The sequence below is a fragment of the Bradyrhizobium sp. LM2.9 genome (assembly GCF_054056555.1).
The window spans coordinates 7,695,507-7,810,849 of sequence record NZ_JBSRYJ010000002.1 but is presented as its reverse complement, the minus strand read 5'-3'; the positions used below and the strand labels follow the sequence as shown (position 1 = coordinate 7,810,849).

Annotated in this window: 95 protein-coding genes and 7 pseudogenes (2 of these 102 cut by a window edge); 49 read left to right on the top strand and 53 right to left on the bottom strand. The window is 60.9% G+C overall.

The window, feature by feature from the left end; translation table 11 throughout:
* On the bottom strand, window positions 1-242 hold the 5' end (the start) of the coding sequence (locus tag ACVWW3_RS39440; RefSeq protein ID WP_456651114.1) for a TetR/AcrR family transcriptional regulator. It extends 349 nt beyond the left edge of the window; 242 of the gene's 591 nt are visible here — the first part of the coding sequence; it begins with the start codon at window positions 240-242; its stop codon lies beyond the left edge, outside the window.
* A gap of 98 nt (window positions 243-340) precedes the next feature.
* Here ACVWW3_RS39440 and ACVWW3_RS39435 point away from each other — a divergent pair, with 98 nt between their 5' ends.
* Window positions 341-706: a nuclear transport factor 2 family protein gene (locus ACVWW3_RS39435; protein WP_456651115.1), complete on the top strand. Its 366-nt coding sequence runs from the start codon at window positions 341-343 to the stop codon at window positions 704-706.
* 35 nt (window positions 707-741) lie between these two features.
* Here the strand turns inward: ACVWW3_RS39435 and ACVWW3_RS39430 are convergent, their stop codons facing one another.
* Complete coding sequence (locus ACVWW3_RS39430) at window positions 742-1,221, bottom strand: MarR family winged helix-turn-helix transcriptional regulator (RefSeq protein WP_456651116.1); 480 nt, start codon at window positions 1,219-1,221, stop codon at window positions 742-744.
* Window positions 1,222-1,271: 50 nt separating this feature from the next.
* Here ACVWW3_RS39430 and ACVWW3_RS39425 point away from each other — a divergent pair, with 50 nt between their 5' ends.
* Both ACVWW3_RS39425 and ACVWW3_RS39420 read left to right on the top strand, forming a co-directional pair.
* On the top strand, window positions 1,272-2,765 hold the full coding sequence (locus ACVWW3_RS39425) for an FAD-dependent oxidoreductase (RefSeq protein WP_456651117.1): 1,494 nt from the start codon (window positions 1,272-1,274) through the stop codon (window positions 2,763-2,765).
* Between the two features lie 310 nt (window positions 2,766-3,075).
* Window positions 3,076-5,037 (top strand): putative bifunctional diguanylate cyclase/phosphodiesterase, encoded by a 1,962-nt coding sequence (locus ACVWW3_RS39420; RefSeq protein WP_456651118.1) that lies wholly within the window; start codon window positions 3,076-3,078, stop codon window positions 5,035-5,037.
* Between the two features lie 213 nt (window positions 5,038-5,250).
* Here ACVWW3_RS39420 and ACVWW3_RS39415 read toward each other — a convergent pair whose 3' ends face one another.
* From ACVWW3_RS39415 to pgm, 4 genes and pseudogenes are all read right to left on the bottom strand, one after another.
* A complete protein-coding gene (locus ACVWW3_RS39415) occupies window positions 5,251-6,231 on the bottom strand; it encodes a PDR/VanB family oxidoreductase (RefSeq protein ID WP_456651119.1) in 981 nt (326 codons plus the stop codon).
* A gap of 11 nt (window positions 6,232-6,242) precedes the next feature.
* Window positions 6,243-6,995, bottom strand: coding sequence for a GntR family transcriptional regulator (locus ACVWW3_RS39410; protein WP_456651120.1), 753 nt, complete (start codon window positions 6,993-6,995; stop codon window positions 6,243-6,245).
* A 4-nt stretch (window positions 6,996-6,999) separates the two neighbouring features.
* Window positions 7,000-8,061, bottom strand: coding sequence for an aromatic ring-hydroxylating dioxygenase subunit alpha (locus tag ACVWW3_RS39405; protein WP_456651121.1), 1,062 nt, complete (start codon window positions 8,059-8,061; stop codon window positions 7,000-7,002).
* A 261-nt stretch (window positions 8,062-8,322) separates the two neighbouring features.
* Window positions 8,323-9,979, bottom strand: a pseudogene (gene pgm / locus ACVWW3_RS39400) (phosphoglucomutase (alpha-D-glucose-1,6-bisphosphate-dependent)).
* A gap of 142 nt (window positions 9,980-10,121) precedes the next feature.
* Between pgm and ACVWW3_RS39395 the strand changes: the two are divergent.
* A complete protein-coding gene (locus ACVWW3_RS39395; RefSeq protein WP_456651123.1) occupies window positions 10,122-11,264 on the top strand; it encodes an alpha/beta hydrolase family protein in 1,143 nt (380 codons plus the stop codon).
* Between the two features lie 98 nt (window positions 11,265-11,362).
* A complete protein-coding gene (locus ACVWW3_RS39390; RefSeq protein WP_456651124.1) occupies window positions 11,363-12,163 on the top strand; it encodes a transglycosylase SLT domain-containing protein in 801 nt (266 codons plus the stop codon).
* A 208-nt stretch (window positions 12,164-12,371) separates the two neighbouring features.
* On the opposite strand, the pseudogene ACVWW3_RS39385 reads toward ACVWW3_RS39390, so the two are convergent.
* Window positions 12,372-13,188, bottom strand: a pseudogene (locus ACVWW3_RS39385) (response regulator transcription factor).
* A gap of 265 nt (window positions 13,189-13,453) precedes the next feature.
* Here ACVWW3_RS39385 and ACVWW3_RS39380 point away from each other — a divergent pair.
* Window positions 13,454-14,302 (top strand): MBL fold metallo-hydrolase, encoded by an 849-nt coding sequence (locus ACVWW3_RS39380; protein WP_354105192.1) that lies wholly within the window; start codon window positions 13,454-13,456, stop codon window positions 14,300-14,302.
* Between the two features lie 47 nt (window positions 14,303-14,349).
* Here the strand turns inward: ACVWW3_RS39380 and ACVWW3_RS39375 are convergent, their stop codons facing one another.
* Together ACVWW3_RS39375 and ACVWW3_RS39370 are read right to left on the bottom strand one after the other, a co-directional pair.
* The gene (locus ACVWW3_RS39375) at window positions 14,350-15,240 is read right to left on the bottom strand and encodes an aldose 1-epimerase family protein (RefSeq protein ID WP_456651125.1); all 891 of its coding nucleotides are present in this window, start codon (window positions 15,238-15,240) and stop codon (window positions 14,350-14,352) included.
* A 74-nt stretch (window positions 15,241-15,314) separates the two neighbouring features.
* Window positions 15,315-16,727, bottom strand: a complete 1,413-nt coding sequence (locus ACVWW3_RS39370; protein WP_456651126.1) for a mannose-1-phosphate guanylyltransferase/mannose-6-phosphate isomerase — start codon at window positions 16,725-16,727, stop codon at window positions 15,315-15,317.
* A 417-nt stretch (window positions 16,728-17,144) separates the two neighbouring features.
* On the opposite strand from ACVWW3_RS39370, the gene ACVWW3_RS39365 reads away from it, so the two are divergent.
* From ACVWW3_RS39365 to ACVWW3_RS39330, 8 genes and pseudogenes are all read left to right on the top strand, one after another.
* Entirely contained in the window at window positions 17,145-18,233 is a 1,089-nt protein-coding gene (locus ACVWW3_RS39365) for a glycosyltransferase family 4 protein (protein ID WP_456651127.1), read from the top strand.
* A 243-nt stretch (window positions 18,234-18,476) separates the two neighbouring features.
* The gene (locus tag ACVWW3_RS39360; protein WP_456651128.1) at window positions 18,477-19,658 is read left to right on the top strand and encodes a glycosyltransferase; all 1,182 of its coding nucleotides are present in this window, start codon (window positions 18,477-18,479) and stop codon (window positions 19,656-19,658) included.
* A gap of 223 nt (window positions 19,659-19,881) precedes the next feature.
* Window positions 19,882-21,039 (top strand): cellulase family glycosylhydrolase, encoded by a 1,158-nt coding sequence (locus tag ACVWW3_RS39355; protein WP_456651129.1) that lies wholly within the window; start codon window positions 19,882-19,884, stop codon window positions 21,037-21,039.
* A pseudogene (locus ACVWW3_RS39350) lies at window positions 20,999-21,616 on the top strand (glycosyltransferase); the annotation flags it as partial. The gene ACVWW3_RS39355 and the pseudogene ACVWW3_RS39350, both read left to right, overlap by 41 nt.
* 283 nt (window positions 21,617-21,899) lie before the next feature.
* Window positions 21,900-22,343 (top strand): glycosyltransferase, encoded by a 444-nt coding sequence (locus ACVWW3_RS39345; RefSeq protein WP_456672394.1) that lies wholly within the window; start codon window positions 21,900-21,902, stop codon window positions 22,341-22,343.
* Window positions 22,340-23,731 (top strand): hypothetical protein, encoded by a 1,392-nt coding sequence (locus ACVWW3_RS39340; RefSeq protein WP_456651131.1) that lies wholly within the window; start codon window positions 22,340-22,342, stop codon window positions 23,729-23,731. Before ACVWW3_RS39345 ends, ACVWW3_RS39340 begins: the two co-directional genes overlap by 4 nt.
* Before the next feature lie 361 nt (window positions 23,732-24,092).
* The gene (locus ACVWW3_RS39335) at window positions 24,093-28,004 is read left to right on the top strand and encodes an RHS repeat protein (RefSeq protein WP_456651132.1); all 3,912 of its coding nucleotides are present in this window, start codon (window positions 24,093-24,095) and stop codon (window positions 28,002-28,004) included.
* 271 nt (window positions 28,005-28,275) lie between these two features.
* A complete protein-coding gene (locus tag ACVWW3_RS39330; RefSeq protein WP_456651133.1) occupies window positions 28,276-29,400 on the top strand; it encodes an acyltransferase family protein in 1,125 nt (374 codons plus the stop codon).
* Between the two features lie 26 nt (window positions 29,401-29,426).
* Here the strand turns inward: ACVWW3_RS39330 and ACVWW3_RS39325 are convergent, their stop codons facing one another.
* Window positions 29,427-30,428: a polysaccharide pyruvyl transferase family protein gene (locus tag ACVWW3_RS39325; RefSeq protein ID WP_456672393.1), complete on the bottom strand. Its 1,002-nt coding sequence runs from the start codon at window positions 30,426-30,428 to the stop codon at window positions 29,427-29,429.
* A 357-nt stretch (window positions 30,429-30,785) separates the two neighbouring features.
* The gene (locus ACVWW3_RS39320; RefSeq protein ID WP_456672392.1) at window positions 30,786-32,267 is read right to left on the bottom strand and encodes a lipopolysaccharide biosynthesis protein; all 1,482 of its coding nucleotides are present in this window, start codon (window positions 32,265-32,267) and stop codon (window positions 30,786-30,788) included.
* Window positions 32,268-32,506: 239 nt separating this feature from the next.
* Here ACVWW3_RS39320 and ACVWW3_RS39315 point away from each other — a divergent pair, with 239 nt between their 5' ends.
* Window positions 32,507-33,652: a glycosyltransferase family 4 protein gene (locus ACVWW3_RS39315; protein ID WP_456651137.1), complete on the top strand. Its 1,146-nt coding sequence runs from the start codon at window positions 32,507-32,509 to the stop codon at window positions 33,650-33,652.
* A 22-nt stretch (window positions 33,653-33,674) separates the two neighbouring features.
* Here ACVWW3_RS39315 and ACVWW3_RS39310 read toward each other — a convergent pair whose 3' ends face one another.
* From ACVWW3_RS39310 to ACVWW3_RS39295, 4 genes are read right to left on the bottom strand one after another with little or no spacing between them, the layout of a single operon-like run.
* Window positions 33,675-34,769, bottom strand: coding sequence for an acyltransferase family protein (locus ACVWW3_RS39310; protein ID WP_456651138.1), 1,095 nt, complete (start codon window positions 34,767-34,769; stop codon window positions 33,675-33,677).
* Complete coding sequence (locus ACVWW3_RS39305; RefSeq protein WP_456651139.1) at window positions 34,766-35,872, bottom strand: acyltransferase family protein; 1,107 nt, start codon at window positions 35,870-35,872, stop codon at window positions 34,766-34,768. Before ACVWW3_RS39305 ends, ACVWW3_RS39310 begins: the two co-directional genes overlap by 4 nt.
* A gap of 9 nt (window positions 35,873-35,881) precedes the next feature.
* Window positions 35,882-37,225, bottom strand: a complete 1,344-nt coding sequence (locus ACVWW3_RS39300; protein WP_456672391.1) for a hypothetical protein — start codon at window positions 37,223-37,225, stop codon at window positions 35,882-35,884.
* 7 nt (window positions 37,226-37,232) lie between these two features.
* Window positions 37,233-38,444, bottom strand: a complete 1,212-nt coding sequence (locus ACVWW3_RS39295; protein ID WP_456651141.1) for an acyltransferase family protein — start codon at window positions 38,442-38,444, stop codon at window positions 37,233-37,235.
* A gap of 81 nt (window positions 38,445-38,525) precedes the next feature.
* Between ACVWW3_RS39295 and ACVWW3_RS39290 the strand changes: the two genes are divergently transcribed.
* From ACVWW3_RS39290 to ACVWW3_RS39275, 4 genes are all read left to right on the top strand, one after another.
* On the top strand, window positions 38,526-38,939 hold the full coding sequence (locus ACVWW3_RS39290) for a hypothetical protein (RefSeq protein WP_456672390.1): 414 nt from the start codon (window positions 38,526-38,528) through the stop codon (window positions 38,937-38,939).
* Window positions 38,936-39,565, top strand: a complete 630-nt coding sequence (locus ACVWW3_RS39285) for a hypothetical protein (RefSeq protein ID WP_456672389.1) — start codon at window positions 38,936-38,938, stop codon at window positions 39,563-39,565. Before ACVWW3_RS39290 ends, ACVWW3_RS39285 begins: the two co-directional genes overlap by 4 nt.
* Window positions 39,566-39,595: 30 nt before the next feature.
* Window positions 39,596-41,827, top strand: a complete 2,232-nt coding sequence (locus ACVWW3_RS39280; protein WP_456651143.1) for an AAA family ATPase — start codon at window positions 39,596-39,598, stop codon at window positions 41,825-41,827.
* A gap of 502 nt (window positions 41,828-42,329) precedes the next feature.
* Complete coding sequence (locus ACVWW3_RS39275) at window positions 42,330-42,614, top strand: hypothetical protein (RefSeq protein ID WP_247448010.1); 285 nt, start codon at window positions 42,330-42,332, stop codon at window positions 42,612-42,614.
* A gap of 37 nt (window positions 42,615-42,651) precedes the next feature.
* On the opposite strand, the gene ACVWW3_RS39270 is transcribed toward ACVWW3_RS39275, so the two are convergent.
* A complete protein-coding gene (locus tag ACVWW3_RS39270; protein ID WP_456651144.1) occupies window positions 42,652-44,082 on the bottom strand; it encodes an undecaprenyl-phosphate glucose phosphotransferase in 1,431 nt (476 codons plus the stop codon).
* 567 nt (window positions 44,083-44,649) lie between these two features.
* Here ACVWW3_RS39270 and ACVWW3_RS39265 point away from each other — a divergent pair.
* A complete protein-coding gene (locus ACVWW3_RS39265) occupies window positions 44,650-45,396 on the top strand; it encodes a metallophosphoesterase family protein (protein WP_456651145.1) in 747 nt (248 codons plus the stop codon).
* Window positions 45,397-45,451: 55 nt separating this feature from the next.
* Here ACVWW3_RS39265 and ACVWW3_RS39260 read toward each other — a convergent pair whose 3' ends face one another.
* On the bottom strand, window positions 45,452-45,715 hold the full coding sequence (locus ACVWW3_RS39260) for a hypothetical protein (RefSeq protein WP_456651146.1): 264 nt from the start codon (window positions 45,713-45,715) through the stop codon (window positions 45,452-45,454).
* Window positions 45,716-46,262: 547 nt separating this feature from the next.
* On the opposite strand from ACVWW3_RS39260, the gene ACVWW3_RS39255 reads away from it, so the two are divergent.
* The 3 genes from ACVWW3_RS39255 (at window position 46,263) to gmd (ending at window position 49,250) form a co-directional block, all read left to right on the top strand.
* Window positions 46,263-46,529, top strand: a complete 267-nt coding sequence (locus tag ACVWW3_RS39255; RefSeq protein WP_354105170.1) for a hypothetical protein — start codon at window positions 46,263-46,265, stop codon at window positions 46,527-46,529.
* A 127-nt stretch (window positions 46,530-46,656) separates the two neighbouring features.
* The gene (locus tag ACVWW3_RS39250; RefSeq protein WP_456651147.1) at window positions 46,657-47,028 is read left to right on the top strand and encodes a hypothetical protein; all 372 of its coding nucleotides are present in this window, start codon (window positions 46,657-46,659) and stop codon (window positions 47,026-47,028) included.
* A gap of 1,130 nt (window positions 47,029-48,158) precedes the next feature.
* A complete protein-coding gene (gene gmd, locus ACVWW3_RS39245; protein WP_456651148.1) occupies window positions 48,159-49,250 on the top strand; it encodes a GDP-mannose 4,6-dehydratase in 1,092 nt (363 codons plus the stop codon).
* Between the two features lie 74 nt (window positions 49,251-49,324).
* On the opposite strand, the gene ACVWW3_RS39240 is transcribed toward gmd, so the two are convergent.
* From ACVWW3_RS39240 to ACVWW3_RS39230, 3 genes are all read right to left on the bottom strand, one after another.
* On the bottom strand, window positions 49,325-50,653 hold the full coding sequence (locus ACVWW3_RS39240) for a WcaI family glycosyltransferase (RefSeq protein WP_456651149.1): 1,329 nt from the start codon (window positions 50,651-50,653) through the stop codon (window positions 49,325-49,327).
* A gap of 60 nt (window positions 50,654-50,713) precedes the next feature.
* Window positions 50,714-51,688, bottom strand: a complete 975-nt coding sequence (locus ACVWW3_RS39235; protein ID WP_456652082.1) for a GDP-L-fucose synthase family protein — start codon at window positions 51,686-51,688, stop codon at window positions 50,714-50,716.
* A 765-nt stretch (window positions 51,689-52,453) separates the two neighbouring features.
* The gene (locus ACVWW3_RS39230; RefSeq protein WP_456672388.1) at window positions 52,454-53,479 is read right to left on the bottom strand and encodes an ABC transporter substrate-binding protein; all 1,026 of its coding nucleotides are present in this window, start codon (window positions 53,477-53,479) and stop codon (window positions 52,454-52,456) included.
* A gap of 423 nt (window positions 53,480-53,902) precedes the next feature.
* Between ACVWW3_RS39230 and ACVWW3_RS39225 the strand changes: the two genes are divergently transcribed.
* On the top strand, window positions 53,903-55,204 hold the full coding sequence (locus tag ACVWW3_RS39225) for an undecaprenyl-phosphate glucose phosphotransferase (protein WP_456672387.1): 1,302 nt from the start codon (window positions 53,903-53,905) through the stop codon (window positions 55,202-55,204).
* A 67-nt stretch (window positions 55,205-55,271) separates the two neighbouring features.
* A complete protein-coding gene (locus ACVWW3_RS39220) occupies window positions 55,272-56,468 on the top strand; it encodes a lipopolysaccharide biosynthesis protein (RefSeq protein ID WP_456651151.1) in 1,197 nt (398 codons plus the stop codon).
* Here ACVWW3_RS39220 and ACVWW3_RS39215 read toward each other — a convergent pair.
* Entirely contained in the window at window positions 56,465-57,904 is a 1,440-nt protein-coding gene (locus tag ACVWW3_RS39215) for a hypothetical protein (protein ID WP_456651152.1), read from the bottom strand. The genes ACVWW3_RS39220 and ACVWW3_RS39215 overlap by 4 nt on opposite strands.
* A 431-nt stretch (window positions 57,905-58,335) precedes the next feature.
* Between ACVWW3_RS39215 and ACVWW3_RS39210 the strand changes: the two genes are divergently transcribed.
* From ACVWW3_RS39210 to ACVWW3_RS39195, 4 genes are all read left to right on the top strand, one after another.
* Window positions 58,336-59,445: an endo-1,3-alpha-glucanase family glycosylhydrolase gene (locus ACVWW3_RS39210; protein ID WP_456672452.1), complete on the top strand. Its 1,110-nt coding sequence runs from the start codon at window positions 58,336-58,338 to the stop codon at window positions 59,443-59,445.
* Window positions 59,446-59,511: 66 nt separating this feature from the next.
* Window positions 59,512-60,261: a class I SAM-dependent methyltransferase gene (locus ACVWW3_RS39205; protein WP_456651153.1), complete on the top strand. Its 750-nt coding sequence runs from the start codon at window positions 59,512-59,514 to the stop codon at window positions 60,259-60,261.
* A 182-nt stretch (window positions 60,262-60,443) separates the two neighbouring features.
* The gene (locus ACVWW3_RS39200) at window positions 60,444-61,634 is read left to right on the top strand and encodes a glycosyltransferase (RefSeq protein WP_456651154.1); all 1,191 of its coding nucleotides are present in this window, start codon (window positions 60,444-60,446) and stop codon (window positions 61,632-61,634) included.
* Window positions 61,627-62,376, top strand: a complete 750-nt coding sequence (locus ACVWW3_RS39195; protein ID WP_456672386.1) for an FkbM family methyltransferase — start codon at window positions 61,627-61,629, stop codon at window positions 62,374-62,376. The genes ACVWW3_RS39200 and ACVWW3_RS39195 overlap by 8 nt, the downstream gene beginning before the upstream one ends.
* A gap of 418 nt (window positions 62,377-62,794) precedes the next feature.
* Here the strand turns inward: ACVWW3_RS39195 and ACVWW3_RS39190 are convergent, their stop codons facing one another.
* From ACVWW3_RS39190 to ACVWW3_RS39165, 6 genes are all read right to left on the bottom strand, one after another.
* Window positions 62,795-63,064 (bottom strand): hypothetical protein, encoded by a 270-nt coding sequence (locus tag ACVWW3_RS39190; protein WP_456651156.1) that lies wholly within the window; start codon window positions 63,062-63,064, stop codon window positions 62,795-62,797.
* A gap of 515 nt (window positions 63,065-63,579) precedes the next feature.
* Window positions 63,580-65,835, bottom strand: a complete 2,256-nt coding sequence (locus ACVWW3_RS39185; RefSeq protein ID WP_456651157.1) for a polysaccharide biosynthesis tyrosine autokinase — start codon at window positions 65,833-65,835, stop codon at window positions 63,580-63,582.
* Window positions 65,836-66,104: 269 nt separating this feature from the next.
* Window positions 66,105-66,719, bottom strand: a complete 615-nt coding sequence (locus ACVWW3_RS39180; protein WP_456651158.1) for a hypothetical protein — start codon at window positions 66,717-66,719, stop codon at window positions 66,105-66,107.
* 143 nt (window positions 66,720-66,862) lie between these two features.
* Window positions 66,863-68,260: an O-antigen ligase family protein gene (locus ACVWW3_RS39175; RefSeq protein WP_456651159.1), complete on the bottom strand. Its 1,398-nt coding sequence runs from the start codon at window positions 68,258-68,260 to the stop codon at window positions 66,863-66,865.
* 20 nt (window positions 68,261-68,280) lie between these two features.
* Entirely contained in the window at window positions 68,281-68,862 is a 582-nt protein-coding gene (locus ACVWW3_RS39170; protein WP_456651160.1) for a hypothetical protein, read from the bottom strand.
* Between the two features lie 160 nt (window positions 68,863-69,022).
* Complete coding sequence (locus ACVWW3_RS39165) at window positions 69,023-70,228, bottom strand: polysaccharide biosynthesis/export family protein (protein ID WP_456672385.1); 1,206 nt, start codon at window positions 70,226-70,228, stop codon at window positions 69,023-69,025.
* A 414-nt stretch (window positions 70,229-70,642) separates the two neighbouring features.
* Between ACVWW3_RS39165 and ACVWW3_RS39160 the strand changes: the two genes are divergently transcribed.
* From ACVWW3_RS39160 to ACVWW3_RS39150, 3 genes are all read left to right on the top strand, one after another.
* The gene (locus tag ACVWW3_RS39160) at window positions 70,643-71,098 is read left to right on the top strand and encodes a hypothetical protein (RefSeq protein ID WP_456651162.1); all 456 of its coding nucleotides are present in this window, start codon (window positions 70,643-70,645) and stop codon (window positions 71,096-71,098) included.
* 74 nt (window positions 71,099-71,172) lie between these two features.
* Window positions 71,173-71,448 (top strand): hypothetical protein, encoded by a 276-nt coding sequence (locus tag ACVWW3_RS39155; protein ID WP_456651163.1) that lies wholly within the window; start codon window positions 71,173-71,175, stop codon window positions 71,446-71,448.
* Window positions 71,449-71,608: 160 nt separating this feature from the next.
* Window positions 71,609-72,877 carry a hypothetical protein gene (locus ACVWW3_RS39150; RefSeq protein WP_456651164.1) on the top strand — a complete coding sequence of 423 codons (1,269 nt, stop codon included), beginning with the start codon at window positions 71,609-71,611 and terminating at the stop codon, window positions 72,875-72,877.
* A gap of 10 nt (window positions 72,878-72,887) precedes the next feature.
* Here ACVWW3_RS39150 and ACVWW3_RS39145 read toward each other — a convergent pair whose 3' ends face one another.
* A complete protein-coding gene (locus ACVWW3_RS39145; RefSeq protein WP_456651165.1) occupies window positions 72,888-73,514 on the bottom strand; it encodes a transglutaminase-like cysteine peptidase in 627 nt (208 codons plus the stop codon).
* 193 nt (window positions 73,515-73,707) lie between these two features.
* Here ACVWW3_RS39145 and ACVWW3_RS39140 point away from each other — a divergent pair, with 193 nt between their 5' ends.
* Both ACVWW3_RS39140 and ACVWW3_RS39135 read left to right on the top strand, forming a co-directional pair.
* A complete protein-coding gene (locus tag ACVWW3_RS39140) occupies window positions 73,708-74,445 on the top strand; it encodes a metallophosphoesterase family protein (protein ID WP_456651166.1) in 738 nt (245 codons plus the stop codon).
* 60 nt (window positions 74,446-74,505) lie between these two features.
* Window positions 74,506-75,168, top strand: a complete 663-nt coding sequence (locus ACVWW3_RS39135) for a hypothetical protein (protein ID WP_456651167.1) — start codon at window positions 74,506-74,508, stop codon at window positions 75,166-75,168.
* A 46-nt stretch (window positions 75,169-75,214) separates the two neighbouring features.
* On the opposite strand, the gene ACVWW3_RS39130 is transcribed toward ACVWW3_RS39135, so the two are convergent.
* A complete protein-coding gene (locus ACVWW3_RS39130) occupies window positions 75,215-75,694 on the bottom strand; it encodes a hypothetical protein (protein WP_456651168.1) in 480 nt (159 codons plus the stop codon).
* An 87-nt stretch (window positions 75,695-75,781) separates the two neighbouring features.
* Between ACVWW3_RS39130 and ACVWW3_RS39125 the strand changes: the two genes are divergently transcribed.
* The 3 genes from ACVWW3_RS39125 (at window position 75,782) to ACVWW3_RS39115 (ending at window position 78,573) form a co-directional block, all read left to right on the top strand.
* Window positions 75,782-76,174: a hypothetical protein gene (locus ACVWW3_RS39125; protein ID WP_456651169.1), complete on the top strand. Its 393-nt coding sequence runs from the start codon at window positions 75,782-75,784 to the stop codon at window positions 76,172-76,174.
* A gap of 162 nt (window positions 76,175-76,336) precedes the next feature.
* Window positions 76,337-76,696, top strand: coding sequence for a hypothetical protein (locus ACVWW3_RS39120; RefSeq protein WP_456651170.1), 360 nt, complete (start codon window positions 76,337-76,339; stop codon window positions 76,694-76,696).
* Between the two features lie 770 nt (window positions 76,697-77,466).
* Window positions 77,467-78,573, top strand: a complete 1,107-nt coding sequence (locus tag ACVWW3_RS39115) for a hypothetical protein (protein ID WP_456672384.1) — start codon at window positions 77,467-77,469, stop codon at window positions 78,571-78,573.
* 139 nt (window positions 78,574-78,712) lie between these two features.
* On the opposite strand, the gene ACVWW3_RS39110 is transcribed toward ACVWW3_RS39115, so the two are convergent.
* The 3 genes from ACVWW3_RS39110 to ACVWW3_RS39100 form a co-directional block, all read right to left on the bottom strand.
* Window positions 78,713-78,964 (bottom strand): hypothetical protein, encoded by a 252-nt coding sequence (locus tag ACVWW3_RS39110; protein WP_456672383.1) that lies wholly within the window; start codon window positions 78,962-78,964, stop codon window positions 78,713-78,715.
* 234 nt (window positions 78,965-79,198) lie between these two features.
* On the bottom strand, window positions 79,199-79,615 hold the full coding sequence (locus tag ACVWW3_RS39105) for a hypothetical protein (protein ID WP_247347289.1): 417 nt from the start codon (window positions 79,613-79,615) through the stop codon (window positions 79,199-79,201).
* Window positions 79,616-79,657: 42 nt separating this feature from the next.
* Complete coding sequence (locus tag ACVWW3_RS39100) at window positions 79,658-79,945, bottom strand: hypothetical protein (RefSeq protein WP_456651173.1); 288 nt, start codon at window positions 79,943-79,945, stop codon at window positions 79,658-79,660.
* A 1,075-nt stretch (window positions 79,946-81,020) separates the two neighbouring features.
* Between ACVWW3_RS39100 and ACVWW3_RS39095 the strand changes: the two genes are divergently transcribed.
* The 3 genes from ACVWW3_RS39095 to ACVWW3_RS39085 all read left to right on the top strand — a co-directional run bounded on the left by ACVWW3_RS39095 (window position 81,021) and on the right by ACVWW3_RS39085 (window position 83,513).
* Window positions 81,021-81,194, top strand: coding sequence for a hypothetical protein (locus ACVWW3_RS39095; protein ID WP_247441029.1), 174 nt, complete (start codon window positions 81,021-81,023; stop codon window positions 81,192-81,194).
* Window positions 81,195-81,425: 231 nt separating this feature from the next.
* Window positions 81,426-82,946 carry an EAL domain-containing protein gene (locus ACVWW3_RS39090; RefSeq protein WP_456672382.1) on the top strand — a complete coding sequence of 507 codons (1,521 nt, stop codon included), beginning with the start codon at window positions 81,426-81,428 and terminating at the stop codon, window positions 82,944-82,946.
* A 216-nt stretch (window positions 82,947-83,162) separates the two neighbouring features.
* Window positions 83,163-83,513: a VanZ family protein gene (locus tag ACVWW3_RS39085; RefSeq protein ID WP_456672381.1), complete on the top strand. Its 351-nt coding sequence runs from the start codon at window positions 83,163-83,165 to the stop codon at window positions 83,511-83,513.
* 74 nt (window positions 83,514-83,587) lie between these two features.
* Here ACVWW3_RS39085 and ACVWW3_RS39080 read toward each other — a convergent pair whose 3' ends face one another.
* Both ACVWW3_RS39080 and ACVWW3_RS39075 read right to left on the bottom strand, forming a co-directional pair.
* On the bottom strand, window positions 83,588-84,034 hold the full coding sequence (locus tag ACVWW3_RS39080) for a CHRD domain-containing protein (RefSeq protein ID WP_456651175.1): 447 nt from the start codon (window positions 84,032-84,034) through the stop codon (window positions 83,588-83,590).
* Between the two features lie 157 nt (window positions 84,035-84,191).
* On the bottom strand, window positions 84,192-84,392 hold the full coding sequence (locus tag ACVWW3_RS39075) for a hypothetical protein (protein ID WP_456651176.1): 201 nt from the start codon (window positions 84,390-84,392) through the stop codon (window positions 84,192-84,194).
* 524 nt (window positions 84,393-84,916) lie between these two features.
* Here ACVWW3_RS39075 and galE point away from each other — a divergent pair.
* Window positions 84,917-85,909 (top strand): UDP-glucose 4-epimerase GalE, encoded by a 993-nt coding sequence (gene galE, locus ACVWW3_RS39070; RefSeq protein ID WP_456651177.1) that lies wholly within the window; start codon window positions 84,917-84,919, stop codon window positions 85,907-85,909.
* Between the two features lie 52 nt (window positions 85,910-85,961).
* On the opposite strand, the gene ACVWW3_RS39065 is transcribed toward galE, so the two are convergent.
* The 12 genes and pseudogenes from ACVWW3_RS39065 to ACVWW3_RS39010 form a co-directional block, all read right to left on the bottom strand.
* Window positions 85,962-86,417: a hypothetical protein gene (locus ACVWW3_RS39065; RefSeq protein ID WP_247347305.1), complete on the bottom strand. Its 456-nt coding sequence runs from the start codon at window positions 86,415-86,417 to the stop codon at window positions 85,962-85,964.
* Between the two features lie 151 nt (window positions 86,418-86,568).
* On the bottom strand, window positions 86,569-88,290 hold the full coding sequence (locus tag ACVWW3_RS39060; RefSeq protein ID WP_456651178.1) for a chemotaxis protein: 1,722 nt from the start codon (window positions 88,288-88,290) through the stop codon (window positions 86,569-86,571).
* A 5-nt stretch (window positions 88,291-88,295) separates the two neighbouring features.
* Window positions 88,296-89,387 (bottom strand): protein-glutamate methylesterase/protein-glutamine glutaminase, encoded by a 1,092-nt coding sequence (locus ACVWW3_RS39055; protein ID WP_456651179.1) that lies wholly within the window; start codon window positions 89,385-89,387, stop codon window positions 88,296-88,298.
* A 16-nt stretch (window positions 89,388-89,403) separates the two neighbouring features.
* A complete protein-coding gene (locus ACVWW3_RS39050) occupies window positions 89,404-90,258 on the bottom strand; it encodes a CheR family methyltransferase (protein WP_456651180.1) in 855 nt (284 codons plus the stop codon).
* A 138-nt stretch (window positions 90,259-90,396) separates the two neighbouring features.
* A pseudogene (locus tag ACVWW3_RS39045) lies at window positions 90,397-91,627 on the bottom strand (methyl-accepting chemotaxis protein); the annotation flags it as partial.
* A gap of 295 nt (window positions 91,628-91,922) precedes the next feature.
* Entirely contained in the window at window positions 91,923-92,576 is a 654-nt protein-coding gene (locus ACVWW3_RS39040) for a hypothetical protein (protein WP_456672380.1), read from the bottom strand.
* Between the two features lie 60 nt (window positions 92,577-92,636).
* A complete protein-coding gene (locus ACVWW3_RS39035) occupies window positions 92,637-93,125 on the bottom strand; it encodes a chemotaxis protein CheW (RefSeq protein ID WP_456651182.1) in 489 nt (162 codons plus the stop codon).
* A 64-nt stretch (window positions 93,126-93,189) separates the two neighbouring features.
* Window positions 93,190-94,887, bottom strand: coding sequence for a methyl-accepting chemotaxis protein (locus ACVWW3_RS39030; protein WP_456651183.1), 1,698 nt, complete (start codon window positions 94,885-94,887; stop codon window positions 93,190-93,192).
* Window positions 94,888-94,921: 34 nt separating this feature from the next.
* On the bottom strand, window positions 94,922-95,383 hold the full coding sequence (locus ACVWW3_RS39025; protein WP_354068793.1) for a chemotaxis protein CheW: 462 nt from the start codon (window positions 95,381-95,383) through the stop codon (window positions 94,922-94,924).
* Window positions 95,383-97,449: a chemotaxis protein CheA gene (locus tag ACVWW3_RS39020; protein ID WP_456651184.1), complete on the bottom strand. Its 2,067-nt coding sequence runs from the start codon at window positions 97,447-97,449 to the stop codon at window positions 95,383-95,385. Before ACVWW3_RS39020 ends, ACVWW3_RS39025 begins: the two co-directional genes overlap by 1 nt.
* Window positions 97,446-97,811, bottom strand: coding sequence for a response regulator (locus ACVWW3_RS39015; RefSeq protein WP_008142319.1), 366 nt, complete (start codon window positions 97,809-97,811; stop codon window positions 97,446-97,448). The genes ACVWW3_RS39020 and ACVWW3_RS39015 overlap by 4 nt, the downstream gene beginning before the upstream one ends.
* A pseudogene (locus tag ACVWW3_RS39010) lies at window positions 97,811-98,135 on the bottom strand (STAS domain-containing protein). The gene ACVWW3_RS39015 and the pseudogene ACVWW3_RS39010 overlap by 1 nt, the downstream one beginning before the upstream one ends.
* Before the next feature lie 288 nt (window positions 98,136-98,423).
* On the opposite strand from ACVWW3_RS39010, the gene ACVWW3_RS39005 reads away from it, so the two are divergent.
* The 5 genes from ACVWW3_RS39005 to ACVWW3_RS38985 all read left to right on the top strand — a co-directional run bounded on the left by ACVWW3_RS39005 (window position 98,424) and on the right by ACVWW3_RS38985 (window position 105,605).
* The gene (locus ACVWW3_RS39005) at window positions 98,424-99,563 is read left to right on the top strand and encodes a response regulator (RefSeq protein ID WP_456651185.1); all 1,140 of its coding nucleotides are present in this window, start codon (window positions 98,424-98,426) and stop codon (window positions 99,561-99,563) included.
* A 187-nt stretch (window positions 99,564-99,750) separates the two neighbouring features.
* Window positions 99,751-100,419 (top strand): hypothetical protein, encoded by a 669-nt coding sequence (locus ACVWW3_RS39000; RefSeq protein WP_456651186.1) that lies wholly within the window; start codon window positions 99,751-99,753, stop codon window positions 100,417-100,419.
* An 18-nt stretch (window positions 100,420-100,437) separates the two neighbouring features.
* A complete protein-coding gene (locus ACVWW3_RS38995; protein ID WP_456651187.1) occupies window positions 100,438-102,588 on the top strand; it encodes a CHASE2 domain-containing protein in 2,151 nt (716 codons plus the stop codon).
* A 158-nt stretch (window positions 102,589-102,746) separates the two neighbouring features.
* Window positions 102,747-104,051: a nicotinate phosphoribosyltransferase gene (pncB, locus tag ACVWW3_RS38990; protein WP_247441063.1), complete on the top strand. Its 1,305-nt coding sequence runs from the start codon at window positions 102,747-102,749 to the stop codon at window positions 104,049-104,051.
* A 246-nt stretch (window positions 104,052-104,297) separates the two neighbouring features.
* The gene (locus ACVWW3_RS38985) at window positions 104,298-105,605 is read left to right on the top strand and encodes a GGDEF domain-containing protein (RefSeq protein ID WP_456651188.1); all 1,308 of its coding nucleotides are present in this window, start codon (window positions 104,298-104,300) and stop codon (window positions 105,603-105,605) included.
* Between the two features lie 12 nt (window positions 105,606-105,617).
* Here the strand turns inward: ACVWW3_RS38985 and ACVWW3_RS38980 are convergent, their stop codons facing one another.
* Window positions 105,618-106,238 carry a TetR/AcrR family transcriptional regulator gene (locus tag ACVWW3_RS38980; protein WP_456652085.1) on the bottom strand — a complete coding sequence of 207 codons (621 nt, stop codon included), beginning with the start codon at window positions 106,236-106,238 and terminating at the stop codon, window positions 105,618-105,620.
* A gap of 541 nt (window positions 106,239-106,779) precedes the next feature.
* On the opposite strand from ACVWW3_RS38980, the gene ACVWW3_RS38975 reads away from it, so the two are divergent.
* Window positions 106,780-110,184 carry an acyl-[ACP]--phospholipid O-acyltransferase gene (locus tag ACVWW3_RS38975; RefSeq protein WP_456651189.1) on the top strand — a complete coding sequence of 1,135 codons (3,405 nt, stop codon included), beginning with the start codon at window positions 106,780-106,782 and terminating at the stop codon, window positions 110,182-110,184.
* A gap of 22 nt (window positions 110,185-110,206) precedes the next feature.
* Here ACVWW3_RS38975 and ACVWW3_RS38970 read toward each other — a convergent pair whose 3' ends face one another.
* The gene (locus tag ACVWW3_RS38970) at window positions 110,207-110,428 is read right to left on the bottom strand and encodes a hypothetical protein (protein WP_456672477.1); all 222 of its coding nucleotides are present in this window, start codon (window positions 110,426-110,428) and stop codon (window positions 110,207-110,209) included.
* Here ACVWW3_RS38970 and ACVWW3_RS38965 point away from each other — a divergent pair.
* Window positions 110,321-110,864, top strand: a pseudogene (locus ACVWW3_RS38965) (esterase/lipase family protein). The gene ACVWW3_RS38970 and the pseudogene ACVWW3_RS38965 sit on opposite strands and share 108 nt — an antisense overlap.
* Before the next feature lie 3 nt (window positions 110,865-110,867).
* Here the strand turns inward: ACVWW3_RS38965 and tcuB are convergent.
* From tcuB to ACVWW3_RS38950, 3 genes are read right to left on the bottom strand one after another with little or no spacing between them, the layout of a single operon-like run.
* Window positions 110,868-111,974, bottom strand: coding sequence for a tricarballylate utilization 4Fe-4S protein TcuB (gene tcuB, locus ACVWW3_RS38960; RefSeq protein WP_456651191.1), 1,107 nt, complete (start codon window positions 111,972-111,974; stop codon window positions 110,868-110,870).
* Window positions 111,961-113,352: an FAD-dependent tricarballylate dehydrogenase TcuA gene (tcuA, locus tag ACVWW3_RS38955; RefSeq protein WP_456651192.1), complete on the bottom strand. Its 1,392-nt coding sequence runs from the start codon at window positions 113,350-113,352 to the stop codon at window positions 111,961-111,963. Before tcuA ends, tcuB begins: the two co-directional genes overlap by 14 nt.
* The gene (locus tag ACVWW3_RS38950; RefSeq protein WP_247441071.1) at window positions 113,349-113,507 is read right to left on the bottom strand and encodes a hypothetical protein; all 159 of its coding nucleotides are present in this window, start codon (window positions 113,505-113,507) and stop codon (window positions 113,349-113,351) included. The genes tcuA and ACVWW3_RS38950 overlap by 4 nt, the downstream gene beginning before the upstream one ends.
* On the opposite strand from ACVWW3_RS38950, the gene ACVWW3_RS38945 reads away from it, so the two are divergent.
* Window positions 113,506-114,201, top strand: a complete 696-nt coding sequence (locus tag ACVWW3_RS38945; protein WP_456651193.1) for a GntR family transcriptional regulator — start codon at window positions 113,506-113,508, stop codon at window positions 114,199-114,201. The two genes, ACVWW3_RS38950 and ACVWW3_RS38945, sit on opposite strands and share 2 nt — an antisense overlap.
* 11 nt (window positions 114,202-114,212) lie before the next feature.
* Here the strand turns inward: ACVWW3_RS38945 and ybaK are convergent, their stop codons facing one another.
* Window positions 114,213-114,686: a Cys-tRNA(Pro) deacylase gene (gene ybaK, locus ACVWW3_RS38940; RefSeq protein WP_456651194.1), complete on the bottom strand. Its 474-nt coding sequence runs from the start codon at window positions 114,684-114,686 to the stop codon at window positions 114,213-114,215.
* A 139-nt stretch (window positions 114,687-114,825) separates the two neighbouring features.
* A pseudogene (fdhF, locus tag ACVWW3_RS38935) lies at window positions 114,826-115,343 on the bottom strand (formate dehydrogenase subunit alpha); it runs 2,252 nt beyond the window's last position.

Below are 115,343 nucleotides of genomic sequence, written 5' to 3'. Positions count from 1 at the left end.
TTTTCGGCGCGCGCGGCGCTGTCGATCTCGGCGACCAGATCGCGCGAGACCTGGTCGAACACCGCTTCGAACACCGCCTCCTTGGTCCTGAAGTGATGATAGACCGCGCCCTTGGCGACGCCGGCGGATTCGGCGATCTCGTCCATCGTCGTCGCGGCAAATCCTTGTGCTCCCAACAAGCGGCGCGCCGCCGTCAGGATCGCCTCCGAAGTCGCTGCCCGCCGCTCCGCCTGTTTCGCCATGAGTCTCGTCTAATCGAATTCGGCACAGGCGGCCAGTTGACTTTTCGACTACCAGTCGGTATTTACCGACTATCAGTCGGTTATTCGTGAGGTGTGCCATGCCGAGCCGTGACGTCGTCGAAGCTTTTGCCAAGCGATTGGAGACCGGGGATTTTATCGGCGCGATCGAGCAGTTCTATACGCCCGAGGCCGCGACCTACGAGAACAACGCAGCACCAACGGTCGGCCGCGACAAGCTCGCCGCCAAGGAGCGCGGCGTGCTGGCGGCCTCCAGGGAGGTCAAGGCGGTCCGCATCGGGCCAAGCCTGATCGAGGGCGACCATGTCGCGACGCGCTGGAGTTTCAGCTTCACCAGCGCCGAAGGCATCATCCGAACGTTGGATGAGATCGCATGGCAGACGTGGCGGGGCGATCAGTTGATCGAAGAACGGTTTTATTACGACCCGAAGCAGCTGGGGCACTGACCAGGACGCTGCACTTGCAGGCGTCCGATCAGACTTCACGTCGGACGATCAGGCGCGATCATCGCGTCCGCGAGCTTGCGCATCAAACGCACCAGGTCCTCGACATCCTGATCGTTCCAGGTCGCAAACATCGCCGCGACAATCCGTTCGCGTGCCCTGTCGATCGCGTCCGTCATGGCTTTCCCGCTCGGGGTGATTGTGGCCTCACTGACGCGGCGATCCGCTTCGCTGGCGCGGCGCTTGATCAAGCCTAGACTTTTCAGCTTCGCGACCTGCCGGCTGACCGTCGTGTAGTCCCGTCCCATGCGATCGGCGAGATCGACGACGCCGATCGGACCACGCCGCTCGATGCCCACGAGCAGCGGAAACAGCGCGCGATCGAGCGATATGCCCGCTTCGCGAATCATCATGTCGTCGCCCTGCCGGCGATTCATGACACTGGCGATGTCGATCAACGCTTCGTGAAGAGAGCGCACCTGTTTTTTAATATGTGTATTTTGCACCCTTCTTGACATCCCGATTGCCCTCTGCTTAATGCGTGCATATTACACATATTGAGGGTGCCATGACAAAGCAATTCAAGGCGGATGTTCTGATATGCGGAGCAGGCGCGGCGGGCCTTACGCTCGCTATCGATCTCGCCCGGCGGGGCATATCCTTTCGGCTGATCGAGAAGAGCGACGGTCCGTTTCACGGGTCTCGCGGCAAGGGAATCCAGCCCCGAACCCAGGAGATTTTCGAGGACCTCGGCATCATCGATCGTATCGTTGCGGCCGGCGGTCTCTACCCGCCACAGCGGAAATATCGGGACGATGGCAGCTTCATCGAGTCGGAGGTTTCTGAGCAAACCGCCCCGACACCCGCAGAGCCCTACCACATGGCGCTAATGATCCCGCAATTTCTGACCGAGAGCGTGATGCGCGAACGCCTGCTCGAATTTGGCGGGCGGGTGGAATTCGGCTGCGAATTGGTGGGCTTGGAGCAGGATCAGGACGGCGCGACTGCGCGTCTGTCAGGCCCGGTCGGTGAGGAGACGGTGCGGGTGCGTTACCTCGTCGGCGCCGATGGAGGCCGCAGCTTCGTCCGTCACGCTCTCGATATCGGTTTTCAAGGCAAGACGCTTGGCGTGCGTGCCGTCGTCGCCGATATTGTCCTGACGGGGCTGGACCGCACGGCGTGGCACCGCTTCAACGATGGTGCAATGGATCGCCAGATCGCGCTGTGTCCACTGGCCGGGACGGAGCTCTTCCAGTTGCAGGCACCGGTTCCGCTCGAAGGCGAAGTCGATCTGTCGGCCGACGGGCTATCAGCGATGGTCGCCGAGCGCACGGGGCGCAACGATATCCGCATCCGGCGCGTGCACTGGGCGTCGGCCTATCAGATGAACGCGCGCCTCGCCGATCGATACAGGGACGGCCGTGCATTTCTGATTGGCGATGCGGCTCACATTCATCCGCCGACAGGTGGACAAGGCTTCAACACCAGCGTGCAGGATGCCTACAACCTCGGCTGGAAGCTCGCGGCGGTCATCCGTGGCGCTTCCGCAACTCTGCTCGACAGCTATGAGAGAGAACGTCGACCCGTCGCCGCAAGCATGCTCGGCCTTGCCACCGTATTGCTGGAAGCCGCCAAACGCGGCGATATGAGACGCGGCCGTGAGGTGCAGCAACTCGACATCGGCTATCCCGGATCACCGCTGACGCTGGAAATACCGGGACGTCTGGAAGGTCCCCGCGGGGGAAACCGTGCACCGGATGCGCCGCTACGCGGGGCCGCCGGACAGCCCATACGCTTGTTCGGGTTGCTCAAGGGGCCGCATTGGACGCTGCTTGGCTATCAGGTGAAACGCAAAGCGCTATCGGCGTGCAATGGACTGCACATCCACTGCATCGGTCCAGGTGCGGAGCTCGTCGACGAAAGCGAGCACTTTCGCGCGGCATATTCCGTGTCGCCGGGGGATTGGGTGCTGGTGCGTCCTGACGGCTACATTGCCGCCCTCGTAGACTTCCGGCAGATCGATAGGCTCACGCATTTCCTGGCCGAACAGGGTCTCGCCTGATTCAAGGCCGCTTGGACTTAGGATGAGACGTCGGGCCGCAAGTCCGCTTGCGGGCCCGACAAGATCCTCTGACCCGCTCCGCGACAGGGGTGGAGCGCGCCCTGGTCGCGGCGCGAGTTCAAGAGCACCCGCTCTCGGCTGAGCGTTACCGCCGCGCATTTGTATCGATTTGTTATCGATACTCCGTGACGAACACGCAGAAGTGGTCGCGGTGATCGTCGCAAGCTCGGATAATTCATAGTTCGTCAAAGGTTTGCAGCGAATTCTCCGGGTCGGGCCGGACAACCGGCCCATGCTGCTAGGCTCTGCAATGCGGACTCAAACGACCAGCTATTTCGCGCGGCTGTTCGCCGGCGATCTGTCGGCCTTTGGCGGTCCTGCAACCGACGAAGCCGTCGCCGGCCATATCCGCGCCGAACAGATGTCGCTGGTGCTCGGTTATTCGGTCGGCATCATGCTGGCGAACGCCTGCAATGCTGCCGTACTCGCTGTTGCGCTGTGGCATTCGCCCGACTGGAAGTTTGCGCTGGCCTGGGCCAGCGTCGTGGCCGGCGCAGCGATCGCATTCGGCCTGCAGTCGCACGCCTCACGCCGCATCACCAAACCGCAATTCGTGTCGCGCCGGGCAATGCATCGGCTGGTGCGCAACGCTTTCGTGCTTGGCGCCGCCTGGGGCATCGTCCCGGTCGCCTTCTTCGCCGACGCAGCGACCGGCGGCCAGCTCGTCATTACCTGCCTTTGCTCGGGCATGCTGGCCGGCGGCGCGCTGGCCTTCGCCACGATCCCGATTGCGGCGATCGCTTTTACAACACCGATCTTCATCGGCATCGCGATCTGCCTCGGCCGGGACGGTGATCCCGCCTATATGCTGATGGCCGTCCTGGTGGTGGTGTACGGGAGCGTGCTGCTGCGTGCGGTATTCGTCAATTCGCTGGCGTTCGCACGGCGCGTGATGCGGCAGCTCGAGGCAGAGCGCACGGTGCGGCAGGACCCTCTGACCCATCTGCCCAATCGGGTCGCCTTCAACGAAACGCTCGATGCTGCCTTGAAGCGGCTCGCCCTGTCCGGCGAGGAATTCGCGGTGCTTCTGCTCGATCTCGATCGCTTCAAGGAGGTCAACGACAAGTTCGGCCATCCCGCCGGCGACGAATTTTTGGTCCAGATCGCAAGCCGGCTGCAACGCTGCACCCGCGCGGCCGAGTATGTCGCACGCATCGGCGGCGACGAATTCGCGCTGGTGATGGCCAATCTGGCACGGCCGGAGGATGCGCTCGAGATCGCCGAGCGCTTCATCGCGGCGTTCGACGAACCGTTCCAGATCGAGGGCCGCCAGGTCGTCGGCGTGACCAGCGTCGGCATCGTGCTCGCTCCGCGGGACGGCAACACACCGCTTGACGTCATGAAGAATGCCGATGCCGCGCTGTACCGTGCCAAGAAAGCGGGCCCCGGCACAGTGTGTTTCTTCGAGGCCAGTGACGACAGGGTATCCCGCGACCGCAAGGCGTTGCAATCGGATCTGGAAGGCGCCATCGCCAGGGACGAGCTGTTCCTGGTGTTCCAGCCGTTCCTCGACCTCGGCGACAACCGCATCACCGGCTTCGAGGCGCTGCTGCGCTGGCAACATCCCCAGCGCGGACTGGTGCCGCCGAGCGAATTCATACCGATCGCGGAGGAGACCGGGCTGATTCATGAGATCGGCGAATGGGTCGTCCGCCGCGCCTGCGCGACGGTTGCCGAGTGGCCCGAGGAGATCAGGGTCGCCGTCAATTTTTCGGCCGCGCAGTTTCACAACACAGCCATCCTCCAGATCATCGTGCAGGCGCTTGCGGACGCGAAGATCGCGCCGCACCGGCTCGAGATCGAGATCACCGAATCGATGCTGCTGTCGAAATACGGCTCGGCCGCCTCGGTCCTGAACACGCTGCTGAAGCTCGGCGTCACGGTTGCGCTCGACGATTTCGGCACCGGCTTCTCCTCGCTGACTTACCTGCGCAAGCTGCCGTTCAGCCGCATCAAGATCGACCAATCCTTCATCCGCGACATGCTGGTGCAGCCGGACTGCGCCGCAATCGTGAAGTCGGTCATCGGCCTCGCGCGCGACCTGCGCATCGACGTGGTCGCCGAAGGGGTCGAGACCGCGGACCAGCTCGAATATCTGCGCCAGATCAGTTGCGACGAGGTGCAGGGTTATCTGATCAGCCGGCCGGTGTCGGCCGAGCACGTTCCGGCGCTGCTGGATCCGAAGAAGCTTCGGGCGAGTTACGCGGCGTAGCGCGCGTTAGGAGCGGGATTAGTGCTGCGACGGAGAAGGTGCGCTCCCTCTCCCGCTTGCGGGAGAGGGTTAGGGAGAGGGTGTTTCCGAAACGGGACAATCCCCAAGCGGAGAGAGCCCTCACCCGGCCTGCGCGCCGACCTCTCCCGCTTGCGGGCGAGGTGGAGCCCGTGGCGCCTTCCATTCCGCCAGTTGGATCCCGCTGCAATTCCGTCAAATCGCATCCGCGCGCAACAGCGTGTCTATGGTGATCGTCCCTCGCGCGCGGGAGACGCAGGCGCAGATCTTCTGGTTGCTCTCCTTCTGATGGTCGCTGAAGAACACGTCGCGATGGTCGATCTCGCCGTCGACCTCGACGATGTCGATGGCGCACAGGCCGCATTCGCCGCGCTTACAGTCGTACATCACGTCGTGGCCGCTGGCATTGAGCACATCAAGCATCGATCGCTCGCGCGGGATCTCCAGCTCGACATTGGAGCCCTTCAAGCGCACGCGAAATGTCTCGGTCGGCAGCGTGCCGCTGGAGCCGAACGTCTCGTAGCGGAGATCGGGAAGCGGGTGGCCGGCACCGGTCCAGGCGTGGCGCGCGGCATCCAGCATCCGCATCGGGCCGCAGAACAGCGCCAGCGTGCCCGGCGCCAATGACGCAAACAGCGCGTCGAGATCGAGCCGGCGGCCTTCGTTGCTGGCATGAACCACCAGACGATCACCAAGCAGACTTGCAAGATCGTCGAGATAGGCAGCGTCGTTGCGCGAACTCACGGCATAGTGCAGCACCACATCGGCGCCGCGCCGCGCCAGCGCCTGCGCGGCGCCGAGGATCGGCGTGATGCCGATGCCGCCGGCGATCAGACAGTAGTTTTGGCGCGCCCAGTCGACCGCGAGCAGCGAGGCGGGCGTCGTGATGTCGAGCCGCGCGCCCGGCTGCAATGACCACATATAGCGCGAGCCGCCGCGCGAATCCTCGGCGCGGCGCACCGCGATCTTCAAGCCGCGCGGCGCGGCCTCGCCGACCAGTGAATAGGACCGCGTCTCGGGCTGCCCGTCGATGGTGACGCTGACATTGACGTGGCTGCCGACCGGATAAGCGGCGCCGTCGAACCGGTCCGGCAGGATCAGGAATTCGCGGATGCCCGGCGCGAGATCGCGCGTCGAGACGAGCGTCGCCGGAATCCAGGTTTCGATGAAGCGCATGGTGACTGCCCTCAATCGGTTGCGGTCTTGATCAGCGCGAGCGCCGGCAGGAGGTCGAGATGGGTCCGGTTGCGCAGCGCAAGCCGCAAATTGCGCACCGCGAGCCGCGCATGCTCGCGCATGATCGCCTCGGCGCGGGCGCCTTCGCGATTCTCGATCGCGTCGATCACGACGCGGTGGTGCTCCTGCCCGATGATCAGGATCTGCTGCGCCTCGGGCAGTGCCGACTGTGCCATCACAAAACCGCTCGGGGATGCAAACGGCAGCGCCGAGGCGCGATCGATCTGCCGGATCAACGGCGGGCTGCGCGACAGTTCCGTCAGCAGCGCATGGAAGCGCGCATTCAGCGTGACATAGGACGAGAATGCATCGACCGAGATCGGGACCTGGCGCAGCAACTCGTCGATCGCGGCCAGGCATTCCTTCAGTGGCTCGAGCTCGCGCGCGGACACGCCGCGCTCGGCGGCAAAGCGTACGGCGAGCCCTTCCAGCGTGCCGCGCAGCTCGATGGAATCGGAGATGTCGCGCTCCGAAAACGCCTTCACCATGAAGCCGCCGGACGGGATCGCCTCCAACAGGCCCTCCTCCTCCAGCCGCACCAGCGCCATGCGCACCGGGGTACGCGAGGCGCCGGTCGTCTCGACCGCCTGCAGTTCGGAGATGCGTTCGCCCGGGCGCAACGCGCCCGACAGAAGCTGGTCGCGCAGCGTGAGCTGCGCCTTTACGGTCTGCGAGACGGAGCGGTCGACCTCACGCTCGGCCATACGCTTACTCCGCGGCCTGGAGGTGCTGCGGCGGGTTTTCCTTCGCCACCATCCTGTCGATCAGCTTACGCGTCCACATCGCGCCGGCGTCGATGTTGAGGTTGTAGAAGATGCGATCGGGGTTCTCGTCCATCGCGCGCTGCTGCGCCTCGAGGATCAGCTCGTCCTCGTGGAAGATGCCGGAGACGCCTTCGCGGATCTCGGTGGTGATGCGCTGCTCGCCGAGCTGATAGTTGCGCACGAACGCCCAGAAATAGTGGCAGGTCTTCTCGGTCTCGGGCGTGATGGTGTTGAGCACGAAGCCGTTGACGCCTTGCGAGCGGTCGCCTTCCGGCGCGCCGGTGCCGGTCGGTGCCACGCCGACGTCGATCGCGATCGTGCACGGCGCTTCGAAGCGGATGATCTGCCAGCGGTCGACGAGACCGGACTTGCCGGGTTGCTTGCCGAGTTGCTTGGCCCAGAACGGCGGCGCCTCGATGCCGCGCATCCAGCGCGTCACCGTCACCGTCTTCTCGCCATGGGTGACATCGAACGGCGCCTCTGCGACCGCCTCGTTGCCGATGGACGAGCCGTGCACGAAAGTCTCGTGGGTGAGGTCCATGAGATTGTCGAGCACGAGGCGGTAGTCGCAATTGACGTGGATGGTCTTGCCGTCTCCGGCCCAGGCCGGGTCGTGATTCCAGTGCATGTCGGGCACCAGCGTGGGATCGGCCAGCGCGGGATCGCCCATCCAGAGCCAGATGTAGCGGTGACGTTCGACCACAGGATAGGCGCGGACGCAGGCCGACGGGTTGATGGTTTCCTGCGAAGGCATGAAGGTACAGCGGCCCTGCGCATTGTATTTCAAGCCGTGATAGCCGCAGACGACGGTGTCGCCTTCGAGCCGGCCCTTGGAGAGCGGCACCAGGCGATGCCAGCAGGCATCCTCCAGCGCGGCCACCGAGCCATCGGCCTTGCGGTACATCACGACATGCTTGCCGCAGATCGTCCGCGGCAGCAGCGCCGGCTTCACGTCGGCGTCCCAGGCGGCGACGTACCACGCGTTCATCGGGAAGGGTTTTGTCACCGGTCTCGCTCCCAAGGCTGTTGAATACGTTATGTATACAATATCGCAGGGACGAAATCGTTCAAGGGCGAAACAGCGTACCTAAATACCCTTTTTCTCTTTAACGGTATACAGAGCCAGGAAACTACAGGAATAGGTGCTGCGCACGAGCCTGCGTGGCACGGCAAGGACGTGGATGGCCGGGATAAGGCCCGGCCATGTCGTGCGACAATCGCCGCTGCTGAAGCACCATCTCCGAAGGAGGTAAGACCGGCGCTTGTCCTACGCCTTTTGCGCTCCGAACACCTTCGCCAACGCCGCCTGAGCCTCTTCCTGGATCCGCCGCAGATGCTCGGTGCTGCGAAAACTTTCCGCGTAGATCTTGTAGACGTCCTCGGTGCCCGACGGCCTCGCGGCGAACCAGCCGAAATCGGTTTCGACCTTGATGCCGCCGAAGGGCTGGCCGTTGCCGGGCGCCTTGCTCAGGGTCGCACGGACTGGATCACCGGCGAGATCCTTCAGGCCGAGCTGCTCGGGCGTGACGGACTTCAGGATGTTTTTCTGCGGCGTGGTGGCGGCGACGTCGATACGCGCGTAATGGGGCACGCCCAGCTCGGCGGTGAGGTCGTTGAAGAGCTGGCTCGGATCGCGGCCGGTCTTCGCCATGATCTCGGCGGCGAGCAGGCCGAGGATGATGCCGTCCTTGTCGGTGGTCCACACCGTGTCGTCGCGGCGCAGGAACGAGGCCCCTGCACTCTCCTCGCCGCCAAAGCCGAAGCCGCCCGTGAGGAGCCCGTCGACGAACCATTTGAAGCCGACCGGCGTCTCGACCAGCTTGCGGCCGAGCTTCTTGGCAACGCGGTTGATGATCGAGCTCGACACCACGGTCTTGCCGATCGCGGCGTCCTTGCCCCAGTTCGGGCGGTGCGCGAACAGGTAAGAAATCGCGGTCGCGAGATAGTGGTTCGGATTCATCAGGCCGCCGGTGCGCGTCACAATGCCGTGCCGATCGGCATCGGTGTCGTTGGCAAAGGCGACGTCGAAGCGGTCGCGCATCGCGATCAGGCTGGCCATTGCGTAAGGTGAGGAGCAATCCATGCGGATCTTGCCGTCCCAGTCCACCGTCATGAAGCGGAAGGTCGGATCGATCGCCTCGTTCACCACGCTCGCCTTCAGGCCGTAGCGCTCGATGATCGGATGCCAGTAATGCACGGCGGCGCCGCCGAGTGGATCGATGCCGATATTGATGCCGGCGGATTTGACGAGGTCGAGATCGACCACGTTGCCGAGATCGGCGACGTAGGGCGTAATGAAGTCGTAGGCGTGGACGTTCGCAGCCTTGCGCGCCCTGGCGTAGTCGATGCGGTTCACGCCCTTGAGGGCCATCGGCGAGATAGCCATTGGCGCGCTTCTCGACCACGGAGGTCGCGTCGGTGTCGGCCGGCCCACCATGCGGCGGATTGTACTTGTAGCCGCCGTCCTCCGGCGGATTATGTGACGGCGTGACGACGACGCCGTCGGCGAGGCCGGAGGTGCGGCCCTTGTTGTAGGTCAGGATCGCGTGCGAGATCACCGGCGTCGGCGTGTAGCCGCCGTCCTTGTCGATCATGATGTCGACGCCGTTGGCCGCGAACACCTCGACGGCGCTGACCAGCGCCGGCTCGGCCAGCGCATGGGTGTCGATGCCGATGAACAGCGGACCGGTCAGCCCCTTTTCTCGTCGATAATCACAAATCGCCTGCGTCGTCGCGAGGATATGGCCCTCGTTGAAGCTGTTCTTGAACGAGGTGCCGCGATGGCCGGAGGTGCCGAACGCCACCCGCTGCGCGGGATCGGCGACATCAGGCTTGCCAGCGAAATAGGCCGTCACCAGCCGCGGAATGTTGGTGAGCGCGTCCGGCGAGGCCTGCTTGCCCGCCGCGGGATGAACATCAGCCACTGAATATACCTCGTCCTGTCGTAGAAATTGCGGAATACCATAGCATCGGCCGGGCGCCCGCCAAGGGCACAACACGCGCGGCGGGGCGGCCGTTCCTGAGATCATGCTATGGTCTTTCGATCGGGGCTTTTCGAGTCGGGGCATGACGCTGTTTCAGAGGCTCTTGGTTGTTCTGATTGCCTGGCTTGCGACGGCCGGCATCGTGGCCGATGCGATGGCCGCGGAGTTCTACACCGAGGATTTGCGCATCCCCATGGCGGAGGCCGGGTCGCAGGGGCTGGAGGCATTCCTGGTTCGGCCGGCCGGGACCAAACGCTATCCGCTCGCGCTGCTCAGCCACGGCTCGCCGCGCAGTTTTGACGATCACGCGATGATGTCCGCGCACAAATATTACGGCATCGCTCTGGAATATGCCCGGCGCGGCTTTGCCGCGCTGATCGTGATGCGGCGCGGCTACGGCACCTCGCCGGGCGGCCGCGTCGACAGCGTCGGCGGTTGCACCAATGCCGCTTACCTGCCGGCGGCAGCGATCGCGGTGGCGGATTTGCGCGCGGCGATCGATGCGATGGCGCACAGGGCCGACGTGACGACGTCGGGCATGATCGCGGTCGGCCATTCCGCCGGCGGGCTCGCCACCGTCGCCCTGACCGCGCAGGCGCCGGCCGGCCTCGTCGCCGCGATCAGCTTTGCCGGCGGCCGCGGCTCGCGCGATGACGACGACGTCTGCAATCCCGATGGGCTGGTGCAGGCCTTCGCCACCTTCGGCAAGACCTCACGCGTGCCGATGCTGTGGGTCTATGCCACCAATGATTCCTTCTTCGGTCCCGATCTCGCGCACCGCCTCCATGACGGATTTCGCGCCGCCGGCGGCAACGCGAAATTCAGTGCGGCGCCGCCTTACGGCGACGATGGCCATTATCTCTATTCGGTGGTGGGCCGCCCGCAATGGACGCCGTATCTCGACGCCTTCCTGCGCGAGCGCTCCCTCGGCCATGATATCCTGAGCCCGCCCGATCCGCTGCCGCCGCCCGGCCAGCTCAATGAGGCCGCGCGCGCCGAATTCTCGCGCTATCTCGCCAGCACCATGCCGCACAAGGCTTTTGCGGTGTCGCCGAACGGCGGTTACGGCTGGCGTTCGGGGCGTGACACGACCGATGACGCCCAGCGCGATTCGCTTGGCGCCTGCATGAAATGGTCGCCCATCTGCGCGCTCTATGCGATCGACGACAAATTGGCCGGCGGTGCTCAAAGCACATCAACCGACCAGAGCTCGCGGTCGCGATAGCCTCATTACACCGTTGGCCGCTCGCGCCTTCCGAGCCGAGCCGCACCCCGGGCCGCCGGAAAATCGGTTGTTAACTCGAAGCATATAGTACGTGCTCCATGCTGCGGGATCGAACACGCATCAACGCCCGCGCGACGTGGAAACACGTTGCGATCGCTGTGCTTTGGTTGGCATCCACCTCCGTGCACGCTCAGGACAGCGCTCTGAACGACGCGGAACCGACGTTGGCGACTGGCGGTCACAATGCAGATCTCGGCGCTGGCGAGACGCCGACGTCGCGGGCGGCGATCCGAAAAATTATCGAAAGAGAAACGGCCAGGACCAATCTGCCCGCCGACATAGCGGAAGCCGTCGTGTTCGTTGAAAGCGGATACAATCCGGGCACCATCGGCACAGTCGGCGAGATCGGCCTCATGCAGATTCGGCCCGAAACGGCGGCGATGCTCGGATTCCGGGGAAATAACGCAGAGCTCGCAGAGCCCGACATCAACATCCACTACGGCGTTCTCTATCTGAACCGCGCATGGCGCCTGGCAGGCGGGGACCTTTGCCGTGCCCTGATGAAATATCGAGCGGGTCATGACGAGGAGTCCATGACTCCGCGCTCGCAGGTCTATTGTAATCGTGCCCGCAATCGTCTTGTCTCCATGAACTCGACGACGGTGGGACACCAAGCTGCGACCGTCCCAGATGTAGCACCCGCGCCAAATACGGCGCCCACCGTCTCGAAGTCAGCGCGCAATCAAAAGGGACCGGCACAGCCGAAGGACGTTTACGCGCGTTACCGTCAAGGCACGGCCGTAGCGAGCAGAGCATATTGGGCAGCACAGGAAGCCCGGGTCCGCCTCATCAAGGCCCGCGTCGAAGCCAAGTGGAAACGGGTCGCATCACGTCAATAGAATTGCCTGTCTTGAGACGAGCAGCGGTTGGACGAACAACATTTTTGAAACTGAACCTGAATAGAGATCATGCACAATAGTTTGAGAGTTTGCAATCGTCGCTACCGGCGCCGTGGCGCTGTCGGCCTTTCTTGCCATTCGGTTCCTCGTCGGTTTCAGTGGCTGAACCCAATGGCGCAGCCGGCACCATTTTGTGCTGCGCTTGCGTCTAGAGCCGCTCGCTGAGAGCAAGCTTGTAACCGATGCCGGTGACGGTTAGTGATGACAGGCGTGCCGCTGCCGACGAGCTTGCGGCGCAGCCTCGCCACCAGGGCATCGACGGTGCGGATGTCGACCTCGGCCTGGCGGTTGCTAACGACCTCGATCAGATAGTCGCGGCTGAGCGGCCTGCCGTCGGCACCGACGAGCGCCGCGAGCAGGTCGAATTCGGCGCGCGTCAGCGCCACCGGCTTGCCGTCACTGCCGAGCAGCTCGCGCCGTGTCAGGTCGATGATCCAGTCGCCGAAGGCGATCGAATTGTGGTTGCGCGCCGCCTTACGGTCGATCGAGCGCCGCCGCAGCACACTGCGTGCGCGCGCGAGCAGGTCTCGCAAATTGATCGGCTTGGTGACGTAATGGTCGCCCGCGATCTCGAGGCCGAGGATACGATCGACGTCGGTGTCGCGGCGCGTCACGAAGATGATGCCCGCGTTGCTGGTCGCCTGGATCTCCTTGGCGAGATCGAAGCCGTCGCCATCAGGCAACTGCACGTCGAGGAAGACGAGATCGGTCCGCGCCCGCAGCGCCTGGCGGCACTCCGCGCAGGAGCCTGCGCCGACGACGTCAAAATTGTTCTCGCTGAAATAGCCGACCAGCATCGTCCGCGTCACCGGATCGTCTTCGACGACGATCAGCCGCTCGCGGCCACCGGGACGCAATTCCCGAAGTGCGGAATCAGCCACGATCTTGGATGTCCTGTGTGCTTGCGAATCGACCTGGAAGCTCAGGTCGCCGGGCGATGCGCCGTCCTGTGAACGTACATTCACGTGTTGTTCGAGCCCCCATTGCCGCCGGAATACTAGGCGTGTTGTGACGCCCAAACAATATTGGTCACGATCTTGACGCATTAAGTATGAATTGGCCCACAATTCCCATCCCGCGCATCATGTGCGGGATGCCGCAGGTACAAGCGGCAGTTGTGCGGGACCTTGGCGCTGAACGTCTCTCTCCCCGGCGGCCGGCTGCAGCTTGCCCCGCCAACAGCTTCAAATCTACTGTACGCTCCGAAATTCTGCACCTGGAGTAGATGCCATGGAAGTCATCCTGCTCGGCACCGGCGGCCCGCGTCCCGACCCGCGCCGCATGGCGACGACCACGCTGATCAGGCTCGGTGAGGAAAACATCCTGATCGATGCAGGCCGCGGCGTCATGGTGCAGCTCAGCAAGGCGGGTGTGCCGCTTGGCTCCATCAGCACGGTCTTTCTCACCCATCACCATTTCGACCACATCGGCGACCTCTACGACGTGATGCTCAATTCATGGATGCATGGGCGCAAGGACGATTTGCGCATCTACGGGCCGCCGGATACCGAACGGCTCGTCGATACGCTGGTCACGCAGGTCTACGACAAGGACATCACCTGGCGGGATCAGGGCGAGCCGAGCTTCGGCGGCTGGAAACCGGTCGTCGCGAGGGACATCATACCGGGCCCCGTTCTCGATACCGGTCGCTGGAAGATCAGCGCCGAGCTCGTTTCGCATGGCGACGGTCTCGACATGCCGCCCGCCTTCCTCGCACGCTGGATGTGTCTCGGCTACCGCTTCGAGGCCGAGGGGAAGATCATTGCGATTTCCGGCGACACGGTGCCTTGCCCCGGTCTCGAGCGGTTGGCAGAGGGAGCCGACCTGCTGGTCCAGTGCTGCTTTCTCGCAACGCCGGAGATCAACAACGAGCACTTGCGCCGGCTTGCGAAATTCACCATCGCCTGCGGCGATACGGTCGGCAAGGTCGCGGCCAAGGCCGGCGTCAAGAAGCTCGCGCTGACCCATCACCGGCCGCGCACCGACGATTCCATGTTGAACGCACTGCTCGCGGACGTAAGGCGGGACTACGCAGGTCCCATCGTGCTCGGCGAGGACCTCGCGCGGATCGAGATCTAAGGGCTGTCGTCAACCCGCAGCGGGATACGCGCGGAGGCCACCCGACTTCAGGACGATCCGACGTCGATCCGGAATGACAATTGCTCTTCTGCGCCGGCTGCGATGTGCATCAGGCCCGGCTTGTCAGTGAATTCGCCATCGAAGCCGGCGGGAGTGGCATAGCCGCGCCAGGGCTCGATGCAGAGGAACGGCGCGCCCGATGGCTTCGACCAGACGCCAAGCTCGCGAAAGCCGCGCCACGACATGTTCAGCCAAGGCCCGCTCGACCCGCCCTGCCCCGCGGCATAGCCGACCGAATTGCTTGCGATCCGGTCGAAGATGATTGCATCGTCGATGAACAGGGATTCGGACAAGGGCAACACGGTGCCGTTGACGGGACTTGGCTCCGTCGCCGGGCGCAGCAAGCCGCCGTCGAGACGTCGGACGGGAGATGGCTCTGCGTTCGCGAAGGTCAGCGCGTAGCTCTCCTTCGCCACTCCCGGCTGAAGCGGCCAGTTGAACGCGGGATGGCCGCCGAGCGAGGCGGGCAATGTCTCCTTGCTGGAGTTGACGATCGTGAGTGAAAGATCAAGACCTGATTCATCGAGCGTATAGGTTGCCGTCAGGCGGAACGCGAAGGGATAAAGCGCGCGCGTCGTCTCGCTGTCTTCGAGCACCAGGACACAGCGACTTTCACCACGTTCCACCCACGCAAAGCGGCTGTCGCGAGCGAAGCCGTGCTGGGTCATTCGGTACGTCCTGCCCCGATGCCGCAATTCGTCATTGGCGAGACGCCCGACGATCGGAAACAGCAGCGGCGCATGGCGCGGCCAGGCCGGCGCCGCCTGCCAGACGAATTCGACGCCAGCATCGCTCGTCAGCGAACACATCTCGGCGCCTTGCGCCTTGATGGTCGCGGTGAGGCGGGCGCTGCGGATCGTGTGCGTGTCGTCGGTCATAATCGCCTGTTCCGATCATCGCGGTTCGCGCGACAATTTCTAAATGGTCGCGGAATGTGGGAGCGACACTCTGCTCAAGAGCGTTGATAGTCGTCTTCAATCCGGATGATGTCGTCTTCGCCGAGATAGCTTCCGGTCTGGACCTCGATCAGCTCCAGCATGATCTTGCCCGGGTTCTCCATCCGGTGCACCGCGCCCATCGGGATGTAGATCGACTCGTTCTCGTGCACCGTCTTGACGGTCTCGTTGACGGTGACGCGGGCGGCGCCGCGGACCACGATCCAGTGCTCGGCGCGATGATGGTGCTTCTGCAGCGACAGACGCCCGCCCGGCTTCACCACGATGCGCTTGACCTGATGGCGCTCGCCATTGTCGACCGACTGGTAGCTGCCCCAGGGCCGATGCACCCTAAGGTGCTCCTCGGTGACCTTCGGTACCACCGCCTTGAGCTTGGTCACGAGCCGCTTCAGGCCGTTGGCATCCTTCTGGCGCGAGACCAGCACCGCGTCCGCAGTCGCGACCACGACGAGATCGTCGACGCCTTCGAGCGCGACCAGCGCGGAATCGGTGGTGACGTTGCAGTTGCGGGAATCTTCGAACACGGCGCTGCCGTGCGAAGCATTGCCTTGCGCGTCCTTCTCGGACAATTCCCACACCGCGTGCCAGGAGCCGACGTCGGACCAGCCGCAGGACACCGGCACCACTGCTGCGCGCGCGGTCTTCTCCATCACCGCATAGTCGATCGAGATCGCCTTGGCCGCGCCGAACGCTTCGGGCTCCAGCGTCACGAAGCCGAGGTCGCGGCCGGCATTGGCGACGGCATTGGAGATCGCCTCCACGCTCGCCGCGTCAACCTTGCGGTATTCGTCGAGCAGCATGCTGGCCGGGAACATGAAGTTGCCGCTGTTCCAGAGATAGCCGGAATTGACGTAGTCGGCCGCCTTCACCGCGTCCGGCTTCTCGACGAAGCGCGCGACCGCGTGAACCGTGCCGGAGATCACCTCGCCCGGGCTGATATAGCCGTATTCGGTCGCCGGCCGCTCCGGCTTGACGCCGAAGGTGACGATCCGCCCGGTGCTCGCGGCGATCAGACCTTCGCGGCACGCCGCGACAAAGGCGGCATTGTCCTGCACCACATGGTCGGCGGCGAGCGCGAGCACGATGGCTTCACCGGCGCGGTTCTGCGCGAACACCGCGCCCGCGGCAATCGCGGGCCCGGAATCGCGCCGCATCGGCTCGAGGATCACGTCGGCCTCGATGCCGATCTCGGCGAGCTGCTCCAGCACCATGAAGCGATAGGAGGCATTGGTGATGACGATCGGGCGATCGAACAGCGAGGCCTCCGAGACGCGCGAAAGCGTGTCCTGAAAGGTCGAGCGCGTGCCGAACAGCGGCAGGAATTGCTTGGGGCGCACCTCGCGCGAAGCCGGCCACAGCCGCGTGCCGGCACCGCCGCACATGATCAGGGGGATAATGCGTTTGTCCATCGTCATTTCAAACCTTGAAGTGGTCCCGATACCAGGTGACAAAATTACGAACCCCGTGCGCAATCGGCGTTGACGGTGCAAAGCCGGTGTCGCGCATCAGATCCGAGCATCCGCGAACGTTTCCAAAACGTCTCCCGGCTGTGCCAGACTGGACGGGCGGAGGCAAGGCTTCGGGCATCAACGGGCTGCGTCCGCCGGAATTGCCATTGCAAGCCCCGCCATGACCACCAGATGGTCAACAGCCCAGCTGCACCCGTATGCCGCGGATATGCCTCGGCACCGGACAAACACCGCGATCAAGCGACTAGTATCGTCATAATTTCGTGGCTTCAGGCTGCTTTTCTTCCAGACCCATGCGCTGACTTGATTAATGCAAATCACGACTGCGTCGCATTAACGAATCATAACGGCATAGAATTGAAACTCTTCATCAACGGCCGCTTTCTCTCGCAAAAGCTGACCGGCGTTCAGCGTTATGCCGCCGAAATGGTCAAGGCGATCGATGCCTTGCTGGCGTCAGAGCACTCGCCTGCCTCGCTCAGGCAGGCCGAGTGGCAATTGCTCGCGCCAAGCGAGGCAAGCGAGGCAATCAATCTCACCCGGATCAAGTTCCGCAAAGTCGGACACTTGAGCGGCCATGCCTGGGACCAAATTGAACTTGCGCGCGCCGCCGCAGGCGGTCGCCTCATCAGTCTGGCCAATTCGGGGCCAGTCTTGCATCGTGATCACATCGTCGTCATCCATGATGCACAGATCTTCCGCAGGCCCGACTTCTTCAATTGGCGCTACTTGGCCGTTCATCGGACGATGGATCGGCTGCTCGCACGCCGGGCGACGATCGCTACCGTCTCGGCCTTTTCCCGCGAAGAACTGGCGGCAACGCTCCGTCTGTCGAAAGCGGGTATGCCGATATTCCCGAATAGCGCAGAACACTTCGCGGCGACAACGCCCGATCCCGGTATTCTCGCCCGGCTAGGGATTCAGCCTCGCAAATATTTTCTCTTTGTGGGCTCCAAAACCAAGAACAAAAACCTCTCCGTTGCAATCGAGGCAGCACGGCTGCTCGAACGAAACGACATTCCGCTGGTCATCGTTGGAGGCGATAACAGCAAGGTATTTCAAGATAATCTGGGTAAAAGCGATTCAGGCCTGCTTCTCGCTGGACGCCTGACCGATAGCGAGATTGCCGCTCTCTATGCGCACGCCCTGGCGTTCATTTTTCCCTCTCTTTATGAGGGCTTCGGTGTACCACCGCTTGAAGCCATGGTCTTCGGCTGCCCGGTCATAGCGTCAACGGCTGATGCGGTTATGGAAACGTGCGGCGAGGCCGCTGCTTATTTTTCCGCCACGGACGCGGGCGCGCTGAAGCAGCTTATGCTTGAAAGGCTAACAGTTGGCGCAATATCCGATCACGAGCGAAGAAAACAGCAAGATCGCCTCGCATTGTACTCGTGGCAAAAATCCGCAGGGGCACTGCTGGAATTTCTCGCGCGGCGCCACACTTAGCAACGCTGCTTAAGTTGGCAGAGTGCGCTCAAATTTTGAGCGCGGCGCTCTTGGGCAAAAGGTTGATTTGCGCAAGGGCTGACAACCAATCGTCGCAGGATTGGTTCCATCCGCGCGATTTGACTTTGACGAGCTTCAATTGTGCAAGCGCCTTGGCGCAACAAGACCACATCGCTGCCTAAATCTCGCTACGTATCGGATGGATTGTGGTCGCATCAGTTGATGCTCAGGTAAGGATGCATAATGTTCAGCTCGCCAACGCAATCCGCGGCAAGGCAGCCGTTGAAAGTGCTGCACGTCGCGGAAACGATCCGGGGCGGGATTGCGAGCTACCTGAACGAGTTGCATCCGCGGCAGCAAGCGAGCTTCGGCGCCGACAATGTGCATTATGTCGTGCCGTCAGATCATCGCCACGACCTCCCTGCAGTCGATGAGAGCCAGATCACAACGTTCGAGAGATCTGGCCGCAGCATCTCTGGCCTGTTCCAGATGTTGCGCGCGAGCATGCAGGCGCTCGACGCCCTCAAGCCGGACGTGGTGCATCTTCACTCGTCGTTTGCCGGGCTCGTTCTCCGTCCCGCGCTGGCAGCTCGTTCGGAAGGACCCCGCGTCGTCTATTGCCCGCACGGCTGGGCGTTCGCACGAGAGACCGGCCGCCTGAGCCATCTGGCGACGAAAGCGGCAGAGAAACTTCTGGCTCGCACATCGGACCGCATCATTTGCATTTCCGGCGACGAGTTCAATGAAGCAGTCCGCGCGGGAATTCCCGCTGACCGCCTCACCCTGGTGCACAATGGCATATCAAGGAGCCGCCCGTCGCCGGCGGCTGTTGCGGCAGACTGGACGACAAAGAAGGCTAAGGTGCTGTTCATCGGCCGCTTGGACCGACAAAAGGGCTACGACCTTCTGATTGAAGCGGCCCGTTCGCTCGAAGATGTCCTGGATGTGCGCATTGTCGGTGCCTCGGTCGTCAGCAAACTCGAGGCCGTCACGGTTCCTGCCAACGTCTCTCTGCTTGGCTGGCTTGATCGTCAGCAGATCGAGACGCATTTGGAGGCGGCCGATCTCGTCGTCATCCCCTCGCGTTGGGAGGCCTTTGGCCTCGTCGCCCTGGAAGCGATGCGGGCGGCCAAGCCCATTCTGGCGTTTCATAGCGGTGCGCTGCCTGAAATTGTCGTCGACGGTGTCACCGGCGTGCTTTGCCAGCCGGTCGCCGTCCAGCCGCTCATCGACGGTTTCCGACGAGCGCTCGATCTGGATCTCAAGGTTTTGGGTCAACGGGGTTATGACCGGTTCAAACAGTTTTACGACGTCCAGAAGACCCATCGCCAATTACAGCAGGTCTATGTCGAACTCCTGGACGACAACAAGATCCGCTTCGAGGAGACGGCAAAACTGCAATCGGATCTTTCGAAGCATTTTTGAGGTGAGTCGCGGCACACAAGACTCGATTGCGAGCATGATCTAGACGATGGCAGGCCACCGTACCTTGGGTCGCAATAGGCTTATCTGGATCACAAGCCTCATCGCGGCCGTTTATCTATCCGTCCCCGCATGCGCTCAACAGGCTCAGCCGCTCGAGAGCAGGTTCCTGTTGGGTACCGGTACCCATCAGGGACTAGGTGGCCCGGTGAGCTCGCGAGGCTACGTGCCTTCCGTGAACATTGGCCAGATCAAGCAATTGGGCTTCAACGCGTTTCGTGATGATTTTCCCTGGTCTGATTTCGAATTGGCCGGCCGCCGGATGGGGTTCACGCCGCGGCTCGCCAGGCTCGATGCACAGGTCCAGTCCGGCGTTGCCCGTCCGCTCCTCATTCTCGCGTTCGGACATCATCTCGTTCCCAACTCCTCACCGCCGACGACCGACGAAGCCCGGCGGCGATTCGCCGACTATGCGGCCGCTGCGGCGCAATCGGTGGCGCGGCAGCATCCGATTTTCGAGCTCTGGAACGAGTGGAATCTGGCCGCGAAGAAAGACCCTGCATTCTCGGCCGACAATTACCTGGCACTTGCCAAAGCAACCCAACCGGCAGTCCGGCGGGCGGCGCCGAATGCGCCTTTCGTGGTCGGCGCGATCGGCGACGACCCCGGCTGGACGTGGACGGAGAAGATGCTGCAAACCGGTATCCTCCAATACGCCGACGGCGCCTCGATTCATCTTTACAATTTCTGCATGGCGCCGGCGAAGCGCACGTCGACCGAGATTATCGAGCGGCTTTCGACGTTTCATCGCCTCGTCGGTCAAGCGAGCGGCAACCCGGATTTCCCCATCTACGTGACTGAGACGGGCTGGACCACGGCAACGAACAAATGCGGGGTCAGCGAGCAGGCTCAAGCCGACAACACGGCACAGCTCATTCTGTGGGCATCGACCGCGGCGCGATGGCTCAAGGGGATGTGGATCTACGAACTCAAGGACAGCGGCCAGAATCCGTCCGAACTGGAGGACAATTTCGGGCTCTACCGTTTCGACAATTCACCCAAGCCCATCGCTTGCGCGGCGCGTGGAGCCTGGGCGTTCATCCGCTCCAGCCTGAGCGCGGAACGAAGAAGCCTCGCCAGCGGCGTTGTCTCGATTGAGGCCTCGTCAACAACCGGACGCAAGGTGGCGGTCTGGTCAGAGGATCCGAACCGACATTACGAGGTTCGGCTCAAAGGGGATTTGCCAGGCGCGACCTTTGCTACGCCGTGCGATGCGGCTGCGAGGCCAGCCTCCGGGGTCTGGATGCCGGTCTCGAGCACGCCCGTCCTGATCACCGCCAACAATGATGCCATTCCCGGACTGGAGATACGGCCGGCACGGTAGTCGAGATTGCCGACAAGAGGTTCACGCCATGAAAATTCTTTTGACGTCCACGCTTTATCCGACACCCCATGCACCGAAGATCGTCGGCGGCGCAGAGATTTTTGCACGACGGTTCGCCGAGGGGCTCGCCCAACGCGGCGATGAGGTTGAAGTCATCCGAGCCGCATCCGCGCCCGAACAAGCGCGTGAACTATGCAACGGCATCAACGTCTATTCCGCACCTGTGCGAAACGTCTATCTGCCCTTTACGGAGCAGAAAAACGTCATGACGCGAAGCATTTGGCATGCGATTGACGATTGGCAGATCCATGCACCGGCGATCGCGGAGCGAATTCAGGCCTTCAAGCCGGATGTGCTGCACACCAACAATCTCTCAGGCCTGACCACCGCGATCTGGCGGGTCGCCGCGCGGCTTGGCGTCCCAGTGCTTCATACGCTCCACGACTACTATTTGACCTGTCCGCGCTGCTCGCGCTTTAACAATGGGCGATCCTGCGAGCGCACGTGCACGAGTTGCGGAATCCTGACGTATCACCGCAAGCGCGCAACGCATTGGCTCAGCGCCGTGGTCGGCGTCAGCGAGCGCGTCCTTTCCATTCACACCGACATGGGCATGTTTGCCGAGACGCCGATCCGCACTGTCATCCGCAATGCCTCCACTGAGCCGCCGCGCTCGCCTTATCCCCGTCCCGTCTGCACGACCGAAGTGACGTTCGGATTCATCGGACGGCTCACCGAGGAAAAAGGTATCGACAACCTCATGCGAACCCTCGCAATGCTGCCGCCTGATCGGATCCGGATGATGATCGCCGGCCGCGTAAGCGATGAGGAACAGCAGCGCCTGAGGAAGCTGGCGCCGGATGCCCGGATCGAGTTCATGTGGATTTGTGTCACCCGACGAATTCTACAGGCAAGTCGACGTGGTGGTCGCCCCCTCCATCTGGCACGATCCCGGCCCACTCGTCGTCGCAGATGCCAAGGCAGCCGGCAGGCCGCTGCTCGGAACGCGCTTTGGTGGCATGCCGGAGGTCATCAAGCACGGCGTAACGGGCTGGTTGACCGAAGCCGATCCACAGTCGTTAGCCGAGAGCATGCTCGAGATCGCTGCGAATCCACACAAGATCGATGAGATAAGCCGGCGACTTATCGCGGATACGAACAAGTGGATATTTTCAGACGTGTTGTCGTCGTACAAGACTCTGTATGAGCAATTGCGCGAGCAACGGATGTCATCGGTGCGCGCGCCAATGGCCGAGGCGCCGCAGAGAACCGCTGTCGCGAAGAGCCGCCTCCTTCCGAGATGATCCGTCTGTTCGCAATCGCGGGCTATTTCTATCAAAGCGCCGCAGCGGTCATCCTGATCTTCGCGATCAGTCACCTGTTGCCCGCTGCCGACTACACCGGTTTTTCCTTTGCGATGGCGTCGAGCCAGTTGCTGTGCGTTTTCATGTTCGAGTGGCTGCAGCTCTCCGGCCTGCGCTTTCTTGCGGCCGCCAAAGAAAGCGAGGCGGCTCGACTAAGATCGTCGCTCTTTGCAGCGGGCCTCTTGAGCGCCGGCGCGCTGATCGCGGTCGGGAGCTGCGCATCGCTGATCAGCGGCCCAAGGCCGGGCCTGGTCGCCCTGGGCCTGAGTGTGGCCGTTCTTCAGGGCTTGACCGATCTCTATTTTCTGTCGGTCCGTCTGTCCGATCGGCTGGGGACCGCATCCTTTCTTCTTGCTTTGCGTGCGACGGCGCTTCTGATCGGCGCGCTCGCGGGAGCAGCGATTTCACAAACAGCCGAAGCGGCGCTGCTCGGCATTGTGTCGGGTCACACGCTCGGCTTCCTCGCCGGCCTTGTCGCATATCGCACGCCACTCGAGCGCGTTACGCTGCGGACGATGCTGGCTGACTGGAAGGACTTCTCCCGCTACGGCATGCTTGCGGCCGGCGCTTCCGTCATCCATTTGTCGGTGCCGGTGCTGCTCCGCATCATCGTCATCGGTCGACTGGGGGCAACGGGGGCCGGCGCGGGATTTTCGATCGCACTCGACCTGTTGCAACGTCCCTTCTGGGTCCTCAATGCGGCGATCCACACCGTGAGCTATCCCGACGTGGTCAAGGACTTCGAACACGGCAGCGTCGCGAGATCGGTTCAATCGACGCGACGCATGTTCGAGTTCATGCTCTGCACAACCCTCGTGCTGCTTGGCGGGCTCGTCGCCTTCATTCCAGACGCGGCCCGGATCCTGGTTCCGCAGGAAAGCCTGAACGGGTTCCTGGCGACGGCGCCGACAGTGGCCGCGTTCTATTTCCTGCATACCCATCTCCAGGCGACGATCGCGGTCGTCCCGCATCTCGAAAAGCTCGCAACCCGGCTGGTCGTCGTCGCTGCGGGCCAGCTCGTGATGGTTGCGGCGTTCTCCTTGGTCGCGGTGTCTGCCGGCCTGTCGCCAGAAGGGGCAATCGCCTGGGCCTCGATCGCCACGCTCGCAGCGATTTTGGCCGCGCTCGGCCCTACCCTCAGGTTCCAGGCGTTTCCGCGCGGGTCGCTGGTCATTCAAGCCGTTGCGGCGGCCATCATGATCGGATCGCTCGGGTCCATGCCGACGGAACCCGCGACATGGCTCGCAGGCAAGATCATTGTCGCCGCGGTTGCAACGGCCGTCATCGGCTGGAGCGGAAACTTTCTGAAGTTGGCTCGCCACGACTGATATGTCGCAACGGAGCCGCTGCAAAGCAGTTAGGCAATTGCAACCAATACGATTGTATCTGTTTGGTTGCGCGCCACGGACGGGAAGCATTGCAAAGCCATCAGGCATTCGAACGCCGCGCGCAAGCTGCGCAGAGATTCGGCAGTGCGACCCGTGGAAATCTTGAAAGCGCCTTCCTCACGTCATGCTGCGCCGGCATCACATCATTATTCTGCTGAATCAGAGCTAGCCTGTTCCCTTGAGGAACCGCCGTTCGCTTTCGATTTGTAGCTCCGATTTTTATCTGAAATTCACATTCGACAGAGAAGGTTGAACGCAATCCCTGCGAGCAATTACGTTCGCGCAGAAATTCGAGTGTGAAATGTCGTCAGATCAAACCGTCCTGTCCGCCAGCGGCTTCGTCAACTCCATCGGTGTCAACACGCATGCCGGCTTCGGCTGGACCGACTACAACAATCTCGCGCTGATGGTCGACGACCTGAAATATCTGGGCGTCACCCGTCTGCGCGACGCGATGGGGACGAGCCCAGCTGCGCAGCCCGTCGTCGACGGTCTGGCGGCGGCCGGCTACAAATTCGACTTCCTGGTATCGTCCGCCTTGCCCCAGCTCGGGGCGGCCGGACTTCAAAGCTACATCGTCTCGCTCGAGAAATTCACGACGAGCCATCCCGGCAGCATCAGCGCCATCGAGGGGTTGAACGAAGCCAATCACCAGCCCTTCAGTTACCACGGCAGCTCGAGCCTCAGTGCCGCCGCCCAGTACCAGAGCGCGATCTATCAGGCGGTGAAGGGAGACGCCGCGCTCGCCAGCATCCCCGTCATCAACCTCTCGCTCGCCTACAACGACCCCCAAGGCTACAGCCAGCTCGGCAACATGTCGGGCTCGGTCGACTTCGTCAACGCGCACGCCTATGTCAGCACCGGCACGACCCCGAATAGCTCGCTTGCTGCAACACTGAGCGCCGTCGCGGCCGCAGCACCGGGAAAACCCGTCGTCATTACGGAAACGGGCTACACCACGCAGGCCAACACCCAATATCTCGGCGTTGACGAGACGGTGCAGGCCAAATCGATCCTGAACACGCTGGTCGACGCCTACAAGGCCGGCGTGAGCGCGACCTATCTCTACGAGATGTTCGACCGGGACTCTTCGGCCGCCAATACCAATCCGGAGGCCAATTTCGGCCTGTTCAACTCCGACGGAACACCGAAGCTCGCCGCGACCGCCGTCCACAACCTGACGAGCATCCTCGCCGATGACGGCAAGGGCGGCCACCAGCCGACGGATCCGTTGAACTACTCGCTGAGCAACATGCCGGCCTCGGGCAACAGCATGGTGCTCGGCAAGAGCAATGGCGCATATGAACTCGTGGTCTGGGCCGAGCCGAAACTCTGGAACGACGCGACTGATTCCGAGATATCCAATCCGACCGAGACCGTCACCGTAAATCTCGGCGGCGTGCATCATTCCGTCAAGGTTTATGACACTTTGACCGGAACATCGCCAATAACGACCTATACCGACGTCAGTTCGATCACCATTCCGGTCGGCGATCACCCGCTCATCATCGAGATCGACGCGCCGGCGACCACGACGACTCCGCCGAGCACTGAGGCCAATATCACCGGTACCGGCGCCGAGATCGTGCCGCAACTCTCTGATCTGAACTCATCGACGTCGCTGCAGACGATCACGCTCACCGACACGCACGTCCTGCCGGTCGCATCGAAAGCGACGATGGACTACATGATCTCCCATTACGGAAGTGCGTTGGGCAAGATCCAGGGCGGATATTCGTTCTCGGTGACGAATTCGGCCTCGAACTGGACCAACACCAAGACCTATGATGCCGGCGGGAAGCTCGTCTCGACTGCGAATTCCGGCCTGAACAGCAGCGGCCTACCGATCTCGACCACGATCGTTTACGTGGACGGCTCCAACGACGCGATCGGCTACACCGCCGGTGTAAAGACCACCTCCGTCCATACCGCCACCGACGGAACCAAGACGACCGATACTTACAACACAGCGGGCGCTCTTCTCAACGAGGTCGTGCAGAAGTCGAGCGGCTATTATTCGACCACCATCTATACCAACGGCGTGAAGACCGCCGTCTATGTCAAGAATGCCGACCACACCCAGGACAACTACACCTACGCCATCAAGGGACAGAGCTTCACGAGCCAGGTTCAGCATGTCGATACGGCGGGCAAAGTCACTTCCGTGGTCCGCAGCCATGCGGATGGCTCGCTCGATTCAACGCAGGTCTACAACAGCGACGGCAGCAGCGTGATCACCACCTACAGCGCTACGGGGGTCAAGCTGGTCGAGACCGACTATCATGCCGATCACAGCAAGGACGTCTGGACCTACAACGTCAAGGACCAGAACTATGCGACAGAGCACGACGTCTACGACCCAAGCGGCTTTCTCACCACCCTGACGCGCCTCCACACCGACGGCAGCCTTGCCTTCAAGCTGGTCCAGACGACCGACGGCACCAAGACGACCGATTGGTACAATGCCGCCGGCAGCCTCACCAGTGAGGTCGTACAGAAGGCCAGCGGCTTCAACTCGACGACGCTCTACAGCAACGGCGTCAAGACCAATGCCTATGTCAAGAATGCCGATGGCAGCCAGGACAATTCCGCCTTTGGCGTCACCGGCCAGAGCTACAGCACGCTGATCCAGCACGTCGATCCATCCGGCAAAGTCACGGCCGTGACCCGCAAGCACGCCGACGGCACGCTCGACTATACGCAGGTCATCAACAGCAACGGCAGCAGCGTCGTGACCAACTACGACGCCGCAGGCACGAAGACGAAGGAAACCGACTACAACGCCGATGGCAGCAAAGACCTCTGGCTCCTCAACGTGGCAGGCCAGAGCTACACGACCGAGCACGATATCTACGACGCGACCGGCTTTCTCACCACGTTGGTGCGCACGCATGCCGACGGCAGCCTGGCCTTCAAGCTGGCGCAGACCACCGACGGCACCAAGGTATCGGACTGGTATGACGCCGGCGGCGTCCTCACCAGCGAGGTCCTGCAGAAGACAAGCGGTTACAGCGCAACGACGATTTACACCGACGGTGTAAAGACCGCCGCCTACATCACCAATGCCGACCAGAGCCACGACAATTACAGCTACAACATAACCGGGCAGAGCTACACCACGCAGCACCAACACCTCGACGCCGCCGGCAGGACGACTGAACTTGTCCGCACGCATGCCGACGGATCGCTCGACTATACCCAGGTCGTCAATAGCGACGGCAGCAGCGTGGAGAGCAGCTACAACGCCTCCGGCGTCAAGATGACGGAAACCGATTACCACGCCAACGGTTCGAAGGACGTCTTCCAGTTCCACGTCGCGGGGCAGACCTACACGAGCGAGCACGACAGCTACGATTCGACCGGCTTCCTCACCGACATCGTACGCACCCACGCCGACAACAGCCTGGCGTTCACTTTGGCACAGAGCTCAGACGGCACCAAGACTTCGGACTGGTACGACGCCAAGGGCGTCCACACCAGCGAGGTAACGACCAAGGCCGACGGCTACAGCTCCACGACCTCCTACACCAACGGCGTGAAGAGCGCCGCCTACATTACCAACGCCGACGGCAGCTCGGACAACTGGGGCTACAACATCGCCGGTCAGTCCTACACCACTCAACATCAGCATCTCGATGCCTCGGGGCATATCGTGGAGGTGACCCGGACCCACGCCGACGGCACTCTGGATTACACTCAGGTCGTCAACAACGACGGCAGCAAGCTGACGGACATTTACGACGGCTCTGGCTCCAAGACCCAGGAGACCGCCAACAACGCGGACGGCTCGAAGGATGTCTTCCTGTTCAATTTCAACGGACAGACCGGAACGACACAGCATGAGCACTATAATAGTGCCAGCGCGCTCCAATTCTTCGACGATACCAAGACGGACGGCACGCACAACGTCACCGCCGTCGCCGCGGGACAGACGATCCAGGGCGGAACCGGCAACGACGTGTTCTCGACCGCACCGAGTTCGACAACTGTCGCTTACGATCACGGCCAGGACCAGATCCTCAACTTCCAGGCTGGTGACGCCGCAACTCACGACGTGATCCAGATCTCGAAACTTCTCGCCGCGGATTACAGTCACCTACAGATCACGCAGTCCGACGTAAACGCCCTGGTCACGCTTTCGGCCAGCGACTCCATCCTCCTGAAGAACGTCAATGTCGCCAGCCTGACCAGCCACGACTTCCTGTTCGTCTGAATACGGCGGAACTGTCCACTGGAGCGCATCAATATCCCGGAGCCGGGACCAGCTACGGCAGGTCCCGGCTCCGTTCAATAATTAGGCGAATGCTTGGTCGACAGGCACCGGTCGCGCGATGGCAGCTCTGCCGGCGGCGATAGACGGTCCAGCTCGAAGAATTGAAGCGAGCTAATTGCGGGTTGCGCCCCGGCGGCCAACCGACGCAGCGAACTTGCGTCACAATTGATCTCTAGAGAGAGGTAACGCCACGCAAGGAATTCGAAGCTCGATGGAAGCCAATGAAGCAAGACGTTTTGTAGTTCTCGACTTCTATCGCTTCGTCGCGGCCCTTGGCGTTTTCGTTTTCCATCTAAAAACCCTCGACAGCGGTATTGCACCGGCCTGGAACGGTTCCTATGGCCTTTTCGTGGACATGTTCTTCATTCTGTCCGGGTTTGTGATCTCCTATTCCTATCCCTCTGACGCGCGTGGCCTCAAGGCATATTCCCGGTTCATGATCCGCCGCATTGCGCGGATCTATCCGCTGCATTTTCTGACTTTACTGGTGTTCGTATTGCTGATCGGGTTCGGTCTGGACCGATCGGCGAGGTCGACGCCGCTGGACTTCCTGTACAACCTCGTTCTGCTTCAAGCCTGGGGCGTTACCGATCATCTCAGCTTCAACTCGCCATCCTGGTCGATCAGCGCGGAATTCTTCTGCTATCTGGTCTTTCCGCTGCTTATGCTGCTTGCACGCAAGGTCCATCCGCTGGTGTTGGCCGCAATCGTCGCGGCGCTCTATCTGATCCTGGCCCACGGCCATTTGCCGATCTGGCAAGAACGATCGCAGATGTATGGAGCCAATTACGATTATGGGATGCTTCGTGCGCTGCCGAGTTTCCTGAATGGAATCCTGCTCGCTATCCTGTTCAGGTTGTCGCATCCCTATCGGCAAAAGCGGGTCGTCTTCGCCGGCATCGCACTGTTCGGGGTCTCCGTGCTTGTCTTGAACGTCTTCGCCAAGCCCGATCTGGCCATTATTCTGTTTTCCTGCGCCATCCTGCTCACCGCCGTCGGCGAGAGCGCCTTCTCCAAATTTCCAGGCGCCCGCCTCCTCGGACGGCTCGGCAACACATCATACGCGATCTACATGCTGCACGATGCCGTTCTCATTGCCCTGTTCAAGCCGTTATGGGCTTCGCTCGGACTACGTCCGGATCAGTTTGGCCTTTTCGCCTTGGCGTGCTGTGTGGTCCTGACGGCCATCGCGGACCGCACTTACGCCTATTTCGAGAACCCGGCTCGGCGCGTCATCAATCGCTGGGCCGATGGCGGAGTCGGCTCGCGTCCCAAGGCGCAACCCGCAACCGAGACCCCTATGCGTTTCGACAAGCCCGAGCAGGCGGTCAATTGACGCCGGTGGCGTCAGCCCCCAAACGCTCAGGCAACCTTACCGTCGGATTTCGGGGCAATCCGCGTCGAGCCTGCGCCCAGCAGCGGTGCGACATTGGCGCGAGACAACTCCATGACTGCCGGCAGCATGCGGCGGACCTGCGCGCCCGTGGTTTTGTAGGCATCAAGGAACCTCAGTAGAAACTTCTCGAGATTGTCTCCGGTGAGAAGCTGCTCCGGTGAGAGCAAGAGCGATTCACTGACGCCGAAATGAGCGAACAGGCCCTGGAACTTGTCCTGATAGGTGATCGCCGCAACGGGGGTTCCCTGCCCGAGAGCCGCGATCGCGAGATGCATGCGGCCGGTGACAACCCCGTCGACCAGACCGACGACCGCCTTGATCTCGCTTGCGGATAGAACCTGGTCGACATGATGAACATGTTCGCCCAGCCTATCGCGCAAACGATCAGCCAGCGGCCGTAGGCAATTGTCGTCGGCGATTTCGGGACGATAGTCGTGCGCGAGCAACAGCCAGCTCGCATTGTTCTCACGCGACACGCGCCCCATTGCGCTCGCCGCAAGTTCGATCATTTGCTCCAACTTCGCCGGCTCAGCCTTCCTGAACAACATCGGGTGGATATTGAATACAAACACGTTGCGGCCCTGGCTGCGCTGCTCCTCTATTCTGGCGGCAATCTGCTTCACCGCCGCAGTGTCTTCCCGCGGCACCAGCATGAAAGCCGAATCGGCGACAAGGTGCGCACGATTCGAGGCGAACTCTTTGAAGCGCTGAAGAGATAGCGCATCGCGCAGATTCAGGACCACACCCGGATCGAGCAGCCGAAATACCTCACGCAACGCCTTGGCCGGACGGGAGTTGAAGCTGAATCCGAGCACGCTGACCTTGGCGCCGCACGCAGCCATGAGATCAGCAACGAGCAGCATGCGAGCGGCATCCACCGGGGAATAGTAGCCGTCGAGCACATCGGCCCCCAGAACCACCCCGAAATCCGGCCTGGTGAGCGAAAGCTCCTGCGCCACCGTCTTCATAGGAAAACGGCTGCCTCCAAAATTCCAGCGGCCTGAAACCCATTGCTCGCACTTCCGCGCTTGCCGCTTTGGTGGCGGTGACAATGTAGACCTCGATGTTCGGATGAGCCCGCTTCATCTCGCCGACGGCCGCCTCGATCATAGCCTCATCACCGCGCGACTGATGAATGCTCCAGGGGTCCGATGGGAGCAGGACGAGCCGGCGCGGGTCGTTGCGCGGCGCAGCGTTCGCGCCAAGACTTTTCCGGGCGATCTGCCACCTGCGCAGCTCGAGCAGATCGACCGCGAATGGCGTATTCTTCGCGCTGTTGAGCCAGCCCCGGAGATGCTTGCGAACAAGTACCGGAATCAATTGTTTCACGACGTCTTCCTCGTCTTCATCAGGCGGTCACACCACGCTTCACGACGAAAGCGATCAGGGAGAACAGCTGCTTCCGCCAGAACAGCAGGATGCTCATCACATAGGTCGCCCCAAAGCACGACGACAGCAGCCCCATTCCGCAGGTAGGGGTTCATGTCTGACGTCGCTTCGCGGCACAGCGCAACTGCGCCGTAGGCCAGAACAATTGCGCAAAGGCAGCCTGCGACCGGCCGCAGAAACTGGTCCCAGCTCAGCCCCAGCAACCGGAGCGCCAGCGCGAATGTCACAGGAGTCACCACGAGCTGAGCGATGGCGAAGATCGTCGCCAGCCGCCCTATGTCGTGCGACGGAATCAGAAACATTGCAGGCACAACCGTGCAGAATTTAAGAATGTTCAGCAGGAAGACGTAGTTCGGCTTGCCCATGGCGCCGAAATAGGCGCTGTTGACGAATTGCACGGTCTGAACCGCGCCGATCAGCATCAACGGTCTCATTACCGCTTCGCTGCCGCTCCATTTTGCACCAAAGAGCAGCAGTGACAGCTCCGGCGCGATGGCTGCAAGGAGCACAAAGACCGGAGAGCCGATCAGCGCTCCCAAGCTGACGCTGCGCAGATAGGCATCGGCAATACGATCACGCTCATGGGCGATCTTGGACAGCGCGCTCAACGCAACATCCATGACTGCCTGGGTCAGCAATTGCATCAGGATAATGTAAACTCTCGCGCCCACCGTGTAGATGCCGAGCGCCGCGACACCATAGAGCGACAGGATGATCATATCGATCGTACGTACGATGGCGAAATCAAGCAGCCTGTTCGACACGACGTGGATACTGTAACCGGTGAGCTCGCGAAAGCTCTTCAGGTTGCGGCCGCGCATGGGCAGCCATCGTGGCTGGCTCCAGAGCCACAGGCCGCTGACCGCGCTCTGAACGACCACCTGGATGACGAGGCTGAGCGCACCAAATCCAGCATAGGCGCAAGCGATTCCCACCACGCCGGAGATGGCGGTCGCTACCATGGTCCTCACCGCAAGCACGCGAAAGTCCATTTGTCGCTTGTAGAGCGCCTCCTGAAACAAGGTCGCGGTGCCAATCGGAAGCGAGAGGCTCGCGGCGGTCAATAGTGGCGCCAGTCCCTTCACGTCGAGCCAATGTTCGATATGCGTCGCCAGCAGCGCTATCAGGACCGCAAGGACCGACGATGCCGCCAACGAGCAGAAAAATGGCAGAGTCACGTCTTCGGGCTCGAGCGTACGGCGCTGGATCAACGCGTCACCAAAGCCGAATTCAGAGAGGGAGCTCAGGAGCAGCAGGATGAAGGCAACCAGCGCAGCGAGACCGAAATCAGTGGGATCGAGCAGCCGCGCCAATATCAGGAACAGAACAAACGACAGCGCACGGCCGCCCCAATTCTGGGCCAGCGACCACAACAACGCGACCACAACCTGCTGTTGTTTTCCTGGAGTGCCGTTCATCAACAAATCGACCCAATTCCAACAGATCCAGTCACAATCGCCCGCTAGAAAGCGAGGCAAGCGATGACCGCGCGTGCAGCTGTCTCAGTCACGATGACGGCCGCAATCGTGCGACAGTATGACGACCTCATGGCAATCAGATGAGCGCCATTGATCAGCCGATTTAGCGTGGAAGTGAGTTCAAATCGTGGACTACACTCCGGTCGGTCTCAACGATGTGATGCAAAATGGATGCCTCGATGAATACGTCCGCCACGCCTTCCAGGCACAACTCCAGGCGCTTGCGCGTAGCAATCTACGCACCGCATTTTGCAGAATATTCCTACCGGCTCGCATCAGGATTGGCCCGCCATTGCGACGTTCGCCTCGTCCTCAACCGCAAGGATGCAAACCAGCAATGGGAACTGGCCGACATCGCCGTGGCGAAAACCTTTGATACCCGGGTCCGCGATCTAAGCCTGCGCCGCGGCGGCGCGATCGGCATCCCGGCCTCCTTCCTCGATATAATATCCTTTCGTCCAGACGTGATTCATTGTCACGAAGTTCCGGAGATCTATACGTCCAGGCTGGTCCAGCTGCTGCGGCCGCTTGGAATTCCGCTGGCGCTAACTGTTCATGACGCCATTCCGCACTCGGAAGGCGGCTCCGGCACCTCTCCACGAGAGGATGGTTGGCGCGGACGCATGCGCTCGTCCGCGTCGCTCATCACGACGCATGGTGAGAGCTGTATCGGCGATTTTCGCCGCGCCTCACCTCACTTCAAGGGGAAAGTCATCTCCAGTATGCACGGCGTGCTCATGGTTCCGCCCACGCAAAGCGCGGTCACTGAGCCGGAATCCGGACGCATCCTGTTTTTTGGAAGAATGTGGGCTTACAAGGGCCTCGACGTCTTCATCGATGCGATCGACCTGTTGGCACGACGCGGGGTCGCGCACGAAGCGTTCGTCGCTGGTCGCGGTCCCGAGATGACGCGGCTCGGCGGGCGGATGGAAGCGATGCCGACAGTCAAGGCGATCAACGCCTACATCTCCCCCAAGGAGACGGGACGGCTTTTCCAATCCGCAACCGTGGTCGCCCTGCCCTACAAGGATGCCTCGCAAAGCGGTGTACTTGCATCCGCCTACGGCAACTCCCGCCCCGTCGTCGCCAGCGCCACTGGAGGCATTCCCGACGTCGTGACGGACGGCGTGAACGGGCTTTTGGTCCCGCCCGGCGATGCTGCCGCGCTGGCCGATGCCCTCGAACGGGTGCTGACGTCGAAGCCACTCGCCGCAGCATTGAGCGACGGTGCGCGGGAGACGGCAATTGGTCTGTTGAACTGGGATCGCATTGCCGATGGACTGTTGCCATCATATTACAAGCTCGCGGGCCGTGCCGTGAGCTGATCGTGACAGACATCGCGAACTTCTAGACGGATTGTTCCATCTTGCTCAACGGCCGAAACAACGTTGTGCGAACCGCGCCGTCCAGCAGACGCCTGAGCCTTACCTCGATCAGCTCGTAGCTGATCGCGCTTGCAACCAGCGACATCAACGAGCCGATCAGGATGAATGCCGCCCATAGCAGCCAACGATCGACGCCGACCGCGACGAGCTTCAGCCCGATCACCTGCAACGGAAACAGCACAAAAGGATGCACGAGATAGAGGCTGTAACTTATCTTCCCCACATATTGCAGGGCCGGCGTGCTGAGAGCCCGGGCCAGGCCTGAGTCAGGCGACAGCACCATTCCGAACAGCAGGAGACCGGGAATCAGTCCCACGAACGGATGAAACAGCACCAGGCTCGCATACATGGCGACCCCGCAAGCCAGGCCGGCTATCAGACCGAGAGGTCCCGGAATGGAGATACGCCAACCCGTGGCGCTGAACAGCATCCCGATGCAGAAGAACGCCGTAATCGGCCAATGCATGAGGCAGGCGACCCCCAGCAAGATCAAGGGCGTCGCGAGCATCCTGCCTCCGATGCGCAACATCGAAAATGTCAGCGCGAACCAGATGTAGAACGCCCACTCGTAGGTCAATGTCCAGGCGTTCTGCTGAGCGATGGGCAAGCCAAGCGCGTCCTGCACGAAGAACAGATTCGCGGCGAAGATTCCGAGATAGCTGGTCAGATCGATTCCGCGGAAGAACTTGTAGCCGACAACCGGGCCGACCGCGAACAACGCAAGATGCAGGACGACGAATACCGGCATGATGCGCAGGATACGGTCGAAGAAGAACCGCGGCAGCGAGCCGTGCCGCACCAGACTCGCCGGGATCAAGAAGCCGCTGATCATGAAGAACAGTTCGACACCATGCCCGCCGACATTGATCACCGACTGCAGCCAGAGCCAGAGCGGCGGCAGGAAGCCGGGATCCGGAATGTCGTACATGCCCCCCTTCGGCATGTCGTAGAAATGATCCATCAGCACGCTCAGGGCCGCAATGCCCCGCAGCCCCTGGACGGACGGAACGAACGATCCGTCGTGTCCTGGGCTCGCCTGGTGCGCAGCTCTCGTCACTCCGCGGCACCCTGCGTGCTGAGAGCAGGATCGAGAACGACCGGCTTCCTGCGCGCCGAGCGGAACCTCTGCCCGAAGGAAATGCTGGGCTTCTCGACGAAGGTATATGTCATCCAGCTGACCAGGATCGACAGCATCACGATCATGACGGCGAAGGCCGACCATCCCAACGGTCCATCGCCGACCCAAGCGAGGCGGTGGATCGCGACAATCACGAATGGCGACATCAAGTAGACGGAATAGCTGATCGTGCCGACGAACGCCATCGCGCGCCAAGCCATCCTCTCACCGAACGCAGCAAACGCGATGAAGACGAGCGCAGCGCAGACATAGGCCGATCCGATCGAATAGCTGTAGAAGAAGTTCTCCTGATAGACGCCGCCGAACCTCCTGTCGGACAACGTGATGGCGAAGATCGCGTAGAGCGCCGTACAAACGCCCACGTGCGACCAACGCAGCTTTCCGCCGACGACCGTGTCGCGCACGACCTTACCGAGGAACATCGCCGAAAGGTTCAGTCCAACCTCCATCAGAGACGAAACCGTCCTGCTCTCGATCAGAAGCGCCGCGGCCGTCCCAATCAACGCGGCAGCAATGACAATCCCAACTGCGGTCAGGGGCCGGTTCAGCAATCCCATCGCGAAGAGAATGGTGCACCCGACATAGAACAGCAGCTCGATCGCCAGCGTCCAATAGAAGACCCAGAGGTTCGGGATGTTCACGAAGGTCTGCAGCATCGTCACGTTGGCGACGATCTGCGACAGCGGATAGGCTTTGGACTCCAGCACCAGCATCGTGGCGAGCCCGATCAGCATCGAGGTCCAGTAGGCCGGATAGAGCCGGAAAAAGCGACTGATCGTAAAATCCCGCACTGGGGTCGCGCTATTCGGAAAACTGAACGGGATGACGAAACCGCTGACGAAGAAGAACAGCACGACACCGAACCGGCCGAAGTTCATGTAATAGCCGATCGCGTCGTGGAAGACCCAGTAGTAGGCGCCCGTCGGGTGCTTCTGGACGATCACCTCAAGCACGTGCTGGAACAGAACCGCCAACACGGCGATGCCGCGCAGCGTATCGATGAATGCGAGCCGCTTATGCATTGTTCGTTCTCACCTGCTTCTGCCCGCCGCCGTCCTCGGCACGTCTATGCCGAGACCGTCCAGCGAGCGTATCGGCCGCGGTACCTCCATCGGGACGGCATCAACTGCCCGCGCGGATGTGGCGCGCCGGGAGAATACTTCACTGAAGCTCAATGCGATGATCAGGAGGCCCGACGCCGGACCGTAATTCAAGACCGTGATCGTGAACAAATTGACGACGAAGATGAGCGTCAGCTTGTATACGTCGGTCGCCCCAAAGTTCGCACGAAACACCATCACCATGAATGCAACGAACGGGAGCCCGAACATCAGGTATGTCCCGATGTAGAAGTTGTCGACGGGCACCCAGTACGCCGCGAGCGGCGAGAACAGCTTCTGCGGATAGTTGAAGCAACCCGCGCCACAGCCCGTTACCAGACCGATTGGCATCAGTTGGCTCATATAGACGAACGGCAACTGCCAGCTGTTGTTGATCCGGTCGATAATGCTGAACATGGTCGAGTGCGGCACCGCCGCCGTTCCCGATGCGACCACAATCATGAAGAACGGGACCAGGATCGCAGCAAACGACCACAACGCGATAGCCCGGATCGCGGGGAAGCGCGACTTCTCCGGCAACATTCGCACGATCACCAGCAGCACCAGGTACAGCACAAGGACGATCATGGTCGTCTTGCTGGTGGTCAGGCGAATGACGTAAACCGCAAGGGAGCCGTACAGAAGGCACCACATCGTGCTCTTGCGAATTGACGTGATCGCAAACGACACCAGGATGAAGAAGGCGGCCATGGTATTGTCGGCGGCAAAGCCCATAAGGCGCTGATCGTCGCCGCCGTAGGCCCACCACAGCCGGCCCGCCTCGCGTACCGCGCCGAAAGACTCATATTTGTAGCCGACCCAGGGCATGACGTAGAATTTGGTCAGCAGCACGCCGATCACGGAGAGATAGAAGGTCGCGGCGATCACCGACAGCAGCTTTCGGTAGGAACCGAGGCTGGAATCGCAGAAGCAGAATCCGACAAACACGGGCAGCATCATCTTGAATGATGAGATCGCTGCGGTGGCGGTGCCCATCATGAAGTAGCCGAGAACCAGCGACAGCATGATTTGCGCGAACACCAGGAGGGCCAGGGTGCTGCGATTGCGCAGAATGCAATGGACGAAGAACTGGACCAGACACAGCAGCGCAACGGCGTCGGGCAGGTACCAGAGCGTGTCGAGGTGAAGGATGCTGGTGTAGTAGCGTATCACGCCGCCGAAGGCATCCCGGACCAGATAGACCCCGAGCGCGATCGCCTCGATGTTGAGGCTGATCAGCGTGATTCGCGGGCGCTGGAGCGCGAGGGCGGTCATGCTGGCCTCAGTTCGTCAGCCGCGCCGATGGCGCAGGAGATGCCGAGAAATCGGGCCGGCTTCCAAGAGCGTTCCGAAGCAGCTTGCCGCCGAGGACTTCGATATAGAGATAGCTGAAGTGAGAAACCACCAGCACCGCTGCCAGTGAGACCACGAGATTCAGCGTGGCCGGCAGTCCCGCCCAAATCGAATCGAGTGCAGCGATCGGCCGCGGCCCGAGCGCCCGCACGAAGTACTCCGCGAACAGCACCACGAGCGCATGCACCATATAGATTGAGTAGGACCGGCGTCCGAGCCAGACCAACGGCCTTGCCACCAAGATCCGCGGCACCAGCAGCGCATCTGGAAAAGCCAACAAACTGCCGAGGAAGATCGCGAAAGTCAGTGGCGCAAGGAAGGTAATCGCCGGATTGGTCTCCGCAAGCGACACCAGCGCGATACTGGCAATCATGGCAACCAATTGCAGCAGGCCCTGCAGGGCCGGACCCGGCTTGCGCGGCAAGCAATGGACGACCTTCACCGTCAGCACGCCCAGGAAGAAGCTCACGAAACAGCGCAGGATGCCAAAGTCGGTCTGAAGCCCGAGGCTCCTCTTGTCGAGCACCAACACGATGAAAAGGAAGCTTCCGACCACCAGCAATCCGCAAAGGACGTAGAACCATAACAGCGAACGCATCCGCTGGGCGAGCAGGACGATCAGGCCGAACACCAGGTAAGTATAGAATTCGACGCTGATGCTCCAGCTCGGCGCGTTCCAGCTGAGATAGTCGATGAACCCCATCGAATGCAGAAGAAAGACGTTGAGCACGAAGGAATAGGCATTGTTCACCTCGAAGGCTGCGGGAGCTGCAACCACGACGCCGGCTGTGACCAAGCCGATACGCAGGAGGCGGAACAGGAGATTTGCGATCAGCATGACGATGTGCAGCGGGTAGACCCGCGCCAGACGCCGCACCATGAACTCGCGCAACGAGAAGCGGCCGAAGTCGCCGTCGACGTAACCCAGCGACATCACGATGCCGCTGAGAACAAAGAACAAGTCGACCAATAGCCACGCGCTTCTGAAGAATGAGCAATTGATCCACGCATTGTGTGGGAATGCCGCCAGAAAAGTCGGCATCAGCAGAAGATGGTGGATCACCACAGATGTCGCGGCAACACCCCGGATGCTGTCAAGCGGCAAGACATGCGCTTTCTCACGATGAACCGGCTCCGTCACATCGACATTCCGTAGCTATTGCACTGCAGCAGTCTGTATCAGGTCTTTGCGTGCTTTCAATCTTCACGATTGGAGAATCGCATGTGGCGCATGACGACCAGCGATAAACTCATTGCTCGCTCTCATTCGGACATGCGCGCGACAAGTTTGCGCCGTTTTTGTTTTCGCGAGCGCCACGACGAGCTCCGAATGTTCGCGAGCGTTTGCGAACAAAGTATGCGCGAAATCCGGCCATGTTGCGATTCCCGCTTTATTAGAGGCGTTTCTCATTCGTTCAGGGATATCTTTGGAACAAAATGCGTGTGTCGGTTTTTGCGACTAGTCTCGTGGCGCCTCGAAAATCTTCAAACTGCAACATTCGTGGGCGGCAACGTGCTGATCGCGCAGGCATTGAAAATCTCATTGCAACCGACGAGAGACAGTCGTTGCATTCACAATCGGCTGCAGATTCAACTGAATGAAACCACGGCCTTTTGCATCGTGCACAAAAATTGACACAGTTGGCTGTCACTGCTCGCTGGTACTTGTTTTGCAGCAACGACGAAGGGACACGGATGAGCTGCGGATTGACACGTCGCCGTGCGAAGCCGCGACGGCTACCGATCATATTGACGGGGTGTGCTCTGATCGCATCGAGCGTTGGTCCTTCCCAAGCTCAATGCGTCGAATTCGCGGATCGCGCCTCGCAAGTCGAGCTCGACGCCTTCGTAAAATCGCCTTCTTCGCTCCTGGAGCGGCTGCGCAACGATAAAGAGAAGCTGAGGTCCCGGCTTTCCACATATATCGCGACCAATCCCTCGGTATTGCCGTCAGTGCAGACGCTGATTTCCGCGGCGGCTTCCCCCGATCGCTCGGCGATCGGCGCAGCGCTGCGGGTCGCAGAAGCGCGATGCACGTCTACGAAGCCGGACGCTGCGCGCAAGATCAAGGATTTCACGCAACGGGTCGGGGATCTCGCCGTGCAAGCAGGCTATTCCGCTGCGGGGGAAGATGCATCCAGCGCGCCATTGCAGCCGAGAGACAATGGACCGGCCCTTCCGACTCGGGGCGGAGCTCTCTTGGACGGCGAGTGGAAGACCAAACTGGCCAACCCGTTCAAACCTGTTCCCATCCCAAATTGATCAGTGACCGTTAAGGCAGCGAATTTGCAAATGTATCAGCCCAGAGAACACTTCCGATCGGGACACCGATTCGGCATCGAGTTTGGCGGCGCGGTCCTCAGCTTCGACCGCGTGACCGACGTCCTCCGTCGGCAATGGCCCCTCATCGCTGCGACAGTTGGCGCAGCGCTGGCTCTGGTGATCGTCTACCTGATCCTGGCGAAGCCGATGTATACGGCGAACGCCCGCATCATGATGGATACCCGACAAACCCAGGTTCTGGACAAGGACAGCGGCACCAACAGCGCTTTGATTGACACGGGCTTTGTCGACAGCCAGGTCGAAGTTATAAACTCTGACGACCTCATCCTTTCCATCGTTCGCCGCCTGCGGCTAACGGAGGATCCGGAGTTCAACGGCTCCAATCCGGGACTTCTCACCACCGTTATCGGCAAGGTCATGGCTGTATTCGAATCCCGCGAACCGCCCTCGCAGGAGCGGATCGAACACGCCGTGGTCGAATCGATTCAAAAGGGTCTCAGAGTCGAGCGCGTCCTGACCACATACGTCTTGTCGCTCAGTTATCGCGCGCACAGCCCGGACAAAGCGGTCAAGGTCGTAAATGCGATCGCCGATGCCTATATCGTGGGCGCACTCGAAGCCAAATACCAGTCGACCAAGCGGGCGACTGAATGGCTCCAGCAGCGGAGTGTCGAGCTTAGCGAGCAGGCGACGGCCAGCGACCGCGCGGTGCAAACCTTCAAGGCGGAGCATAACATTGTCGGGACCAGCCGCGGCCTCATGTCCGAGCAGCAGCTGTCGGATCTGAATACACAGCTGGTTCAGGCTCGGGCGGCAACGGCCGAGGCCAAGGCCCGCCTCGACCGGATCGAAGCGGTTTCAGATCAGGACCTCGCCCAGCCGACCGTGACGGACGCCCTCAACAACTCGGTGATTACGCGCCTGCGCGCCCAGTATCTCGACCTCGCGGCCCAATATGCCGATTGGTCAAGACGCTACGGCAAGACCCATCTTGCGGCGGTCAATTTGGCCAACAAGATGGAGGAGCTGCGCAAGAATATCGCGGATGAACTTCATCGGATCGGAGACGCCTATCGCAGCGATTATGAGATCGCAAAAAGCCGAGAGTCGTCTCTTGACAAGAACGTGAAAGAGCTCGTCGCCCAAGCCGGTCACACCGGCCAGGCGGAGGTCAAGCTACGCGACCTCGAAAGCGCGGCGGATACCTATCGCAATCTCTACAATAACTTCCTCGAGAAGTTGCAAAGCGCCACTCAAAATCAGAGCTTCCCGATCAGCGAGGCGCGCCTGATCAGTACCGCGACCAAGCCCGATCGCAAGAGTTCGCCGCGAACGCTCTTGGCATTGGTGGGGGGCCTGGTAGGTGGCCTCTGCCTCGGCTTCGGGGTCGCGTTTGCCCGCGAGTTGCTCAATGATGTCTTGCGCACCCCCGCGGAGGTCGAGGACGAGCTCGGCGTGAAATGCCTTGGCGTCCTGCCGGATATTCGGCCCACGACAAAGACACGTGGATTGCTTTCGACATCCGCGAAGACCGACGTTGCGGGGCTGTCCCGCTACGTCGTCGATCATCCTTTCTCCCGGTTTGCCGAAACGTTGCGCAATATCAAAGTTTCGATCGACGTCGCGCGCCTGACCAAAGAGATCAAGGTCATCGGCATTGTATCGTCGCTGCCAAAGGAAGGAAAAACGACAGTCGCGGCCAATTTCGCTCAGTTGATTGCCATGACGGGGCACCGCACCATCCTGATCGACGGCGACTTGCATACGCGCTCACTCACGCGCGAGCTTGCACCTAACGCCAACAGCGGATTGGTCGAAGCCCTCAATGATCCGACCGCCTTCGGTTATCATGTGCAACGAAGCAAGGAGACGGGCCTCGATTTCCTGCCCTCCATCGTTGCTACTCGCATGGTCAATTCGGCCGACGTCATAGCGTCGAGGGCGATGGCCGACCTGCTTACGGTGCTGCGGGAACAGTACGAGTATATCATCATCGATCTCGCCCCGGTGATGCCGGTGGCGGACTCCAAGGCGTTCAGCGTCCTGATCGATGCAATGGTCTATGTGATCGAATGGGGAGCGACCACGCGGACTGCGCTTCAGGAATCGGTTTCGGGATCGGAGATCCTTCAGAAAAAGCTGCTGGGTGCCGTTCTCAATCGCGCCAACCCGAAGATGCTCGGGCGTATCGAGGCGTACAAGGGTAAGCACCGCAACAGCTATTACGTCGAGCCTGCCTGACGCGAGGGGTCGCGGTCAGCGATCGCGCCCCTCCGGAGACGGTCATCCCACCACGAGTTCTCCGACAGACGCGCTCGCCGGCCGGCTGCTGTTGCGATCCCCCGTTCCTCTCGGCCGAGCCACAGCGTCGCTCCAGGGTTAACCCGTGTTCAAGGCGCCGAATTGTTTAGCGGGCTCGATTCGGGCTTCGGAGTTCCCAGAAGCCGCGGGGACCAACCCGCAAAGGGGATGCGGACCGCGGATCGATCTGCCCACCCACCTGATCGCCTGATCTCCGTATTCATCCGGAATCCACAAATTGCGATCTCTGCCGTAGCCCAAGGTATGCCATAGCCCAAGGCATGGGTTGACGAGGGTGATTACGGCGACAAGATAGAACCGTGTCGTCGCCAGCTTCTCCTTGACGAAGCTTGGAACCTGCCAGCCTTTTGGGCACCTTTTCTTCCGAGTTCCCTGGGGCTAATGTGAACTCATACTCTTTGTTCTTTTTAGGTAGGTTCTGATGGTGATCGTGCTCATCGTCTTGAGCGTCTGGGTATTGCTCAACATCCTCTTCGTATTGATCGTGGTTCCCCCGCGCAGGCCGCGGCGCCAGCCGGCGACCACTCTCGCCCCTGCCCCGCTCGACCCAAATCGGCGCGAACTCGAGCAAGACGAGCCCTTCTCACTTCGCCACGTCGTCGCCTCGGTGGCAATGGGGGCGTTCTTTGTTCTGGTGCCGCCGCTGCTCGCGTTGCGCGATGCAGTCGTCCGCCTTTTCAGGAAAACGCCAGGAAGCGGAAGCTAGGGGCGTTCTGTGGCCCCTGCGCTCTTCCTTTAGGGGTCTAATAGGCTTCCTGGAACATCACGGCTGAAGCCGTACGCGCCATGATCTTCAGATCCAGCCAGATGCTCCAATTGCTGACGTACCAGATGTCGTATTCCACCCTTTTTTCCATCAGGTCGATTGTCGGCGTTTCGCCCCGGAAGCCATTGACCTGCGCCCAGCCGGTCAGGCCTGGCTTCATGTGGTGGCGGTAGACGTATTTGCTGATGAGCTCGTCATAATAATTGTCATGCGCGAGCGCATGCGGGCGCGGCCCGACCAAGGACATGTCGCCGCGCAAGACGTTCCAAAGTTGTGGCAATTCGTCGATGCTTGTCATGCGAAGAAAACGCCCGAGCTTGGTGACCCGCGCATCCCGCTTGGTTGCTTGGGTAATCGTCTGCCCATTTTCGGAAACCGTCATGGTCCGGAATTTCCAGATCTCGAAGGGCTTGCCATTGAAACCGCGGCGCGACTGCCGGAAGATGGCAGTTCCCGGCGAGCCCAGCTTGACCAGTACGGCAACTGTCAACAACAATGGTGTGAGTATGAGGAGCGCCAACAAGGCGATTCCGATGTCGAGACAGCGCTTTTGCAAACGCTCGAAGACACTGAGCGGGGACCGCTGAATCTCCACCGCCACGGTTCCGCTGACCGGCAGGAACGGGCGCGACACGAGGTCAGCAATTGAATCGTCCGGCAGAAGGCGTACCGGCTGAGGCACCGCGCGCAGATAAGGTCCCAGTTTTCGAACCATCGGCAATTCGTTCCAATCGATCGCAACAAGATATTCGTCGACGTCCTCCTGACGCGACTGGCGAATGACGTCTCGTATCTGTCGCTCCCAATTGCCGTCGCCGTTGTCGATCCCAAGCACGAAGTGGCGCATGACGTCGAAGCCGTTCCGACGCAGATCCTTAAAGCGGCTCGAGGTGAAGTCGAGTGGTTTCAGGCTCAGCAAAATCACCTTCCGATCGACCAACCTGCTCCTGGCATAATTTGTCCCCAGTACGAACTGCCAGACAAAACGCAGACTGATCAATCCAGCGCCGCCGATTGCGGCGAAAATGATCACCGTGCCGCGGGATAGATTGTCCGTCGACTTCAGCAGAAATGCAGCGACAGCGAGGATCGTCATCGACGCCAACCATATGAAGACGGCCTTGCGCAGCTGCCAGACGAGATTCAGCAAGTGGTGTGTGGCATAGACATCATGGAAATACGCGACCGAGACGAACACAACGCCGACAATCAATCCGGCACCCATCGATGCTCCGTCGACCGTGGAAGCGATCGCAGCGCTATAAATCGCAGCTCCCGCGCCATAGCTGAGCAGGATCAGCAGAAAGTCAGCAGCAATGACGACGATTTGAAAGGGCCTCTGCAAAGCAGTTGCGCGCCTTGACGAGAGTGCACCAATATTTTCAGAGCCATAAGTTGCAACAGCCATTCGAACCTCTGTCATCGAGAGTACTTGACGTTGATCCGTGATGCTGAAGATCCGTCACTTCCCCGGTGCCAACCTGTTAAGTGATCACAGCGATATTGTGGCGCTGCACGCACAATTTTTGCGACGCAACTATGCGTCGCGGTTTGTCACGATTCCCGTCGCGTGTTGAAGATCGCGTCACAGTGCTGACATACGATCGAGCTCGATGCCCCATTTTGAATCAAGTTCCCATCGAACGAGATGCGCGTTGTATGGCCAACCGCTCAGCTCACCCATCTTTGAAGCGTCCCGTTGAATCGATTACTAGAAATTCTAGAGATTGCGCTTTAAAGCTGTATCGGCAGAGGCCGTCGTCCGCCGGCATGCATCTTTCCAGCCGAGCGTTTGAGCAATGCAGCCCGGCGAAGGTGCCTGATTTACGCGGCGCGTGTCGACAAACCAGGCAGCAATCGAACGCCACGCCTTCGGCGCAATCGGGCTGTCAGAGAGGTGGGCTGTCTTTTCTGCTCCTTGCCCGCGGACCGACTTGACGAAATTATCCCCACCACCCCAGCGAGTACGCGCGCCATGGTATCTCTTGCCGTATCTCTTGCCCGATCTCGCCCGCCGATTCACAAGCCGCAACTGCCGGACGGCGTTCGGATCTACGCGATCTCAGATATTCACGGCTGCTCGCATTTGCTGCAGCCCATGCTGGGGGTGATCGACGCCGACGTCACCCGCAGTCGGCCGGCCCATGCGATCGAGGTGTTCATGGGCGACTATATCGATCGCGGTCCGAACACACGCTCCACGCTAGACATCCTGGTCGAACGAAGCCGGCGGGGAAACGCGGTCTTCCTCAAGGGAAATCACGAGGCGTTTCTGGTAAAGGTTTTCGAAGACCCGTCCTTGTTCGAAGATTGGATTCGCCTCGGCGGCTCCCAGACACTGATGTCCTATGGGCTCGCGCCGGATCTGACGCGCGACGATCCCGCGTCGATACTCCGCGATTTGATTCGCGCAATGCCTGGCGAGCATCTCGAATTCCTGGACGATTTGCGGCTTAGCTATACCTGTGGGGACTTCTTCTTTGTCCACGCCGGCGTTCGCCCGGGTGTACCTTTGGCCGAGCAACGAGAACACGATCTGCTCTGGATTCGCGAAGAATTTCTTCGGAGCGAAGAGCAGTTCGGCAAGTATATTGTCCATGGTCACACGCCGGTTCGTGCCGCCGAAGTCCTGGCGAATCGCGTCAATATCGATACCGGTGCCTACGCGACGGGCAATCTGACCCTCATGAGCATACAAGGCAGCCGGATGCTCGCGGTTTGACCAACCAGCAAAGGTTTGCTGATCATCGACGGTACGTAACGGGCTGAGGACTCACCTAGTTGAGCGTGAGCGACTTTTCCCGCCGTGGTCCCGTTTCGGCCATCCAAGCGCTCCAGGCTTGCTCATGCTTGGCGTAGAGCTCCAGCCACCGCTGCCCGGGCTTGTCCTGATCGATACGACGGTCAGTGCCCGGAAGGGTCTCGGGATTGTCCAACGTCTCGAACTCGATTGTCTCCGCAATCGTCAGACCGACAAGGACGCGCTGTCCGGCACCATCCACGATGTACCGTCGCGGAGCGTCCTTTCTAAGCTTGGTCATGTCGCGTGCTTCCTTTGCCGGAAGAATCGAGGTGCCGAGGTGTCGCTCCTAAAAGGCCCGTCGAGCATGACCGAACGCTGAGCTGGGATTCGGTCGGGCAATTCGGCTTGAGGTGCCGCAGGGATCGTTCGTGCTCGTTCGTTGGAGACGGCAGGCGCGAAGCGCATATCCTGAAATGAATCCAGCGCAGAAAATCAAAGCGGAGATAGATACAGATGCCATGCGAGCCGTCCTGAATGGTGGTACCCATCAAGAGCGAGTAGTGTGTCGACATCATGGTTCTCGATCACATCTGGAGCCGAAAGATTCTCACGCCTGATCTCAACATGAGCAGCATCCAAGCTTGCCTTAGCGCAGCCTTCGGCCAGCGGCACCGACAGCTTCTGAAACCGGTGGTTGCTCCCGGGTCCGTTCGGTTCGAACCACACACTCCTTCCTCCGGCGCACCCAAAGAACGGAGTTCGCGGCCGTTCTACGGACATCCACACTTGCAACCTTTCAAAAGCCGTCGCATTATTTCTCGTCCATTTTGAGAGAGATCCATCCAATGAATGTCCGCACCTTTATTCCAGCCATTGCTCTTTCTGTTCTTGGCCTCACCTTGATGACGGCCGCAGCTCCGGCCGCGGAACTCACGCTTGCTCCGGCGCACCATCGGGCGGCCTACGTCCGAACCGGTTACGTGTTTTGGGATGGAGTCTACCCGCCTGCGGTCTATGGTCCCAATCTTCGTCCCGTCGAGGAAGTTGCGGCCATGAAGGCAGAAGCGCGACCCGTGTCGCAACGCTGGTGGGGGTATTGGTACGCTTGGTGAGCGGCAAAGCCGTTGAGCTGATAAATGCGTTCAACTCTGAACCGCCGCAACACCGGGCCACCGGTGGCGGCAGTTTGCTGGACGTCCACGTGAGCCGATCAACAGTGATGATTGAATGAGCGGCCGCATGAAAATCAAAGCAGCCGCTACGAGCTTATGTGTTTTTGCCGGCTGCTGGCTACAAGCCTACGCTGCGACCGCGGGTGAATGCGTCTCCCGGCCCGAGCGCTTCGAGCTTGCTTCTGACACCGTGTATTGGACTGTTTCGATTCCATCCGGGACGGAGTGCCTGCAAGGTCTGCGCGGCAAAACACAGCTCCTGAATGAAGTTAAACTGGTGGATGCGCCGAGTGCCGGCGTCGCGACGATCGCCGGCCCGTCGTTTCGCTACCAAGCGTCCTCGAGCCCTGGAACTGACCGGTTTCGCATTGCAGTGTCGGGCGAAAACCGGAGGCAGCGCGGATCATCGATCATCATCGTGGACGTCACTATCAGGTAGCGTGATGTCGCTGCGAGAAGTTTTCGATACTCGCAAAGCTGCGAGTCCAAGCCTGTTACTTCAGGCCCCGCTATTTCGGCGGTGCCCCTCGTTCCCATGGCCGCTTGCCATCCGCGCCCCTGTCCCAAGGGCGGGCTGTCGGGGCGTTCTTCTCCTCCGAAGCCGCCCGCGCACGATCGGCCTGAACCTGTTCGCGATCGGTTATGGGTGCCTTCGGAGGGACCGGCTCGCCCTGCGCTAATCCAGATGTCGCAATGAGCAGCATCGTGAAAATGAATTTTTTCATCCCCGGCTTTAGCACAAGTGGCCGCGGGCTGTCCGATCTATTCGCTACTTCTGGTCTTCGTTGCTGGTGCCCGTGCCTGGACTACCGATAGGCATACCATTCGAGGTATGCCCAGCTCCGGAGTTTCGCTGCGCCTGGGCGGCGGATGGAGACGTCCCATTTGCCGTCGGGGGCTGGACGTTCGGATTGTTCTGCGAAGCGGTGCTGTGATTGGCGCCTGTCGTGGTGCCTTGCGTTCCCATACCGGAGGGGCCCGAGGGTCCGGAATTGGCGCTGCTCGACGAGGTGCCTGTGCCCGCGCCGGAACTCGCCGCCGAGCCTGCGCCGGCGCCGGCGGCCCCTCCGCCTGCACCACCACCACCGCCGCCGCCACCTTGGGCGAACGCCGTCGATGAGACTGCAATCCAAGTGAGTGCGAGAAGTATGGGTTTTCGGATCATGGATGGTCTCCCTTGTTTGGTAGACAATCCATGGCTGTCCTGGTTGGTTCCTCTGTCAGTTCGCTCCGGGGAGATATCGGCGATCGTCGTTCTCATAGCTCCACGGACAAGGACCGCGAGTGAGATCAGGACCAGAACTGTTGCGGCACGTTCTCTCGACAAGCGAGATCCGAAGTGTGTTTGGCACCTGTTAAGCGCATGTTCAGGGAGAATGAAAATCTTCGCACTTTCTAAAGCAAAAAATCCGGATCGATCTCAGTCGGGTCTTAGAGTAACCTTAGCTCGGATTCCGAAGCGTCCGATGGGCTGTTAAGGTCGTTAATCTAAGCTCGACATTCCGTCGATTTCATCCTCCCTAACCAAGTCAATTTCATGTAAGCACAAGTCTCAAACTTGGGATTGATATGACAAAGAAACGAGCTCTTATCACTGGCGTCACCGGCCAGGATGGCGCCTATTTGGCTGAACTGCTATTGCAGAAGGGATACGAGGTCCACGGCATCAAGCGCCGGACCTCGCTCTTCAACACCGACCGCATCGATCATCTGTATCTCGATCCGCACGAGCCCGATCCGCCCTTCCGGCTCCACTATGGCGATCTGACGGATTCCTCGAGCCTGATCCGGATCGTCGGCCAAGTGCAGCCAGACGAGATCTACAATCTCGCGGCTCAGAGCCACGTTGCCGTTTCGTTCGAGGAGCCGGAATACACTGCAAACTCCGACGCCCTCGGCGCGCTGCGCATCCTCGAAGCTATGCGTATTACGGGCTTGGAAAGAAAGACGCGGTTCTACCAGGCCTCGACGTCTGAGCTTTATGGCCTGGTCCAGGAGATCCCGCAAAAGGAAACCACGCCGTTCTATCCCCGATCACCGTACGCCGTCGCGAAGCTTTACGCCTACTGGATCACGGTCAACTATCGTGAAGCTTACGGGATGTATGCCTGCAACGGCATTCTTTTCAACCACGAGTCTCCGGTCCGTGGTGAGACCTTCGTGACCCGAAAGATCACCCGGGCTCTTGCGCGCATTCACCTCGGGTTGCAGGAGCGCCTTTACCTAGGCAATCTGGATGCCCTGCGCGATTGGGGACACGCGCGTGACTATGTCGAGATGCAATGGCTGATGCTGCAGCAGGACAAGCCAGAGGATTTCGTGATCGCTACCGGCGTGCAACACTCTGTCCGAGACTTTGTTAATGTCGCGGCGAATGAAGTGGGCATGACAGTTCGCTGGGAAGGAAGCGGCGTCGAGGAAAAAGGATATGACGCCGAGTCCGGGAAGTGTATCGTTTCGGTCGATCCCCGCTATTTCCGCCCTACCGAGGTCGCGACGCTCCTTGGGGATCCGTCAAAAGCAAAGCAGAAACTTGGCTGGGAGCCTCAGACGTCGTTCGAAAGCCTGGTTCGAGAAATGATGAAGGAAGATCTCGAGTCCGCAAAACGCGACGAGCTCATCAAGCAACATGGCTTTAGATATTATCCGCGACACGAGTAATTTCGTCGACCGAGGAATCGATCCAAGCAAATGAGCGCCCACCGCGGCGCTCATTTTTTTATTCTTTACGGAACTTAGACTAAGGGCGATGGAATGCCTCGCGACTGAACGGCATTCTCCACGGGAACCCCAATGTCGTCGGCGGCGCCTTTCGGGCCGGCATTCTTCTGCCCTATCGCGTTGCCCTGCCCTGCCATGGCCTCCGACCATCGGTGCACAATCGTGCGTCGATCCCAACGATCAATGGCGCGCCGTCTTCCTTCTGCACCGAAATGTTCACAGAGAGCTGGCGCCTCGCTGAGTTGGCAGACAGCAAGCTCAAGAGCAACCGAATCTCCGGGCGGAATCACAAGACCTGCATTCGTGACTTCCGCCGCAAGACCCGTACCTTCTTCAGCCATCGCGATGACAGGCCGAGCGGACGCGAAGATTGCGCCAAGTTTCGAGGGCAACACCAGATCGGCGGCCTCAGCCTTCTGCGGAATCAGATGAAAATCGGCCGTGGCCATCAATTGATTGAAGCTATCGACCGGCTGAAGCCCGAGAAGATGGATATTGCGATGTCCGGTGGCGAGCTGCTCGAGCCTCATTTTATGAGGCCCCTCGCCTGCGAGGATAAAGTGGATGTGCGGATGGCTTTTCTCCAATCCAACCGCGGCCTCGATCACGAGTTCGAGGCCTTGCTTGTTGGACATTGTTCCAGAGTAAAGTGCAACGATATCACTCTCGCCCAGCTTCAGTTCCTGACGGTATTTGGTCATTCGCGAACCCGGGCAGATCGCATTGGTGTCAATCCAGTTCCTCACCTCGGCTGTCTCGTCAGGACCCAGCCCTTTGATTCTCAGCCGCGCCACCATTGCTTGAGAGATGGTCGAAACACGATCGAACGATCTGAGGATCGCCGCCTCGGCCTTCAGCATACATTTTCGCAAATAAGGATTGCGCAACAGACCAAGGTCGAACGCCGCATCGACCTCGAAATCCTGTACATGAAGCCATGATTTGGCACCGACGCGACGAGCCACGAACGAGACGAAAGCAGCCGACATCAGCGATGGCGCGACGGCGATCATAATATCGGGTCGCCAGGATAGCGCCTGAAAGAGGACCGGTGCCGCGCTCGTGAGCGCGAATGAAGCATGATGGACCAATCGTTTTGCGCCCGAGGGATGTCCCGGCACATAAATCGGCGTACGCGTCACTTGAACGCCGCCAATATCTCTCGATCTGAAGTACGACGACTTGAACGCCGGGGGAATCTTCCAAGCCGGATAATAGGGCGGCGCCGTAATGACCTTAACTTCATGCCCCTCCGCGGTCAGACTTTCGCAGAGCTCGGCATTGTATTTCGCCACGCCGATCAGATCGGGGGCATAGTTGATGCCGACCAAGAGAACACGCATTAAGCCCCGCCCAAATCAAAGTTCAGAATAAAAAATCTTCTTGCAGTCCAATTCTTCTACTCAGCGCGTTGCGCCGACTTCCAGATGGCGTCCGCAGCCCTTCAAAAAATCTGCATAGGCGGCCGCGAGACCGGCCCGCAAAGCAACATTCGGTCGCCAACCAAGCCCACGAATTCGCGAGCTATCGAGCAGCTTGCGGGGCGTTCCATCTGGTTTTGAGGGATCGAACACGAGCCTGCCTTCATAGCCCACGACCTCCGCAACCGCTGTTGCAAATTGGGCAATCGACAACTCGTCACCGCTGCCAACGTTAATCGGCAGGTCGCTTGAATAATTCTTCAGAAGGAAAACGCAGGCATCCGCAAAATCCTCGACGTTAAGAAACTCGCGAAGTGGCGTACCGGTGCCCCATACGGAGACACTAGGTGCCTTCGCGATCTTGGCTTCGTGGAAGCGCCGGATCAACGCTGCGGGGACGTGGCTGTGGTCCGGATGATAATTGTCGCCGCGGCCGTAGAGATTGGTCGGCATCACCGAGATAAAGTCATCTCCATACTGTCGACGAAAGGCCTGGCACATCTTGAGACCGGCAATCTTCGCGATTGCATACCATTCGTTGGTCGGCTCCAGGGGACCGGTCAACAATTCGCTTTCGGCGATCGGCTGTTTGGCGTGTTTGGGATAGATGCAGGACGAGCCCAGGAACAACAGGCGTTGCACCCCGATCGTGTGGCTCGCGCGAATGACGTTCAGCTCCACTGCAAGGTTGTCGCAGAGAAAGTCGACCGGAAAATTGTTGTTGGCCGCGATACCGCCGACCTTTGCCGCTGCGTGAACCACGACTTCGGGACGATTGGCCTGGAGCCATCTCAGCGTGGCCTCTTCCTTTGTGAGATCCAGTTCGCGGCGGTCAGCAACGACGACGGTGCAATTCTCCGACGCAAGCCTGCGGACGACAGCTGATCCGACCATGCCGCGGTGACCCGCGACAAAGACGCGTTTGCCCGAGAGATCGTAGGTTGAAGCCCCTGTCATCGTATCCTCTATCAGCGTTCGATTTGCCGGAGCATCGCTCCCGTGAGATCCGGCTATCGGTGCATTACGCAATCTCGCTGCCGATGCAGCCCCGCCAAACTGGTAACACAATCTTCACCATGCGACAGCCTGTCCCGGTCTGACAAAGATATTCATGGTGAACCTGCGCTGCGCGCACAAAAGGTCAGCACACAATGAGACAAAAACGAGCAAGGCAGCCGCATCAGCTGTGCGGCTGCCTTCAAACATCGTTGGAGAACGGCAGCCGCCGCCGGTTAGCTCAAACTCAGTACGCCCGGCGCAGGACGGGACCGACAGACGCGCAAACCCGATCCATATACCAGCCATAGGGCGTCTCGACTCGCACCACCGGGCAACGGCGCCACGGCGCATATCGATAGGGATAGGGCTGCGCCCAGAAGGTGATAGGCGCCACTTGGCTCTCGCCCGTGAGCAGGGCCGCCGGTGCCGGCATTTGCATCGCGGCGCTCGCCCCGCTCGCTGCACCGAGGGAGATAGTCGCGGCCAAAAGGCCTGCTCGCATCAACGTCTTAAACATCCAAAAAGCTCCTCGCCCCTGCGGATTTGATCCCCGACTGCGCTGTCAGACCCCAGCCGACCAACATCACAGTCCGTAAAGCCCACTCCGCGACTGGCCCAAATAGTGAACCGAACTTTACCAACGCCACCGGCGGAAATGCAACTCATGCCGGGCGGCCGAGGGACTTTTGGGACGACATGGCGTACGAGTGTGGCTTCTTGGTCCTATTTTTCTTCGCTCCCGGCGCCTGGGGCAGTAAGGTCGGGCGAACGTCGGTACACATCCCGAAGGAATTGGTAGTTCACGGTCTGCGCCAGGGGCACCTCCTCCTCCCCGAGCTTTGCGAAGATGAGAATATCCCGAAGGGTCCTCCACCGACTTTCGTCATAGTCTGCGATCCGCCCTCCCGTCGGCAGAACTAGGGCTCGCTGTTGCTGCAGCTCGAACCTTAACTTTCCGGAATTCAGCCTCGCTGGGTCAAAGCCAAGGAGAACAGGCACGCTCCGTGCATAATCCGCATAGGCAAATTGCCATCCTCGGATAAGCCCCTGAAGGACGTCGGCGATCACAGATGGCTGGTCATGAATAAGATCGTTGCTCGCAAAGTAGACCAGTCCAGGAACGTGGATGCCGTAGTCTTGGGGTCTGATGACATTCAGCTTTGCAAAATCGAGGCTCTTTGGATCTGGCTGCCCGTCGATCGGAGCGATGATCGCATCCACGTCGCCCGCACGCAGAGCTTCGAAGCTATCGCGCTCCGGGATCTTCGTGATCTGGCTTCGCGGGAGCCCGAGTTGCGCCATCATGGCATCGAAGACCACCTCTCCTTCGCTCGCTCTGCGGTAGCCGAGCCTCTTTCCAACCAAATCAGCAGGCCGCCGCAAGCCGGAGCTTTCGAGTGTGAAAATGGCGATCGAAGTGTCCAAAAAGCTCGCAGCGAACGCGGTTGCGGGAACACCGCGCCAGCTGGCCAGCAGGAACTTCTGGCCCGTCGTCACGCCGATGGCACGTTGACGTGCAACGGTTTCGACGAATTCGGGAGTATCGGGTTGCGTAGTCAATTTAATGCGGGAAGAAAAATATCCTTGTTTGAATGCAGTGAGTTCGCCCGCGAACCGTGCGCCATATGGCCCGTCGAGCACAAGTTTGACCTCTGCGGCGCTGGGGGCGGTCGGCTCTCGCAACGACACCACGTCGGGGCGGAGAAGCAGCAGCACTGTACCCACCAGCGCCACCGCGGGGAGGCCCATGGCCAGGTAGCGGCTCCACCTCCAGCTAGATCGCCGCCGGGACCGGTTTCGCGACAAAGATATCTTCCTAACGGGTTGTGAATCTTACATATCAGTCGAGGCAAGATGAGCTACAATCAGCGCAGGCGGGTAAGGTTACTCTTTCCTTCTTCTTGTTTTGACAGCGATTTTAGCCGATAGCGGCATCGTAATCGGACAGTTAATTTTTGGTCAATGGGTTTGGCAGGATGACGATGCTTTCCACTCGGCCGACGCCTGTTGCTGATTCTGCAGCGGAAATTCGCGTTGTCGAGCCGGCTGCGCCGACAGCTACAGGCTTTTCCATTCATTTCTTGCGACCTGTGGTTGTCGAACGGCTGATCGCGGTGATCGATGCGGGGCTGATCGTGAGCAGCGGCATCGGCTGCACGGTCGGCTATCATCTTGCGACTGCGGGCGCCGTCGGCGAAGGCCGGCGTGTATGCGGCGGCCAGCGTCCTGGTTGCATTAAATTTCACCCTTCTCATTATAGTGCAGCATGGCTACCGCCTGAAAGCCATCAGCAATCTGCCGCACGCGGTCCGGATGACGCTGACGACCTGGACCGGCGTGTTCGGCGCGCTGCTGGCGATCGCCTTCACCATGAAGGTCAGCGACGAGTTTTCCCGCGGCACCACGATCTCGTTCTATCTGGTGGGCCTGACCCTGCTGGTGAGCTGGAAGGCGGTGGCCGCGCGCTGGACCGCGCGCGCGATGCGCAGTGGCGCCTTCGCCAACGCCCGAGCGGTGATGATCGCCGAGTTCGGCCTCACGGCTTCCTCCAACGCGATCGCCGACCTTGGCCAGCACGGCTACCGGCTGCTGCGGATCGTCGAGATCCAGCCCAAGGACCTCGCCTCGCCGCTGCTGCTGTCCTCGCAGGCCCAGCGGCTCGAGGACCTGATCGCCTATGCCAAAGAGAACCGGGTCGAGCAGGTCTTCCTGCTGATGAGCTGGAACCGGCAGCACGCGATCGACAGCATTTTGGACGCGCTGAAGATCCTGCCCATTCCGGTGCATCTGGTGCCCGACCCCCACGCCGCGCGTTTCCTGCGCCATCCGCTGGTCAACACCGGCAACACCTGGACCGCAGAACTGCGCCGCGCGCCCTTGTCCTGGAAGGAGCGCGCGCTCAAGCGCATGCTCGACCTCGCCGGCACCAGCCTGGCCTTGCTCGTGTTCGCCCCGGTGATGCTGGTGACGGCGATCCTGATCAAGGCGACCTCGAAGGGGCCGGTGTTCTTCCGCCAGACCCGCAACGGCTTCAACGGGCGCGCCTTCAAGATCTTCAAGTTTCGCACCATGGGCGTGCTCGAGGACGGCCCGAAAATCGTGCAGGCGAGCCGGAACGACCCGCGGGTGACCAGCATCGGCAAGTGGCTGCGCAAGACCTCGATCGACGAGCTGCCGCAGCTGTTCAACGTGCTCAAGGGCGACATGTCGCTGGTCGGCCCCCGACCGCACGCGGCCGCGCACAACACCGAATATGAGCAGATCATCGGCAACTACGCCTTCCGCCACCACGTCAAGCCCGGCATCACCGGCTGGGCCCAGGTTAATGGTTACCGCGGAGAAACCCGCGCGCTCGAGATGATGGAGAAGCGCGTGGAGTATGATCTGTGGTACATCAATAACTGGAGCTTGTGGTTAGAGCTGAGGATCATTCTTCAAACAGCCACACGCGGATTCTATGACCCCACGACGTGATGCAAGACTGGCGAACTAACCCCACGTATCCCGACTACACCAGGCATCATTGACTCGTGAACCTCCAATGAAAAACTATTGGGGAAAGTACGTCGTTCTCATATGTGAGCAGACGGCTTTCGCATTCTCAAACTTCATTTACCTCGCGAGTGCCGCTCGCATTTTGGACGTCAACGAGTTTGCCGAGTTCAGTCTCGCATATGCCTGCTTTTTGCTTCTGATTGGCATTCATCACGCCTTGTTTTGCGACCCGATTATCTCCAGCGGTAACAGAGACGCCGACGAACAAAACACGGATCCAAAAGCACTAAGGGCAATAGGATTGCTCGCTGGCTTTTCCATCTTGGCCATTGGTGCCGTGGTGTTTCTTTTGGTAAGTCCGAATAGCTCTTCCTACTTAAGAATAGCTGGGCTCTCCTGTCTCTTCTTCAGTCTGGCCGGCCCAGTTCAACTTGCGCGTCGGATAATGCATGTTGAAGGGCTCGTTTTGTCGTCCGCCCTCGCTTCGGCTGCATACACTCTTATAATGCTATGTTCCGCGTGGATGCTGCCTCGCCTGAACCTGACCTCGAATTTCTCGTATGCGTTTCCGTTCTTGTTTGGCAACATCGCGTATTTGATTGTCGACCGCTCGCGTCGAGGCGAAGATCTAAATGCTCGGCTTGTTCCGACCCATCTTACGGATCATTTCCGCTTGGGATTTTCGTTCCTCTTGAGCAGTTCGTTAAGCTTGGTCGCCACCAACATTTATCCTTTCGTTTTCGCAGCAACTGGAGCCATCGAGGCGATCGCTGGCTACCGCCTGATCTTTGGAGTGATAGCTCCCTTCTATCAAATCTTTGGAGCATTATCAGGCTTCATCACGCCACGCATAGCGGTGCCCAGACTGCGAGATATTGAAGCGTCTCATGGGCTTGCTCTTTCTTTGATTTGCATCGCTCCAGCGATTTTAGCGATTATATCGATCTGGTTCGGCGAGGAAGCAGCAACACTGCTTTTCGGAGCCAAGTACACGACACTTGGAAATTCTTTTCCCATAGCTTTCGCATCAGCCAGCCTCGCTCTTGCTGTTTCAACTTTAGGTATATGGCTGAAAGCAAATCGCCGAGTTGGGCTCATGCAGTTGAGCAGCTTCATCTCGACAGCCGCTACAATTGCTTTCGCCTTTCCCCTCTGCGCGAAGTACGGATTCTCGGGTGCATTTACGACTTATGGGCTGGCCAATTGCTTCGCCGCGGCGTGGATTATCTATAAATCCCGTTAAGCTCTATCCGCCGTCGCCGATCGATGGAAGTTTCTTGCACGCTGAGGACGAGACCCGCATCCAAGCCAGAGTGCAAATGAGGAAAGGAGGGACGTTGAAGCATGCATCGTCCATTCAGATACCCCCACCTGAAAAGGGCCGCGCAAGAGAATCATGCAAAGCATTGGCGAAAGACAAAGCACGAAATAGATAGGCGATCCCACCTCAGATTGTAGACCGCGGCGTTCGAGACGATCGATGAACAGCACAACGGCAACGGACAAAAGCATCGCTCCGGCCACCCCGAAGCTGAAGTAGCCCTCGACCGGCGGCGGAGCCGACACGTTGTCGGTCCCAAAGCCCTTTAGGACGAAGATGTAGTCATGAATGGTTTCACCAACGGTTTTCCCTTTGTTTTCCCATAGAATGCGAGGAACAAAGAAGAATAAAGCGCCAATGATATTCGAGCCCCACTCAAGTCCTTTTCTATCTACCCACATAATCGCGTAGCAAAAGATATCTATCCCAGAGAAGTCAACGTGAACAAAAAATTGAGAAAAGCTCCGCTGATCAGCCCGCGCATTATTGTAGCGAAACAGCGTTCCAAAGATAGGCGAGGCCATCAACCCGATCATGTAAATTCCGATGAACAGCCGGACTCTCCTCACTCCGAATATCGCCAACACACAGAATACAATGAGAGCTGACGATCTAAAGCGCGCGGAAACGAGAGGATTATTGATTGCTGCTCCAACTAGAACCAGTAAGAAAAGGACCGCGGCCCATCCAATATCTCGGCGCTTCAACGCGATCGCCAATCCCACGAATGGCGCAACTAGAGTTAAGGGACGTAGAAAAGCATTCACGATGATATTTGCTGTTTTGTCAGAAAGGTCTACGGAATACGTTTCTCGAGTAAGCGCGAATAATCCCGCTCCTAGATATCCGAACAAGGCAACGGAAACGATTACCGATATCGTTGCAAGTAAAGCGTAGTTCGGGGCCGGCCAATTCGCCATGCTTTCGTACAGAAAACCTCGCGGCTTCAAGCCCAACCCCTGGTGGTTTCGAGCAACTACGACGCCAAGCCCCACCAGTGTCATAAAGAGAGATAGCGCGCAGGCCAGAATAAGCGATTCTAAGTTGTAGAATACTGGATCAAAGTCGGCCCCCATTTGCTGTAGAGGAGCGACCGCCAAAAATAGGAAGTTAAAAATAAAGAAGACTCCAAAAAGAACGTAGCTATGTACAATAGCGATCCTAAGGCCAACTAAGGCCGCTATGCCGTTTATTGCAAGCAGGCTAAAGGCGAGTTCGGACGATCGAGAATTTTCCGAGGCTTGTAGCAATGACAAGACGAGATATGAAAAGGCCGCTGCGAAGGCGAAATAGTCCGCCACGTTTTGTTGCCAGTTCGCTTGCAGCGAATCACGCTCTCCCACAGGAAGCACCTTCATGTTTCGAGCCTCAAAACGGTTTTCCTTCCGAAAAGAACGAAGCGGCTTTTGTGACGCTAACTCCGCGTTCCATATAACAAATTCAGGATAGATGAAATCTTCCTATGCGCGAACCCCCATCAAACCGATCTGCAATCCACCGTCGGAACTTGCTTATCTCGGCTGCTCTTGCAGCCAGCGCACCAATTTTATCTAAGGCCTCAAGAAGCGAAGCAAACACGATATCCCTTCCTTCCCGAAGGAAGGTCTACGCTCATTGGCATTGGTTTCCGACGTCGTTTGATAATCAAACGCCCGACAAAGACATCTACGCGTCGTATATGTCGCCAAACGGATCTCAGGGTCGATTTCTGGCAGAGGGTGGCTACATACGAGAACGGCCCCTGCCGCCACGGCAACCACGCCCTGAAGCGAATTGGGCCGTGCTGGACATGGTCGACGAGATCAATGCCGCCAAAACCATTGGGCTGGATGGCTTTACATTTAATATCGGCCACGTCGAACCCGAATCTTCTTACGCGATTAATCTTCAGCGAATGCTTGAGGCGGCCCAAGTTACTTCGAAATTTGAGATTTTCTTATCGATCGACGCCGTCATTGCATATGCTTCTACAAACGAAGCGCTGGTGAAGGGACTTTTGCAATATGCCAAGCACCCTTCTGTAGCAAGGACTTCGGACGGCCGGCTGCTATTGGGAGCCTTCGCTCCGGAAAGGTGGGGCGTCGCGCGATGGGCAGCCCTCTTGGAAGGGCTGTCCGCGGGGGGAGAGAGGCCGTTCTTTTTCCCCACTTTTCTGGATATCAGAAGTGTTCTTGCTTTTATGGGGCTCATGGAGGGCGCTTCGATGTGGGGAGTAAATAGACTTAGTGAACTATCCCGTCAGAGCCTTCTAGCGAAACAGTTGAAGCAGGCAGGCAAGGCTTGGGGCGCGGTAGTCTGGCCGCAAGACTTTCGGCCCTATAATCGCTGGTTTTCCGAGTCCTGCAACAGTGAGCTTTTTCGTCGTTCCTGGGAAACTGCAGTGGACGAAGATGCAAATATAGTAAACGTCTGCACGTGGAATGATTATTCCGAAGGCACGGAAATCCGTCCCTCAACTAGCATCCAGCACGCGTTCTATGACCTCTCGGGATTCTATATTGAGTGGTTTAAGCTAGCAAAGATGCCTCGCATAGCCGAGGACACACTTTACTATTTTCACCGGATTGAGGCCACCGATGCACAACAAACCGGCACGGCTCAGCCCTTTAGGTTCTACAACCGGTTTTCTGATCCAACTCGCAATGAGATAGAACTTCTCGCTTTTCTCACAGCTCCTGGCCAGCTCGGAATTGAGACTGAGTTACAAACTCACACCCTCGAGGCCCCAAGCGGCATTACCTCCTTTCGAATCCCATTGGTGCCCGGCGAAACAAGATTCTGGCTAAAACGAGCAGACGCGAACGCTATTAATCTTGCCAGCGCATTTCGGGTCCGCACCGTATCGCAATATCAGGATTTGTTGTATCACGCAGGATCATCCGCACGCTCTCATCGTTGAACCATTTTGGGGTCACGTGAGGACTTGTAGACTCGCTCCCTTAGCCGCAACTGAAGGAACAGCGAATTGGTAGACCGTGGAATTAATGCGTCGTTCTTTCCAGAAATACATGCAGGTGGCTTCTCTCGGATTGATGGCACCATTGCCTTTTATCAACGAGTTAATGCTCTCGTCACGCCTCAAACGGTTATGATTGACTATGGCGCCGGGCGCGGTGTCGGACTGTTGGACAGCGCTTCAGACTACCGACGTGGTCTCCGCAACTTCAAGGGGCGCACCGCAAAAGTCGTCGGAGTGGACGTTGATCCGGCGATCTTCAAAAATCCCTCGCTCGACGATGCGCTACTATTCGGGTCTGACGGCAGAGCACCGTTACCGTCAGACTTTGCAGATCTAATCTTATCGGATTGCACATTCGAGCATCTTACAAATCCGGAGCAGAGTGCCCGTGAAATGGACAGGCTTTTGAAGCCTGGAGGATGGATTTGCGCCCGTACTCCCAACAAGTATGGTTACATTGCGCTGGCAAATCGACTGGTCCCGGAGGCGTTAAGCCATCGCCTTCTGAAAAAGATGCAGCCAGATCGCAAGGAAGAAGATGTGTTTCCTGCTGTCTATCGCCTGAACACGTCGGCGGCTCTGGCGAAGCATTTCCCGCCGTCGCGTTTTGATCATTTCGTTTACAGTTGGGACGCAGAACCAGCCTATCACGGCAATCGGCAAGGCCTCTACCGTGCATTCCAAATCGTTCAGTATCTCACGCCCCCACGGCTAAAGACGATACTGATGGTTTTCATCCAGAAGAAGCCAGTTTAGCACCGTCCCAAGGAAGGCCCGCACTTTGGCAGAAGGACGCTTCGGTCGAAGTCATGCGCCCTATGGAGGAGTGCCAGCAACGTTTATCTCGGAAATATCGACGAGCGCAAAGTGTTTTTCTCGACCCCCCGGCTTCGTATCCTGAGCTATCCATCTGCCTCTCGAAACTTGGAAAACTTCAATTGAAGCTCCTCCATATTATCGCAACTGTTGACCCGCAATACGGCGGTCCCGTCGAAGGGATCTTGCGCCAGAGTGAGGTGATGGAAGGCACTCGAGAGATCGCATCTCTCGATCCAGAGGACGCATCCTTCCTAGCGAGGATGCCGGTGAAGACCTACGCGCTCGGAGATTATAAAACCGGTCAAGGATGGGGCCGTTTCACAAAGCGGTACGGCGTGAGCAGAAAATATCTGCGTTGGCTTAGGAATAACGTACACAACTACGACTGCGTTATCGTGAATGGTATTTGGAATTTTACTACATTGGCCGCGTCTTTGACGCTGCCGCGATCGAACGTTCCTTATTTCGTTTTTACACATGGAATGCTCGATCCTTGGTTCCGAAGAAACTTTCCGGCCAAGCACATGCTCAAGCAGCTGTTTTGGCTTCTCTGTGAGAACAGACTTTTGGCCCGTGCCGAGGCCGTGCTGTTTACGACCGTAGAGGAACGTGACCTCGCTCGAACAATGTTCTGGGGCCGGAGATATCGTGAAGAAGTAGTTGGGTATGGAACAGGGGATCCGCCATTCAGCGAAGTTCAGGAGAAGAAATTTAGAGAGCTTCTTCCAGCGCTGGGAGATCGTAAATTCCTGCTTTTCTTGAGTCGGATACACCTGAAAAAGGGGTGCGACCTTCTAATCGAGGCGTTTGGCACGCTGGCCGGGGCGTATCCGGATATCGACTTAGTGATAGCTGGCCCAGATGAATCTGGTCTACAGGCTCGTCTCCAGCAACGCTCCGAACTATTAGGAATTTCGAAAAGAGTTCATTGGCCCGGCATGATCTCAGGGGACGCCAAATGGGGAGCATTCCGATCAGCTGAGGCGTTTGTTCTGCCGTCACACAGCGAAAACTTTGGCATCGTAGTTGCGGAGGCACTCGCATGCGGAACTCCCGTGCTGATTTCGAACAAGGTGAACATTTGGCGTGAGATCGACAACGATGAGGCGGGTATCGTCGACGAGGACACGGTGCAAGGCGCATTGACGATGATCGATAAATTCTTGAGCCTAACCTCTGATGATAGACTTAGGATGGAAACGAGCGCCCGTGAATGCTTCCTAAAGAATTTTGAAGTGAGCCAAAGGGTCGCTGCTTTTCAGGGACTTTTGAAAGAGGCGATTTCGAAGAAGGGACATCGCCATGATTAAGCGAGCCAAGAAATTCGCCCGCCTATTGACGCGGCCCAAGTATAGATCAGCGTTGCTGAAGGGCGTAGCTGCCGCCGTGGAACACGAACGTGTCATGGAGAGCCTTCGCATCGTAACTTTTGTTGATGTCGGAGCCAACAAGGGCCAATTTTCCACGCTAATGAAAGAGCTGCACCCGAATGTCACGATTCACGCGTTTGAACCGCTCCGAGAAGCAGCAAAGAAATTCCGTGAGGTGCTTCAGGGGGAAAAAGACGTCACCCTACATGAAATGGCTCTGTCAGATCATCGAGGGAAAGCGGCCATACATGTTTCGGGACGCCCTGATAGTTCTTCACTTCTTCCGATCTCGGAGAGACAATCAAGCCTCTTCCCCGGCACAGAGGAGAAGGAGGTGCGAGAAATCACCATTGAGGTTGGAGACGACGTACTTAAAGCAAGCGACCTTCAGGCTCCAATAGTAATTAAGTTGGACGTTCAGGGATACGAACTCGCAGTGTTGAAAGGAATGACCGAATTGTTAGCGGCTGCGTCGTATGTGTACGTAGAGCTTTCATTCGTTGAATTGTACGAGGCTCAGCCGCTTGCTTACAACGTAATTGAGTTCCTTGCATCAAGAGGCTACGCTTTGCACGGCGTTTACAATCTGACGGAGTCAGAGGGACTCAGCATCCAAGCCGATATTCTGTTTAGGAATTTGCAAGTACCCGTTGTCGGGAGCAAGGCAAGCGCCAGGACATGACGTCCTCAGACTTGCAACTATCTTTGAAGTATTGAGTACCTAAATGTCGATGCGTTGGAGAAAGTCCCTAAAATAGCGTCGGCCCGTTGATTCGCATTCAGAACCAGTTCTTTGCATCGATCACTCTGAAAGTAGCAAACCTTAACTTTTATCAATCGTGAGCAATTGTTCTTCACGCTAACGATGTGGTCGACCATCTTAGGATTTACAAGTTGGGGTTTAGATGCGGCCTCTACATCTAAGCAGGGCCTACCAAGAGGATCACGAATTACTGGTGTTGTGGTCTGATTTGCGACAGAAGACTGCATCGTGAATTTGGGCGCCTGCGAGCCGCTGGTTTCGGCATCTACGGCCGTCGAGAATAGCAAGGCGCCCATCATCAATCCATACGCCCTAAATCCAGTAAGACGTCCTGCTCTCACGGCTGCCACCACTGCCTGTCCCCCAAATCGATTCCCGGTACTGAAATCTTCGCTCCTTCGCGTGCCAAGCGGCGCGCTAGTGCTTCCCGAGAAGTGGTATCTGTGCTCCGCAAACCCGCTAAAAGAATTTCTCTGTAGCTCCAACCAACACCGAGCAAGTTGGCGGCCGCCTCCTCGGTCAGATCGCTACCGACCATACTAACAAATTCGTTAACAACGCTCTCCTGCAGAGAATTGTTGAGAAGGGAAAAAGTCGCGAGCGCCATTCGGTTTCGTCGCAACGCTATCCACATCTCCCGTGGTCCTGTCGCGTATGATTGCCCAAGAATAGTGGTAGACGTCGCATCAAATCCGTTGCGTGTGACCTCAAGTGAGTACAGCAACATCCACAAAAATGAATCGGATGGATTCAGCGATAAAGCCGATCTCAGCCCCTCATCAGCTGACAGGGCCGCGTGATTTGCCTCATCCGAACTCCTTCGTAAAGCTCGTTCTTCCGCAACCGATAGAAGGATCAGCGCCTTGGATCTGGATAGATCGCTTCGCCAAACACAACACTCCGAGATTCCTTGAATGGACGTTAGTACCCCCTCAAGGACGCTGCCCCTGAAACGCTCATCAGCAACGATCCTTGCAGTAACTCCCTTAAGAGGCGCCGCCGCCGAGAACTGGGGTATCAGAGGAGCAGACCAAACAACGCTACTTAAGCCGAGAAGCAACAAGAGCCCTCGTATCCACCCTTTTGGAACGGCCAAGCGTCCCAGCATGAAGGGCTCGCGCACTATTCCACGTATCCATAACGTGCGTAATATTTCTGATAATAATACCTGCCGTGATAGGATTCGTACCGGGACAGTAGCTTAGTGTCGGCCTTGTTCAGCACCACGCCCAGCAGCTTGTCCTGGATCTCCGGCGAGCCACGCAGATTGTGCTTAACGACGTCGATCTTGGTCCGGCCCCACTCCACCACGAAAACGTAGGAGTCGACGAAGGACGAGGTGACGCGTACGTCCACCACGGGCGCCATCGGCGGCATGTCCAGCACCACGTAATCGAATTGCGAGCGGAGCTGGGTCACCAGCGCGTGCATCGCTTTCGAGGCCAGGATCTCGTTGGTGTGCAGCAGTTTCGAGGTGGTGCCTGCGGGCAGGATCGAGAGCTTGGTCTGGGGATCGACGACCAGCGCGTCCTCAAGCCGGGCCTTTTGGGCGACGACGTCGACCAGGCCGATCTTCGCGTCGGGCACCAGCGCGCGCGACAGCGACGGGTTGCGCAAATCGGCATCGACCAGGATGACCCGCGCGCCGCCATGCGCCATCAGCTGGGCGAGGTTGGTCGAGAGCGTGCTCTTGCCCTCGTTCGGCAGGGTCGAGGTGGTCGCCAGCACGCGGTTCTCGCGCACGATGGAGTTGAGATCGATTGCCACCTTGAGCGAGCGCACCGCTTCCGAGAAGCGCGACAGCGGATTGTCGACGACATAACGAAGCAGGTCCGGCTCGGGATTGCCCTTTTTGCGGCCGAGCTGGCCTGGCAGCACTGGGGCGGACGCTTGCGGACCAAGCGCCGGCAGGATGGCGATGCAGTTGGTCCCTAACTGCTCCTCGACTTGCCCGGTTGTGCGGAACACCTTATCGGTTAGCTCGCGGGCCATGGCGGCGCCAAAGCTCAACATAAGCCCGCCGAGCAGCGCTGCGGCCAGAATGAGCAGCGACTTCGGAGCGCTCTTGACCAGTGGCGTGGTCGCCGCGCTAATGACGCGCGCCTCGGTGATCGGGAAAGACTGCTGCTGCACGCTCTCCATGTAGCGCTGCAGGAAATTGTCGTACATCGCCTGGTAGGACTGCGCGGTGCTGTCGAGCTCGCGAAGCTGAATCTGCGCCTGGTTGGTGAGCTGCGATTCCGATACGACGTTGGCAAGGCTCGACTTGATGCTTTCCTCGCGGGTCATCGCGATGTCGTAGTCGCTCTTGTAGGATTCCTGGATGCGCTTGAGCTCCGCGCTAATATTTTTCTTGATCTCGGCCATCTGGCTGCGCAGGTTCACCGCGGCGAGGTGATCGTGGCCATACTTCGCCGCCCAGATCGATTCCTTGGAGGCCATGTCGACATATTGGCCGCGCAGCTTGACGATGGTGTCGTTCTTCAGCGCGTCGGCGACGTTGGCGTCCGGAACGTCCTGCTTCTGGATGTCGTTCATTCGGTCGAGCCGCGCCCTGGCCTCGGCGGTGGACGCATGCGCCAGGATCAGCTGGCTGTTGACCTCGGCGAGCTGCTGCTCGTTCATCAGCCGGCCGCCGGTGTCGACGATGTTGTTGGCTGTCTTGAAATCGACCACCGCCCGTTGCGCCGCGGAGGCCTGGGTGCGCAGCTCCTTGATGCGGTCCTGGAGCCAGACGCTGGCGCGGCGTGTTGCCTGGTATTTCGCCTCGAGCTGGTCGACGATGTAGGCATCCGCGATGGCGTTGGCGACACGCGCCGCCTTTTGCGGATCGCGCGAGGTGAAGCCGATCTCCATCACATAAGTGAGGCCGAGGCGCTTAATCGTGCGGTTGCTCTCGAACCGTTGCAGCGCCTTCCGCGTCAGCTCGAATTCGGAGGGCGCTTGCCCGGAGGAGAACAGGCCTGTGACTGAACCAATAAGCGCGCCCAACACGCCGCTGCCGCTGCCGCTGAATTCGGGATCGTCGATCAGATGCAGGTCGCGGATCACCGAGAGGCTGATGTTCTCGGATTTCAGGATCTCGACCTGGGTTTCGATGGTTGCAGAATCGACCGCGATGTCGCCGAGCACCGATTGCTGCTGGAACAGCTGCACCTTGCGGGTGTCGATCACCATTGCCGCCGTGGAGGTAAATAGCGGCGCAGCGGTGAAGAGATAGAGCAGCGCCAGGATCACGGAGGCCGAGACGATCGCGACGATTGTGGGGAATTGCCGCCTGACAATATCGACATAGGAGGTGAGCGTCTGGGCCGGCGAGCTTTCAACCTCGGCGTAGTCGCGGTTGATCTCCGACGAAGGCTTATTCACCTGCAGCATTGCGCAATTCCTGAAATCGTCCAGTGACTGGTTCTGGAGGATGGCACTGGGGAAAGAGAGTCACGCGAGCAAAAGCACTCAATAAGATCAGCAGTTGAGCGCGAATATAACACGCGGAGAAACGCAGCTGAACTCAATTGATGCATCGCAACGATGCCGGCACATTACAATTTGCTCGAAAGCTTAACGCTGAAACACAAAACGGCGCCTCGAAGCGCCGTTTTGCCGATTGAACGATCCAGCCGGATCGCGCGCTGACCTTTACAGGCTCAGCGCGGGCTGACGCTGTTGGTGGTGCCGGTGACACCGTTGCCCGCGTTGGGCGTTATCGTGTTCGCATAGTGCAGGCCGCCGAAGGTGCCGAGGGTCCCGCCCTGTCCGCCGTTGGCGAAGCCGCCCGCTCCGGTCGGGCCGCCCGAACCGGAGCCACCACCGCCCGCGCCACCACCGGTCGCGGCGATCTGGACGTCGCCGGTCGCGGCCTGGTAGGCGGCGATCACGTCGGGATTGTTGGTGCCGGCAATCGCGGCCTGGATCTCATTGGCGAAAGCCTGGTCGCTCGACGCTGCCAAGCGGGCGAGCTGGGCGAGGCCGGCCGTGATCGCGCGGATCTGGTCCTTGCTCGTCGCGGGGTCCTTGAGCAGCCCGATCAGCGCCGGAAGCGTGGAAGGGTCGGACGCACCGAGGTCGCGCACGCGCGAGATCAGCTGCGCACCGCCCGGATATTGCTGAAACAGGATGCCCGGGGTCGTCTTGAAATCCGAGATCACCTGCGTCGGCAGCTGACGCTGCGGCGGATAGACGGCTGCGCTGGCGGCGCTCGAAATCGTCGCGGCGAGGGCCGCGGCCGCGGCCATGCGAAGCGCGAACTTGATAACGCTCATAATCAACCTCCAAAAAAAACAGCTGCCCCGTTTTGGCCGCTTGGAAGTGCGGACAAATGGCTGTGCAGTGCGGAACCTAACCCAAGCGTTGCGGTCTGTCCACTTAATCTAAAGACTTCGTAAACGGCACAACTGCTTCAAATCTAGACACTTTTGTGAACCTCGGGGGTCCGGAACGACTGCGCCAGGCCCGCCCCGAACAGCGCAAAGAATGGAATGCTGTAGCCGGGCACCTGGAGCGTGAAATCCAGGCAGGAATGCAGCAGCGAGAGCGTCGCGGTCGCCGCCCCCGCGAGCGGGATGATGGCATCGCGCCGCCGCCGGAATACACCCTTGGCCAAAACGGTAAACATGATGACCCAAGCGAGCGCCACCAGAAGCGCCATCGGGATGCCGACCTCGGACGCAAGCTCCAGCGGCGTCGAATGCGCGGCATCCCAGATGCCGCGAATCGAGATGTTCGGGCTCCGGTACGGCGGGAACGCCCATTGGAAAGTGCCCATGCCGGTGCCAAACCAGGGATTATCGGCGATGATCTTGAGGGTCGATTTCCAGCCCTCGATGCGCCCTTCATCGACCAGACCCTGGCTATCGAAGCGGCTGGAGACCCGCCCGCCCAGCAGTTGCAGCAGGCCGAGCGCGACCGCGATGCCCGCACCGAGCGAGATCCAGACGCCGGTGCGCGGCGGCAGGTCCTTTCTGAGGAAGACCGTAAACGACGCGATCATGGCGAGCAGCGAAAGGCCCACGCCGGCGCGCGAGCCGGTCATGAACATCGCCATGAGGCAAACCAGCAGAGCCGCGAGCTGAGGCAGCACGTCTCGTGGAGGGATCTCGCCAACATCACGCGACAGTCGTCGCCACTGGATGTGCCGATCGGGCAGCCGGCGGCGGACATCCTCAAGGATCAACAGCATCCAGATCACCGCGCAGGAGCCGAAATACGCCGCCGCCGTATTGCGGTTGATGAACGTGCCGGTGACGCTGCCGAGATACGCCGTCTTGTCCCGCCACAGGATCATGGTGGGCTCGATCAAGAATGAGGCGACGCCATAAAGCGCGTAGAGCGCTCCGGAAATGGCGATGACCCATAGCATGCGACGGCCGCGCTCGCGGTTTGCGCCGACCGTGATGCCGAGGACGATTGCGAGAATGTTGGCCAGCGGCGCTCCGAGCGCGAAGAACGCCTCGTTCTTGACGATCGACGCCGAGGGCGCAATCGGCACGCCCAACAGATCGGACGCCTGCTTCCAGATCGGCTGAAACGGTGCGACCCAAGGATGGTCGGAGAGCTGTTCGTGCAGCACAAAGGCGTACGCGGCGACGATGATGCCGATGCCTGCGAGCAGCCAAAGTTGCGGCCCGCGCAGATCGCGCGTCGGCGCGAAGATCAATGCCGTGCCGAGACACAGGCACCAGAACGCGATCGAAAGGTCGTTGGTCGAGCCGAACGGAAACGGCGCGCCTGCCATAACGAAATAGAGAATGAAGGCCGCCGGAAGGCTCCAGGACCATTGAATGTTTGGGAGCCGAAGGCGCATCGTCGTTATGCCGACCTGCTTTAGAAGACGCAATCAATGGGATAGATCTTCAGATCTACATTCAGACGGCTGTTTCGAGTCTGGGCCCGGAAGCCATAGAACAGCCCCAGGTTATCACTCCCCTGATCGAGCTTTATTCCAGGGGTTAATTCGTCGGGCGGCACCAGATTGCCTATGTGACGGTTAATGCCGGATATCTCGATACGCCCCACCCCCTCGCCGAAATGCCCGGCGAGTTGAGTGACCGTCACCTTGGGCAGGCCCCGCCGCTGATGGCAGACCTCCTCCTCCCATAGCTTTGTTTGTTCGACGAGAGGTTTGCCCGCTCCCTCGGGCACAACGATATCCGGAAAGGACGGGTGCAGCATCCCGAAGAACCGGCTCTCCTTGGAATTCGCCGACAGCCGGACTGTGAATGAAACTTCGCCCTTGGCACCCCGAAGGCGCTGAAAGATCGGCGCGTCGGGCTCGGCAGAGACCACTACATCGATCCGGTGGCGTACTCCGAACTCCCCCGTCGCACCGGCAGCGTGATCGAACAGAACAGGCCCCCCGATGATGAGGGTCAGAAAACGCCAGAATGCTGGTCGTCGAAAGCGCATGACGTCCCTCGCAACACTGCGGGGTGACCGACGATCGGCACGCCTTGCTCAGTGGTGCCTTGATCCATAACCCGAACAGGGCCGCCTTGATTGCTAAACGAAAATGGCACCGGGACAAAGCCCCGGTGCCATCGGATGTCGTGGATCAGGTTGGCCCCGCCTACGGCGCCAACTTGATGTTGTTGCGGAAGATCAGCGCATCGTTCGACAGATTCACCGCATCGCTGCCGGTCGCCATGATCACCCTCAGGAAGGTGAGGAACTTGGCAGTTTCGACGTTGCGCGAGTTCGAGACGTAGATCACGTCGCTATTCTTCATCATGACCTTGGTGGCGAGGAAGAAGCCACCCGGATCGCGGAAGTTCACGTTGAAGATGACCGGGACCGTCTCAGAGGTGTATTTGCTGACGTCGATGCCAAGCTGGGCAGCAACCTCACGCGGCTCGCGGCGATAGAGAAACACCGCAGCCGGATCGGCTTGACCATCCAAAAGACCGCCGGCCTTGCCGACCGCTTCGCCAAGGTTGATGCGCCAGGCATCGAAGTTAAACTCGCCGCTCTGACCGCTGGCACCGAACGCCAGGAACTTCTGCTGTTCGCGATAGACATAGACGCTGTCGTCCGGACGAACATAGATGTTGTTCTCCGGGCTCATGACCAGGTTTTCGAATGGCACTGTCGCTCGCTTGCCGCTTCGCTCGAGCATGACCCAGGTCTCGAAGCCTTGGCCCTTGATACCGCCTGCGCGCGTAATCGCGTCGAGCACCTTGTCTTTTGCACCCGCGGCGCTCGCCGGATAACGCGCCGGTGCATTGACTTCGCCGAGCACGCTGATGAGTTGGGTTCTCTGCGACGACATGGCAACGACCACCTGCGGCTCGATAGCGCGATTGGCAATCTTCTCGACGATCGCACGTTGGATCGCGACCGCCGTGAGGCCGTTGGCCTTGACCTGACCGGCGTATGGCACCGTGATGAAGCCGTCATTGTCGACAGCCTGGTCCGGGATCGTCACGAAGTTACCCGGACGGACACCTGCTTCGGCCGGGATGAACAGACCACCCGCCGCCGCGGCTTCGAAGATGGTGACGCTGACCACGTCGCCGATCCCGAACACGATGCTGGCCGGGGGGCGCTTGTCCGTGAACGCCCCTGCAAGCCCCTTGGGCTCATGGGTGTGGAGGATCTTCACGGTGGCGGGGTTGAGCGGCACCAACTCGTAGGCCGGCGCATTTTCCGTCTGGATCTTGTTGTTAACGTCATCCGTTAACGGCCCCGAGCCGGGGTTCGTTGAACACGCCCCAAGCGCCAAAGCGACCGCTAGAAACGCCGGCTTAAATAGATAAGTTCTGGCAAAGGAATGCATGAATCGCGCCCTATAGTCCCCAATTACCCTCGATTGGTACGGCGGAGTGGGCGGTGCGGCAAGGGTTCCCGAGTGGTTAACGGTGCGATCGGTCGCCTACTGTTGCGTGCGGGCAACTCTTTGGGGCTTAGTTTAACCCATTGTGACTATTTGTTGTATTTCGTGTGCACGGTCGGCAAGCAAACGCCCAAACGGCGGGCTCAGCGGTCCGAGCGACGGGCTTCTTGACCTTGCCTCCGTCTGCTAAAGCTGGACTCGATTGAGATGGGATTTCCCGTGTCTGGCCTCTTTCTGATCACACTGCTGACAGGTTCGCTCCTTGGTAGGGCGGGCACCGCGCATTGGCCGTCAGCCCCGGCCACTCCTTGCGCCGACAGCGCGCAATCCCCGTGTCAGGGGCCGCCCTTTGTTGAGGTGGCCACACCTGCTCCCTCCTCTGCTCCCTCCTCGGTCTGGAAATTCACCCGAACCCAAGGGACCAAGGAGGGCGAGAGCTTCGCCGCCATCGCCAAGACGGCCGACACTGCCCAATCGGATCCGGATTTTGCCGGCCTGATCGTTCGCTGCGCTCCGAAGGGCAAGGTGGACGTGCTGGTGGCCTTGATCCGGCCTTTCTCGCCAAGGAGCCACCCCAAGGTCACAATCACCACAGCAATGGGTGGCACCCTGACATTCGAGGCCAGCATGGCGGCGGCAGGCGCTGCAGTCCTATTGCCCGATGAGGTCTCCGCCTTTGCCGCGGGCAAGTGGCAGACGACGCCCTCGCTTTCGGTGGTGGTCAAGGAAAGCGACAGCGAGATCAAGGGTATGGTGGCCCTGAACGGGCTCCGGGAGGCCTATCATTCGCTGCTGACAAATTGCGGCCAATAGGCAGAATTTAGCCATACAGCTTAAGGCTCTTTTTAGGGTGCGGAACCTAAGGTCCGGAGCACGGAGTGTTTCGGATGACCGAGCTTTTGATTTTCAGCTTTCTTACAGGCGCTGTGCTGGGCCAGCGCTTTCGGGTCTTGGTGCTTTTGCCATTGACCTTGGTCATGGGGCTCGCCGCCATCCCGGTTGGATTGATGGCCGATGTCAGCTTCCTTGAAGGCCTGAAGAACCTGGTGCTCGCGGCCGTTGCTCTCCAGGCCGGCTATCTCTTCGGCTCGGCCGCTCGCTTTGGCTTGGCCGCCGCTCGGGCCGGCCGCGTGTTTGCTCGGCCGGTCAACACCGTTCGCTGACCTCTTCGGCGGGACAATCAGGAGCTCGCCTGAGAACCCGCTGGGCAAAGCTTCGTTGCGTGCGAGGCTTTCCGTTCGTCGAGAGCAGACCTCTGTTTGAAAAACGATCGACGGCTTGTATGGTGCCCTGACCGGTTCAGGATTCCTTCGAGCGCGCTGTTTGTCCCTCGCTTATTTTGCCCTCATCGTCGCGATTGTTTCCGCTTCAGCTCTCGAAATTGCCGGCGCCAAATTCGGCGCGCAGCTCGGGATGATGGCTGCGGCGCTGAGCCTATTGGCGGCAGCCTTCGGCGCACGAAAGGCCGACTACGAGCACTATCTGCGTGCCACGGGGTGGGGCCACTCGGGTCTGATCGCCATTCCGCTTTTTATCGCAGCCCAGTTGGCGCCGCTTTGGCTCCGCTGGGCGCATCCGATCTGGGCGAGTGTTCAAGAGGCCTTGGGTGGCCTGCCATTTGGGCCGGTCACAGCCGACATCGGATTGACGCTGAACGCGCTGTTCTTGGCGCTTGCTGCTCTCTCTCTGGTCGGGGTTACGATTGTCGTGGTCCGCGACCGTGGCCGCGCCGAGCTGGTTCTTTTTGTCTTGAGCGGAATAGCCACAGTCTGCGCCCTGGCCTTGGGTCTGCATTGGCTCTCGCCGGGACTTATGGCTACTGCCCCCTCAGACTTGACGACAACCTTTGCCGGCCTCGGCACTATGCTGAATTTGGCCGTCATGCAGTTGGCCGCTGAGCGGGCCGAAACGCGTCACTCGCTCGTTCGCTCGATTGCGATCGGCCTTTGCGGTCTCGTGGGCGCTCTCGCAGGAGCTGTTGCGATCTTTGGCTTGTCCGGCACGAACAGCGCGATCGCGGCAAGCTTCGGTGTCGTGCTGATCTTGCTGATCCTTGTCATTCGCCGGCTCGACCTGTCGCCCTTGGCTGCAGGCGCGCTGTCCGTTGCCGCATTGATCGGAGCGACCATCGTCCTGACCTTCCTCTTCGAGAAGAATTCCGGCTCCATCCTCTTGCGGCTTGTCCCGGATATAGGTGCTGAAACGAGAGCCGCGCTTGAACGAATGTTGGCCGACACCCGATGGTTCGGTGCGGGCGCGGGGACCTTTTCGGCCGTAGGCAGAATCTACCAGAGCGATTCCGGTGCGACTTTAACGGCGCCATCAGCCGCGATGGCGATCTTTACGGACACGGGATGGATTGGCCTGGCTGCCGCGCTGCTGGTGGGCGTGACAGCTCTGGCGCGACTTTTCTTGGGCGCTTTGCAGCGCGGACGCGACTCGTTCTTCCCTACGACGGCCGCGGCCTGCCTTCTCTTCGCGCTTATTCAGGGCTTCGCCGGTCCGGGACTGCTGCGCCCGGCGGCGATCCTGTGCCTTTCGGTGATCCTGGGACTGGGATTGTCGCAAAGCGTCAGCCAGTCCTCACGATAGGCGCTGGCAATTAGACGTCGCGATCACCGAGTGAGGCCCAGTAAGTCGGGTTCTTGGGTGTCTGAATGCGAACCCAGCGATAGGACTTCTTCGACCACGGCAGGATGTGCCCGGTCAGGTTATCGAGCACGAGATCGCCGGAGGAGGTCCGCACCACGACCACGAGATGATGCTCACCCCAAGGCACCACGACCTCGCCGAGCAGCACCGACCGCGCCGGGAAACCCTTGGCGATCAGATCGTGGCGTTTTGTCACGGCATAGTCGTTGCAGTCGCCGCTCGTCGGATGAAGCAGCCATTTCTCTCCGCGCAGCCCTTCCAGATTGGGCTCCGGCCGGATCGCGCTGTTGACCTGCTGATTGACCTCCTGAAGCTGGGCCATACGCTCCGCCGTGAGTTTCAGACGCCCGCCCCTGAACACGATGTGCTGCGGTCGCGGCTTACACTCATCCTTGTACTTCAGGCAAAAGATCGTGAACGCCATTGGCGCCAGCGTCGGCTGGTCGAACTTGATGTATTGCATGGCACCGCGCAGTCCCAACGGCGCACCGACGAAGGCGGCCCTCGCGCTCTGCTGGACCCCAACAGCCACCACAACAGCGGCCACGGCCGCCAGGAACTTTACAACTTTGCGCATGTCGCGCTCCCCGTTCTTGTTGGGGAAACGCTACGCGAGACGTCTTGAAATACGGCTCAAAGGCCAAGCGATCCTTTAATCAAAACAGCCGCGAGTCTGTCAGAAACAATTAAGAATACCGATATGTGACTTGTTCTGCTAAGAGCGATCACGACGTTCCGCTCGTGACGGCAGATGCGATTCGACCGACCTGATGGGCCTTTCCAAACGCTTTCGTAAAGATATTAAGCCGCGGCTTCCCGATGGCGTTCGTATCTATGCCATCGGAGACGTGCATGGACGGGCCGACTTGCTTCAGTCCCTCTTAACCGTCATCGACGCCGACCTTGCGCGCTCCGCTCCCCAACGAGCCATCCAGGTGTTTCTTGGCGATTACGTCGACCGGGGCCCGGACTCACGCGCCGTGCTTGACCTCCTGATCGAGCGCTCGAAGTCGCACGAGACCGTTTGCCTCAAAGGCAACCACGAGGTCTTCCTGCTCGAGGTCCTCAAGGACCCGGCGCGCCTGCAGGAGTGGCGCCACTATGGAGGCCTGCTGACTCTTGTTTCCTACGGCATTAACCCGACGATGAATCCGACGGCTGAGGAGCAGATTGAGTTGATCGAAGGGTTGAGGCGTGCGCTTCCGCCGGAGCATCTTTCATTTCTTCAGCAGCTCCGCACCTCCTTTGTGTGTGGTGATTTCTTTTTTGTTCACGCCGGCGTCAAGCCGGGCGTAGCCCTCGATCGTCAAAAGGAAGAGGATCTGCTCTGGATCCGCGAGGAATTTCTCGAGTCCGAGCGACGCTTCGGTAAATATGTCGTCCACGGTCATACCCCGGTTAGTGCTCCCGATATCCGCCCCAACCGGATCAACATCGACACCGGCGCTTATGCGACCGGCAACTTGACGCTCCTCACGATCCAAGGCGATAGTCTGCTGGCAATTTAAGGCGATCGTAGAGCTGTCGGCCTACTCGGTCCGCCTCACCCGAATATTTCGAAGTCAATCATGAACCGCATGTTCCTGCTTCGCGTCATCGGCTTCTGCGCCGCAGTGCTCTTGCTGCTTCATGCAGGATTGGGATCCTACGGCGATCTCACGCGACCGAACTTTCGGGCGAGCGATTTATTCTTTGGCGAGATTCCGCCCGACAAGGCCATTGTAGCGACGTCGGGGGTACTGGCGACCTTTTCGTTCGATGGCGACTTGCTCGCGAACTACGCCGCAGCGAAAGCCGCGGACATTCTTCACCATCCCTCAGCCGATGCGAAGGGCCGAGCGACCGAGAACAAGGCGGCCCAAGGCGCTGTGGTTGCAGCCTTGAAAGTATCGCCGATCCGTCCCGCGCTATGGCTCACGCTAGGCACGCTGAAAGCTCAATCCGGCGAGCCGGTAACGCCTGCAGTGAAAATGTCTTACCTGGCCGGAGCCGTGCCGATGGCCGTTGCCTTCTCCCGGGTCCAAACCGTAACGTCGAGCGCGGCCGCAGCCGACGACGAGATCAAGCTGCTGGCGCAATCGGACATTCGCTCAGCGCTGGCCCACCGCTCTAGTTACGAGCCGCTCCTGATCGCGGCCTACGTGCAGGCAACGCCACAAGGCAAATCGCTGCTTCTGGAGGCCACGCAGGTAAACGATCCTAAGTTCAATGAGATCTTGCGGCGGTATTAAATCGAGGGCGCCCTTGCGCGGCTTGGCTTAGGCTGCCAGACGCTCCTCAGCGCACCGATTTCGGATTAACTGGCACAAAATCCTGTTCGCCACGCGGTTGATCCGATCGCCCCTGGTAGACGAACATGCCCTTCTTGGTGGCGATGATGTCGCCTCGCTGCAAGCTCTCGTCGTTGAGGATGCGTTCGGTTGCGACGATCTCCGGATCTTCCGGGACCGGCTTGTACACTTCCGGGTGCTCCCGCCGCTCGCGCGAGACCTCTTTGGCCCGTCGCCGTCCGTCTTCGATCCGCTGCCGCCATTCGTCGCGCGTCAGTTCGAGCTCACTTGGCGGAAGGTAGTCATTGAGTGAGGGCTCCGGCTCTGTCTGAGCAAGACAGGAGTGCGCACAGGTTAGGCAAAGCGCGAATCCACCAGCAATGATGGCCGCTCGAGACAGCGCCACAAACTGCCGCGCGTAAGTCAGTGAGTGGTCACGCCGAACGGCTCGCACACCAATAACTCCAAAGACCGGGCAAAAGACCATCTCCTCCCCTGCAGTCTATACCTTTGCCGATTGCAAGACAGCCCTCACAGGCAACCTTTGTGCTTTAGCTCGCGAGGATTTCAGCCCGTGGTCCGCAGCATTGCTTTCTTGGCTCTCGTCATCTGGTTAGGGACTCAGTCTGCGTCTGCAGGTCCGATCGAATACCCGCAAGTCATCCATACGCAATACGAAGCAGTCGATCAGAAAGCCGGTGGTCACTTCGTTCTGTGGTCCGAGCGTGAAAGGATTTTCTATGGCCTCGACCAGAAGCTTTTCCCGGGAGCCCGGTTTGTCCATATCACCCAGGTTACCCCGAGCGTCGGTTCGATCACGCTAACCTATGTCGAAGTGCGGACGGTCAGCAGCACCAGTTCGGACTATTTGTACTTGGCGGGAAATGTCCGCTTCCGCGTCAGCGGAATGACCCTCAAGTCCAGCAACTTCCCCGCCGGCGGCGGGATGACGCCCAGCAGGCAGTAGCCAGCCGGGCGCTCAGGCTGCGTCACAGCGATGATTGCAGGCGTCCGCCGGCGCAGGGTCGATGTCCGTCTGGCAAGTCCTTAGGTCTACGACCTCATTAGCTCATCGATATTAATCACGAACACTCCGCTCGCGGGATTGCCGAGAATGTGCGAGAGACCAATGTTGCTGCTGGCCTGCATCGCAGCTTCCTTAATATCCACCATGGCGGCTCAAGCGAGCCCGCTTTGCGTCAAGGAGCGGACGCGGTTTGCTCTATCAGAGGATACGGTGAAGTGGATGATGACGGTCCAGCCTGGCGCGGACTGCATCCAGGGACTGCGTTGGTCGTATATGCAAATCTTCAACGTGTCGGTCGTGAGCGGACCATCACACGGACAGCTGGCGGTCGTTGGGTCCGGCTTTCGATATTCGGCGAAAGCCGAAACGCCGGGCACCGATAGATTCACCCTTCTGATCTCGGGCAAGAACCGTCATGATGCCGGAACGTCGATGCTGGAGGTCGAGGTAAATCCCCCATAGCCCGGCTTATGCTTCGATTATCGCCGGCTCGACCCGCTGCCCCGGGTCCTGCTCCCGTAATAGGGGCGAGCACGCCCTCCGTTGGTCCGGGGCGCCTGAATCTGGCTCGGAATGTTTCGCGTGGCCGTGCTCGGCGAAGGCTGCGACGGATTGACGATAATCACGTTGCGATTGGGCGTAGACGGATCATTGACCCCCTGGGCCCGGATGCTTGGGGCCCACGTGCTTGCGGTCACAAGAAGGGTAACTGTGGTCAAGACTAATCGTTTCATGAGATATCTCCCGAGCGAGAACGTCGGAGAGGTGATCACCGTTCCTTCACAGTTGCTTGGGTCGTCATTGCCGAGGCACTGCGATCAACTTGCCGTCCCTCCAGACCCCCTGCGCCGCCGTCCCGCTCGGCAGCGTGCCCGGCGCCAGGTTCCGGACGGCTGTCGGTCGTGAGGCGCTCTGGGCCGTTTGGGTCTTCTTCGTAGGTGAGGTCACGATGCTGGTGCTCGTCAAATTGGCCTTGTCCTTGGTCCCTTGTGCAAAAGAAGGTTGCACCAGAAGAGCCACAAACGTGAGTGCTATGAGACCGTCGCGCATGATCAAAATACCGGAAAGAGGAACTCGTCGAACTGTCACAGCTTTCTGCCTAAAAGCAAGCCCTCGAAGCTGGTGCGACAAGGGCTCTTGCAAGCTGGTGATCAGAGCGGCTTTCGCAGCGATGGATTTGACGCGGAAAAGCCTAGCGAAACTGCCTATTCCGGGTTACTTGATCGGCCTTGATGACTGACCCCAGCGACACTGCCGCCGGCGCTCCAAATACGCACGCTATCAAGGCCGGGTTTGTGCGTCTACTGTCCGGGCGGATTCGCGACATATCCCGCGACCCGCGGCAGATCCGCGAGATCGTGTACGAGCAGGCCCGCATCAAGCTCCTGGAACAATTCACCCATGGCGACGCACGGGAATCCCGCGAGGTCCAGCAAGTGCTGGAACGCGCCATTCGGGAGGTTGAGCTTTCATTTGAACGCGGCGCTCCTGAGCGCGACGCGCTGTCCGCAATGCCGGAGTCGGCGCTAGACGTCGCTTCGCATCAGTCGCCGCTCAGTCCCCCGACTCCCGTTACGAATCTGGCGCCCGTTCAGAAGCTTGCGGAAACACGGCCCGGTTCTGTCGACCCGCCAAGACCGCCCGACCAGTCCCCGCGAAGCGGCATCATCAACTCCCTCATCCGATTAGCCGCCATCCTGGTCATCATTGCCGGCGCCAGCGCTGCAGTTACTTATTGGCCGCGGTTGAGGACACAATTCGTCGCATTGTGGCAGTCCGCGACGCTGTCCAAGCGCACCTCGACAAGCTCCGAGCCTCAACCCACCGTCGCTGTGACTCCATCTAGCGGTGAGAACGTCGAACGGACACCGGATCAACCGAAGGAGCCGGCGACGGCTGCGCAACCCTCGATGCCGTTGCCGACGACCTTCGGCGTCTACGCCCTGAGCGACGGCCAGCTCCAGGAGCTCAAGCCGGTCCCGGGAAAGATCCCGGACCGCCGTGTCGCGATCTCAGCCGCAATCAACACGCCGAGCGCGACGACGCTGACAAGGGGAGATGTCAGCTTCATTGTGTTCAGGTCCGACGGTGGTGTCGATGCAACCGGGACCGAGGTTCGGGTGGTCGCAAAAGTCTCCCGAGCGATGGGCGTCGATGCAACCGGGAAAGCGGCCATGGTCACCGCCGGCGACACCTTGGGTCATTCGCAGCATGTCCTACCCTTACAAAGTAGGTCCGGTCGAGGACCAGCCGAGAATGCTATCGCTGCAGCCGGAGCAGGACGGCTTTACGCTTTCGCCGGGTCGCTACGTCGTGGTGGTCAAAGGTATGGGCTATGACTTCACCGTGGCCGGGACGCCGACTGATCCCAACCAATGCGTCGAACGCATTAATGCAACGAACGGCGCGTTCTACTCACCTTGCCCGCCACGACGTTAAAGCGCGACGGGATTGGATGAATCATCATCGCGTCTCCGTTTATTTATTGGCTTTGTTGTCCTTTGGCGTGTCCGCTGGACCGTCGTCGACCTTGCCATTGTTCGCGACGCATTTGCTGAAATAGTCGCGCCGCTCCTTGGCCGTCCCCTTGCTGCTGCCTGCAGCGGGATTGCCGATCTGCTTGGGCGGAAAGGCCTTGATCAATGCTGCGTCACATGCGCGCGCCACTTCAACGGTAACGGCCGAAGCCGTTACCGGGCGCGGCAAAAGCCAACACAAATGCCAATCCAATCAACTTCTGCAAATTTCCGAGGGGCACCTGGCTCGCTCCTTCAATCCGTCCGAGAACGCTGGTGGGAACCATATCAAAAAGGACAGAGGAGCCAAACATCAAACAGAGCCGATTGGACCCATGCTTGGATCACTTCCCGGGCCGCAGAGCAGCCGACCCGAGGAAATCTGCCCTGGCTTGGTGCCGCCGAGATCCTGAACCAGGGCACGACGCCGTTGCGGAACCACCGGTTGCTAGCTGTTGAGCTGCGGCGGCTTGAAATCAGGAAAGCGAGTGAGCATCGCGGCCTTGACAAATTTCAGGTGCGAGATCGTGCTCGCCAGCTCCTTGAGCCGCCGCTGGCCGTTCGAGATATCCGCGGCAAACAGATCCTGATGGTAGTTGTCGAGCGGCTCCCGCTCCAGATATTCATCGGTGCCGTTGCCGAAGGTGACGGACGCACGCGCGAGCGCATCGTCGACGCGCCGGTTGAGGCCGGCCTGCTCCCTTTCCGCCTCCTGCAGGGCGGCATCGAGCGCAGTTATCACCGCATCGATCCGCACGCGATCGGTCGCGGCGTCACGCTCGGTGGAGCGGGCCTTGAAGCCCTTGTCCTCGCGGCGGAGGTTGAGAAGATTGTGTGCGCGTGCCCTCAGGAACAGCTGGAACATTTGGGCCATCCCACTTCTGGCTTTCTAAGCCGCTACCATCGGTCAGACGTAGTTAACAAAGGCTGAATTTTCCGCCTGCTCTGCCCGGCTCTGCGCTATCCACACCCGCCAGGCCCCTTCGTGCCTGGAATAAAGCTCAAGCCATCGCATTTCGCAGGTTGCGACGGCCTCTGCGCTCCCATGCTCGATCACCGAATGATCAGCATTCATCGATGGAAGGTCCAGCGCTTCAAATTCCGCCGTCTCGTCGAGCGAATGGCCGATCAGAACACGATGCCCTTGCCGATCGACAAAATACCTGCGTGGCGCATTGCGCCCTTGATCAATCATTGCGACGGCCCTCACTGAGGATCCAAGGACCTCGAAGATTTGTGAGCCGCCGACTATAGGTACGAACAAAAGCAATCAAGAGCAGGACGCAAATTGTCATGCCCAGCAACGCAATCAGATACGCCATCTACGCCTACCCCGCAAATCGCGGCAGCTGAACTCTCGCAATCAATTGGCCCATTTCTAAGCGACTGCTCCAAAGCTCACAAGGACTGCGAAAAATTAACCTAACCGCACATGGTTATTTCGTGCGCCGCAGTGATCGAGACCAAGTCAGATCGATCCATCGCCGAGATATCGCGCCGGTCCCTGCCATCACGACGGGCGCTGGCTTCGGCCAACTCCTATCGAGGCCGGAGTATAGGGCGCATACAGACGATACCGCGCTGATCGCCTGCGGGAGCGCCAGGCCCGCACACCGTAACCACAGCAAAAACCTGCTGCAAAAATCGAAGCCAAAACCAGGATCGCTGCCATTTGGAATATTCCCACGTTTTTCTGGAACGTTCCTCCCTGAGTATTTCAGCTTGTCGTTGTGACGACATCAAGGTCGGCGCCGCTGAAAGCTTTGCCAGACGAAGATGAAGTTTGTGCAACGTGTTGCTTGAAGATTGATCGTCACCTGAGAGAAACGGGCTCAGGCCGTGAGGATAGCTGATGTTGCCCGAACTTGATGCAACGATGATGTCAACCCCGGTTCACCTCAGGGAGTCCAATCCGGGACTGCTTTCGCGCATCGCGCCGTCGCCCTGTCTATGCCTTCAGTATAGTGACGGACCATCTGTAGTGGATCGGGTTCATCTGCGATCCGCTAGAAGATATCGCCCGCTACTTACGATCGCGGCTTTGTTAAGCGAAAGCCCCGTGGTTATACGGTGCGGCGCGCGCCGATTTTTATCGCGGTAAGGTTGAGCGGTTAGCTTAACCCGCAGAGTTTGTTGCGAAGTCTCACCAATTGCTTATCCATCGCCTCACCGGGCTCCCCAAGCCCGGCCCCACCCAAGCAAAGCCGCCGAGCGAACATGGGTCCGCTTGGCGGCTTTGTCTTTGTGTCGACGAGAGGATGATTTCGGTTATGGCGCGCAAGCCCTGGTCGTTCAAAGAGGACCGCCGGTTGATGGAGTTGGCTAAGTCTTCGACTTCGCTGGAAGAGGCTGCAAAACAGCTCGGGCGCACGCCTGACGCAGTCAAGCGGATGGCTTTGCGGCTTGGTCTTTCGTTGAAGCCGAAGTCAGGCAAGAAGGTCTAGCCTCGGAAGCAGGCGATGTTCTTTCGACGGGACCGAGCCGACCTCTACGCCTGGCTCCTCGACTACGTCTTCGCGCCAAGTAGCTGGGTGTCCTGTTCCCTTGCTGGTCGCGATCGCTCATTAGCTAATCGTTTAGATTCATCGCCGAGCCGCAAAGCACCGTTAAACCCTATCTTAGCCCCCGCTAGCTAGGATCGAGCCTCTAACCCTCCTGGATTCCGTCTGAACCGGATGAGATTGCAGCGACCGAACCTCCCGTTTGCGGCGCTCGTGCTTGCGAGCACGTTGACGTTTGGGCTGGCGGGCCATTTCGCTGCTGAGGTCGTCATTGGCCACCAGCAAGCGCATCAGCTCAACGAGTTGACCGAGGTCGTTCTGCGGCGCTCCGAAGCTGCGGTCGATTTTGCCGCTGACAGCCTGGACGAGCTCGCGAGGCGGGAGCTTGCCAGCTGCGAATCCGGGGCATTGCAGGCTATCCGGCTCCACGTCTACCAGCGCTCTGCGATCAAGGACGTCCGGCTCGTCAATCCGGACGGCTCGGTGATCTGCTCGGCCTATTCCGAGACGCTAGAGTTCGACAAGGGATGGGTGGATCGCCGCGATATGCTGTCTTCCCGCGATAAGAAGCTCATGCTGTTTCGCGTTGAGCAGTTCGGCGGCGACGCATTGGGAGTGCTCAGGGACATCAATGGCAGCTCCGCCCTGGTCGCCATTGTCGGCATCAATGCCAGCCTGTTCGACATCATGCCCGCCGAATTGCGCGCGCACAGTGAAGTCGTCCTCGCCTTGAGCAACGGCGAAAAACTCGGCGAATTCCAGACCGACGCCGGCAGCGCCTTGCCGCAACCGATCAGTTTCGAGAGGAATTCCACCCAACTTCCGTTCCATACTACGATCCGGCTCGATCACGCGGTCCTTTCGAGCTGGAACAACGAGGCTTACTGGCCGACCCTCGCTGTTGCCCTCGGACTTGGTGCCATCTTTGGCATCTTGCTGGCACGAAGCCGCCGCATGGAAGGACCTGTCGCCGATCTCGATCGGGCACTGGCAGCTGGCGAATTCACACCATATTATCAGCCGATCTTCGACCTCAGGACCGGTCGGATCAACGGCTGCGAAATCCTGGCTCGCTGGCTGCGCCGAGATGGTTCGGTGGTCCCGCCGATGAACTTTATTCCACTCGCCGAATCCAGTGGACGCATCCAGGCGATGACCTGGCATATCTTGCGATCGGCGCTCGCCGACCTTCAGCCATTGCTGACGGCGGACAAGAATTTCAAGCTGTCCCTGAACGTCGTGCCCAAGCACCTCCTGGATACAGGCTTTGTTGAAACGCTGCGCCGTACGGTCCTGACGGCAAAGGTCTCCGCGCGCCAGATCATGGTCGAAATCACCGAACGCGGCGAGCTTGACGATCTCGCGCGCGCCGCGGCCGTCGTAGCCGAACTGCGGGAGCGCGGCTTTCGCGTCGCGATCGACGACGTCGGCGTTGGCCATAGCGGATTGTCCCGACTGAAGGGCCTTGGCGCCAACACGATCAAGATCGACAAGTTCTTCGTGGACACGATCGCCGTGGACGCGTCAACGGCAACGATCGTGGAAATGCTGGTAGCGCTCGCGAGGGACCTCAATATGTCCGTGGTCGCAGAAGGCATCGAGACGGAGGAGCAGCTCCGCGCGCTGGTCTCCGCCGGCGTAGAGGAGGGACAAGGTTATCTCGTTGCGGCGCCCCTGCCCTATTGCGAGGTTTAGCAACCTGGTCGAGTCCCGTCGCGCGGCGCAGGCAGGCGCGACGCTCTCCGACGACGCGGCTATGGTGGCCTGACTGTTGCGGAAGCATTTCTCCTTCCTCGAGATAATGTTTGGCTTCCAAGCGTTTCCTCTAAACATTCCTGCGCCAGCCGCGGCTCGATGGCGGCAGGGAATTTAACGATATTTTCGGCTTTCGAACCAGACGGACGACCAACCTTGTATGTTGGCGTGATGCGCAGGAACCACCTCTTTGCAGCCGCAAGCATCTGCCTTGCGCTCATCGTCTATGCCACCCTGGCGAGGCTCGCGGGAAGACCCGCGCTCATGGGGCATCACGAGGCCTATTGGGTCGTCGTGATCGAGCGCTTCAGCGCCTATGGGCTGCTCGGATTTCTGCTTTCCTTCCTGTTACCGGGCCGATTCGCTTTGGCCTGCTCTCTGGTCATCACGGTCGCCATGGGGCTGGAGCTCTTGCAAGCGTTCACACACCCGACCGGGATCCCGGCTTCCTTGACGTGCTGCAAAAAGCGGCAGGAGGCACCGTCGGGGTTATGCTCGCCCAGATGATCTTGGCGTTCTTGCCCAGACCGCCGTCCTAGCATCGCTCGACCAAGACGACCGGTGAGACGCGCCAGCTGAACTTACTTCGTCATCTGTCCGCGCAACTCACCGCCCGGGTTCGCCGCCGTGTGGATGTTGGCGTACCACCTTCCGGCCAGCAAATCTGCGGCCTGCGCGTCGGTGAGAGTGGCGCTGCCTTGGATGGGGCTTTGCACCGTCTTGAACGGCAGCACGATTCCGGCGTTCTTGCCCGCCTCCACGGGACCGTGGAAATGAGCTCCCATCGCCGGACCCGTCAGGCCGGCATAGGTGACCGCATAAGTCAGAGTTTTCGCCTCGGTATCGTAGGTCGCTTCTGCCTTGCCCGAGCCGGACGAGGTGTTCGGAGGCACCTCATTGCTGCCTTTGAGATCGGCCTGCAGCTTCACGACCTCTGCATTTGCCGATGCGGCCATCGAGATGACCAGCCCACCCAGCATTGTCGTCCCCAACAGTGTCACGCAGAGCCGATAGTTGGCTTTCCTCATCGTCCCCTCCTGCGGGCTCTTTGGCCCGTCGCGGTTGGAACACCGGCCCCAGCCGGAAATTCCGCATGCAGATTTATGCCTGATTCGAGATAACCATCGCAGGAATCTCGGCTCCCGGTCACATAGCCTATCGTGATAGGGGGCAGTGTCCGGCGGTTTAAGCTGCCCCACGCCTGCCGAGGACCTCGTTCGGCACCAGGAGCTCGGCCATCTGGCGATGCGTGGCCTGGAGCGCCTCAATGGCGCTGTCGAGATCAAAATCGGACTCGCGCACAGACGCGAAGAACTTGGCCGTCAGCGCCAGATCGAGTTTGACGCGTGTTGTGCCATCGCGGCTTTTGCGACGGTCGAGCGACAAATGAATGGCCCGCATTCGGGCTTCGGCGGGCGTGCACCCACTAAGTGCCGCGAGTTCGCTATATGTCATCCATATTTGTGGCATGGTTCCGTCCGTCTTTTTGCACAAGCAACAATCTAGTTTTCGTGCCTAAAGGTAATGTTGCCGCGTTGCGGTCACCGGCCGCATTTCGCAATGATAGAGTCAACGCTAGGCTAAGACGAAGAACGGCAAGGGTGCCGAAGCTACCACCAGGTTGCATACAGCGAATATCGCTCTATGCTCATCTGATTGATCCACCATCAAAACGAGGGCCGATGGTATTGGGCCAGATCACTTCAATAGCCCTTCCCTGGGTCACGTCATCTCCGGGGGAACCACTCGGTATCCTCTGGTCTTCTCCACCACTTTTGGCCGACGACGTATGGGCCGATTTCGCCGGGAGGCCCCGAATGGCTCACAATTGCGCTGCTCGTGCGTTGTGCGGATTCGTTGCTGGCGACGGTCGCCTGGATGTTGGTTGAGTTCGCTTTGAGGTACCAGGCATGACCGACAAACCGACCATCCTCGTTACAGGAGGCGCGGGCTATATCGGCTCGCATGCTTGCCGCGCACTGACTGCGGCCGGCTATCAGCCCGTCGTTTATGACAATCTGTCGACAGGTCATCGCAGCTTCGTTGCCGGCCCAATGGTCATCGGAGACCTGCTCGACGGAGCGGCGCTGGCGCGCGCCTTTGCCGAGCATAAGATCGCGGCAGTGATGCACTTCGCGGCCGCGAGTCTCGTCGGCGAGTCCATGACGGACCCGCAGAAATATTACATCAACAATGTCCAGGGCACGCTGTCGCTGTTGCAGGCTATGCGCAACGCAGGCTGCCACCGCATCGTGTTCTCCTCGACCGGCGCCGTCTACGGTAACGCAGATTCCAAGGAGCTGCCGGAGGATTTTCCCTGCGCGCCGATCAATCCCTACGGTGCATCGAAATGGATGATCGAGCGCATGCTCGCCGATTACCGGTCGGCTTACGGCTTCGGCGCGTTCTGTCTGCGCTATTTCAACGCCAGCGGCGCCGATCCAGCAGGCGGCATCGGCGAGTTGCGTGACAACGAGACCCATCTTATTCCGCGCGCCATGATGGCGCTCCAGGGCCATGCCGACTTCGCATTGTTCGGCGACGACTACGACACGCCCGACGGCACTGCGATCCGCGACTACATCCACGTTACCGACCTCGCGGCGGCGCATGTCGCGGCGCTGAAGCTGCTGGAAGAAGGGCACGCCGGCAGCAGCTTCAATCTCGGCACCGGGTCCGGATTCTCGGTGCGAGAGATCCTGACTGCGATCAGGCAGGAGACCGGGCGCGAAGTGCCTCACACGGTCAAGCCGCGCCGCGCTGGCGATCCCACCTATCTCGTCGCGGACCCCTCTGCTGCGCGAAAAGTTCTAAACTTCTTGCCGCGTCACTCCGACCTGTCCACCGTGATCCGCACTGCCTGGGCCTGGCACCAGAAGGCCCATCCGCTTAAACAGTCCTGACATGCTTCGGTCGGCCGCCGTCAAAAGCCAGTCGCAGCAGGTGAAAGGCAATCTACGGACGATTCCGCTCTGATCCGTGCGATCCCGGCGTGAACGGATGGCGCGGCCGTGAACGGCTGTCGAGGCCCTTGGGCAATTTGTCATTGAGCTTCACGACCGCGCATCGGGCATCGCTAACCGGAGCATCCTCCCGGCTGTAAATCAGCGTCGCCTCGAACGTCACATCGGGCGCTTCTCTGGCCGTTCCCGAGCAGGTCGCCATCGCACCGCTGCACACGCCCGAGAGCTTGAGCTCGACCTCGTCAGGCCCGAACACGGTCGGCGGCCCCTCGGCATGTCGCCGTGTGGTCAGAACCGCCGTGAAGCGCTGCTCCTCAATTCGATAAGAGCCGTCGTAGGTGAAGAAGCTGTCGCTGCCGGAGATTCGTCCCTCCGCCAGATGCACGACACCGGTGCCCTGACCGCGCGGGGTTCTGAACCAAGCAGCGTATTTGCCGTCCTTCAGCATGAAAACATCCGTCCTGATAATTCACCCCTATGTGCGACCAACTCTAGGGCGCGACAATGACGGATGCGGCAAGCATTCCGCCACGGTTAACGCCCTGCAAAGCCAACCGGTCAAATTGCTGCCGACGCGCGAAGCGACGCCGGCAGCGAGATCAAAACAATTCTATGCCGTCATCGGCGGTCTCGACCGCCTCGACCCGGCGCGCAGCGGCGATCGACGCCAACCCAAGCGTTTGAAGGAATTCCCGGTGGACGTCCCGCTCGCGCTCCATCGTGTAGTGCGCGAACAGATCGTCGAGCACAGCCTCGTCCTGTGGCTGCGGCCGCCGTGCGCCCGCGCTCGCAGTCTCGAGGCGCGCGGCGACCGAGGGCAATGCCGCGGAACCTTCGCCGAGTTTGGTCATCAGGGCTTGCGCCGAATTCATCAGCCGCTCGAACTCCGCGCCTTCGTCGACGAGCCGGCTCATCAGCTTGTCGAGCCTTTCGTTGCCGGCTTCGACCTCGCGCAGCGCCTGAAGGATCTGCGGCTCGAGCTTGGAGAGCTGCGTGGAATCGCCCTGCACGCGAAACTTCTTCAACTCCCCGGCCGACCGCTCGATGCCGTCGAGCACGGGGCGCAAGCGCCCTGCGCCCGCCGAGACCTGGTCGGCGGTCGCCTTGAGCTCGTTGGCGATGACAACGAAGGCGCTGCCGCGGCTGCCGAGATGGCTTGCCTTGAGGCCGGCGTTCATTCCGATCAGCGTGATGTCGACGGTCGCCTCGGCGAGACCAGCGATCGCCTGGCGAAATTTTGTCAGCGTGTCCTCGACGATCGCGAGCGCCTCGTCGACCGAACGGCCGGCACCCTCGCAGGTGGCGATCAGGTTCGAGGCGTGCGCCAGCGTCTGCTTGATGCGCGCCAGGAACGACGACGAGCTGCCATCTCCGCCGCCGAACAGCGTGCGGCCGTGGCCGACGACGCTTCCCGCATCGTGCAGGATGGCCGTCAGCGCGCGAACGATCTGGCCGATGTCGCCGCCGAACTCGCGCTGGGCGTCCCTGAGCAAGGCCGCCTGCAACTGGCAGATCGCGCGCGCGCCGCCGTCGCTCGCAGCTGGTTGGGGAACGAGATTCGGGGCGGAGCCCGACACGAGGCCGAGGCCGTGAGAGACGTGCTCGAGACGCTGGCGCGTGCTGTCACCCGCCTGCAGGGAAATGATGGCGCTGCCGACCGCCTCAGCGATCTTTTTGGTGCTGCTGCTGGCAAGAACGGCGAGCTGGCTGCTGTTGCGGCGCTGGTCGCGTAATCCCGAATAGGCCGCTCCGAGCTCGGTGCTCTCCGACACCAATTGATTGCCGTAGCGGCTCTCGAACTCCTTCTGCCGGCCGGACGCGGTGGCGACCGCTTCCGACAGGCGTTGCTGATCCCGCGCGCAGCCTTCGATCGAACGCTGCACGGCCTTGCCGAGATCGTAGGCCTCCTGCGTGAAGGCCAGAAAGCCCTCGCGATCGCCTTCGAGCGAGGCGGCCTCGATCCGTGCACTGCGCGCGATGATGGTGATCATCTGGATGTGCTTGAACAGCGGCTTGAGCAGCGCAGACGCCTCCGCGGTGCTCGTACCGATCGTCGCAAGCAGGGCGCTCTCAGCCGGGAGTGCCTGCGCAAGCTCGCTGAGCCGCGCGGCGATCTCCTGTAGCGCCGTCGCCGCCCCCTCGATCTCGGCGCCCGCGAGTTCCTCGGATAGCGTCGCGAGGCCCTGGTTCAGCTCCTTGAAGATGAGGTGGCCGCGCCCAAGCTCTTGGCCGACCCGCGCAAAGACCTCCTCGATCCGTGACGAGACGTCCTCGATCGCGGCGGTCGCCTCAGCGAGTGTATTGGCCGGAATGGCAGACATTGCAATCAACCTGTCAGCGCCGTATGCCCGGCCTGGTACCAGAGCATGATCTCGCGCGGGATATGGTGCAACGAAACGATTTTCTCGACACCGCCATGGGCGATGGCTTCCTTGGGCATGCCGAACACCACGCAACTCTCTTCATCCTGCGCCCGCGTCGAGGCGCCGAGCTTGCGCATCTCCAGCATTCCCCGCGCGCCGTCGTCGCCCATGCCAGTCATGATCACACCGAGCGCGTTGGCACCCGCATGCTGGGCGGCCGAGCGAAACAGCACGTCCACCGACGGGCGATGCCGCGACACCGGCGGGCCGTCCTTGATGGCGATCTGGTAGCGCAAACCGATGCGCTGGAGCAGCATGTGACGGGCGCCGGGCGCGATATAGGCGCAGCCCGGCAGCACCGGCTCGCCGTCCTCTGCTTCCTTGACCCGGATCTGGCAGACGCTGTCGAGACGCTTGGCGAAGGCCGCCGTGAAGCCTGCCGGCATGTGCTGGACGATGACGATGGGCGGACAGTGCGGCGGCAGCATCTCCAGGACGTCGTTGAGCGCTTCGGTCCCTCCGGTCGAGGCACCGACGCACACGAGGCGGTCCGTCGTCGGCCGGATCTTGCCCTGCACCGGGGGTGGAATGATGGCGTCGGCGGTGAGCTTCTTCTCGATAGTCCGCCGCTCGGAACGAGGGCGCACCCGCGCCTGCGCGGCCGACTTGACGGCCTCGCGCAATCGCGTGGAGCATTCGAGCAGCGCCTGCCGCGTGTCGATCTTCGGCTTGGGCACGATGTCGACCGCACCCGCCTCGAACGCCTCGAACATCACGTTCGAGCCTTCCTCGGTAAGCGAGGAACAGATGATCACGGGAATCGGACGCTGCGCCATGATTTTGCGCAGGAAGGTCATCCCGTCCATCCGCGGCATTTCCAGATCGAGAATCATGACATCGGGAATTTCACTCTGGAGACGTCGCGCCGCCGCGAACGGATCGGATGCCGTCCCCATCACCTCGATATCGGGATCCTCATTGAGGATCGTTTGCAGGATTTGGCGCACCGACGCCGAATCGTCCACGATCAGTACGCGAACCTTCTCCCTCGGCATTTTGGTTGCGCTCCGGCTAGACCTTGAAAATGGTTGGCTGAACTTGCTTCAAACCCGGCACTGCACTGTGAATCATCGATTCCGAATGCCCGACCAGCAGATAGCCGCCGGGCCGCAAATGGCTGCACAATTGCTCGATCACCTTGCGCTGCGTCTCGCGCTCGAAATAGATCAGGACGTTGCGGCAGAAGATGATGTCGACGTCGCGATCGACGGGATAGGACGCATCCATGAGGTTCATCCGCATGAACTGCACCATACGCCGCAGCTCCGGTGCTACCCGCACCTCGTCGCGCGACTTGTCCCGCGACGACAAGAAATATCGCTTCACAAACTGTTCCGGCACCGGGGCAAGCACGTCGCGGGCGTAGATCGCGGCCTTGGCGAGGCGCAACACCGCGGTCGAGATGTCGGTCCCGAGGATGCGGTACTGAAACCGCGAGCCGTTCCGCGTCATGTCATCCAGCACCATGGCGGTGGTGTAGGCTTCCATGCCGGTAGAGCTCGCCGAGCTCCAGACCTTCAGGTTCGCGTTCTTCCGTCCATGGGATTTGAGCAGGGCCGGGATCGCGACCTCCCGCATGAAGGTAAAGTGCTGCGGCTCGCGGAAGAAGTCGGTCTTGTTGGTCGTCACCACGTCGATGAGATGGGTGAGCTCGGTGTCGAAATGATCCGCCTCGAACAGATTATCGACATACTCGTTGAGGTCGGAAAAGTTCAGCGCGCGCACCCGCTTGTGCAGCCGCCCCTCGACCATCAGCCGCTTGCCTTGCGGCAGCTTGATGCCGACCTGGCCCTCGATCAACTCGGCGATGGCCCGGAAGTGGCGGTCCGACAGATGGACGGCCGTATCCTGCATGGCGGGCATCATCGCTGCCTGCCCTCATCCGGGAGGGCCATCTGCACTGAATGTCGGGCCGTTCGGGCCATCATGAATCCCACACGTTCACGCAATCACTGGTGGCGGATCGGCCCACCGGTGAAGGATGGACCGATCTCTTGACGGATCTCAGCGCTGGAAATCGGCGTCCCTATCGTCATCGCCGTCGTTCATGTCGAAGGCGAAGCCGCCGCCGCCGCCGGCCGCCTTCACGGCGCGCGCCGGCTTGGCCTGCGGCTTCTTGGCCGGACGCTCGACGGCCGCCATCGTGGCCGCCTTGGCGCGCAGCTGGTTGACTGCCCGTTCGATCGGTACCGGCGCGTGGCCCTTTCCGCCTTGCTCGATACGGAAATAGGCGATGGTGGACTGAAGCTGCTCGGCCTGCGAGGCGAGTTCTTCGGAGGTCGAGGACACCTGCTCGGACGCGCTGGCGTTCTGCTGGCCCACCTTGTCGAGCTGCTGGATCGCCTGGTTGATCTGGGCCGAACCGACGTCCTGCTCGCGGCAGGCGGCGGTGATCTCCTCGACGAGCTCTGCCGTCCTCTTGATGTCAGGCACGAGCTTGGAAAGCATATTGCCGGCTTCCTGCGCCACCTTGACGGTTTCGGTCGACAGCGTGCCGATCTCGGCCGCGGCCGCCTGGCTGCGTTCGGCGAGCTTGCGCACTTCGGATGCGACCACCGCGAAGCCCTTGCCATGCTCGCCGGCGCGCGCGGCCTCGACTGCCGCGTTGAGAGCCAGCAGATCCGTCTGGCGTGCAATCTCCTGCACGATCGTGATTTTTTCGGCGATAGTCTGCATCGCGTTGACGGCGCGACCGACCGCGGCGCCGCTGGCTTCCGCATCCTTGGCCGACTGCGCGGCGATCTTCTCGGTCTGGTTGGCATTGTCGGCGTTCTGCTTCACGTTCGACGCCATCTCTTCCATCGAGGAGGAAGCTTCCTCGGCGGACGAAGCCTGCTCGGTCGCGCCCTGCGAGAGCTGCTCGGCGCTCGCGGAGAGCTCCTGGCTGCCGGCGGAAACGTTCCGCGCGGCGGTCAGGGCCTCGGACACGATCTGCCGGAGCTTTTCCACCATGCGCTCGAGCGCGAGACCGAGCGTGTCCTTGTCCGACAGAGCTTTGGCTTCGACGATGAGATTGCCCTGTGCGATCTCGCTAGCCACCCGCGGCGGTTGCGCTCAGATTCGTCGTCATCGCATTGAGAGCCGATACAAGGTCGCCGACCTCGTCGTTGCTCGACACTGAAATCTTCTGACTGAGGTCGCCGACCGCCACCGCTTTGGCGAGATCGACCGCCCGGCCGAGTCCACGGCTGATGTTGAGGGCGATCCAGGTCGCGGAAGCCACCGCGATCAGGAGAGCACCAATGATCATGCTGATCAACAACGTCTTGGCGAGGGCTGCCTCCCTGGCGCCCTCCTCCACGACCTCCGCCATCTGCTTCTCGTTCAGCTTGGCGTACTGCTCGATTGCGCCCAGCGTCTCATTGAAGACCTTGCGGCCTTCGCCGTTTGCGATGGCCGCCGCCTTCATGTTCCCAGCTTCGAGGGCCAGGCGCGTGACGTTATCGACGACCTTCGCGAGGCGCTCCGACTGCGCATTGATTCCCGCTGCTGCGCCGGCCTGGCCCGCCTGCGCCGCCGCTGCCTTGACGTCATTTAACCGTTTGCGTGGCCTCCTTGACGTCCACCTCGAGTTCCTGCGTGCTTGTGGCGGAATAAGCCGTCACGATGGCGCGGGACAGACGCGCAATGTCCGCATGCGCGGTCAACATCGCCGTGACCACCCGCTGGTTTTCGGATGCACCCTTGCTCAGCTCGGCGACAGCGGCGTCGAACATCAGGTCGAGATCCTTGGCCGCGGCCTGACCCTCGTTCTTCCAGAGTTCGGCAGCCTTGTTGTTCGAGTTGAGCAGCGCGAACTTTCCGGTCTGATCCTCGAACTCATTCATGCGCTTCATGGGCCCGGAAGCCTGGTCGAGCATGCGTTTGCCGTTGTCGCTCGCCTGCCCATGCAGGTCGTTGTAGAGCTTGAGCGTCTTCTCGCGACGCACCAGCATTGCGTTGTGATTGTCCTGGGTTTCCTTGTCCGACACCGCCTGGATCATCCGGGTCTCGGCGCGTTGCTGCCCCTGGATCGCGTCCATCACATCCGCGGCGAGCTTGGTACGGGTGGCCTGGCCGACGATCCGCTCCTGCTGGGCGGTCAAGCTGGAGAGACTGTTATAGGCAACACCTCCCGTGATCATCGAGAGAAGAATGACCGCGCCGAATGCCGAGGCCAGCTTAGCTTTTACCGTGAATCTCATTTCAGTCTCGTCGGTTCGAATTGGGGTGCTTACGCCTGATCACGCTTTACTCTTGCAAACTCATGCGGCGCGGGGTGATTCCGCGACCACGCTATGTCCTTCCGAGATCTCGTCGTTCGCCATCAGCTTGGCGAGATCGAAGATCACGACGAATTTTTCTCCCTTGCGGCCGATGCCGGCAGCATAGTTGGACTGCCATTTGCCACCGACCTGGGGGATCGGCTCGATCCCCTGCTCGTCGATGTCGGTAACCTCGAACACGCAATCGGCAACGAAACCGACGCCGACCAGACGATCCTTCATCCGCACATCGAGGATGATGATGCGGGTCGCCTCGGTCGCCTCCGCGGCCGGCAGGCCGAGCTTGGAGCGGAGGTCGACGATCGGATAGCCGCTGCCGCGCACGTCGATCATGCCGAGCAGGAAGTTCGGCGCGTGCGGCAGGCGCGAGATCGGCCGCATGTCAAGGATTTCACGGACATTGCGGATGCTGATGCCGAACGTCTCGCCGGCGAGCCCGAGCGTCAGATATTGCGAGGTTGCGGCCATGATGCAGTCCAGGAATCCCAGGTTTACGAATGAGCACGGTCCGGCACGAGGCCGGACCGATCGATCAGCGTTGGAAATCGGCGTCGCGGTCGTCTTCGCCGTCATGCATGTCGAAGGCGAAGCCGCCGCCGTTCGCCGCCTTCAACGCACGAGCCGGCTTCCGGACCGGAGCGGGCTTCTTCGGGCCACGATCGGCCGCCGCCATGGTTGCGGCCTTGGCACGCAGCTGGCCCACTGCGCGGTCGATCGGCGCGGGCGCGGCTCTTTCATTGCGAATGGCATGATCGATCCGGAAGAAGGAGATCGTCGACTGAAGCTGCTCGGCCTGCGAGGCGAGCTCTTCCGATGTGGACGAGACCTGCTCGGAGGCGCTGGCGTTCTGCTGGCCGACTTTGTCGAGCTGCTGGATCGCCTGGTTGATCTGGGCCGAACCGACGTCCTGTTCGCGGCAGGCGGCGGTGATCTCCTGCACCAGCTCGGCAGTCTTCTTGATGTCGGGGACGAGCTTCGACAGCATGCCGCCGGCTTCCTGGGCAACTTTCACGCTTTCTGTCGACAGCGTACCGATCTCCGCGGCCGCGGCCTGACTGCGCTCGGCCAGCTTGCGCACCTCGGATGCAACCACCGCGAAGCCCTTGCCATGCTCGCCGGCGCGCGCGGCCTCGACTGCCGCGTTGAGAGCCAGCAGATCCGTCTGCCGCGCGATTTCCTGCACGATGGTGATCTTCTCGGCGATGGTCTGCATCGCATTGACGGCACGGCCCACCGCGACGCCACTGGCTTCGGCATCCTTGGCCGACTGCGCGGCGATCTTCTCGGTCTGGTTGGCGTTGTCGGCGTTCTGCTTCACGTTCGAGGCCATCTCCTCCATCGAGGACGAAGCTTCCTCGGCGGACGAGGCCTGCTCGGTCGCGCCTTGAGAAAGCTGCTCGGCGCTGGCGGAAAGCTCCTGACTGCCGGCGGAAACGTTCCGCGCGGCCGTGAGCGCCTCGGCGACGATCTGCCGGAGCTTCTCGACCATCACGTTCAGCGACTTCATGAGATCGCCGATCTCGTCATTGCTGGCGGAAGGAATGGTCTGATTGAGATCACCGTCAGCCACGGCACCTGCGAGGCTGACCGCGCGGCCGAGCGAACGGCTGATTGAGATCGAAATCCAGAGGGCCGCGCCGATCGCAACGATCAACGAGATACCGAGGAGCATCATCAGCAGGAACTGCGCTTGGTGTCCCTCTTCCTTCGACTGAACGGCCTGCTCAGTCATTTGTTTTTTGGTGTTCTCGACATAGGCGCCCATAGACTCGAGCGCTTCGTTCACAATCTTGCGGCCCTCGCTGCTCGAGCGTTCGGTCGCCTTGGCCTTGTCGGTCTTCGCGATCCGGATCGTTTCTTCCTGATAAGCATTCATCTTGGCGTAGGACACGTCAAAGCCGTCGAGCAACTTCCTGCCGGCCTGGCTCGCCAACGCGTAGACTTCGTCCTTGGTCTTCAGGGCTGACTCGCGACGCTTGGCAGCGTCGGTCGCAGCCTGCTCGACTTCGCTCTCGTTGCCAATGATGGCGTTCTTTTCCGCGCGAAGCTGGATGAGAATGTCCTTCTCGACTTCAGTCGCCCTTTCCATGCGCTTGGCACGGAGGACCATGCTGTCCGCGGTCGCCATCATGTCGCCGAGCTTCATGTAAGCCACACCGCCCGCAACCCCGGACAGAACGATGATCACGCCGAATGCACTGGCAAGCTTTGCCTTGACGGTAAATCTCATTTCCAGCCCCTACCCCAGTCTCGCCCGAGACTTCTCAATTCAGAATGCGTTCCATGTTCGGAACGATGACGAACTCTTCACGCCATTTGGCGATGAAGCGAATGAACTCCGGCTTCCAGTGCATGCCGACGCGCGGTGTCTGCTGCACGTCGGTCTGCGAAATCTCCGTGACCTCGTAGACCTTGTCGGCGGTGACGCCGACCAGTACCGGCTCGCCATCTAGCTCCAGCTCGATCACGACGATGCGCGTGTCGGCCGAATCCTCCGGCTGCGGCATGCCGAAGCGGATGCGCAGGTCCGCCAGTGGGATGACGTTGCCGCGAACATTGATCACGCTGGGAACGAAGGCCCTCGCGCCTGCCACCTTGGTCACGGGCACGGGATCGATGATCTCGCGCACGAGGCCTGCGTCGAGCGCGAACTTTTCCTCGCCGAGACCGATCATCACAACCTGCATCGCGTCGACCTGATGTTCGCCCGTATGCGTCTCGTCCATCACGCCGCCTCGCTGATATGCTTCTCGACCTTCGATTGCGCCAGCGCGACGAGCTGCGCGACGTCGAGGATCAGCGCCGCCGTACCGTCACCCAAGATCGTCGCGCCCGAGAAGATCGTGACGTCGGAATGCAGCTTGGAGAGCGATTTGATCACGGTCTGGTGGTTGCCGATGATCTGGTCCGCGACAAGACCGACGTGAGTCTCGCCGGTCGAGATGATGATCGTCTTCTGGTGCCGATCGGGCATGCCCGAGGCGGTCATGATCTCGCGCAGCCTGAGGAAGGGCACGAGATTGCCGCGCACATTGAGGAAGTCGCGGCCGCGTGAACGCTCGTCCTCGGCCGTCAGCTCGATGCATTCCTCAACCGCCGACAGCGGAATGATGTAGCGGCCTTCGCCGACGCGGATCAAAAGACCTTCGATGATCGCAAGCGTCAGCGGCAGGCGCAGCGTCACGGTGGTGCCTTGGCCCGGCCTGGTGGACAAATCGATCGTGCCGCGCATGTTCTCGATGGTGCGCTTGACCACGTCCATGCCGACACCGCGGCCGGACAGCGCCGAGATGGTCTGCGCGGTCGAAAAGCCTGGATGGAACAGGAACTGATGGATTTCGTGATCGGTCAGCACAGCGCCGGAAGCGATCAGCCCCTGCTCTTCCGCTTTCGCACGGATGCGCGCGGTGTTGAGGCCGCCGCCATTGTCCTTCACGGTGACGAGCACCTGCGCGCCGGAATGAACGGCGGCGAGCTCGATCCGGCCCTGCTCGGTCTTGCCGTTGGCCGAGCGGGTGACTGTGTCCTCGATGCCGTGATCGATGGCGTTGCGGATCAAATGCACCAAGGGATCGGCAAGGCACTCGATCATGGTCTTGTCGAGCTCGGTATCCTCGCCCGTGGTGACGAACTCGACTGGCTTTGAGAGATCGCGCGACAGGTCATGGATCAGGCGGCGGAAGCGGCCAAACAGCGAGCCGATCGGCACCATGCGCGCGCCCATCGTGGTGTCGCGCAAGGAAGAGGCCAGGCGTTCGATTTCCTCAGCGATCATCTTGATCGAGAGGTCCGAGCCGGAAGCGGCGAGCTGGGTCAACCGTGCCTGGGCGATGACGAGCTCGCCAACCCGGTCCATCAGTTCGTCGAGACGCTCGGCCTGAACGCGGACGGTGGCGATGCCGCGATCGTCGCGCTTGGCCTCGGACTTCGGCTCCGGCTTCGATTCAGATTTGGGTTCCGTCGTTGCGGCGGGCGGCGCGGCGACGGGCGCAGCAGCCTCGACCACCGGCGCAGGCATTTCGGCCACCTCTGCCGGCTCCTCGTCGAGTAGCTGGAACAGCGGCATCGGCGCGGGCGCCTCGACTTGCTCCAGCGGCGAGAGCGTCAGCTTCATCTCGTCCGAGACAAACATGAAGACGTCGTCGATCGCGTCCTTGTCGCAGGCCGCGTGCAGCTTGACGTCCCACTTCAGATAGCAATCTTCCGGCTCCATCTCGTCGAGGAACGGAATGCCGTCGGTCACAGGCACGACGAAGCAGGGGCCGAGCTTGCAGAGGTCTTCCAGCAGGTCGAGTGGATTGGAGCCGTTGCGCAGGACGTGGGATTCGAATTCCAGATAAAGATGCCAGCCGGCCTGCTTGCTCTCGGCCGGTGCCAGCGGCGCCTCGATGATCTCAGCGGCCGCAGTGGCAGCCTGGTCGGGAAACACGTAGCGCTCGAGATCGTCGAGAATGGCTTCGCCGATGACGTCGTCGGTCGACTGCGGGTCCTCGATCAGCGCACGGATGTAGTCCTTGGCGGCGAGCGCGAGCGAGATCAGGTCTTGCGTCGGCTTGATCTCGCCTTTGCGGACGCGGTCGAACGCGGTCTCGAATTCGTGGGTGAAGGAGGCGACCTTGTCGAAGCCGAACATGGCGCCCGAACCCTTGATCGTATGCAGGGCGCGGAAGGCGGAATCGACCAGCTCGCGATCGTCAGGACGCAGGCCGAGATCGAGCAGGGCCCCCTCAAGAACTTCGAAGAGCTCGCTGGCTTCCTGACGAAAGACCTCGGTCGGGTCCATCGCGCTCATGCACGCACCAGCTTGCCGACGACGGCGAGCAACTGCTCGGGCTTGAAGGGCTTGGTGATCCAGCCGGTGGCGCCGGCGCTCTTGGCTTCCTGCTTCACCGTGTCGTTGGATTCGGTCGTCAGGAACACGATAGGCATGCCGACCGCGCTCGGAAGCTTGCGGAGCGCCCGGATCAGCTCCAACCCGTTCATGACGGGCATATTGAGGTCGGTGATGACGAGGTCGAGCTTGCCGGCCTGGGCCTTGGCGAGCCCTTGCGCGCCGTCGCCGGCCTCGATCACGTTATGACCGGCCGGCTCGAGCACGACCTTGATCATCTGCCTGATGCTGGGGGAATCGTCGACCGTGAGAATCGTGGCCATTAGGCGCCATCTTTCTTTTGCGGGAAGTGCTGATCGATCATCGCGTCGCTGGCGAAGCCGGCGCGACGAAGGGTGTTGCGCAGAGACTGGGAGAAGGAGGTCAGGACCACAGGCCGGCCCTGGGGCCTCACCGGTCTTGGCGGTGGACAGCAGAAGCTGGATCGAGGTCACATCGGCCTTGTCGACGCTCGAGCAGTCGATCTCGAGCCGCTCCTGGCGGCCGAACGCCTCGCGAATGAGGTCATAGACGTTGCGGATCCCAGCGATGCTGCAATCAGCTGGCAGCCGAAGGGACCATTTCGGCTCCGTGACATCAGACGACATTCGTCCCCCAAATTTCCTCAGGATTCGCCGCACGCATGGCGAGAATCCCGCGCGACAACTATTCGCAACGGAGAGTATTCAAACTCCTAATGAGGGTGTCCGTACAACTACGGGTCACAATCCGAAGAACTTCGCGTATGCATGCAGACGTGCATGGCGCGGCCAAATCTCATGCGTCCCGCGCAGTCTCAAGGCAGTTCGTCGCCGTTCTGGCGTTTGCTTCACGTTAAATCGCAGAGCCTATGTGTAGAAGTCACGCCCCGCCATCCGCACGAGCCCCGGCCGCCGATGCTGACCCAAGCGCTCCTGGTTGATGACAGCCGCTCCGTCCTCAACTTCCTGAAACATCACATCGAGGCCGAAGGTCTGGTCGAGGCCACCACCTTCCTCGATCCCGTGGACGCGCTGGTTTGCGCGCGGGAGCGCGTCTTCGACCTCGTGCTGGTCGACTACGAGATGCCGCATATGGACGGCATCAGCTTCATCCGCACCTTCCGCACCCTGCCCGGCTGCTCCGACATCCCGATCGCGATGATCACTTCGCGACAGACCGATGACATCAAGATGGAAGCGCTGCAGGCCGGCGCGACCGATTTCCTGCCCAAGCAGCCGCAGAGCGTCGAAATGACGGTGCGCCTGCGGAATTTGATTCAGCTTGGTGCAGCCGGACGCAAGCTCAGCGATCGTGCCGCGCATCTGGCCAGCGAAGTCGCCGCGGCAACACGAAAGCTCGGCGAGCGCGAGGAGGAGATCATCCTGCGGCTCGCGCTTGCAGTCGAGTACCGCGACAACGACACCGGCGAGCACACGTTGCGGGTCGCCCGCTACAGCCGCATCATCGCCGAGCAGCTCGGCCTGCCCGCCCGGCTCTGCCGCGACATTTATCTGGCCGCGCCGCTGCACGATGTCGGCAAGGTCGCCATTCCCGACAACATCCTGCTCAAGCCCGGCAAGCTGACCGACCAGGAGATGGCGGTGATCCGCACCCACGCGACGATCGGCGAGAAAATCCTGGCCGACTCCAGCTGCGAGCTGATCCAGCTCGGTGCGCAAATTGCCGCAGGTCATCATGAGCGCTGGGACGGCGCGGGCTATCCGAACGGCCTCAGGGCGGACGAGATTCCCGTCGCCGCGCGCGTGGTCGCGGTCGCCGACGTCTTCGACGCCCTGACGACGCGGCGGCCATATAAAGAGCCGATGCCGCTGGACGTGGCGCGCAACTATCTGGTCGAGAACCAGGGCCGGCAGTTCGACCCGGCCTGTGTCGGGGCCTTCCTGTCGCGCTGGGACGAGGTCGTGGCGATCGCCGCCGGTCAGCAGACGACGCCGTATCAGAAGACCGAGGCCACGCTGGCTCCCATTATAGAGGCTGCGGCGGAGAGCCATCCGGTCGAAGACCGTTCGCTTGGGGCGGTCCCGGCCGCCTGACATCATCCATCCGGCCAACAGCTTGCCTGGGCTCTGCTTTCTCCGGTCGCCGATTTGAACCGGTTCCTGCTAAAGTGGCACCAATATCTAAGAGTGATTCTGGTCACATTTGCCTGGGCGCGGCGCTGCTAAGCATCGGCCCAGGATGGGACCGGTCATCCATCGGTCGAAGCGAATGAGAATTCCCATGAAAAGCCTGATCGGCGCATTTGTCGGCGCGTTCTGTCTTGCCGCCCCCGCCCTGGCGGAGACCCCCGCCGCCATCGTCGAGGACGTGCAAGGCAAGGTCGATGGCATCGCGTTCATGGACTATGTCGCGCCAGGCAAGATCATCAAGCTCGGGCCGAAGGCGAGCATTACGCTCAGCTATCTCAAATCCTGCCAGCGCGAGACCATCAGCGAAGGCGTCGTCCTAGTCGGCGCCGAGCAGAGCACCGTGCAGCTCGGCGAGGTCAAGCGGGAAAAAGTACCCTGCGATATCAATGCGGCCAAACTGTCCGAGCGCGAGGCGAACCAAAGTGCGGCTACGACCTTCCGCACCATGCGCTCGGACGCCAAGGGCGCGCCGGCCAAGCTGCCGACGCTCTACGGCGTCGCGCCGCTGGTGCAGGCCAAGAGCGGCAGCACGCTGGTGATCGAACGCACCGACGGCAAGGAGCCCACGATCAGCATCCCGCTGAGGAATGACAACATGATCGGCGGAAAATTCTACGACTTCGCCAAGGCCGGAAAGTCGCTGACCCCGGGCGGCAGCTATCTCGCCATTCTCGGCGCCAAGCGCTACGCCTTCCAGGTCGATGCCGGCGCCACGTCGTCGTCGACACCGATCGTCGGCCGCCTGCTGCGACTCGAATAGACGGCCTGCGACGGGGCGATGCGGCGGATCGGCAGGCGGGACATCGTTGCAGCGATCCTGATCGCGCTCGTTGCGGGCGCGGTCTTCACGTCCCCGCCGCTTGGTACGCTGCAAGGCCTTTCACTCGACATCCTCACGGCGCTGCGCGGCAAGCTCGTCGGCGACCACCGCGATCCCGCGACGTCGCCGGTCGTGGTCGTGGCGATCGACGGTGAGACCTACGACACGCCGCCGTTCAAGGGCTCACCGACGCAGACCTGGACGCGCGAGATCGGCCGGGTGCTTGGGAGCATCTCCGACGGCGGCGCCAAGGTGATCGGCTTCGACGTGATCTTTCCGAGCTCGATCGAGCAATCGGAAATCCCGTTCGGCGACGCGCCGCTCGGCACGCGCATGAGGGGGTTTGACCGGGACTACCTGATCGCGCTGCGGCAACTCTCCGACAACGGAAAACTGGTGCTCGGCGAGATCCTGAGCAACGAACATCAGGAAAGGCCCGACCGCGCGCAGCAATTGGCGGTGAGAAACAATATCCGCGCCCTCAACGTCCACACCGACACCGACGACGTGATCCGGCGGATGCCGTTGAGCTTTTCCATCGACAGCAAGCCGGTCGCCACGATGGCGGTCGAGCTCGCCGCGCGCGCGCTCGGCGGAAAGCCCGGGATTGCACCGTCCGGGACGACCGAATTGTCCGGTTATGCAATTCCGAGCGCGGTTCCGAATACACTGACGCTCAATTTTCGCGGGCTGGGCCGCGATGTTCCGACCTTCTCCTTCGCCGATCTGCGCGCCTGCGTCGAAAAAGGCGACCGCGATTTCTTCCGCCGCGCCTTCGACGGCAAGGTCGTGCTGCTCGGCACCGCCCTGAATTTCGAGGACCGCAAGCTCACCTCGATGCGACTGTCCGGCGGATATGACGGAACGCCCGGGCCACGATGCGCCCTGCCCGCCCCGGCAAGCACCGCACAAAAGGCCCGCAGCGACGTCGCCGGTGTCTTCGTGCATGCCACCGCCGCCCGCAATCTGATCGAGCACGATGCCGTGACAGAACTGGGCTTTCCAGCGCGGACCATTCTCACGATCGCCTTCGCAGCGATCATCGCCTGCGCGGCCTGCATGCTCGCACCGGGTGGCGCCGTGATCGCCTGGATCATTCTCACCGCCGCTTATGCCGCCGTGACCGTCGGCGCGTTCGTTCACGCGCTGGCGCTGCCCTTGACGGAGCCAGCACTCGCGAGCCTTGCCGCGCTCGCGATGATGGTCGGCTACCGTTTCGTGCTGGCCGATCGTGACGAGCGTTTCCTGCGCAAGAGCTTTGCGTTCTATCTCGCCCCTGAAGTGATCGACACCATGGTGACCTCCGGCAAGATGCCGGCACTCGGCGGCGAGATGCGCAACGTCACCATGTTCTTCTCCGACCTCAGCGGCTTCTCCTCCATCGCCGAGACGATGACGCCGGGCGAGCTGGTGACGCTGATGAACGAATATCTCTCCGCCATGACCGACATCATCGAAAGCCACCGCGGCTATGTCGACAAATATATCGGCGATTCCATCGTCGCGATGTTCGGTGCGCCAGCCGACGATCCCGCGCACGCGCGCAACGCCGTCCACGCCGCGCTGAAATGCCACGAAAAGCTGGCAGAGCTCAACGCCTGCAGTGCCGCCTTCGCCGGCCGCGGCCTGTCGCATCGCATCGGGCTCAACAGTGGTGAAGCCGTGGTCGGCAATATCGGCTCCCGCCGCCGCTTCAACTACACTGTGATGAGCGACACCGTGAACGTCGCCTCGCGACTCGAAGGCGCCAACAAATATTACGGCACCGCGATCATGGTCTCGGAAGCGACGGTCACGCAGACCGGCGACAGCTTCGCCTGGCGCGAGCTCGATGCGATCAGGGTGTTAGGGCGCGGTGAGGCGATCAAGGTATTCGAGCCGCTGGCCGATAGTGGCGCGGAGAGCGTCGATCAGACTAAGGCGGCGACGGCGTATGCGGAAGGGCTCGCGTGTTGGCGGGTGCGCGACTTTGCGAAGGCAGTCGAGGCGTTCGAGGACGCGGCAGCGAGCGATCTGGCATCAGCGCTGTTCGCGAAACGCGCCAGAAGGCTCGCGGCAAATCCACCGCCGAACGAGTGGACGCCGGTCAATACGTTAGAAGGGAAGTAGCGGCGTCAGCCAAAGGCACCGGCGCTACTGCGCTGGACCAGGGACTATTTCCCCCGACTTGACCCGCCCTGCGGCTGCCCCGCGACCGGTGCCGGGCGGTGGCCTGCCCCTCCCCAAATCCACTGGTTGCGTCGCCGCAGCCACGCTAGAATTCCCCCATGACAGTGACCGACATTGCGAGCCGGACCTACAATCACAGCTGGCGGCTGGATCCCATCATCCGCAGCCTGCTCGATACCGATTTCTACAAGCTGTTGATGTTACAAATGATTCGGGAATCTTACCCGACTCAGAAGGTAACATTCTCGGTCATCAACCGTTCGCGCCATGTCCGGCTCGCCGAGATCATCGACGAGGGCGAGCTGCGCGCCCAGCTCGACCACGCCCGCACCATCCGCTTCACCAAGAAAGAGTTGATCTGGCTTGCCGGTAACACCTTCTACGGCAAGACCCACATGTTCTCGGCGGACTTCATCCGCTGGCTGGCCGAATTCCGGCTGCCCGAATACGAGCTGCGCAAGGTCGAAGGCCAGTACGAGCTGCATTTCCACGGGCCGTGGAGCCACACCACGATGTGGGAGATTCCCGCGCTCGCCATCCTCAACGAATTGCGCTCGCGCGCGGCGATCAAGGGCCGCGGCCGCTTCGAGCTCGACGTGCTCTATGCCCGCGCCAAGGCCAAGCTGTGGACCAAGGTGGAGCGGCTGCGCAAGCTGGAGAACCTCCGGCTCTCCGATTTCGGCACCCGCCGTCGCCACGGATTCCTCTGGCAGCGCTGGTGCGTGGAGGCGGTGAAGGAAGGCCTGGGCCCGTCCTTCATCGGCACATCCAACGTCCTGCTCGCGATGGACAATGATCTCGAAGCCATCGGCACCAACGCCCATGAGCTGCCGATGGTCGCCGCCGGGCTCGCCAAGGACGACGAGGAATTGCGCTGGGCGCCCTATCGCATCCTCGACCAGTGGCGCCAGACCTATGGCGGCAACCTCCTGATCGCTCTGCCCGACGCCTTCGGCACCAAGGCCTTCCTGCGCGATGCGCCGGAATGGGTCGCCGACTGGACCGGCTTCCGCCCCGACAGTGCGCCGCCGATCGAGGCCGGCGAGGAGATCGTCGCCTGGTGGGAGAAGAAGGGCCGCAATCCCAGGGACAAGTTGCTCGTGTTCTCCGACGCCATGGACGTCGGCTCGATCGAGGAGACCTATCATCACTTCACCGGCCGCGTGCGGCTCTCCTTCGGCTGGGGCACCAACCTCACCAACGATTTCGTCGGCTGCCCGCCGGACGGCTCGTTCAATCTCGATCCGATCTCCCTGGTCTGCAAGGTGTCGTCGGTCGACGGACATCCGGCCGTCAAGCTCTCTGACAATCCCGAGAAAGCGACCGGCCTGCCCTCGGAGATCGAGCGTTATTTGCGGGTTTTCGGCGACGCCGGTCGGGTACGCAAGCCGGTGTTGGTGTAGCGCCAGAGCAAACTCTCTCGATCGAGTAAACCGCGCAAGTCGAATGCAAGACATCGGCTCGTCGATGCCGCGTCAGTTCCGGTTCGACGGCATTTGCAACGATCTGCGAACATCCGTTTCACAACGTCTTCACTCTGCGACACAGTCTCCCGGCATTTTCAAGTCGAGTTTAGAACCGCTCACGCGTAATCCGCGTTATGAGCGGATCACTCCGCTGGGGTCGTCGAGTGACTTGGGGAACGCAAAGTGTTTCGCAGAACAACGACGTCGACGAAGGGACGCAGTTTCCTTCATGTCATCAAGCTCGTCTCGCCTTTCGTCATGGTCGTCGTGCTGCAGGCGGCGATCGCCGGATTCAGCCTGGAGGTGATGTCCTCGGTCCGCGCTTACGTCGCGGGCGAGGCGATGTGGTCGCGCTCGCAGAAAAACGCCGTCTACTTCCTCAATCTCTATCTGCATTCGGGAGATGCCAGCCAGTTCGCGCAATACCAGACCTCGCTGGCTGTTCCCATCGGCGACGAGTTCGCACGCTGGGCGCTCGAGCGCGATCCGGTCGACGTCGAGGTCGCCCGCATCGGCTTTCTGCAAGGCGACAACGATCCCGATGACGTGCCGGGATTGATCTGGCTGTTCCGCTACTTCAAACAGGTCAGCTTTCTCAAGGAAGCGATCCGCGAGTGGGCCGCCACCGACCCCATGCTGCTGGAGCTGAACGTGTTCGGCGAGGTCATCCGGTCAGAACTGGAGAACGGGCCCGTTCAGGACGGCAACCGCCTGCAATTATTGTCGTCGCGGCTCTCGGAGCTCAACGCTCAGTTCACGGTGCACGCCAACCGGTTCTCCACCGTCCTCGGCGAAGGCTCCCGCGCCATCAAGATGACGCTGACTTGCGTCAATATCGTCACCGCCTTGACGTTGATCCTGCTCCTGATCTGGCACACGCGGCGATTGGTGCTGCAACGACAGGCGTTCGAGGATGCCTTGCATGCCGAGAAGGAGCGCCTGGCCTGGCAGGCATCACACGACTGGCTGACCGGCTTGTCCAACCGCCGCGCCTTCGAGGCGCGCCTGCAAAGCGAGCTCGACAACATCGCGACAGGTTCGCTCGGCCTGATCCTGCTCGACCTCGACCAGTTCAAGAACGTCAACGACAGCTGCGGCCATCTCGCGGGCGACCGCCTGCTCTGCCAGGTCGCACAACTGTTGCAGCAGGAACGGCGGCCGCACGATCTGGTGGCGCGGCTCGGCGGCGATGAATTCGGCCTGATCTTGCCGCAATGCTCGCCTTCTGGCGCCGTCGATATCGCCGAAAGGCTGCGACGATCGCTCGAATTGTTCAGCTTCACCTGGGACGATCGTTGCTTCGCGGTAACCGCGAGCATCGGCGTGACCTGTATTGCCGATCGCTGCACCACGCTCGAAGGCGCGATGCGGCACGCGGATGCGGCCTGCTACCGCGCCAAGGAGAAGGGACGCAACCGGGTTCAGGTCGACAGCGTGCGGCCGGACGTCGTCCTCGTAGCCTCGCGACAACGCGAAGCTGCGCGCGCGTGACGACGGCGCCCGTCAGCGTACGGGCAAAATCCCGAGACCGGCGAGATGTGCGTCGAGGAACTGTTCGACCTGCTGGCGCAGCATCTGCGGCGGCACGGCCACCATGCGCTCTTCCAGGCCAAGCGAGATGATCCCGTGCACGGCGGAAAACAGGGTGCGTGACAGCAACGCGATCTGCACGTCGTCTGCATTCGGAAGCAGCCGCACCAAGGGTGGATGCATCAGCGCGAACGCGTCCATCACCAGCTGAAGGATGTCATCGGGGTAAGGACGATCGTCCTCCATCCGATGCTCGAACAGCGCGCGCAGCAGGTTGGCGTGCTCCGCGAAGAACTCGAGATAGGTCGCGGCAAGCCCATAGAGCTGGCGAACGGGATCTGCGGCCGGAACTCCGCCAAGGCGTACGGTCAGCGCCTGAACGGTCTCCCGATTCACGGTCAAAATGACCCCGTCGAAGTCGCCGAACTCGTTATAGACGCTTCCGATTGAGCAGCCGGCGGCTTCGGCAACATCCCGAACCTTTAGCGATCTCAAACCCTTAGTCGCAATAATACGACGGGCGATCTCCAGGATCTGAAACCGTCGGCGACTTTTTTTTTGATCTCGTAGCGATTCGTCTTGAACATTGTTCATTTTCAGGATACTCATTTGAACAATGTTCACTTTAAACCGGAGACCTGCAAAATGCAAACCCTCGCTGTTGATATCGCCTCCACCTTCGTCGATGACGCCACGGCTCTCGTGACCGGATTTGCCCGCGCGCTCCTGCGGTTCGCGATGGCGCCGATCGATCGCATCGCAAATGCCTGCGACATCGCCGGCGTCCTGACCGAGCGCCGCGCAACCTTCCGGATGTGGCGCGCCAACCGCGCCCGTGCCCGTGATGAGGGCCGGCGCTTCAGCCTGCTCGGCCGCTTCTCGCCCTTTCGCCGTCTCGCCCACCTCACCTGAGGCGGGCGCAGCCGGCACGCCTCCCTGCCGGAGCTTGATAGGGCCGCGACCAAACCATTTGCGAACCAAACGTCACCACGCGGAGACCAACAGGATCGGAAGGCCAAGGCGCAGGCCGGGACGATCGTCGACAACCCGCAATTGCCCGTCGCGTCTCCTTCGGTCCCGATGCCCAACCGACAATGAAACAACCTCAGACAGCGTTTCCAAAACAGGACTAATCATGATCAGGGATTTGATGTCGTCACGCCGCTTTGCGCCCCTGTTCTGGGCGCAATTCTTCTCGGCGCTGAATGACAACGTGCTCAAGAACGCACTCGTCATCATCCTGCTTTACAGTGTCGCGACCGGCCACGGAGATGCGCTGGTGACGGTCGCAGGCGCCGTCTTCATCTTCCCCTATTTCATCCTGTCCGGGCTCGGCGGGCAGCTCGCCGACAAATACGTCAAATCCGTCGTCGCGAGGCGGCTCAAATTCGCCGAGATCTTCGCCGCGGGCTTTGCCGCCGCCGGCTTCTTGCTGCATTCGGTGCCGCTGCTGTTCGCAGCGCTCGCACTGTTTGGCGTCATCGCCGCCCTGTTCGGCCCCGTGAAATATTCGATGCTGCCGGACCAGCTCGCGCTCGGCGAGCTCGCGACCGGCAACGCGCTGGTCGAAGGCGCGACCTTCATGGCCATCCTGCTCGGCACCGTCACCGGCGGCCAGTTCGTGGCCGGCTCCGCGCATATGGGCTGGGTCGCATCGGCCGTGGTCGTGCTGGCCCTGCTGTCCTGGGCCGTCGCCTCCCGCATTCCGGCAACAACGCCGTCTGCACCCGATCTGTCCGTCAACGCCAATCCCTGGACCTCGACGCTCGGCCTGTTGAAGACGCTGCACGCCGACCACCGGCTGTGGGACGGCACCGTGATCGTCTCCTGGTTCTGGCTGGTGGGCGCCATCGTGCTCTCGCTGCTGCCGGCGCTGGTCAAGGACGTCGTCGGTGGCACCGAGGGCGTGGTAACGCTGTGTCTCGCGGTCTTCGCAATCGGCATTGCCATCGGCTCGCTGTTCGCCGCTAGCCTGAGCCACGTTCGCCCGAACCTCGCGCTGGTGCCGATCGGCGCCATCATCATGGGGTTTGCCGGCCTCGATCTCGCCTGGGCGATCGGCGCGACCAGCAAGGGTCAGGACATCGCCGCGGTCGACTTCGCGACGTCGTTCGCCGGCCTGCGCATGTTGATCGACTTCGTCGCCTTCGCATTCGGCGGCGGGTTGTTCGTCGTGCCGTCCTTCGCTGCCGTCCAGGCCTGGTCGGCACCGTCCGAGCGTGCCCGCATCATCGCCGCCGGCAATGTGCTGCAGGCCGCTTTCATGGTAGCGGGCTCGCTGTTCGTCGCGCTGCTGCAGGCGGCCGGATTGCATGTCGGCTGGATCTTCTTCGGCCTCGGCATCGCAAGCTTCGGCGCAGTCTGGTTCGTGCTGACGAAGTGGGGCAAGGAAGGCGTGCGCGATTTCGGTGGGCTGCTGTTCCGCGCACTGTTCCGCACGGAAGTCCGTGGGCTCGAGAATCTGCCGCCCGCCGGCACGCGCATGCTGATCGCGCCCAACCATGTCAGCCTGATCGACGGCCCGCTGCTGCACGCCGTGCTGCCGATCGACGCGAGCTTCGCGGTCGATACCGGCATCTCCAAGGCCTGGTGGGCCAAGCCGTTCCTGCGCGTGGTCAAGCACTACACCATGGACCCCAGCAAGCCGCTGGCCGCGCGCGACCTGATCAGGCTTGTCGCCGCCGGCGAGCCGGTCGTGATTTTCCCGGAGGGACGCATCACCGTCTCCGGGTCGCTGATGAAGGTCTACGACGGCACCGCGATGATCGCGGACAAGGCCGATGCGGTCGTCGTCCCGATCCGCATCGAAGGCGCGCAACGCTCGCATCTCAGCTATCTCAACGGCAGCCAGATCAAGCGCTCGTGGTTTCCGCGGGTGACCGTCACCATCCTGCCGCCGGTCAAGCTTCCGGTCGATCCGTCGCTGAAGGGCAAGGCGCGCCGCAACGCTGCGGGCGCAGCGCTTCAGGACGTGATGATTGACGCCATGGTGAAGAACGCCATGCTCGGTCACACGCTGTTCGAAGCGCTTGGGCACGCCTATCGCGACCGCGACACCGGCAAGGTCATCGTCGAAGACGCGCTCGGCACCAAGCTGACCTATCGCAAGCTGATCCTGGGCGCGCAGGTCTTGAGTCGGAAGCTGGAGAGCGGCACCGCCGTCGGTGAGAATGTCGGCGTGCTGCTGCCGAATTCCGCAGGCGTCGCCGTCGTCTTCATGGCGCTGCAAAACATCGGCCGGGTGCCGGCGATGCTCAACTTCTCCGCGGGCCCGGTCAACGTGCTCGCCGCCATGAAGGCCGCGCAGGTCAAGACGGTGCTGACGTCGAAGGTCTTCATCGAGAAGGGCAAGCTCGACAAGCTGATGGCGGCGATCTCCGCGCAAGTCCGCGTCGTCTATCTCGAGGATGTCCGCGCCTCGATCGGCACGGCCGACAAGATCAAGGGCCTGCTCGCCGGCACCGCGCCGCGCGTCACGCGCCAGGCGAATGATCCAGCCGTCGTGCTGTTCACATCGGGCTCGGAAGGCACCCCCAAGGGCGTGGTGCTGTCCCACCGCAATATTCTTGCCAACGCCGCGCAGGCGCTGGCGCGGGTCGATGCCAACGCCAATGACAAGGTGTTCAACGTGCTGCCGGTGTTCCACTCCTTCGGACTGACCGGCGGAATGATGATGCCGCTGCTCGCGGGCATTCCGATCTACATGTACCCCTCGCCGCTGCACTATCGGATCGTGCCCGAGCTGATCTACCAGACCGGCGCCACGATCCTGTTCGGCACCGACACGTTCCTCACCGGCTACGCGCGCTCGGCGCATGCCTACGACTTCCGTACGCTGCGCCTGGTGATCGCCGGCGCCGAAGCGGTCAAGGATCGGACACGCCAGGTGTTCATGGAGCGCTACGGCATCCGCATCCTCGAAGGCTATGGAGTCACCGAGACCGCGCCGGTGCTGGCGATGAACACGCCGATGGCCAATCGCCCCGGCACCGTCGGCCGCCTGTCGCCGCTGATGGAAAGCCGCCTCGAGCCAGTCCCCGGCATCGAGGAAGGTGGACGCCTCTCGGTGCGCGGACCGAACGTGATGCTTGGATACTTGCGGGCCGAAAATCCCGGCGTGCTCGAACCGCTCGCCGAGGGCTGGCACGACACCGGCGACATCGTGGCGATCGACGCCGCCGGCTTCATCACCATCAAGGGCCGCGCCAAGCGCTTTGCCAAGATCGCGGGCGAAATGGTCTCGCTGTCAGCGGTCGAGAGCATCGCGACGACGCTGTGGCCGCAGGCCGCATCGGTTGCCGTGTCGATCCCGGATCCGCGCAAGGGCGAGCGCATCGTGCTGCTAACGACGGAGAAGGGTGCCGAGCGTAGCGCGATGCTGGGTCAGGCAAAGACGATCGGCGCGTCCGAGCTGACCGTTCCCGCGGCGATCTTGGTGGTCGACAAAGTGCCGCTGCTCGGCACCGGCAAGACCGACTACGTCACCGCAACGACGATGGCCCGCGAGCAGGCATCCGCGCCGGAGCGCGAGGTGGCGTAGAGAGATGCACGAGGCGCCTCAATCAGGCGAGGCGCGGTGCCCGGGAGTGGTTCTGCTTCACGGCATCGCGCGAACCTCGGCATCCCTGAAACGACTTGAACGGGCGCTCCAGACGACCGGGTTCGCGACGCTGAACATCGACTACGCCAGCCGCCGCAAACCGATCACAGCGCTCGCGGACGATATCCACCCGGAGGTCGCCCGCTTCGCCGAACGTCATGCGCCGCTGCATTTCGTCGCGCATTCGGATGGGTGGTCTGGTGACGCGTGCCTATATCGCAAAGTACCGGCCGGACCAGCTTGCGGGCGTGGTAATGCTGGGTACGCCAAACGGCGGTAGCGAAGTCGCCGATCTCCTGCGTGGATCTCGGCTCTACCGCGCATTCTACGGCCCCGCCGGGCTCGAGCTCACCACCACGGCTGCGACCGGGTCTGACGCCCTGCCCGCTGTGGACTATCCCGTCGGCGTGATCGCGGGAAGCCGCTTCATCGATCCCGCCGCAGGTCTCTTCGTTCTGCCGAAGCCGAATGACGGACGGGTCTCAGTGCAAAGCGCGATGGTGGCCGGAATGGCCGACCATGTCGTCGTCAAGGCGTCCCATGCCGGGCTTCCGCGTCACGCCGCTGCGATCGAACAGACCATTGCCTTCCTGCGCGACGGCCGCTTCCGCACCATCTGAATCTCAAGAGCCGGCTTCGCTGCGCCGCTCCTGCGCATAGCGCACCAGTGCCGCAAAGCGATAGATGCCGTGCACGAACTTGCCATAGGGCATCGTGATGAACAGCGCGAATACCGCGCCCAAATGCAGCGCAAGGAGCGGCCCCATGGCGGAGGTCTCGCGCAGGAGCAGAAGCAGCATGCCGGTAAAGCCGGTCAGGAACAACATGGCGATGAAGCCGACATCCATGCCGTAGCGGCTCTTGTCGAGCAACGCCGGATCGCGCCGCATCTTGGCCGCGAACAGGCCGATCGGCCCGATGATGAGACCGATGCCACCGAGCGTGCCGAGCACCACCGGCAGATCCCACCACGGATACGGCGCCTCGCGGCCGAGCAGATAGTGATACAGCGTGGCGACCGAGGTCGCGGCGAAGCAGAGCAGGAAACCGTAGAAAGTCAGGTGATGATACAGTTTGCGCCGGTCGGTCGGCTTCTCGTCCTCGTTATAGCAGCCGACGCCGCCGCCGTGGAGATAGCGCAGCTCGCCCGCATCGCGGATCGCCTGGAAGATCGAGCCCCCATCGGCACGGCCGCCGATCGGCGTGCCGATGTCGCGCCAGAACGCACGCACGCTCATGACCAGCGCGAGGATCGCATAGAGGAAGGCGGCGCTGAATAATGCGGCCATCGCATTGTGCGGCATCAGTCTGTAGAACGCGCCGGGACCGGTGTGCACGCCGAACAGCACGCTGCGGTCGTTCAGGACGGCGAAGCCGAGAATGAAGGCGGCCATGCTGAGCGCGGCGATGACACTGATGACGAGGCCGTTGCGCGCGAACGCACCGGACAGCGCCTGTGGCCAGGCATAGGCGGCATAGGATTCGGCGCGCGCGATCGCCAGCGTCTGCGGGACGTTGACGTTGAATTCATGCGGCGGCGAGAACTGGCAGTCGACGTAGCAGGCGCCGCAGGAATGGCAGAGATTGGCGAGATAATTGAGGTCGCCGTCGGAGAAGGCACGGCGCATTTCCATGGCGGGAAATACCGCGCACAGTCCCTCGCAGTAGCGGCAGGAATTGCAGACCGTCATCAGACGGTCGGCTTCGTCGAGAATTCTAGTTCCGTGCATGTTTCGCCGCTTCCCGTCCTGCGACCCGCCCGAACACACTGCCGATGGTCATGCCCATGCCGGCGGCATAGCCCTTGCCGAGCACGTTGCCGGCCATGATCTCACCGGCTGCGAACATGTTGGCCGACGGCTTGCCGTCAGCCATCAGCATCCGCGCCTCCCTGGTCACGCGCGTGCCGAGATAGGTGAAGGTTATGCCGGGCCGCACCGGATAAGCGAGATAAGGCGGCGTCTCGATCCGCCGCGCCCAATGCGTCTTCTGCGGTGTGATGCCTTCGGTGCGGCAATCGTCCAGAACAGTATGGTCGAAGATGCCGGGCCGCACCGCGGCATTGAACTCCGTGATGGTCTTGTCCAGCGCAGCTGGATCGAGCTCGAGCTTGCCGGCGAGCTCAGCCACGGTCTGCCCGGCGATCGGCGGGAACAGTGTCGGCATGAACGAGGTGACGACGGTCGAATCGAAGATGATGTAGGCGATCTGGTCCGGCTGCGCCGCGACCAGCCGGCCCCAGATCGCGTAGCGCTTCGGCCAGATGTCCTCGCCCTCGTCGTAGAAACGCTGGGCGTGCTTGTTGACGACGATGCCGAATACGACCGAGTCGTGACGCGTGATGATGCCGCCGTCGAACTTCGGCGCGCGGGCGTCGATCGCGACCGCATGGCACTGCGTGGGGTCGCCGACCTCCTGCACGCCCTTGTCGAGCAGCATCTTCAGGATCGAACCGCGATTATAGGGCGTGCCGCGGATCAGGAAATTGTCGGCGGCCTCGCCCCAATATTGCTTCAGCCATTCGATGTTGGCCTCGAACCCGCCGGCCGCGGCGACCAGCGCCGTCGCGCGGATCTCGGTCTCGCCATCGATCGGCCGCTTGAGGCGCGCGGCGAGAAACATGCCGTCCTCGATCATGAGGTCGGTGACCTCGGCGTCGTATTCGACCTCGACGCCGAGCCGCTCGGCAGTGAGATAGAGCGCGTTGAGCATCGCGCGGCCGCCACCGAGGAAGAAGGAGTTGGTGCGGCCGAGGCTCAGCGTGCCGCCAAGCGAGGGCTGCCAGCGCACGCCCTGCTCCACGATCCAGTTCAAAATGTCCTTGGATTCCCGGATCATGTGACGGGCGAGCACCTCGTCGGTTTGCCCGCCGGTGACGCGCAGCAGATCCTCCCAGAACTCTTCCTCGGTGTAGGGGCCGGTCAGGATGTCGGTGGCGGCGTCATGGGCGCAGCGCATGTTGCGGGTATGGCGGGTGTTGCCGCCGCGATAGAACTTTGGCGCGCCCTCCAGCACGAGGACGGAGGCGCCGCCACGCCGGGCGCTGATCGCCGCACACAGCGCCGCATTGCCGCCGCCGATCACCAGCACGTCGTATTTACTGCTCATGCCGTCTGCCCGATGCCGACGAAGTTAGAGACATTCTGCCCGCCGGCCGCCTCGGTCAATCCCGGCCGCCATTGCGTACCTTTGTATACAAAGATATACATCAGCGTTGCAAGCGGCATCTCTGCATGGGCAGGATGCGCCGCGAGGGAAAACATGGCCAGACGCCCGGCAAAGGCAGGCGGATCGATCGCGCGCGGCGGCGGTGTCGCGCTGGGCGAAGCGGTGTTCCGCTCGCTCTGCGAGGCGCTGCAGGCCGGCAGCTACCGCGCCGGCGACCGGCTGCGCGAAGAGGAGGTCGCCAAGCGGCTGAAGGTCAGCCGCACGCCGGTGCGGGAGGCTCTGGGCCGGCTCGCGGCGCGCGGGTTCGTCGAACCCGCCGGCGGCCGCGGCCTCATCGTGCGCAACCTCGACATCTCCGAGGTGCTCGAACTCTATGCCATGCGCGAGATCATGGAAGGCGCCGCCGCGCGCCTGGCCGCGGAGCACGCCTCAGCGACCGAGGTCGACGCGCTCAGGGATATCGAACAGGCTTTTGTCCAAGCGTCCGCGGCCGACGCCGCCGAGATGGCAGGAGAAATGGCAAGGCTGAACCGCGCGTTCCACGAGGCGATCTGCCGCGCAGCGCGCAACCGCTATCTCGACAACGCGTCAGGCGAATTGCAGGACTGGATCGCATTGCTCGGTCCCACCACCTTCACCGTGTCGGGCCGGCCCTCGACCAGCCATGGCGAGCACCAGGCCATCATCGACGCCATCGCGGCTCGCAACGGCGACAAGTCGGAGCAGCTCGCGCGCGCACACATCCGCGAAGCGCTGCGCTGCCGGCTGAAGCTTTTGCAAAAGCAGTAGCGGCGAGACGCTCAGGCTACCACATCCGCGACGACCGCCTTCAACACGACCCGCGCGTCATCCGGTTTGAGCCGCACCTGCAATCCGCGCTGACCACCGTTGATGTAAACCTGATCATGCACGAGCGCACTCTGCTCGATCACGGTGCGCACGGGCTTCCGCTGCCCGAACGGGCTGATGCCACCGACCTTGAAGCCGGTGACTCGCTCGGCTTCGAGCGGCTTCATCATTTGCGCCGACTTGCCGCTCGCAGCCGCGGCGAGCTTCTTCATCGAGACTTCGCGGTCGGACGGGACGATGACACAGACCGGCTTGCCGTCGACCAGCGCCATCAGCGTCTTCAGGACGCGCGCGGGGTCCTCGCCGAGCGCCGATGCGGCCTGGAGTCCGATGCTCTCGGCATCGGGATCGTAGTCGTAGGTGTGGACGGTGAAGGCAATGCCGGCGGTTTCAAGCGCGCGCGTGGCTGGGGTGATTTTGGACATAGATCATGTTTAGCACCGTCATTGCGAGGAGCGAAGCGACGAAGCAATCCCGAGCATTCCGGGGAAAGGTCCTGGATTACTTCGCGACGTTTGCAATGACGGTGCGGGTACGCAGAGGCGCCGCACACGCGGCGGAGCTTTACTCCGCCGCGTTGCGCATTTCCGCGCGCTCGGCCCTGGCCGCGCAGAATTTGAACTCCGGGATCTTCCCGAACGGATCGAGCGCCGGGTTGGTCAACAAATTCGCTGCCGCTTCCGCGTAGCAGAACGGCATGAAGACCATGTTCTCGGGAACGTCGCGGTCCGAGCGGACCTTGACCTCGACCGCGCCGCGGCGGGTCTCGAGCCGAATGAAATCGCCGGGCGCGAGCTTCTTCCTGTGCATGTCCTTCGGCGACATGAAGGCCACAGCCTCGGGCTCGATCTGGTCGAGCACCTGCGCGCGGCGGGTCATCGAGCCGGTGTGCCAATGCTCGAGCACACGGCCGGTCGAGAGCACCATCGGGTATTCCGCGTCGGGAAGCTCGTCCGGCGGGATCACCTTGGCCGGCACGATCTTGCCGCGGCCGCTCGCGGTCGGGAAGCCGGTGGTGAAGATGATCTCGTTGCCGGGCTTGTTCGGATCGTCCGCCGGATAGGTGACGGCACCTTCACGCA

Bases quoted from the DNA above. Each gene is read 5' to 3' on its own strand.
- ACVWW3_RS39060 (WP_456651178.1), bottom strand. From the start codon at position 88,290: ATGTCTGCCATTCCGGCCAATACACTCGCTGAGGCGACCGCCGCGATC.
- ACVWW3_RS39155 (WP_456651163.1), top strand. From the start codon at position 71,173: ATGACCGAGCTTTTGATTTTCAGCTTTCTTACAGGCGCTGTGCTGGGC.
- ACVWW3_RS39190 (WP_456651156.1), bottom strand. From the start codon at position 63,064: ATGGCGCTCGCGACTTTTTCCCTTCTCAACAATTCTCTGCAGGAGAGC.
- ACVWW3_RS39055 (WP_456651179.1), bottom strand. From the start codon at position 89,387: ATGCCGAGGGAGAAGGTTCGCGTACTGATCGTGGACGATTCGGCGTCG.
- ACVWW3_RS39325 (WP_456672393.1), bottom strand. From the start codon at position 30,428: ATGAAGACGGTGGCGCAGGAGCTTTCGCTCACCAGGCCGGATTTCGGG.
- ACVWW3_RS39235 (WP_456652082.1), bottom strand. From the start codon at position 51,688: ATGACAGGGGCTTCAACCTACGATCTCTCGGGCAAACGCGTCTTTGTC.
- gmd (WP_456651148.1), top strand. From the start codon at position 48,159: ATGACAAAGAAACGAGCTCTTATCACTGGCGTCACCGGCCAGGATGGC.
- ACVWW3_RS39395 (WP_456651123.1), top strand. From the start codon at position 10,122: ATGACGCTGTTTCAGAGGCTCTTGGTTGTTCTGATTGCCTGGCTTGCG.
- ACVWW3_RS39130 (WP_456651168.1), bottom strand. From the start codon at position 75,694: ATGGTCTTTTGCCCGGTCTTTGGAGTTATTGGTGTGCGAGCCGTTCGG.
- ACVWW3_RS39380 (WP_354105192.1), top strand. From the start codon at position 13,454: ATGGAAGTCATCCTGCTCGGCACCGGCGGCCCGCGTCCCGACCCGCGC.
- ACVWW3_RS39165 (WP_456672385.1), bottom strand. From the start codon at position 70,228: ATGCATTCCTTTGCCAGAACTTATCTATTTAAGCCGGCGTTTCTAGCG.
- ACVWW3_RS39030 (WP_456651183.1), bottom strand. From the start codon at position 94,887: ATGAGATTTACCGTCAAGGCAAAGCTTGCCAGTGCATTCGGCGTGATC.
- pncB (WP_247441063.1), top strand. From the start codon at position 102,747: ATGACAGTGACCGACATTGCGAGCCGGACCTACAATCACAGCTGGCGG.
- tcuB (WP_456651191.1), bottom strand. From the start codon at position 111,974: ATGCACGGAACTAGAATTCTCGACGAAGCCGACCGTCTGATGACGGTC.
- ACVWW3_RS38995 (WP_456651187.1), top strand. From the start codon at position 100,438: ATGCGGCGGATCGGCAGGCGGGACATCGTTGCAGCGATCCTGATCGCG.
- ACVWW3_RS39280 (WP_456651143.1), top strand. From the start codon at position 39,596: ATGTATCAGCCCAGAGAACACTTCCGATCGGGACACCGATTCGGCATC.
- ACVWW3_RS39215 (WP_456651152.1), bottom strand. From the start codon at position 57,904: ATGAAGGTGCTTCCTGTGGGAGAGCGTGATTCGCTGCAAGCGAACTGG.
- ACVWW3_RS39420 (WP_456651118.1), top strand. From the start codon at position 3,076: ATGCGGACTCAAACGACCAGCTATTTCGCGCGGCTGTTCGCCGGCGAT.
- ACVWW3_RS38980 (WP_456652085.1), bottom strand. From the start codon at position 106,238: ATGAACAATGTTCAAGACGAATCGCTACGAGATCAAAAAAAAAGTCGC.
- ACVWW3_RS39175 (WP_456651159.1), bottom strand. From the start codon at position 68,260: ATGCGCCTTCGGCTCCCAAACATTCAATGGTCCTGGAGCCTTCCGGCG.
- ACVWW3_RS39265 (WP_456651145.1), top strand. From the start codon at position 44,650: ATGGTATCTCTTGCCGTATCTCTTGCCCGATCTCGCCCGCCGATTCAC.
- ACVWW3_RS39050 (WP_456651180.1), bottom strand. From the start codon at position 90,258: ATGATGCCCGCCATGCAGGATACGGCCGTCCATCTGTCGGACCGCCAC.
- ACVWW3_RS39240 (WP_456651149.1), bottom strand. From the start codon at position 50,653: ATGCGTGTTCTCTTGGTCGGCATCAACTATGCCCCCGATCTGATCGGC.
- ACVWW3_RS39375 (WP_456651125.1), bottom strand. From the start codon at position 15,240: ATGACCGACGACACGCACACGATCCGCAGCGCCCGCCTCACCGCGACC.
- ACVWW3_RS39425 (WP_456651117.1), top strand. From the start codon at position 1,272: ATGACAAAGCAATTCAAGGCGGATGTTCTGATATGCGGAGCAGGCGCG.
- ACVWW3_RS38975 (WP_456651189.1), top strand. From the start codon at position 106,780: ATGATCAGGGATTTGATGTCGTCACGCCGCTTTGCGCCCCTGTTCTGG.
- ACVWW3_RS39320 (WP_456672392.1), bottom strand. From the start codon at position 32,267: ATGAACGGCACTCCAGGAAAACAACAGCAGGTTGTGGTCGCGTTGTTG.
- ACVWW3_RS39080 (WP_456651175.1), bottom strand. From the start codon at position 84,034: ATGAGGAAAGCCAACTATCGGCTCTGCGTGACACTGTTGGGGACGACA.
- ACVWW3_RS39390 (WP_456651124.1), top strand. From the start codon at position 11,363: ATGCTGCGGGATCGAACACGCATCAACGCCCGCGCGACGTGGAAACAC.
- ACVWW3_RS39335 (WP_456651132.1), top strand. From the start codon at position 24,093: ATGTCGTCAGATCAAACCGTCCTGTCCGCCAGCGGCTTCGTCAACTCC.
- ACVWW3_RS39415 (WP_456651119.1), bottom strand. From the start codon at position 6,231: ATGCGCTTCATCGAAACCTGGATTCCGGCGACGCTCGTCTCGACGCGC.
- ACVWW3_RS39005 (WP_456651185.1), top strand. From the start codon at position 98,424: ATGCTGACCCAAGCGCTCCTGGTTGATGACAGCCGCTCCGTCCTCAAC.
- ACVWW3_RS39255 (WP_354105170.1), top strand. From the start codon at position 46,263: ATGAATGTCCGCACCTTTATTCCAGCCATTGCTCTTTCTGTTCTTGGC.
- ACVWW3_RS39305 (WP_456651139.1), bottom strand. From the start codon at position 35,872: ATGCATAAGCGGCTCGCATTCATCGATACGCTGCGCGGCATCGCCGTG.
- ACVWW3_RS39290 (WP_456672390.1), top strand. From the start codon at position 38,526: ATGTGGCGCATGACGACCAGCGATAAACTCATTGCTCGCTCTCATTCG.
- galE (WP_456651177.1), top strand. From the start codon at position 84,917: ATGACCGACAAACCGACCATCCTCGTTACAGGAGGCGCGGGCTATATC.
- ACVWW3_RS39015 (WP_008142319.1), bottom strand. From the start codon at position 97,811: ATGGCCACGATTCTCACGGTCGACGATTCCCCCAGCATCAGGCAGATG.
- ACVWW3_RS39360 (WP_456651128.1), top strand. From the start codon at position 18,477: ATGTTCAGCTCGCCAACGCAATCCGCGGCAAGGCAGCCGTTGAAAGTG.
- ACVWW3_RS39260 (WP_456651146.1), bottom strand. From the start codon at position 45,715: ATGACCAAGCTTAGAAAGGACGCTCCGCGACGGTACATCGTGGATGGT.
- ACVWW3_RS38945 (WP_456651193.1), top strand. From the start codon at position 113,506: ATGGCCAGACGCCCGGCAAAGGCAGGCGGATCGATCGCGCGCGGCGGC.
- ACVWW3_RS39195 (WP_456672386.1), top strand. From the start codon at position 61,627: ATGATTAAGCGAGCCAAGAAATTCGCCCGCCTATTGACGCGGCCCAAG.
- ACVWW3_RS39430 (WP_456651116.1), bottom strand. From the start codon at position 1,221: ATGTCAAGAAGGGTGCAAAATACACATATTAAAAAACAGGTGCGCTCT.
- ACVWW3_RS39180 (WP_456651158.1), bottom strand. From the start codon at position 66,719: ATGAGCGTTATCAAGTTCGCGCTTCGCATGGCCGCGGCCGCGGCCCTC.
- tcuA (WP_456651192.1), bottom strand. From the start codon at position 113,352: ATGAGCAGTAAATACGACGTGCTGGTGATCGGCGGCGGCAATGCGGCG.
- ACVWW3_RS38970 (WP_456672477.1), bottom strand. From the start codon at position 110,428: ATGCGCGACGAAATGCAGCGGCGCATGACGTTCGGCGAAGCGGGCGAC.
- ACVWW3_RS39300 (WP_456672391.1), bottom strand. From the start codon at position 37,225: ATGACCGCCCTCGCGCTCCAGCGCCCGCGAATCACGCTGATCAGCCTC.
- ACVWW3_RS39100 (WP_456651173.1), bottom strand. From the start codon at position 79,945: ATGATTGATCAAGGGCGCAATGCGCCACGCAGGTATTTTGTCGATCGG.
- ACVWW3_RS39250 (WP_456651147.1), top strand. From the start codon at position 46,657: ATGAAAATCAAAGCAGCCGCTACGAGCTTATGTGTTTTTGCCGGCTGC.
- ACVWW3_RS39170 (WP_456651160.1), bottom strand. From the start codon at position 68,862: ATGCGCTTTCGACGACCAGCATTCTGGCGTTTTCTGACCCTCATCATC.
- ACVWW3_RS39120 (WP_456651170.1), top strand. From the start codon at position 76,337: ATGTTGCTGCTGGCCTGCATCGCAGCTTCCTTAATATCCACCATGGCG.
- ybaK (WP_456651194.1), bottom strand. From the start codon at position 114,686: ATGTCCAAAATCACCCCAGCCACGCGCGCGCTTGAAACCGCCGGCATT.
- ACVWW3_RS39090 (WP_456672382.1), top strand. From the start codon at position 81,426: ATGAGATTGCAGCGACCGAACCTCCCGTTTGCGGCGCTCGTGCTTGCG.
- ACVWW3_RS39220 (WP_456651151.1), top strand. From the start codon at position 55,272: ATGAAAAACTATTGGGGAAAGTACGTCGTTCTCATATGTGAGCAGACG.
- ACVWW3_RS39270 (WP_456651144.1), bottom strand. From the start codon at position 44,082: ATGGCTGTTGCAACTTATGGCTCTGAAAATATTGGTGCACTCTCGTCA.
- ACVWW3_RS39020 (WP_456651184.1), bottom strand. From the start codon at position 97,449: ATGAGCGCGATGGACCCGACCGAGGTCTTTCGTCAGGAAGCCAGCGAG.
- ACVWW3_RS39340 (WP_456651131.1), top strand. From the start codon at position 22,340: ATGATCCGTCTGTTCGCAATCGCGGGCTATTTCTATCAAAGCGCCGCA.
- ACVWW3_RS39035 (WP_456651182.1), bottom strand. From the start codon at position 93,125: ATGGCCGCAACCTCGCAATATCTGACGCTCGGGCTCGCCGGCGAGACG.
- ACVWW3_RS39210 (WP_456672452.1), top strand. From the start codon at position 58,336: ATGGTCGACGAGATCAATGCCGCCAAAACCATTGGGCTGGATGGCTTT.
- ACVWW3_RS39095 (WP_247441029.1), top strand. From the start codon at position 81,021: ATGGCGCGCAAGCCCTGGTCGTTCAAAGAGGACCGCCGGTTGATGGAG.
- ACVWW3_RS39435 (WP_456651115.1), top strand. From the start codon at position 341: ATGCCGAGCCGTGACGTCGTCGAAGCTTTTGCCAAGCGATTGGAGACC.
- ACVWW3_RS38950 (WP_247441071.1), bottom strand. From the start codon at position 113,507: ATGTTTTCCCTCGCGGCGCATCCTGCCCATGCAGAGATGCCGCTTGCA.
- ACVWW3_RS39145 (WP_456651165.1), bottom strand. From the start codon at position 73,514: ATGCGCAAAGTTGTAAAGTTCCTGGCGGCCGTGGCCGCTGTTGTGGTG.
- ACVWW3_RS39370 (WP_456651126.1), bottom strand. From the start codon at position 16,727: ATGGACAAACGCATTATCCCCCTGATCATGTGCGGCGGTGCCGGCACG.
- ACVWW3_RS39040 (WP_456672380.1), bottom strand. From the start codon at position 92,576: ATGAGATTCACGGTAAAAGCTAAGCTGGCCTCGGCATTCGGCGCGGTC.
- ACVWW3_RS39410 (WP_456651120.1), bottom strand. From the start codon at position 6,995: ATGGCCGAGCGTGAGGTCGACCGCTCCGTCTCGCAGACCGTAAAGGCG.
- ACVWW3_RS39330 (WP_456651133.1), top strand. From the start codon at position 28,276: ATGGAAGCCAATGAAGCAAGACGTTTTGTAGTTCTCGACTTCTATCGC.
- ACVWW3_RS39275 (WP_247448010.1), top strand. From the start codon at position 42,330: ATGGTGATCGTGCTCATCGTCTTGAGCGTCTGGGTATTGCTCAACATC.
- ACVWW3_RS39135 (WP_456651167.1), top strand. From the start codon at position 74,506: ATGAACCGCATGTTCCTGCTTCGCGTCATCGGCTTCTGCGCCGCAGTG.
- ACVWW3_RS39025 (WP_354068793.1), bottom strand. From the start codon at position 95,383: ATGGACGAGACGCATACGGGCGAACATCAGGTCGACGCGATGCAGGTT.
- ACVWW3_RS39230 (WP_456672388.1), bottom strand. From the start codon at position 53,479: ATGGGCCTCCCCGCGGTGGCGCTGGTGGGTACAGTGCTGCTGCTTCTC.
- ACVWW3_RS39105 (WP_247347289.1), bottom strand. From the start codon at position 79,615: ATGTTCCAGCTGTTCCTGAGGGCACGCGCACACAATCTTCTCAACCTC.
- ACVWW3_RS39345 (WP_456672394.1), top strand. From the start codon at position 21,900: ATGCCCGGATCGAGTTCATGTGGATTTGTGTCACCCGACGAATTCTAC.
- ACVWW3_RS39065 (WP_247347305.1), bottom strand. From the start codon at position 86,417: ATGCTGAAGGACGGCAAATACGCTGCTTGGTTCAGAACCCCGCGCGGT.
- ACVWW3_RS39000 (WP_456651186.1), top strand. From the start codon at position 99,751: ATGAAAAGCCTGATCGGCGCATTTGTCGGCGCGTTCTGTCTTGCCGCC.
- ACVWW3_RS39140 (WP_456651166.1), top strand. From the start codon at position 73,708: ATGGGCCTTTCCAAACGCTTTCGTAAAGATATTAAGCCGCGGCTTCCC.
- ACVWW3_RS39115 (WP_456672384.1), top strand. From the start codon at position 77,467: ATGACTGACCCCAGCGACACTGCCGCCGGCGCTCCAAATACGCACGCT.
- ACVWW3_RS39185 (WP_456651157.1), bottom strand. From the start codon at position 65,835: ATGCTGCAGGTGAATAAGCCTTCGTCGGAGATCAACCGCGACTACGCC.
- ACVWW3_RS39315 (WP_456651137.1), top strand. From the start codon at position 32,507: ATGAATACGTCCGCCACGCCTTCCAGGCACAACTCCAGGCGCTTGCGC.